The sequence below is a fragment of the Helicobacter sp. 23-1045 genome (assembly GCF_053654655.1).
Genome location: NZ_JBSIUR010000002.1, coordinates 1 through 112,660, shown reverse-complemented (window position 1 = coordinate 112,660; position 112,660 = coordinate 1). Strand labels below are relative to the sequence as shown.

The following is a 112,660-nucleotide window of genomic DNA, read 5'->3' as shown; positions in this document are numbered from 1 at the left end:
TTCAAATACCCTTCAATCCCGCACTCTGGGGCGATATGTTCGCTAAATTTGCAAAGTTTTTTATGTTTTTTTAAAAAATGCTTTATCGTTTGCCTTGTGCGCTTTGATGGTGATGAAAGCACAAGCGAGATTTGCGAAATGCGGTGCATTTTTTGCAAGAAATTTGCAATTTTTTTACTTTGCTTTTTGCCTAACTTGCTTAATGGACGCACCAAATCATCGCTGTTATGCTTGGCAAACTCCGCTCTATCAATCGTATCTGCGTGGCGAATCAAAATGATTTTTTGTAAGTTTTTTGCTAACTTTTCCATATTTCCCTCCAAAAATTAAAGTAGGCGTTTATTTTAGCAAAAAATTTATTAGATTCTACGCTAGATTCTGCGTTTTGCCACAATGACGAGTTTTACACACTATCATCATACGGGTCTAAATGCACCAAAATCACCCACTCATAATCCGCCGAAATGCCCCTAATCTGCGCTTCAATCGCATCTGAAATTTCGTGCGCTTTAAAAAGCGTGATTTCTTTATCAAACACCAAATGATACTCAACGAAAATAAATCCCCCGCTTTGGCGCGTTTTAAAGTCGTGAAAACTTGAAATGCGCGAATTTTTGCCTAAAATCGCCAAAATTTCACCTTGCAAACTCTCATCCACCGCCCTATCAAGCAAAATGAAAAATCCATCTTTTGCGATTTTGTAGCTTTGGACGCAAATATAAATCCCCAAAATCCCGCCGATAACCGCATCAAATGCATAAATCTGCGTCACAAAAACAAGCATTAGCGAAAAAATCACCGCTAGATTGCTTAATAAATCCACTTTGTAGTGCAAAATCTCAGACTTTAAAATAATGCTTTTGTCGCTGCGCGCGATAAATTTTAGAAAGCAAATAATGCCAAGCGTGGCAAAAATTGAGATTAGCATAATGAAAATGCTATGCGTTAGTGCCGAAATCTCGCTTTTTGCGATGAACTTTTGAAGCGACTGATAGATGATATATGCGCCAGAAGCGCAAATCAGCGCACCTTCAAAAAGTGCCGCCACCCCCTCCAACTTGCCAAATCCATAGTTGAAATGCGCTGTGGAGGGCGATTGCGCCTTTTTGTAAGTGAAATAGTTGAAAAGCGAGACAAACATATCAAGTAGCGAATCAATCGCACTTGCCATAATCGCCACGCTACCGCTGAAAATCGCAACGATGAGTTTTAGGCACATTAGGCAAAATGCGCAAAATCCTACGATTAGAAGCGCGTTTTTGTGGATTGGGCGGTTCATTTTAGTGCTTTGTCGCAGAATCTGTGGATTTTTGCGATGGATTGCGCGAATTTTCGTGCGTTAGATTCTGTGGATTTTTGCATTTTTTCGTCATTGCGAGAAAATGCGTAGCATTTTCGTGGCAATCCACAAAATTGTCATTCTGAGCGAAGTGCAACGCACGAAGCGAAGAATCTCTTTTTTTTTGAGATACTTCGCTTTGCTTAGTGTGACAAATTGGACTAGATTCTGCGAATGCAAAATCTAAATAATTATTTTGTGGATTGCCACGATTTGCCAAAGGCAAATCTCGCAATGACGAATTATAAAGCTGATTTGCCTTGCAAATCACAATCGAAGTAATGGCGGTGTGGCTTTGTGCCGTTTTTGCGTGAAACAAGCGAGATAGAACTTGCGGTTCATCGAGCGAAGTTTTATGCAAAAACGGCGCAAATTGCATACCCCAGAACAAATTGCCAAAAACGCTACTCTCTCGCATTTATCGCCTTTATGATTGTAACAAACACCACCGCTTCAATCATCGCTGATAGCACAAACGCATAATAATCGCCCTTTTCTAATGCGCCAATATTTAGCCCCAAAGTCGCAGTTGCCACTAAAAAAGTTAGCGGCATCGCACTACCAAGCACAAAAAGCAAAATATGCAAAAAGTCCTTCAAATCCCTATAAAACACCACCAAACTCGCCACGATTCGCACCGCAATCATCGCTACGCAAATATAAATCGCGCGTTTCAGCACTTCAAAATCAATCAGCGAAAAGTCCAAAGTCGAGCCAATATACACGAAAAATAACGGGATTAAAAATCCAAATCCAATGTCATTTAGGCGGTAGTGAAGCGATTTATGCGTTTTAAAAAAGTTTGAGATAATTACGCCTGAAACAAACGCGCCAAGCGCAACTTCGATATTTAGCAAATGCACGATTGTAATCATCAAAAAAAACAGCATCATCGCGTAGCGGATATCTTCATTTTTCTCGCAGTGCGCGGGGATTAGGACATTTCGCAAGTTTGGCAACCACCAAAAAATCACATCGCTAATCTTAAAGATAATCCCCACCACAACGCTAAAAATAAACAAAATCAAAATCGAAAAATACAACTCAAATCCAATCCCAAATGAATGATATCCATTCAAAAGCACAAGCATCGAAATGCTGATGATTTCGCCGATTATGCCAATTTTTAGCGCAAGATTGAGCCAAAATTTATCTTTATCGACTTCTTGCATCAAAATCACAATCATCCCAATACTCATCACGGGGAACGCCACAGCATAGATTAGTGGCAAGTCGAATGCAAGGACGATTATCCCGCTACTAGCATAAAGGGCGATGAAATAAAATGTCACTTTTCGTAAAAAGCTTACCCCCAAATTCAAAAAACTTTTTATATCAACTTCAATCCCTGCCAAAAACATCAAAAATAAAAATCCAATGTGTGCGACTTCTTTAAACACCGCGATTTCGCCGATGATACCGACATTTAGCACAAGTGCTCCAAGCAAAATCTCAACCACCACAAGCGATAATTTTGTGATTTTATGAATGAGTGGGGCGATGAAAATTAGCATCGCAACGATGGCAAAAATCCACAATTCTTGCATTTAAATCCCTTTAAAATCCCAATGTTTGAAGTGTTTGAAGTGCTTTGATGATTGCCTTTGGGTAGAGTTCGTGCTCTAATGCGTGGATTCGCGATTCAAAAGATTCAAAGCTCTCGCCATCAATCTTTTGGATAATATCTTGCGCGATGAGTGCGCCACCATCTAGCTCATCATTCACAAAATGCACACTCACACCTGCGATTTTCATATCGCTTTGGTAAGATTCAGCGATTGCGTGTGCGCCCTTAAAAAGTGGCAAGATTGAAGGGTGGATATTTATGGCGCGAAATTTGGCGGTAAATTTTGGGGGCAAAATTTTCATAAATCCCGCCAAAATCACCAAGTTAATGTTATGCGATTCAAGCGTTGCGATGATTTTTTCAAAAAAATCGCCTTTGTTTGCTTTGTAATCGATGACTTCGCATTTTAGCCCCAAATTTTTGCACCGCGTGATTCCAAAGGCGGATTTGTTGCTACAAATGGCGATAGAGAAATTTAATCGTAGCACGGAGTCTTTTGGCGATAAATCGGGGAGACTTGCCACTCGCTTCGTCAATGAACCACTAGTTCTATTTCCTCGCTCGTGGCTTCGCAACCCCGATTTCTCATCCAAAATACTTCCGCGCGGGGCATTTTTAATGCGAGATTCTGCGTGTAGATTCTGCGATTTTGGGGTAGATTTTGCGATTTGTGTTTCATTTGCAGAATCTGAGATTTTTTCCGTCATTGCGAGATTTGCCAAAGGCAAATCGTGGCAATCCATTTTTAGATTCTGCGATTTTGTATTAGATTCTGCGATTTTGTTTTGATTTGCAGAATCTACGATTTTTTCCGTCATTGCGAGATTTGACGAAGTCAAATCGTGGCAATCTATATTATTGTTTTTTTGGATTGCTTCGGCACTTCGTGCCTCGCAATGACGAAGTGAAGTAGATTCTGCGATTTGTTCCCCCTCCCTTGCGGAGGGGGCTAGGGGGTGGGTAATTTTCGCATTAGATTCTGCGATTAGATTCTGCGTTTTGGTGGCAGTTTCTGCGATTTGTGTTTCATTTGCAAAATCTACGATTTTTTCCGTCATTGCGAGATTCTGCGTAGCAGAATCGTGGCAATCTATATTATTGTTTTTTTGGATTGCTTCGGCACTTCGTGCCTCGCAATGACGAAGTGAAGTAGATTCTACGCAATGATTACCCAAAGACGAATTGCAAATCAATCCTTGCATTTTTTTATAAATATTTTCTAAATTGCTCCCATTGCCACTAAATAGGATTGCCAAATTTATCGTTTTCATTTAAATAGCTCCGCCAAAAAGTTCTGCGTGATTTTGCTTCATCTTTAAAATAATCTCACACACGCTTTTATAATCATAGGGCGCGTCATCATCGCATTTGTCAAACTCCGATTCATAAATATCTAACGCGGTTTTCATTTTGTCATCTCTCACACCAGCAAGGCTCAAAGCCGCACTTAGCAAAATCACAATCTCATCAAGCAATTCATTATAATCGTTGCCAATCGTCATCATCGTCCTCCACGCTATTGCCAATCCTTGCCTCTAATTGCGCCCTTGCTTCATCGTATAAAAATGTCCCTTTAAATTCCTCGATTTTGCCACCAGCGGCGTTTTTGTGTCCGCCTCCGTTGAAATATTTTTTTGCCACCGCGCTTACATCGCAGTTGCCATTCGCCCGAAAGCTCACGGTTCCGCCACTTCCTATGTCTAAAAAGAAATCAAATTCGCTATTTTGTGTCAAAAATAGATTCGCCAAAATCGAAATATTGCCAATGCCATAAGTCAAAATCCCGCGCTTTTTGTCGCCATTTGCATCATTCAAAAAAATGGTATATTTTTCTTTTTGTGAGCGCAAAATATCCGTTTGTTTTTGCGATAAAATTTGCTCCATTGTTTGCCTCTCCAAATCCCCGCCAAGTGCCTTTTTTTTGTCTAAAAAGATATTGTTATCCAACGCTACATTTGCGTTAGGGCGGGGATTGTTTTGCGAATCTAACAAATAATTTTTTGCCACTTCCAACATTTTGAACTTAAAATCCCTATCAAAATCATCAAACATATAGCGACTAAATTCCCTGCTTTGCGCAATCATTCCTAATGCGACTTTGCCAAACTCAAAGCCAAATCCATCCTCTTTCCAAGTATCCGCCGAATCAATCATATCAATAAATTTTTGCATACCTTCGCGCTTGTGCGAATCGCGTAAAATCACGCAAGATTCGGCTGATTTGGCGCATAGATTTGCGATATTTTCGCTTAAAAAATTTAGCGTAATTTTTGAAGCGCAAATGCTTGAATCCAAATGATACCACTCATAAACTTGCGCACATTCTTTGCCTGTAATGTGATGGTCTAACAATAAAAGTTGCGTTTTTTTGCCTTGCGCGTTTAAAAGTGCGACTTCGCTTTGCAAAAATTTTGCTTCATTTAGCGTGAGATTTAAATCTGTGATTAAGATTAAAAAACTTGTATTTTTCGCGCTTTTGATATTGCCTAACATATCGCGCAATCGCACCTCCACTTCTCTGCCATAATTTGCATTATAAAACACAATATTTTTGAAAAACTCCCTTGCCACAAACTGCGCACCATAGCCGTCTAAATCGATATGTGATAGATGATGAATCTCTGTCATTTTTATTTCCTTTCTTTAAAATAGATTTGCAAAATTTAGTTAAATTTTAGCTCAATATTGCCCAAAAACTCAATCTTTGCATTTGTGCTAATTTCGGCGTTGCCTAGCACTTTAAGCGGGACATTATTTTTCTCTGCGAGTTTGGATAATGGGGAGCGGAGATTAGTCTCGCAAAGCAAAATCGGGGTGATTTGCAGCTCTTGCGCCTTATTTACGATACTAATAAAGGCATCGATGACTTTTTGCATCTCTGCGATACTTAAAATAAAATGCCGTCCATATTGATTATCCTGCATTTTTTGAAGCAAATAACTCTCAGATTCTGCGGGTAGATTGAAAAACTTCACAGCACCATCATCGCTTTTAAAGAGATTTGTAATCACGCGAGAAAGCGCGGCGCGGACATAATCGATGATTATTGTGGTGTTATTTTGCACTTTTGGGGCAACATCGATGATTGTCTCTAAAATCGTAATCATATCTTTGATAGGAATCCCATCGTGAAGCAAATCGCGCAATACCTTATGTATCACGCCAAGCGGGATTGTTTGCGTATCGCTGACTAAATTTGGAAAGTCATTTTGCAGTTTATTTATAAGATTTTTCACATCCTCTCTTGTTAAAATCTCTTCTGCATATTGTCTAATCAACTCGCTAATATGCGTGCTAATCACAGTCGCAGAATCTACGGCAATATATCCGCGCGTTAATGCCTCATCCTTGCTATCCACGCCATCTACCCAAAGGGCATCGCCATTGCTAACAGGGTCTTTTGTGGGAATGCCATCAAGTCCGCTAATTTCCTCGCCTGTGGGATTTAGCACCAAAAATTTATTCACTTCCACCTGCCCGCCGCCGATTTTCACGCCTTTTAGGAAAAATTCATAGGTATTTGAGGGCAAATCAGGATAGAGCGATGAAATGGAGATTTTAGGGATGACAAATCCATATTGCGAAGCGAAATTCACGCGAATAGCGCGGATTTTCTCCATTAAAGGACTTTCGGGGCTATTTGCGATTTTGACTAATTCAAGTCCGACATTTAGCAACAGCACATTTTGCCTCAAACGATTATCTATCATATCTTCGTGCTGTTGATTTATCCACCGCTCTTTTGCCTCCATATCGCTTTTGCTTAAAACTTCATTTTTTGCCTCTAATGGCTTTTGCTTGATTATGGGGGCGGTTTGCGGGGATTTTTTAAGTGGCAATATTGCAAAGATTTTATCACTGCCATAGCTCAAAAGATAGCTCATTAGCAAAAATACAAATCCCACAAATCCTAGCGACAAAGTCGGCAGTCCCGGTATTAGCGCGAAAAATACCAAAATCGTCCCAACTATTGCCAAAATCTTGCTATTGCCTAAAAGCTGATTTACTACTCTTTTTGGGAAACTTTGCTCATCGCTTTTTGTGGCGCGTGTGATTACGATACCTGTGGCAGTTGAGACGATGAGTGCAGGGATTTGGCTTACCAAACCATCGCCGATTGTTAAAATCGTAAAAGTCGCCGCACTCTCTGCTAACCCCATACCACGCATAAAAAAGCCGATTAAAAATCCGCCGATGATATTTACAAAAGTTATGATGATTCCAGCAATAGCATCGCCTTTGACAAATTTGCTCGCACCATCCATTGAGCCATAAAAATCCGCTTCTTGCGTGAGTGCTTCTCTCCGCCTTTGCGCTTCGTCTTTTTCGATAAGCCCTGAATTTAAATCCGCGTCAATCGCCATTTGTTTGCCCGGCATCGCTTCTAACATAAATCGCGCTTGGACTTCTGCCACGCGCGTTGCGCCGTTTGTGATTACCAAATAATTCACAATCACCAAAATACTAAAAACAATAATGCCGATGACATAATTCCCGCCGACAACAAAATTCCCAAACGCGCTAATTATCTCACTCACATTTTCCGCGCCCAAATGCCCGTTGCTTAAAATCATTCGCGTAGTGGCGACATTTAGCGCAAGGCGAAAGAGCGTAACCATAAGCAGTAGCGTAGGAAACGCCGAAAAATCCGTAGGTTTGGCGATATAAAGCCCGATTAAAATGATAAGCACGGATAGCGCGATAGAAATCGTTAGAAAAAAGTCCAATAACGGCGCAGGTAGTGGCACGATGATGATGGCTAAAATCGCCATTATAAAAAAGACGACAATCAAATCTTTGGAGCGAAAAATACTGCCTACAAGCGATTTTACTGCGAATTGATTTTGCGGTGAATGTTGCGCCAAAGCGTCCCCTTAAATTTGTGAATCTAAAAATGCGGATTTTAGCGAAATTTTGCTTTAAAGTTTGAAATCAAATCTACAATTTTGCAAAATCTAAGCAAAATTAAAGGATTTTATAGTAAGATTCGCGCTTTTAATTTTGATACCAAATTTTAATTATACCAATCACGGAGGTTTGAAATGGCTTTGGATTCGGCGAAAAAGAGTGAGATTATCTCAAAATTTGCGCGAGGTGGCAATGATACAGGCTCTAGCGAAGTGCAAATCGCGCTTCTAACGGAGCGAATCGCAAGCTTGACAGAGCATTTACGCGCAAACAAAAAAGACCACGCAAGTCGTTTGGGGATGCTAAAATTAGTCGGGCAAAGGCGCAGTCTGCTAAAATATCTCAAAAATACAGATTATGACAAATACGCACAGGTTATCAAAGAGCTAAATTTAAAAGATAAAATCTAAAAATACGCGCAGATTGCGAGTAGATTCTGCGAATTTGGCAGAATCTAAGATTTGAAGTGCAGAATCTAATCGTAGAAACGCAGAATCTGTGCTAGATTCTGCGATAAAGATTTTATAAAATTTAGCGTTCGTTAAATTTTAAAAGGTGGATTTGGCGTAAATTTTGAACTGATTTTTATTGTCAAAATAGCAAAAAATATAGTATAATCCGCATTTTTATTGCAAAGGATTTTGATGAGTGGTTATTATGTGCGATTGCCAAAGCTTACCGATTTAACGACACATCAACGCGTTGTTGTAAATGATATAAATCCAATTTTTGTTAGCGGACTAGCTGGGAGTGGCAAATCTGTGTGTTTGATATATCGCTATATAAATCGCCTAAAAAGTAGCAATGGCGATTCCCCCCCCCCCATTTGCCTATATCACTTTTACAAAAACATTAAGAGAATACACAAAGAGCGTTGTTGCGGGAGAAAATTTAACATTAAGCGAGATTTGTCTTGCTACTAGATTTGGGTGCAAAAAACTCAATTACAAAGAAATCATCATTGATGAAGCGCAAGATTTAAAGCTAGATTGGCTTAAAACAATCAAAAATAAAACCGAATCTTTAAGCGTAGGTGCGGATTTTAAACAACAAATTTATGAAGATAGAATTACAGAAAATGAAATCAAAAATCTGCTCTCACATAATATTGAGTATAAACTTGAAAAAATTTTTAGAAATACTTTTAATATTTTAAATTTTATCGTTAAAAATTGGCATAAAACACTTTATACACCTGAGGAACTTGAATCTTTAAAGCAAAGAAATAAGATAGGCACAAAACCTACGCTTTGCATTGGTGTGGATTTTATCTTTGATATTATCGAAGAATATGAAATCTATAAAGAAATAGATTCTGCAAAACATAATATTGCTATTTTGTGTTATAACCAAGCAAATGTCGAAAAATATCATAAACTTTTAGAACAAAAGAAAATAGAACACACCTATTATTATTCATCTTTATTGCCGAGTGATGCTGAGCCACAATTAAGCTCACTTCATATCACCACTTTTCATTCGGCAAAGGGTTTGGAGTTTGATACGGTGATAATCCCAGACTTTGAAAGCTATAAAACGCATTTTATAAATTTGAAAGATAAAAATAATTTTACATTGACACAGCGAAAAGCTCTATATGTCGCTATGACAAGAGCAAAGGAAAATTTATATTTGGTTGCAAATAGCAAAATAGATTTTTTAAAAGATAGCAATACTTATGAGATTCAAACTAGGCGAAATCTTATAGATATTGATGATATACCATTTTAAAGGATAGAGTATGCAAAAATTTTACTTTTCGATACACTCGGTAAATTTGGCGGATTTTTTAAATAGTGCCATTATTGAAAATGTGGTTTTGCGTGAAAAACGATTTGCATTTAATGGCGATGATGTATGTTTGGAGCTTGTCATTAGTGAATCCGAAAAAGATAATTTAAAATCACTAGAAAATGGCTTTTTTTTATACGAATCTGCGTTGCCATTATCGCGTTTAAGAATGATTATATTTGAAAATAAAGAGCAATTAGAGCAAACGATAGGCACGATAGAACTGACAACGGCATTTGTTTTAAGAGATATGTGTGTAGTTTTGCCATTAGAGAAAATTCATAATTTAGATATTAAAACACGCGAATCTAATGCGGATAAATTAAAAGAATTTGATAGATATTTGGGTGCGATGGCATTTTTGCGATATAACGCTAGTGGCGATAAATTTTTATCCTGCGTTTTTGAATATTTGGATTATTTTTTGCGTAAATCGCAAATGCCTTTTAATGAGTTTGAGAAAATCAAACCATTTTTAGAAGGCAAAATGCTAATAGATGATGTGCGCCGTTATGCTGTTGAAAATGGACTAACATACAAAGAAAAACAGCTTGGGAAACAATTCAAACAAGATGATGAAATATTAAATATTTTAGCACAAATTGCACTTTATGCTGGCGATGAATCACCTAAAAGAGTAGTTGATATGTTGGGAATTGAACCATATAAATTGCCTAGTGAAAATAAATTTTATTTCGCGCTTGGGTATTTTGTAGGGTATAGTAGATTTGCAAACAAAGAGCGAAATAAAAAAATCAAATTTGAATTTAATAAATTTGATTTGACAATCATTGAAATCATATATAGCTTTGTTTGGGCGCATAATCTAAATAAAGAAATTGATGATTTTATAAAAGATAGCAGGGTTTTTAGTGGGCATTTTGCTAGTTTGCTTTTTAATAAAGGCAATGTTGAGAGACAAATTTTGCTAGAACTTTACAATAATGCCGTAAGTTACACGATAGAACAAACTAATCTTTTAAACAAAAAATTGCTTCTAAAAATAGATTCATTACAAAATAAATTACAAGAGCAAATCAAAGAATTACAAGAACAAAATGAAAAATTACTTCTAAAAATAAATTCATCGCAAAATGAATTGCAAAAGCAAATCAAAGAACTACAAGAACAAAATAAAAATTTGATTTTAGAAAATGAAAATCTTAAAAAAGATATTACAGCACTAATCAACAAGCCAAAGCGTAAAAGTAGCACAAAAAGAAGCACAAAAGCTAAATCACCAAAAGAACAAACATTATTAGAGATAGATAGCAAAAATGACTAAAATTTTAAGCGTCCTAAACGCCACTGCTACGCATAATTTGCAAGAATGCTACGAAGAGTTTGAAATTACAAGCAAAGTAGATTTAATGCAAAATAGAGAATCTTTAAGCAAATCTTTTGAAAATCTGCATAAAAATTTGGATTCTTTATACCGCAATGATGCGCATTTGATAGAACTTTTTGCGCGAATCTATTATGAAGTAAATTGCAAGTTTGAATTTAAGTGCATTTATGATTTTTTAAGACGACAAAATCACACAAACAAATGGTTAGATTTTGCTAAAAATGTCATCGACAATCCAAGCGAATTTCGGGCGCATTTTGAAAATCTTGCAAATCTTTATGATGAGCAAAATATCAGTGATATAAACGAAGAATTTATCTATCTTTATCTAAAATATTTTGAAAAGTCTAATAATCAATCTTTATTGCAATCGTTGTGGCAAAATTGCGATGAAAAGTCGCATTTGGCGACTTATTTGGTGGAGATTTTGCAGAATCTGCCAAATGATTATATTGCCGCAAGAAATGCGCTATTACAAGCATTTGATAGCGAATCTAAAATCATCGCGCAAAATATCAAAATCACAATCGAATCTAGCGACTATGCAACTTCTTTAAGGCGGATTTGCCATATAAATTTTGATAAAATTTTGACTTATTGCAAGTCAAATAAAACTAAATGCGATTTGGAGCGTGGCAGAAAAATTTTGCAAGATTCAAATGAGCTAATTTGCTATTTAGGCATTTATGGGCTAATGCACCAAATAAAACTAAATGCAAGTTTTAAAGCTCTATGCAATGCGGTGAATCTAAATGATAAAAATATCAATATCATCGATTATGGTTGCGGACAGGCTTTGGGTAGTTGCGTGTTTTTAGATTTTATAAAAAATCACAATCTAAACGCTAAAATAAATCACATAATTCTCATCGAGCCTTCAAGTGTGGCGTTATCAAGGGGGATTTTGCATTTAAATCTACTTGAAATTAGCGAAAATCAAATAAAAGCGTTTAATAAAGGTTTAGATGATATAAAAATAAGAGATTTAGAACTGATTGGGCAAAATATAACTTTACATATTTTTTCTAATGTGTTGGATTTGACGAATTTTAGGTTAGATAGGGCGTTTTATGATAAGATTTCAAGCGCAAACAAGGGGCAAAATATATTTATTTGCGTAAGTCCGCCTTATAATAATACGCAAGTAAGGTTAGATTTATTTTATCAACATTTCAAAGAAAACTACAATGCAGAGCTAATTTCGCACAATAAAAACGATATATTTGATAACAAATATCATCGCGCTATTAAGCGATATGAATATATATTTCAATGTAATAAGGGAGAAAAATATGAGCGATAAAATTTATGAACCTGTGATTATTTCAGCTTCACGCGCAACGGATATTGCGGGATTTTTTGGCGATTGGTTTGTGGATAAATGGCAAAAGGGCGAATGTAAATGGAAAAATCCATTTAATGGCAAGTTTCATACAATCTCTCTTAAAAAAGCTCGTGCGGTGGTATTTTGGAGCAAATATCCGCAAAACTTTTTCAAACATTTGGATTTTATCAAAGAAAATATACCCATTTTTTATTTTCAATATACGCTAAATGATTATGATAAAAATATCGAGCAGAATCTGCCAAATCTAAATAAACGCATAGAATGCTTTAAAAATTTAAGTGAGCAAATCGGCAAAGATAGGATTATTTGGCGTTTTGACCCGCTAATTTTAAGCGATGAAATATCGTTGCAAAATTTGCTTGAAAAGATAGAATTTATCGGCGATGAGCTAAAAAATCACACGGAAAAATTTGTATTTTCTTTTTTAGATATTTATGGTAAAACGGGACGAAATATGCACAAAGCAGGTATAAAATACATAGAATGGGACGATAAATCTATGAATGAATTTGCGCAAAAATTAAGCGAACTTAAAAACAAAAAAGGCTGGAATTTTACGCTTAGCACTTGCGCTGAAGAGAAAAATTTGGATGGATATGGCATTACTCACAATAAATGTATAGATGATGATTTGATTTTAAAGCTACTTAAACAAAAAATAGAAAAGCAGGGCGATTTTATAAAAGATTGTGATAAAGAACTTTTGGCGTATCTTGGGCGAAGTTGTAATAAGGGGATTGACGGAGAATTTATAATAATTTCTAAAAAAGATAAGAAAGAATATAAAGAAAAATACAAAGGACAGCGCGCAATAGAAGACACGAAAGACACAGGGCAACGCAAAGAATGCGGGTGCATTGCAAGCAAAGACATAGGCGCGTATAACACTTGCCCCTTTGGGTGCGTGTATTGCTACGCAAATGATAATTTAGAAAAGCCAAAGGCAAATTTTAAGAACCACAATCCACAAAGTGCGAGTTTGGAGGCAAACTAAATGGCATTTTTGAGCGAATAAAAAATTCGTTGCTTTGATAGCAAAAGCGCAGACTTTGGGCGTGGAGCATTAGGCGATTTGCCCCAAAGATTTGCGTCCGCGCTTCGCCACTGATTTTGCCATCCAAAAAATCCCGCGCATTTTTGTCCTCCACACCATAAAGCATCTCGCCTACGATTCTATACCCGATATGCGCCAAATGAGCGCGAATCTGATGTGTGCGCCCTGTGAGTGGCGTGATTTTTAAATGCGTGATATTTCGCGCCGAATCGTAATGCAGAATTTTTATCGCGCTTTGGGCGAATCTGCCGTTTTTATCAATGCAAGTGCGAATGCCTAAATCCACGCCTTTTTGCCCATCTTTTAGTGGCAAATCGATGATAAAATCGTGCGAATCTGCGTTAGATTTGCGTGTGGTTATAATCGATTTGCCAAATTTTTGCGCTAAATTTGCAATGTTGATTCGCCCAAAAACTACTGCAAGGTAGGTTTTCTCCACTTCGCGCATTTCAAAATATCGCTTTAAAATCACTTCGCTTTTTTTGTTTTTTGACACAATTACAAGTCCGCTAGTCTCGCTATCAAGGCGATTTATGGGATTTGCATTTGCGCCCAAATGAAAGCGAATGCTATCAAGCAAACTTGCGTGAGAAAATCGCCCCTTTGGGTGCGTGAGAAGCCCCGCAGGTTTGTCAAATAGCGCAAAATCCGCCGTTTCAAAAATGGGCTTTAACTCTGTCGCCTCCGCCCTAAAATGATTCACAATAATTTCGCCACTCAAAAATCCCGCCTTTTGGCTAAATATCGCGCCATTGCACTCAATCCTGCCTTTGTCAATCATCTTTTGCGCTTCTTTGTGCGTGATTTTTAGCATCTGTTGCAAAAAAATTGTCGCCTTTTTGGGCGAATCAAGCGTGAATTTTTCGCGGACAAAGGGCATTATTTTAGTAATAGTCGCATTAAATCTAGCGCGTGTCTGCGATGTGAGAGCGCGTTTTTGACTTCGCTTGGGAGTTCGGCGATTGTTTTGTCAAAGCCATTTGGGATAAAAATGGGGTCGTAGCCAAAGCCGTTTTGTCCGCGAATCTTGCAAATGACTTTGCCATTTAAAAAGCCGTGAGTGGTGAGTGCGATTGTCTCTTTGTAATCGCTAGATTCTGCGATTTTCGTGCGATTCGCAGAATCTAGCGCAGAATCTGCGATAGTTTCGCCATTTTTATCATTTGATTCGCTTGAATCTTTTCGCAAAAGGGCTGCACCCCCCACCCCGCTCCCCCTACGCGCCAAAAGCTCACGCTTTTCGCTTTTAGGGGGAGTGCCTCGCTTTTCCGCTTCTAGCAAAAAATCGGCACTCGCACTACTGCTCGTTTGCTCCCGATTTTTTGCACCACGAAGCGGGCGAGTTTTGGGTGCTTCGCACGGATTTAATTTGGATTGCTTCGATTCGGCTATCGCCGAATCTCGCAATGACGAAGTTAGGACAGATTCTGCGATTTTGTGCGAGATTCTGCGATTTGCAGAATCTACCCACTCCCTTTGTCCCCCGCGCGCATTTTGGAGGGGGAGATTATTTTCTCGCAATGACAAATCTATCGCACAACACGCTACGCAAGATACAAATTTTGCGCTAGATTCTGCGATTTGTCGTGCTTTTAGCTCGTTAATCAAACGCGCAATATTTTCGCTATCACTTGAATCTACCCACCCCCTAACCCCCTCCGCAAGGGAGGGGGGACAAACTGACTTAACCTCCGCAAGGGAGGGGGAAAATTTGAAATCGCCATCCAAAATGGAGGGGGAAAATTTGGAGTTGCCCTCCGCAAAAGCGTGGAAATCCATAAAATTTTTTGGCAAATTCGCAAATCGTGCCGAAAAAATATTTGGCATTCCGTGTAGCACATCTACGCAAATCCCGCTATCCTCTGCCATCAAAACCACTTTTTTCTCCCCAAATTCGCGCAAAATCGCAGAATCTAAATGCGCCAAATTTATCATTTTTTCATATAGCGCACTTACTTTTAGCACCGCATTTTGCGCGAAACTGCTTCCATTCTCCACCACCTCAAAAGCATCCATAAACTCCGTATAAATCCGCACTTCCGCCTCCGCAAAAATCGCTTTAATCTCCCGTGCCTTGTGCAAATTTCCGCTAAAAAATATGATTATCATAAGTTAATCCCAAAAATTCAAAAATTTTTGTAAAATTATGCCCCAAAAATTCATAAAATTTCACATTAAAATTTAAGGTTTGTCAATGTTTAAAATCACCGCTTCGCTCTCAATCATCGCCGCACTGCGCTTTTTTGGACTTTTTGTCGTAATGCCGACTTTGGCACTTTTTGTGCAGGATTTTGGCGTGAAGAGCGCGAGTGTCATAGGCATCGCAATTAGCGCGTATGCGGTTAGTCAAATCATCTTTCAAGTGCCATTTGGCATTTTGGGCGATAAGTTTCAAAAGCGCGCGGTGATTACCTTTGGACTTTTGATTTTTGCGATGGGCTCGATAATCTGCGCCTTTGCTACGAGTATTGAAATGCTGATTTTTGGGCGGATTTTGCAAGGTGCAGGGGCGATTGGAAGCGTGATTAGCGCAAATATCACGGATTTGATTAGCGAAGAGAAGCGTGGCGGGGCGATGGCGTTTATGGGCGTTTGCATTTTTATAAGTTTTATTGTTGCGATGATTTTAGGAAGTGCGCTTGGTGCGCGGTATGGGACGGATAAGCTATTTTTGCTAACGGCGTTTTTATCGCTAATTGCCATTATTCCGCTTTGGGTGCTCGTGCCAAAAAGTCCTAATTTACGCTACTCTACGCCAAAAAGCAATCATTTTGCCCTGCTTTGCGATAAAAACTTGGCATTGCTAAATGTTAGTATCGCAGTGCAGAAGTTTTTGATGAGTTTTGCCTTTGTGATTATCCCTGTAATGCTTATTTCGCACTTTGGAATGGATAAAAATGACATTTGGAAGGTGTTTAGTTTAAGCGCGGTGCTGGGACTTTTCGCACTGCCTCCAAGTATGATAATCGCAGAAAAAAAGAAGCTGCCAAAGGAAGTTTTGCTTTTTTCAATCGCCCTTTTTGGCGTGGCATTTGCGCTAATTGGCATTGGCGATGGTGGAAAGTCGCTTTTTACCTATGCTGTGGGGGTTGTGGCGTTTTTTTGTGCGTTTTGTATCTCTGAGCCGATTTTGCAGAATCTCGCTTCAAAATATCCCAAAATCCAAGATAAAAGCGTCTCGCTAGGCATTTTTACGACTTTTGGATATTTGGGTTCGTTTTTGGGCGGAGTTTTGGGCGGATTTATCATCGATAAATTTAATTTTGTGCTTGTAATTTGGGTGGTAATAATAGCGATTGCGCTGTGGTTTGTGGCGTTTTTGGCACTAAAAAATCCAAAAAATTCGCAGAATCTCTATATGAAAATCTCATCGCAGATAAAATCAATCGCCGAAATCAACGCAATGCAGGGTGTTTTGGAAAGTTATGTGAATGAAAATGAAAATTTACTCATTGTGAAATTTGATAATACGATAATTAAAAAAGAGGCGTTAGAAGTGGCGATTTTGCGGTAGATTCTGCGCTAAATTCGTCATTGCGAGACTTGCTTGCAAGTCGTGGCAATCTAGATTCTGCGATTTTCACATATTTTTCGCAGAATCTGCGCTCATTTATTTACATTTAAAAAAATATTGTATAATGCCAAATTTTATTTTTAGATTTTTGCAAAAATTCTCAAAAATTTTCTCAACACGGGGGCGATGGTGCTAAAAGAAATAGCCAAAACGACAGAATTACATTTGATGAACGAAGTGCAGTTTTTGTGCTTTTTGCTTGAAAATGAGGGCGAATTATACGCGACAAATGTCTTTAAAGTGCGCGAAGTGGTGCATTACACGGACACTCTCACAAAAACAGAGGGCGAGGATAATGATGTGGTGCTTGGATTTATCACAATGCGGGGCGAATCGATACCATTGCTTGATTTGCGTAGGTGGCTGTATTTTGACCCGAAGGATAAATTAAAGGATTTGCGCGATTTTGCGGTGGATTCAGAGCAGTATTTAATCATAATTTGCGATTTTAGTGGCTACACCGTGGGTTTGCGGATACATTCGGTGAAGCGAATCATTCAGCGAAGCTGGGATGAAGTCGTCACAGGCAGTGAATATGGCTTCCAAAAGGACGGCAAAGTCGTGGCGACTACGAAATTTGATGATGGTAAAATCGTGCAGATTTTAGATGTGGAGAAAATGTTAGGCGAGATTTTCCCTATGGTGCGCGACCAAGAGAGCCTTGATATGCAGACAATCACGCGCATTGATAGCAATAAAATCATACTTTTGGCAGAAGATTCTAGCTCGGTGACAAAGTCTATGCAGCTTTTGCTTGAAAAGCTAGGACTGCGCTATTATTCATTCCCAAATGGCAAAGAATTGCTAAATTATCTCCGCAATGAGCGAAATTTAGATACCATCGGTGCGATTATCACGGACTTAGAAATGCCTGTGGTAAGTGGCTTTGAAGTGTTAAAGCAAATCAAAGAAAGCGATGAATACAAGCATTTGCCCGTGATTGTGAATACTTCGATGAGTAGCGAGTCAAATATCTCTCTTGCAAAGTCGCTAAAAGCGGACGCATTTTTAACAAAGCTAAAACCTGTGGAGTTAGAGTTTGAACTGCGTCAAGCACTTGGCGTCCCACTTTAAATTCAATAAAAAGGCGGATTATGCGGACAAAATTATGTGGCGAAGTTAGCGAAAATGACATTGGCAAAGAAGTGCGCCTTTGTGGGTGGTGCAACTCATATCGCAATCACGGAGGCGTGGTGTTTATTGACTTGCGCGATTTTAGCGGTGTCGTGCAATTAGTTTTTGACCCAAATTGCAAAGATTATGACAGCGCGGGGGGCATTAGAGATGAATTTGTGCTACGAGTAAGTGGCAAAGTCCGCGCACGGGGCGCAGGATTAGAAAATCCCAAGCTAAAAACGGGCAAAGTTGAAGTTGTAGTGGAGCAACTCACAATCGAAAACAAAAGCAAAACGCCACCAATCGAAATAGGCGCAGAATCTACAAGCGAAGAGTTAAAGCTAAAATATCGTTATTTGGATTTGCGCTCTCAAAAAAATTACGACACATTCGCGCTTCGCTCTAAAATAGCCATAAAAACGCGCACGAGTTTAGAATCTATGGGCTTTTTAGAAGTCGAAACGCCCATTTTGACAAAAGCTACGCCAGAGGGCGCAAGGGATTTTTTAGTCCCTAGCCGAATCTACAATGGCGAATTTTTCGCGCTTCCGCAAAGTCCGCAGCTTTTTAAACAGCTACTAATGATGAGCGGATTTGATAGATATTTTCAAATCGCAAAATGCTTCCGCGATGAGGATTTGCGCGCAGATAGGCAACCTGAATTTACGCAAATTGACATTGAGATGAGTTTTTGCGATGAAAATGCCGTGATAGAAGTCGCTGAGAAACTTTTAAGTGATATTTTTGGCGCGTGTGGGCATAAGATTAAGACGCCATTTCCGCGAATGGATTACAATGAAGCGATAGAGAAATATGGTAGCGATAAACCAGACTTGCGATTCGCACTCCCGCTTTGCGATGTGGGCGAGTTTTTTAGCGATTCGAGTAATGAGATTTTTAAAAATATCGCGGGTGATTTGAAAAAAAATCGATTCAAAGCACTAAAAATCCCAAATGGGAGTAATATTTTCACGCGCAAAATGTTAGATGAAATGGAGGATTTTGTCCGCAAATTTGGCGCAAAAGGTTTGGCTTATATTCAAGTTAGACAGGGAGATTCGCAAGCGCGAAGTGAAAATGGTGCGGTTGAAGTAAAGGGTCCCCTAATGAAATTTGTCGCCGAATCTAAGCGCGAATCTTTTAAAAAAGCATTAGATTTAAAGGACGGCGATTTGGTGTTTTTTGGCGCGGGTGAGGCAAAAATCGTGTTGGATTATATGGGACGATTGCGCCTAAAATGTGCTGAGATTATGAAACTAATCGATAAAGATGAGCTAAATTTCCTTTGGGTGGTGGATTTTCCTATGTTTGAGTTTGATGATGGGCGATATTACGCGCTTCATCACCCTTTCACAATGCCAAAAGGGCTTGAATCTGGCAATCCGTTAGAGATGACAAGTCGCGCCTATGATGTCGTGCTAAATGGCTTTGAGTTGGGTGGTGGGAGCATTAGGATTCACAAAAATGAGATTCAGCAAAAAGTCTTTGAGATTTTAGGCATTAGTGAGAGTGAGGCGAAAAATAAATTTGGCTTTTTGCTTGAAGCATTGCAATATGGTGCGCCACCGCACGGAGGCATTGCGATTGGCTTTGATAGGCTAATAATGCTACTTACCAAACAGCCTAGCATTCGCGATGTCATCGCATTTCCCAAAACGCAAAAGGCGATTTGTCCGCTAACAAGCGCACCTAGTAGCGTCCCTGATGAGCAGTTAAAAGAGTTAGGCATAAGAGTGCGAGAAAAAGCAAAATAAAAAACGGAGGTAAAAAATATGAAAAAATTGTTTCTAATAATCGGTGCGCCGGGCTCTGGCAAAACCACAGATGCGCAAATCATCGCGCAAAATAATGGCGATTTTATAAAGCATTATTCTACGGGCGATTTGTTACGCGAAGAAGTGGCAAAAGAGACGCCACTTGGCAAAACGATTGACAAATACACTTCAAAGGGCAATTTGGTACCGCTTGAAATTGTCGTAGATACGATTGTAAATGCGCTGAAAAATTCGCCCAAAGATACGATTCTAATTGACGGCTATCCGCGCTCTGTGGAGCAAATGGAGGCGTTAGACAAAGTGCTAAAAGCACAAAGCGAGATTGTGCTAGTAAGCGTTATCGAAGTTGTGGTTAGCGAGGGCGTGGCGTTTGATAGGGTTATCGGCAGGGCGCGTGGGAGCGATGATAATGCGGAGGTTTTCAAAAATCGTATGAAGGTGTATTTAGAGCCATTAGCGCAAATAAAGGCGTTTTATGAAAATCTTGGCATTTTAAAGCAAATCAATGGTGAGCGCACAATCGATGAGATTGTCGCGGAGATGGAGGCGTTTATTAAAAGCAAGGCGTAGATTTATGGCAAATGAATCCACGCCGTCATTGCGAGATTCGCAACGCGAATCGAAGCAATCCACAAAAAATAAAAAATGGATTGCCACGATTTGACTTCGTCAAATCTCGCAATGACAAATCAGAGTAGATTCGCAGAATCTACATTTAAATTTCAACAAAAAGGACAAAAAATGGATTTAAGTAAATTGACTTATGGTGGCAAAGATTTCGTAAATGCGGTGATTGAAATCCCTTATGGTTCAAGCGTGAAATACGAAGTCGATAAGGACACAGGCGCGATTATGGTAGATAGAGTAATGTATAGCGCGGTTTATTATCCCGCAAATTACGGCTTTATCCCGCAGACTTTGGCTGATGATGGCGACCCTATGGATATTTTGGTGCTAAATCAATACCCACTTCAAGCAGGAAGCGTCATCAAATGTCGTATTATCGGCGTTTTGATTATGGAAGATGAAAGCGGAATGGACGAAAAACTTTTGGCACTACCCGCCGAAAAAATTGACCCAAGTTACAGCAATATAAAGGATTTTAGCGATTTAAGTGAGCTTTCATTAAATCGAATCAAAAATTTCTTTGAGACTTACAAAATGTTAGAGCCAAACAAATGGGTGAAGCTAAAAAACTTCGAGGGCAAGGCAAAAGCGATTGAGATTTTAGAAAAATCCATCAAAAATTACAAAGCGTAAGATTTTGTGGCGATTCGTGGATTTTGGATTCGTGGCAAATGCGTGGCGATTCGTGGCAAATTGTGGCAGATTCGCAATAGATTTGTGGCAGATTCGTAGCTATTCGTGGCAAAGATTTGATTAGATTCGCAGGTGATGTATGGATTCAAGCATATCATTTGAACGCGCACTTTTAGCCTCAATCCTTTACAATCCAAATATTTTTGGCGAGATTGAAAGCGAGTTAGATTCAAGCGACTTTTCTTACGAGCAAAATGGCGCGGTTTTTGCCACGATGAGCGAACTTTACAAGGCTGACTTGCCACTTGATAACAACTACATTTTGACGCGCTGTGGCAAAAAAGGCAAGGATTTAGAAAATTTTAAGGCAAATTTTTTAGAGATTGTCGCAACAAGCGCGATTGTGGATATTAAGGGCTATATCAGCGAAATTCGCAATATCGCCTTAAAGCGCAAATTGCATTCTTTGGCGATTTCGATTCAAGAAAAAAGCAAAGAAAATGCGATGAGCTCCGCTGAAATCATCGACAATATCGAAAAAGAAGTTTTCAAATTAGAATCTAAAAGCCACACGGGCGATTTTAGGGACGCGCATAGCATTGTCGCCTCTACGCTTGATTATATGCACGAAAACAAAGCGTCAGGCAATCAGATTCAAGGCATTAGCACGGGATTTAAATACTTGGATATGACGACAAATGGCTTTAAAAAAGGCGAACTCATCGTAATCGCCGCGCGTCCGGGTATGGGCAAAACGGCGTTTGCGCTAAATGCGATTTTGCCGACATTGAAGCGCGATGAAGCAGTGGCGTTTGTAAGCCTTGAAATGGGCGCAGAACAGCTAATGCTACGAATCTTTGCTATCGAATCAAATATCCCATTACAAACGCTAATTAGCGCGAATTTGAACGACAATGAATGGCAATATTTGCAAAGCATCAGCACAAAAATTGCGACAGAGTGGCGATTGCATATCGAAGATGGCGCAAATCTCAACATTTCCGCACTAAAATCCAAAATCCGCCGCCTTATGCTAAAAGAGCCAAAACTTACCCTTGTGGTGATTGATTATTTGCAGATTATGAGTGGCGTGGGGAGCAAGGATAGGCATTTGGAAATCGCCGAAATTTCGCGTGGGCTTAAAAATCTAGCCCGTGAGTTAGGAATCACAATCATCGCTTTAAGTCAGCTAAATCGTATGCTTGAATCGCGCGATGACAAACGCCCAATGCTTAGCGATTTGCGCGAATCAGGCGCAATAGAGCAGGACGCTGACATAGTGCTATTTCTTTATCGTGGGCAAATTTATGACATTCGCGACCAGCGCAAACGAATGGAGGACGCCAAAAAAAATGGCAAGGAATTTAAAGAACCGCTCATCATAGAGGGGGAAAGCGAGGAAGTGGAGCTAATCATCGGCAAACACCGCAACGGCGAGTTAAAGACGATTAAGATTATGATGTTTCCCAAATTTACGCGTTTTGTGGATAAGGATTTGCGCGTTGAGGGCGAGCAAATGCCTACAAAGATGATTGATGGGGATGAAAATTTGGATATGCCGTTTTAGATTCTGCACCCATTTTGTCATTGCGAGCGAGCGAAGCGAGCGTGGCAATCCAAGATTCTGCGAAAATCGCAGAATCTAATAAAAATCAATCGTGCGAAGCACCCAAATCTCGCCCGCTTCGTGGTGCAAAAAATCGGGAGCAAACGAGCAGTAGTGCGAGTGCCGATTTTTTGCTAGAAGCGGATTAAGCGAGGCTCTCCCCCTAAAAGCGAAAAGCGGCAGCTTTTGGGGACACAATTTAATAGTCGGGGGGAGCGGGGAGGGGGGTGTAGCCCTTTTGCGAAAAAAATAAGCGAATCTAATCCAAAAAATGACGACAATATCGCAGATTCTGCGAATAATATTTTATTTTGTCATTGAGCGAAGCGAAATATCTCATAATTTCAAAAAAAAGAGATTCTTCGCTTCGCATTTCGTGCTACGCTCAGAATGACAAAATGGATTGCCACGAAGTCGCCCAAAGTGCGACTTCTCGCAATGACGGAAAATAGCGCACTAGATTCTGCGGTTTTTTACAAAAAAATGCAGAATCTCGCGATAACGGACAAAAATACCCCACTTTGTCATTGCGAGGCACAAAGTGCCGAAGCAATCTATTAGATTCTGCGATTTTAGATTCTGCGACTCGCACGGGAATTTTTGCGAATACTTCGTCATTGCGAGGCGCACGAAGCGAAGCGAGTGCAACGAAGCAATCCAAAAAAATAAAATGGATTGCCACGATTTGACTTCGTCAAATCTCGCAATGACGAATTTTTATTAGATTCTGCGTTTTTCACAAATTTCGCAGAATCTCGCAAAAAATCAAAAAATTGCAAAATCTTCCCACATTTCGCAGAATCTGCGTAGATTCTGCACTTAAATTCAAAAAAAAAAAAAAAAAAAACGATATCTTTTAGCATTTTTTAATAAAATATCAAATCAAAATTCCCAAACAAAAAAAAGGCGTAAAAATGCTAAATACCCTAAATATCAAATCAAAGATTGTGATTTTAGTTGCGTTGCCACTTGTGGCGATGGTGATTTTAATGGCGATTTTGCTTTTGCGAAATTATGACGCGCTAAAAAATGACAGGCAGTTGCAAACGCAAATCGCCATCTCTACCAAGCTCTCCGCCCTAGTGCACGAATTGCAAAAAGAGCGGGGTTTGAGTGCGGGATTTATATCAAGCAAGGGGGCGAGTTTTGGCGGTGAGCTACGCTCCCAAAGAGAGCTAACCGACAAGGCATTTGCGGATTTTAGCGCGAGTGTGGAGAGTGCAAATTTAAGCGCGCAACACAAAAACTTGCTAAATGACGGATTTAGCGCGCTAAAATCGCTAAATGCCACACGAAAAAGCGCAGATTCTACGCTAGATTCTGCGAATGCGCCCTTGCAAAGCATTATTAGCTACTACACAAGCACGATTGCAAGTCTGCTCCACACCATCGTAGAATCCACAAAGTTAGTAAATGAAAGTGCCACCACCTTGCAAATGATAAGTTATATGAATTTTTTGTATGGCAAAGAAAGTGCGGGATTAGAGCGCGCAACGGGCAATGCGATTTTTGCGGCAAATGCCCCCGCAAACGCAGCGCAATATGAAACTTTTATTAGCCTTTTAACAAAGCAAAAGGTGCATAATGACGCATTTTTGGACTTTGGCGATGAAAAAAGTGTGGATTTATTTAGCGAGGTGCAAAAGTCAAAAAGCACTAAAAAAGTCGATGAGTTGCGAAGCGCATTGAAGCGAAACTATCTAAAAGGCGATTATGGCGTCCCTGCGAAGCTGTGGTTTGATACCATTACGCAAAAAATCGACTTGCTAAAAAATATCGAGGATAATATCGCAAATAACCTCCAAAGCGCACTTTTAAGCAAAACGCAAAATCAGCAAAATTATTTTTATAAAATTTTGGCACTTGCAATTATCGTGCTTGTGGCGACAATCGCGCTTTGCGTGATGATTACCAAAAATATTTTGCAAAATTTAGAGAATGTGAATGCCAAACTACATTTCATCATCACAAACAAAGCGATAAATGAAAAAATCACCATAAATTCGCACGATGAAGTCGGCAAAATGGCAGATTCAGTGAATACATTTTTGCGCTACATAAATGATATTTTTGCAAAGATTTTTGGTGCGATTCGCCAAAATCAAAGCGTAGCGGAGGCGTTGAATAAGATTTCAGAAAATATCAAGGCAAAAATCATCCAAGTGCAGGGCATTAGCGAACACAACACCGCGCTAGGTGCGACTTCTCGCGCAAATATCGATAAAAGCATAGAATTGTCAAATTTGGCAAAAGATGAATTGCAAAAAGTGCTATCAACCGCAGGGCAAACGCAAAAAACAATCCAAACCATCAGCAAAGAGATTTTATCAAACGCAGAAAATGAAAAAAGCAATGTTGAGAAAATACAAGGACTTGCAAACGAAGCAAAGAGCATTAAAATCGTGCTAACTTCAATCACAGAAATCGCCGAGCAGACGAATCTTTTGGCACTAAATGCGGCGATTGAGGCGGCACGCGCAGGTGAGCACGGGCGTGGATTTGCGGTGGTGGCGGATGAAGTGCGAAAGCTAAGCGAGAAAACAAGCAAATCCGTAAATGAAACAGGCGTGGTGATAAATGCGATTTTGCAGTCCATTAGCGATGTTATCGAAGATATGGAGCAGAGTTTTGAAAAAATGGAGAAGTTATCCGCAGATTCTGCGATTATGCAAGAAAATATCGCAAATCTCTCAAATATCATAAACACCGCAATCGCCCAATTCGCGCAATCCCAAGAGATAGCAAATAAAGTAAATGATAGCATTTCAAATCTCATAAATAACGGCATTGCGATTGATTCAAATATCAATGAGCTAGCGGATATTAGCAAAAAATGTCAAGAGACTTCTAGCGATTTGGAGGCAAAGAGCGATGATTTGAATAAGGCACTAAGCGAGTTTAGGATATAGCGCGAGTTTAGGATATAGCGCACTTAACGCCATCGCCAAAAGAGTGGCAAAAATAGCGCAAAACGCAAACAAAGCGCACTCCGCCATCGTGCCAAACTTCAAACTTGGGATTAGATACCATCCATCGCTGTAAAGTTCGATTAAAGATTGCTGCACCGCGCTTAAACTCGCGCCCTGCGGTGGCATAGGATAATCCACGCCACAATCCCCACTTGGCGCAAAAATACTTGGCAGCCACCTATCAAGCGGCACTCCAAAGTCAAACTGCGCCCTAAAAGCGCACCCCGCAGTGCCAAAAATTTCATCACTGCGAAGCGCGCTATAAATCGCATTTAGTTTTATGCTAAATATTATCCCGCGCACCGCGCCAAAAATCGCCACAATGTAGGCGATGATTTTTAAAAAAAGATTCTGCGGATTTAATAGCGCAAATGCCCCGCCAAGCGCAACCACCAAAAACGCATAGCGAATATACACGCACAGCGCGCAAGGGTGCATAAATAAATAATATTGCAAAAAATGCGCAAATGCCACAAGTCCCACGCAAAGCACAATCAAAATCCCCCAAAAAATGCGAGTATTTTGGAGGCGATAAAGATTGTGGGGAAGATTTGAGGGATTTTGGGGATTTTGGGGAAACTCGCGTTTTGGATTCTGCGAATTTTGGGGGATTTTTGGATTTTGTGGGTCTGGGGAAATATTGAGATTCTGCGGATTTGGTGGATTTGGCGGATTTTTGGATTTTGTGGATTTTTGCGGAATCTCGCGTTTTGGATTCTGCGATTTTGGGGAAATTTTGCGTTTTGGATTCTGCGAATTTTGGGGAAGTTTGCGTGTGAGATTCTGCGAATTTTGGGGAATTTTTGGATTTCGCAGAATCTTTAAATTTCGCAAATCACAAATTCTCTTTATTTTCTGCAAATTTCGCAGAATCTGCCCTAAAAATCCACCCATCGCAGAATCTCCATAAGTTTAACTCTTGCAAATTTACACTTCGCAGAATCTAAATAAGATTCTGCAAATGTCCGCAAAATCGCAGAATCTACGCATTATTTTTCAAGCAATATGTTGATTTTATCCACCAAATCCTGCGCGGATTTTATGGCACTTGCGAGAATTAAATACTTGCCATTTACCACAAATGCGGGGATTCCCTGCACTCTTGCCGCCTCATATCCCGCCTCCCACGCTTTTAGCAAATCTATCACTTTTTGATTTTGTAGCGCGTTTTTAAAGTCTTTTTCCGCAATCCCACTTGCTTTAAGTCCGATTTGCAAAAACTTCTCCCTATCAAACTGCGTCCTTTTCTCGTGATACTCGACAAAATACGCACTTTTTGCCTTATAAAACGCAGAATCTGCGCTAAAAATCGAAACGCCATCCGCTTCATCTTTTATCATCGCCACCGCCAAAACTTCGCTTGTGATTCTCTCATCATCATTTCGCCATAAATGATACGCCTTAAAAACCGCATCTTTGGGGAGCGAACGGGCGATTTGCGGTGTGATTTTTTCATATTTGTAGCAAAAAGGACAGGCATAGTTAAAAATCTCAATGACGGACTTTTCCGCGCCTAAAATGGGCGTTTTTAGCGTTTCATAATCCACGCCTTCCCTTAATTCCGCGCCAAAGCAAAACACGCTAAATAAAAAAATCGCAAATATCTTTCTCATATTTTCTCCAAAATCCTTATTTCTCGCAGTTTCAACCCCACTAAAACAAACATACATTTTAGCACCAAAATCGCAAATGCCGCGATGATTAAAATGATAAAAAATATCCCAAGTGAGACTAGCAAACTCCCGCGCACCACGAAAAATGCAAAGAAAAATCCAAAGCACAGCGCAATGCCTAAAATCGCGCCAATCAGCATTTCGATGATAATGCCAATGCTTTTTAGGTTGTATAAAAATGCTTCGTTTTTAAGCGAGAGATTCGCGAGATTTGCGCTAGATTCTGCGTTTTTCGCAGAATCTCGCCGCTTTTTAATGCGATTCTTCATCTAAAATAATCGCACCCGCAAGATAAACATAAGTCAAAATCATAAAAATAAACGCCTGTAAAATCCCCATAAATGTAAGTATCGCAAACGCCGGCAGTGGCGCAACCCACGGCACTAGCATTAGCATCACAAGTAAGAAAATATCATCGCCCTTAATATTGCCAAAGAGCCTAAAAGAAAGCGAGATTATGCGCGAGAAATGCGAGATAATCTCCACCGGGAACATTAGCGGGGCGAGTGCTTTTAGCGGTCCCATAAAATGCCCAAAATAGTGCGCAAATCCATTTTTGCGAATGCCCTCAAAATGGTAGTAGAAAAACACGATTAGCGCAAGTGTCAGCGTAAAACTCCAAGATGAGCTAGGTGCCTCAAATCCCGGGATTATCCCAATCATATTTGCCAAAAAGATGATGAGTGCCAAAGTCGCGGTGAGTGGGATATATTTTCGCGCGAGCTTTTCGCCGATGGCGTCCTTTGCGAAAAATATGATACCGCCTAAAAATGCCTCCGCGACATTTTGCAAACCGCTTGGCACGAGCTCCAAACGGCGTGTGGCGAGTTTGGCGATGATGAGTGCGAGTAAAAATGTAAGCACCGTGTAAAATCCGATGATAAAGTCGTGATTAGAGTTTATCGTCCCTGCGAAAGTCCAAAGTCTGCTGTCTAATCCCATTTCCAAGTCCTTGTGATGATTTTAAAAGGCGTATTTTACATTTATTTTTCTAAAAAATGCAATAGTTTCTAAAAAATCTCGCTAGATTCTGCGATTTTGCGCAAAAAAATGCAGAATCTAGGGCAGATTCTGCGAATTTTATTTAGATTCTGCGATTTTGTGACAAATTCGCAGAATCTACATTCCACGCTTCATTTCTTTATAATATTGAAACGCCTCTAATAGCATATCGCAATCGCCCTCTTTTGGTCGCCAGCAAAGCAGATTCTGCGTTTTGGAAATATCGATGATATATTGCTTATCTGCAATGGCAAACTGCTCTTTATACATCAGCGGAGCACCGCAAAATTCTAACGCACTCAAAATGCACTTAACGCCTCGCCCCCAGGTTGGCAAAAGAATGCTTTTTGAGTCGCCCTGCTCTATGACAAATCTCAAAAGTTCTTTGATTTTTGGCGGATTTTGCGAACCTAAATTAAAAATATCATTTGGAATGCCCTGCTCTATCGCGCAAATGATTGCCTCTGCGCAGTCTTTCACGCTTACCATTTGGTAGCAATTTTCCCCATTTCCAATAAGCGGAAGGGGCAAATTTAACTCCATTAAGCGAAATAATTTCAGCAAAATGCCATATCGCCCAGCACCTAAAATCATCCTTGGGCGGAATATTGTAGCACAAATCCCCCCCCCCCCGTAGCATTTTTGCAAATCAAATCTTCTGCTTCCTTTTTGCTTTTACCATAATATCCGATGGGATTGCGTGGATGAGAAGTATCTATCGGCAAATATTGTGGCACTCCATAAACCATATCCGTGCTAAAATAAATGAGATTTTTGCACCCACACTCTTGCATTTTTTGCAAAATATTTTTTGTCCCGCAAACATTTACATTAAAAAAATATTCTTTTAGGCAATGTGGCGCAAATGCCTTTATCGGCGGTTTTGGCGAATATGCCCTCGCTGCTAAATGTATCACAACATCATTTTGCAAAAACTTAAAATCTACATTTTTTGCAATATCGCATTTAATAAACTTCGCCATTTTGGCATTTGGCGGGGTAATATCGATATTTATAATTTCGCCTTTTTTTATGCGTGAAATCTCAATCGCCTCTTTTAGCGCATTTATCGCATATTTCCCTACAAATCCACTGCCGCCAATCACAATATATCTTTTCATCGCTACCCCTTCATCGTTAAAAGAACTAATCCCACGCAAATAAGACCAATCCCAGCAATTTTACTTGCATTAAGCACCTCGCCAAAGGCAAAGTGCGCCACAACCGCGCTAAAAACAAATCCTAACGCCAAAAATGGATACGCCACGCTTACTTGCACTTTTGCCAAAACGATTAACCACGAAATAATGCTAATTGCATAAATCCCAAGTCCGCCTAAAATAAATGGATTTAGCGCACATTTCAAAATAAATGCACCGCTTAATTCTAATGCCTCGCTACTCATCCCCTTTTTTAGCAATAATTGCGCGATGGCATTCAAAAGCACGGAAAATAAAATCAGCGGAATAAATGCTAACATTTCTAAACCTCCATTTTTTATTTAGATTCTGCGGTGGATTCTGCGTTTTTTGCGGTGGATTCCGCGAATTTTGTGCTAGATTCTGCGTTTTGCGTTTGATTTTCAATATCTGCGACATTCCAAAATCCTCCCACATCAAGCACATTTTTTAATTGATAAAATTTCTCCCCGCCATTTTTACGCGCCAAAAATGCGTCTTTATCTAATATCTCCATTTCATATCCCCTCTCCAAAAGTTTAATGCCAAAGGACTTTTCCATCCCGGGCAAATAAATATAAATCTTTTCATTTGGGAGATTTGCTAACTGCGATTTTATGTTGTTTTTATACCAAAAATTTAGCGGAAAATTTGCCGTAGATAAAAAAGTCAAAATTAGGCAAAAAATAGCACCCACCCGCAGAATCTGCGAAAATTTATTTAGCGCAAAAAAATAACTAAAAATAATTATAATAAAAGGCAAAATCCACATTTGCGGGACATATCTCGCCCACCAGCATTCTGGATTTATTATCACAGACCCCAAAATCACGCAAAATAAAAACATAAAATCCCTATGTGAAAACTTCCTAAAATTTAGCGCAATCATCGCAAGGCACAGCAAAATAATCCCACTAAAATAATATCCAAATCCGCCAATTCGCGTATCCGTATCGCCAAGTCGCTCATCGCTATGCCGTAAAAATGGGATTTTTAGCGAACTTTCGCCATTTTGCCCGAGATTCTGCGATTTACCAAAAAGCGATTTTGCGAGTTTGGCAAAGCGATTATTTCCTGCAAAATCCTTTGGTTGTTGCGAGGCGATAATATCAATCTTATCTTTCCCCATCAAAGGATATCCAAAATGCCCATTTTGCGCTTGATTTGTAAGCAGTGGATTTACATTGCAAATAATAATTAGCGCACACGCAATCGCCCCACAGCAAAATACCGCCTTTGCCGCCTTAAAATCCTTGCGATAGATTTGATATAGCAAATACGAAATGCCGATAAATCCAGCATAAGCGATACCTGTGAGTTTAATACTAGCAGTGGCAAGAAGTGCCAAAATAAATATTGCTTTTGGCAGTATTTTCGCAGAATCTAGGGCAGATTCTGCGAATTTTGCGCTAGATTCTGCGAATTTTGCAGAATCCAAATCAATCATCGCAAAAATCACAAAAATTATCGCCACTCCCAAACATCCATCAATATAATAAGTCCCAATTTGCGCCATCACCACAGGCGAAAACACCGCCAAAAATACAAGCAAAACAATAATTGCAAAATTTATATTTTTAAATCTCCCAAGCACCGCCACGCCGTAAAAAAATGCCCCAAATGCAAAAATATAATTGATTGCCTTTCCGCCTTCAATCGTTCCAAACGCCTTGTAAATGCAAGATTGCGTGATTTCTGCAAACTTCAAATAATGTGTAACCCAAAGTTCGTGACTTAAAAACTGCCTTAAATCCGCGACTTCCTCCATTTTCTCATAGATTGGATTCCATCCATTTGCAAGATAATAAATCCCAATTTGATGATATGCCCTACCATCCCAACTATAATCATAAAAATATAACGCCATAAAAATCGCAAAGATAAAAACGCCAAAAAACGCCACCGCACTTAAAATTTTGCATTCATTATTTTTTAGCAAAAATAGCAAACTACCGCATAGCGCGATATAAAAATAAAGTGCATTTATTTGGATTTTTAGCACAAATCCCACACTTGCGATGATAAATAGCATTAGCACAAAGCAAAATAGCGCAATTCCCACGCGATAACTAATCATTTGAAACTTCAAAGTATCCCTTAAACGCGAGATTTTAAATAGCACAAATGCCCCAACGCAAAATAAAATAATTTTACTCATTTTGCACCTCCATTCGCAGAATCTACGGGAGATTCTGCGATTAAACTATGCGCAAAATCTATATTTTGATAAATCACCAAATTTTTATCATCAAAGACTTTTTTATACGGCAATTTCGCAGAATCTAACTCTTTTAGCACCTCAATGCTTAATGCCAAATTTTTATCATTATGCAAATTGTCACCAAAAAACGCAGAATCTTTAAAAAGCACAATAAAATCCTTTGGCGCAAATGCGAAAGTATGCGGTTTTTTCGCCCACTCTTCATAAACAAATCCCTGCTTATCCAATCGCCCATAGACATTAAAAATATTTTTTGGTTTTAATCCTAACTCCAAATACGCAAAGGCGGTGTTGTTTGTAAGCACATTATAGATTTTGCCTTGTGGGGCGACTTTTTTTAGTGCCAAAATCATCATTTCGCTTCTTTGCTTTATAAAATCTAAATCCTTTTTATCACTAAAAACGCCACTATAAGCACTATTTGCTATGCCAAAAAATATTTGCAAAACTAAAATTGCGCTAAAAAATTTTGTTGCGTGATTTTTCATAATCTGCCCCCCCCCAATTCCTAAAATCACAACTCCAAGCGAAATTGTCGAAATGTAATAACTCGCCCAAATTTTATTCACGCAAAATAGCAAATACAAAAGCGAAATGCCAAATCCTGCAACAATGCTAACAATCGCGCAGAATCTAGTATCTTTTTTCATCAAAAATCGCACCAAAAAATACGCACAAATCGCCACCAAAATCACAAACACAAAAATCTCAAAATAATAAAAATCCACAACCTTAAAAATCTTATCGCTCAAACTTGGCATTATATAAGACCCGTGATTTGTGGCATTGCTACTCATATTTCCCTCAAACATATTCCACCACGCCCTTGCTCCGCGCGGATGCAAAAGATATGGATTTGTGATAATCCAAAGTGCAAAAATCGCCACACTCGCCACAAAAAGACGCTTTAAAGCAACAAAAATCTTTTGCTTTTTAAACTCCAAAACGCAAGGCAGACAAATATAGCAATAAATTAGCGGGAGAAACATCACCGCTTGAAACTTTGCAATACCCACGCCAAGTCCCAAAGCAACAATGGCAAAATAATAATTTTTCCCAAATTTCGCAGAATCTAGCACTAAAAAATACGCACAAAGCAAAATAAAAAAACTTTGAAAAAAATCTGGTTTGATATTAAATCCACCCAACCAAAATCCACCCATTGAGACAAAAATCAGCACCAAAAGAAAGGCATTTTTGGCATTTAAATATAGTCGCGCGATACGATAAAGAAGCACCACATTTAAAAGCACAAAAACAGCATTTAAGATTCTAGGGGCATAAATGGCAAGTGCGTAATTATCAAGCGCAAAAAATGGCGCAGTTACAAATAAATTTAGCACATAATAAACAAATCCATAATTATAAAACCCAAAGGCAAAAAACTGCTTTATATTCAACGCCAGCGCACCTTCATACATATTCTCAAATTGCAGAATCTGCGGGAACTCATCGCCCTTTGTCGCTTCTAAAAACTCAATCTCCAAATGACTAACGCCAAACACCGCAAACACACACAAAATCCCAAAGCACAGCGCAATTAGCGCGTAAAAATACATTCTACTTTCTCTCATCTTTTTCCTTTCACATTTTTAAAATCACAATAGCAACAAAACTCACAAACCACGCTAAAATCGTGCATTGCAAAAATCTATCTTTTAGTAAAATTTTCGCAGGGTCACCAGAATCCATATTCACAAAAGTGATTTGCATATATCTAAAAATCCCAAGTAGCACAAAAACGCTAGTCAAATAAAGCGAGTGCGTTCCAAATCGCTCATTTACACTCAAATCAATGCTATAAAAAATATATGCCACCATCACAAGCGAGGCAGAAATACTCATCGCAATATCTAAAAATGTGCGATTGTAGGCGGAATACTTCGCTTGTTTGCATATCATAATCTCATCGCGCCGCTTTGCTAATGCCAAAAATAACGCAAGCAAAAAAGTCGTAATAATAATCCAATGTGAAAGTGAAATATTTGTCGCCACAGAACCCACAAATAGGCGGATGACAAACCCACTTGCGATGATAAAAATATCCAAAATTGCAATGTGTTTTAGGTAAAAACTATAAGCGATATTTAAGATAACATAAAAAATAAAAGGGAGGAAAATGGAGAGATTCTGCGGAGTTGTGATTAGATTCTGCGATAGATTCTGCGAATTATGCGTTAGATTCTGCGAAAGGTGTTCATCCCCCCCCCCAATTTGAAATAGAAGCAATCACCAAAAACGCAAACGCAATTAGCGCAAATGCAAAAATAGTGGCATTTAAAATGCTAACTTTCCCACACGCAATGGGACGCAGACATTTTTGTGGGTGAAGTTTATCGGCGTTTTTATCTAAAATATCATTTATTACATAAATCCCACTTGCAAGCAAGCAAAACGCCACAAAGCAAAGCAATAAATTCGCAGAATCTGCCAATCTAAACTCGCTAAATCCAAAAAATGCAGGGGCAAAAATAAAGAGATTTTTACTCCATTGATAAGGTCGCATAAGCAAAATATATTTCATCAAATTCTCTAACTTTTTAAAAATAAAGGCAAAATTTTAGCATAAAATATAAATTTCGCAAGAATTTCCCCACAATATTTCGCAGAATCTTGCACCTTAAAAACTTTTCTTTTTCACATCATCCAAAATCGCACTTGCAATGCCATTCACCCCATCGGTGATTTTGTTTGTCTCGTTTGCGACTTTGACATTGCCCTGTGTGACGGCTTCTAGCTCGATGATATTTTCGCTAATCTGCCTTAATCCATCTGTTTGCTCTTGGATATTTTCGCTCATTTCATTTACAGATTGCGCTAAAATATTCACGGTTGCCTCAATCTCGCTCAAACTCTTATTTGTCCGCTCGGCGAGCTTTCGCACTTCATCGGCGACTACGGCAAATCCGCGTCCGTGCACTCCCGCTCTTGCCGCTTCAATCGCCGCATTTAGCGCGAGTAAGTTCGTCTGGTCGGCGATGTCTTTTATCATTTTTACGATATTTTTTATGTCTTCTGCTTGTTGCGTGCATTCATTTGTTTTGTCGCTTACGCTGTGCATCGAATCGCTGATATTTTGCACCGCTGTGGCACTTTGCGCGAGTGAAGCCGCCTGCTTTTGCGCGCTGTCATTTAAATGCTCCATTGATTTTTTAAGGATTTTTGATTGATTGTCTAGCTCTTTTGCGTATTTCGCAGAATCTTTTAGCATCGCCACAATCGAATCACCTAGCGTATTTACGCTATGCTCTAATCCTTGCGGATTTGCGATTCGCGGGGTGAAGTCATTTTTTTGATATGCTTCAAAGATTTGCGCTGCCCTGCTTAAATCCCCGCCCACAAGCGCATAGAGCGTTTTACTCATTTCATTTAGTGAATCTTTTAGCTTTTCGGTTTGCGGATTTAGACTGCTTTTTTCAATGAGCTTGCCAAATCGCCCCTTTTTGGCTTCATCTACCAAATCCACCACTTCTTTCACCACCGCAGAATCTGCATCGATTGTGTTTTGTGTGCGCTCGATATTTTGATTTAGCGTCACACCCATATCGCCTAGCTCGTCATCGGCGTTGATTTTTAGCGGTTGTGGTTTTGCCTTTGTTTCGTAGTTTAGATACTTAAAGACATCGTGGAGTTTATCGCCAATCTTTTGGATTCGACTAATTAGTCGTGCTTTGATATACCAGCTCATAATCACGGCAATCGCCCCGAGTGCGACAATCGTAGCGATTATGATGATATTTCGCAAGTTTCGCACCGGCTCTAACACCGAGTCTTCGGGCGCATTTAGCACCATCGCCCACCAAGTCCCGCTATCTGGCGTCACTTCAAATGAGTGAATACTCGCAAATCCTTCATTACCACTCACCGAGCGATAATGCACGATACCATTTCTATGCTCTTTTGCTATTTGGAGCAAGTCGCCTGCGCTTTTGTGGGGATTTACATCGGTTAATTTTTTATTTTGTATGCCTAAATCGCTATGGACAATCAGCGTCCCATCGTCAGTTAGCACGAATGGCACTGCGCCTTTGATATGCCCTTTGGCGAGTTCATCGATGATGAGTTGCCTAAAAGGATTCATCCGAATCACAACGCCAATCACGCCGATGACTTCGCCCCCGCGCAAAATGGGGATATTTATGCTAACGCCATACATCGAATGCTTATTTATGACTTTTGAGTCAGGCGGAGAAACGGCGATTTTCTTTGTGGCAAACGCCTTTGCAAGTCCGCGAAAACTCAAAATCACAGAATCCGCGCTAACAATCTTGCCCGGTTGTGATAAGTCATTTTGCGGTGCTTCTGCCAAAATCAAAAAGTCGCCATTTGGCAGTCTATGCCTTGAATCGGCGATATTTTCGCCCTTAAATGCGCTCTGATTTTTGAGATAGAGATAAGTCCAAGATGCCGAAGCATTCGAGTTTAGCGCGCCAAGCACGATATTTGCCATCATTGATTGATTTCGCACGGAGTTGATTTGCTCTTCAAGTGGGACTTTGATAGTCTTAATACTCGCCACCGCTTCGCCAATCTCCCCTGACATAAATGTGGCATAGGCTCTTGTGATATTCTCAATCAGCGCGTTGCTCTCTTTGAACTGAATCTCACTACTTCGCGCATAAATAATATACGCCATAATCGCCAAAAACAGCACCACCACGCCATTTATAAACAGCACTATTTTTGTCGCTAACTTCAACTTGTTGAAAAAACTCATAAAAAATCCTTTTTGTGTGATTTAAATGTGAAAGTATATCGCAAAAATAAATGCGATTTAGGAAGAAATTGCGAATTTTATGTGAAATCGGGGGAAATTCACACAAAGCGCAGAATCTGCCCTTTTCTCGTCATTGCGAGATTCTGCGAATTTATGGCGTTTAGATTCTGCGATTTTTACATAAAAATGTTTCGTTTTGTTTGAGATTCGCAGAATCTACGATATTTTCCATCATTGCGAGGCGTGGCGAAGCCACAACGAAGCAATCCACAAATTTTAAAATACTAAATAGATTGCCACGATTCTGCTTCGCAGAATCTCGCAATGACAAAAAAATACAGAAAATCGCAGAATCTACGCCATTTTCGCAGAATCTTATTTATCAATTTAAAAAGTAAAAATCTTAAAAAATTTTCTATCGCTCCGCCCCTAATTCATAACAAAAAATCGCCCCAAGATTTGGCACACTAATCAGCGTAGATTTAAAATAAAAATGCAATAATTCGCCTATAAATTTCAAAAAAGGACTTGCGATGGCAAAATCACAAATCAAAATGCGTCCAAAAATCAAAATGCGTGTAGTTGATTGGTGGAGTGATGACACGGAGGCGAATTTCTACGCAAATCCGTTTGTAAAAATTTTAAGCCAAAAATACGAGATTATTTACTCAAAAAAGCCAGATTTTTTGCTTTGCGCTCCCTTTGGCGAGAAGCATTTTGAGTATGATTGCGTGAAAATCTTTTACACAGGCGAAAATGTCCGCATAGATTGGAATCTTATGGATTATGGTATCGCTTATGATTTTATGGACTTTGGGGAGCGATATTTGCGTGTGCCCTTGTTTGTGCTTTATAATCATAATTTGGCGCGTAGAAATCTAAATGCGCGGGAGAAATTTTGCGCGTATATGGTAAGCAATGGCGGGGCGGTGCTGCGTGAGCGATTTTTTGATAAGTTGAGTGCGTATAAATGTGTGGATTCAGGTGGCAAATGGCGCAATAATATCGGTGGCGCGGTAGAAAACAAGCATAAATGGTTGCAAAGCTATAAATTTAACTTATGCTTTGAAAATTCAAGCTATGCGGGATATTTGACAGAAAAGCTATTTGACGCATATAGCGCGGGGTGTGTGCCTATTTATTGGGGTGATACAAGTTTGCGAAGTGGCGTTGCTAATGATATAAATGGAGCAGATATTATCGATTGGGGGGGGGCAGATTTATCGAGGGGGGGGGGCAGATTTATCGAGGGGGGGGGGAAAATAGAAGCCTTTATAACCCAAATGATTTAGATTTAATTGACACTCGAATCCCAAAAATTTCTCCGCATTTATTAGAATACAAAATCAACCCAAAAGCCTTTATAAACGCGCATAATTTTGCAAATTTGGACGCGCTAGTGGAGGAAGTGAAACGAATCGACAATGACAATTTAGCTTATGAATCTATGCGCAACGAGCCGTTATTTTTGGATAATTTTAATCCAAAAGAATTTTATGCAAAGAAAATCTTTGATTTTTTTGATAATATTTTCTCGCAACCGCCAAATCTTGCTTTGCGGCGCGGGGAGGGGCAACATTTATCTGTTTATCGCACACGCATTGCAAATATTGGTAAGAATGCGGATTTAAGCAAAGATGCGCTAAATATCGCAAGATTTTATGATAAGATTCGCAAATCTACGCGCAAGATTCGGCATAAAATGCGATTTTGGAAAATGCGATTTTGAAAGTAGCTTATTTATTATTTTGCTGATGGTAGCGATGAATGGGGTGCTGATAGTCAGTGCGCTCACAAGCACTCAAAAACAAAACAGCAAAAATCGCCACAACAAAGGCGACTTTGCGATACGATTTATGATTCAAGCACTCTGCCCTATTTTACAAACTCAATCACTGCCATTTCTGCGGCATCACCGCGTCTCGTGCCGATTTTGTGAATGCTAGTATATCCGCCGTTGCGATTTGTGAAATTTGGCGCGATTTCGGTAATGACTTTTTTTGTCGCTTTTTTATCTTGCAACTTTGCAAAAATCTGCCTATGCGCGTTGCTCTTATCATCGCCCTTTGCGGTGGTAATGATTCGCTCGATGTAGCTTTGCAATTCTTTTGCTTTAAAAAGTCCTGTGGTGATTTTCTCGTGCGTGATTAGCGCGATGGATAGATTTTTCAGCAATGCCTTTCTATGCGAACTTGTGCGCCCGAGCTTTCTATAATCATTTGCGTGTCTCATTTTACATTCCTTTGCTTATTTTTTTTAAAATCGCCTCTCTTGTGGAGTTTGGCAATAATGCGCCGACTTCATAGCCGATTTCTTTTAGTTTATCGACAATCTCATCATAAGAGCGTTTGCCTAAATTTTTAATATCTTTTAGCTCACTCTCTTTCATCAAAACTAACTCGCCGATATAATTTATCCCTTTTTTATCAAGGCAGTTTGAGCATCTCGCACTGAAATTTAGCGTGTCAATCTTTTGCAAAAGCACTTTATCTATGCCAGATTCTGCCTCTGCCTCGCGCGTGACTTTACTTGCAATCTTTAACTCCGACCTAAAAATATTAAGTTGATTATCCATAGTGCTCATCGCATCTTTAAACGCCTCAATCGCGCTCAACCGCCCATCTGTCTCAATATCAAAGATGACTTTTTCAAAAGTCGGGTCATCTTTGACAAGCACATTTTCAATCTCATAAAGGACATTTTTCACAGGCGTGAAATACGCATCTAGCGGGATAAATCCATCTAAAATCGTCCCGCGAATATCCTCACTTGCCACAAATCCTATGCCTTTGTTTATGATGAGTGAAAAGCTGATTTTCGCGTCATCATTGATTGTGGCGAGATAAACATCGCTATTTACTACTTCAACCTCGTCATTTTTCAAATCATTGCCAAGCAGAATCTTTTCGCCTGAAAATGAGTAATGCACTACGACTTGATTTGTGTCGGGATTTTTGATTACAAACTGCAATTTGCGCAAATTTATAATAAAAAGCGACACATCTTCGGTAATCCCGCGAATCGAATCAAACTCGTGCGTAACGCCCTCAATCTTAATGCCGATAATCGCATAGCCCACAGAGCTAGTCATAAGCAATCTGCGAATCGGGTGGGCTATGGTTATGCCATATCCTGTCTCAAATGGATATGCGGAGATTTTAGCGCGATTTTGCGAAATTGGCTCTACATCGATATTTGTAGGCACAAAAGGAAAAGTTTTAATAGTTTTCATAACACCACCTTAGTAAATTAAAAATTTAATTATTTAGAATACAACTCAACAATTAGTCTCTCTTCGATAGGAATCACAACTTCATCTCTTTGCGGTAGGCGTGTGAAAATGCCAAAGCATTTGTTTTCATCGACATCTACCCAAGGGACGATTCCTGTTTGCTTTGTCAGCTCCAAAGAACGCTTGATTTGTGCGTTGTTTGTGCTTTTTTCTTTGACGCTAACTTTTTGTCCCGCTTTTACCACAAAGGACGGGATATTTACGCGCTTTCCATCGACTAAAATATGTCCGTGCGTAACAAGCTGTCTTGCGAATCTGCGCGTAGTGGCAAAGCCCATACGAAATACGACATTATCAAGTCTGCGCTCCAAAAGCGAAATGAGATTTTCTCCCGTGTTGCCCTCAATGCGATTCGCCTCATTGAAAATCAGCCTAAATTGTCGCTCGGATATGCCATACATAATCTTTGCTTTTTGCTTCTCGCGCAACTGCAATCCATAATCGCTGATTTTTCCGCCACTTTGTCCGTGCTGTCCGGGTCCGTATTTGCGCTTGTTGATGGCGCATTTTCCAGCCAATCGTCTCTCGCCTTTCATATCAAGATTCACACCGAATCTTCGCTCTAATTTCTCCACAGGTCCTAAATATCGTGCCATTGAATGCTCCTTTTATACGCGTCTTCGTTTGGGTGGTCTGCAACCATTATGTGGCAGTGGCGTAACATCTTTTAGCCAAAGCACTTTTATGCCCTCAACTGCACCCACGCTTTTTACGGCGGTTTCGCGCCCACTGCCCGGTCCTTGAATCTTAATGCCGACTTCTTTTATGCCAAATTCCTTTGCTTTCATTAGCGCGGATTCGACTGATTGCTGTGCGGCGTAGGGCGTGGATTTTTTGCTACCTTTGAATCCAAGCGCACCAGCCGTGCTCCAGCAAAGCACATTGCCCATCTCATCGCTAATGGTTACAACCGTGTTGTTGAAAGTTGCTGCAATGTGGATAATGCCCTTTGCAATGCTTTTTTTAGCAGATTTTCGCTTTGTCGTTTTCGCGTTTGTCGCTTTTGTATTTGCTTTTGCCATTCTTACTCCTTATTTACTACCTATGGTTTTGCGTTTGCCTTTGCGGGTTCTAGCGTTGTTTTTAGTCGTTTGTCCGCGCACAGGGAGTCCCTTGCGATGGCGAATCCCACGATAGCTCCCAATCTCCATAAGCGACTTAATATCCATCGTAACTTTTTTACGCAAATCGCCCTCTACGATGTAGCCCTCTTGAATCTTTTTGGCGATTTTGGAGACTTCATCTTCGCTCAAATCGCTCACGCGCTTATCAAAAGACAATCCCACTGCATTCAAAATATCCCGCGAACTTTTCAAACCAATGCCATAAATATAAGTCAGCGCGTATTCTACGCGTTTTTTCTTTGGCAAATCTACACCAGCAATCCTAGCCATTTTCTATCCTTGTCTTTGTTTATGTTTTGGAGTTACGCAGATGACGCGAATCACTCCATTGCGTTTGATAATTTTGCATTTATCACACATTTTCTTTACCGACGGTCTAACTTTCATTTTTTCTCTCCTTTAATTTAAATTTCACGAATCAAAAACGCAAATTATATAATTTCATAGTTTAAATTCTACTTATATTTTGCGTCTAATCGTTTTTGAATCTCAATCAACTCTGGCTCTTTTTGAATGTCCTCATTTTTGTAGCGCAAAGTGATTCGCCCCTTGTCAATGCTATAAGGCGTAAGCTCTAACTTCACTATATCGCCTGTTAGGATTCGTATATAGTGCATTCTAAGCTTCCCTGCAATGTGGCATAAGACGATATAATCATTCTCCAAGCCCACGCGAAAAGTCGCATTTGGCAAAACCTCAATGACTTTGCCATAAAGCTCGATAACATCATCTTTTGCCTTTTTCTTTTTTTCTTTATCATCGCGCCTAACGCCCAAAATAAAACCTCCCTTAAAATTTAGATTTGCAACTCAAATCTCTGTCAAAATCACAGGCTTTGAATCTATCATTGCGATTGTATGCTCGTAATGTGCGCCATTTAGCCCGTCCTCTGCTACAACTGACCATTTATCGTCCAAAATCTTTGGATTGCCATTTTTTTGGCAAACCATAGGCTCAATGCAAAAAACCATACCATTTCGTATCTTTGGACCTTGATTTGCCTCAAATTCTAAAAAATTTGGTATCTCTGGCTCTTCGTGCGGACGAGTGCCAATGCCGTGTCCGCAAAATCCGCGAAGTGGCACGAATCCCCGTGCGATAATGGAGTCTTCAAGCAATTTGCTTAACTCTTTAAATCGCATACCGACTTTTAGGCTATCAATCGCGCTTAAAAGCACGGAGCGGGAGCAATCAATGACTTTTTCATCTGCCTTGCTAATCGCTCCGATGCCACAAGTAATCGCGCCATCGCCAAACCAACCGCCACATTCTACGCCAATATCTACGCCCAAAATATCGCCATTTTTGAGCTTATATGAATCTGGTATGCCGTGAATTATGACTTCATTTACCGATAGGCAAATGGCTTTTGGGAATCCATAAAGCCCCTTAAATGACGCTTTTGCGCCCTTTGATTGTATGAAGTCATCGGCGATATTATTTAGCTCTTCTAAACTCACGCCCTCTTTGGCATTTTCACGCACAAGATTTAGCGCACCAGCTACGATTCGACTAGGTTTTTTCATTAAATCAATCTCTTTTTTATTTCGTATTGCGATAGCCATTATAACCCTGTCGCGCTCAAAGTTTTGTATTTATTCATATAAATCTGCGCTTCGATTCGCCTCATCGTATCAATCGCCACTTGCACGACAATAAGCACCGCAGTCCCGCCAAAGACAAAGGGAATCCCCGCACTTTTTAGCACCATCCAAGGGATTGTCGAAATACACGCCAAATAAATCGCACCCCAAAAGGTGAGATTACTTGCGGTGGTATTTAGAAAATTTGCCGTCCCCTCGCCCGGTCGAAGCCCGGGTATGAATCCGCCTTGTCGTTTGAGATTCTCCGAAATATCTTTGGCATTAAATACGATTGATGAGTAGAAAAACGCAAAAAACACCACCAAAACAAACATTAGCACATTGTAAGCATAACCATTTGGGCTTAAAAAATCCGAAATGGCAAGCATAGTTTTGTTGCTAGATGCTTGCAAAATCGTAGATGGAAAAATCAGCACCGCAGAGGCAAAAATAGGCGGAATCACGCCACTTAAATTGATTTTGATAGGGATATAATTCATAATGCGTTTGTTTTGATTTTGCATAATGATTTTCCGTGCGTAGCTAACGGGGATTCGCCGCTCGGCAAGCTCGATATATACGATGATAAAAACCGTCCCAAGCACCACTGCAAGCATTACAAGCGAAACGATGATATTTATCTCGCCTTTGCTTATCGAATCAAAAGTCTGCCCGATAGCTGATGGAATCCCAACGACAATCCCCGCAAAGATGATTAAACTAATGCCATTGCCCACGCCCCGCTGAGTGATTTGCTCTCCAATCCACATAAGCATCATTGTCCCAGCAAGCATTGAGACGGCAGAGATTAGCACAAACATATTGCTATCAATCAAAATCGCATTGCCATAATTGCCCTCCAATGCTTTTAACCCGATTGACACGCTTACGGCTTGAACGAGTGTGATTGCGATTGTGGCGTAGCGAATGATTTGCATATATTTTTGCATACCATCGCGCTCTTTTTTGAGTTTGCCCAAATTTGGAAAAGTGGCAGCAAGTAGCTCCATAACGATTGACGCCGTGATGTAGGGCATAATGCCAAGCGAAATAATGCTAAATCGCTCCACCGCTTGTCCGCTAAACATATTAAATAGCCCAAGCGCGTTGTTTTTGTTGCTATCAAAAAATTGTTTTAGCACATCTGCATCAACGCCGGGTATGGTTACATACGCCAAAACCCTATACGCCAACAAAAATGCGAGTGTGATTAAAATTTTGTTTATTATGGTTTTGTTCATTATTTATCGCTTTTAGATTCTGCGTTTTTTACGCTAGATTTGGTAGATTCTGCGTTTTTTTTGTTAGTAGATTCTGCGTTTTGCATTCTACTTGTGGCGACATTTTCATCTTTGATTTTTGGGGCAAAATCCTTTGCTTTCTTGCCAATTAACTTGACTTTTTTGACTTGCGCCGAAAAGCCATAGATTTCTCTAAGAGATTGAATCGTGATTTCGCTTAAAGATTCAATCTTTGCAGATTTATCGACATTTATTACAAGTGGTTTTTCTACGCGACTTTTAAATCCCACTTTTGGCAATCGCCTTTGGAGCGGTTGCTGTCCGCCCTCAAAGCCGATTTTTTGCTTATAACCTGTCCTTGCAGTTTGTCCTTTGCCACCACGCGTAGAAGTTTTGCCCATACCGCTACCTTGTCCGCGCCCTACTCTTTTGATGGATTTTACGCTATTTTTGGCTGGTTTGATTCTCTCTAACATTTCTCTGTCCTTAAAATTTATTTATGCTTTGATTCTGCTTAAAGCATCGATAGTCGCACGGACGACATTGTATGGGTTGCTAGAACCAAGCGACTTTGTCAAAATATCGCGAATCCCAGCAAGCTCAATCACAGGACGCGCAGAGCCACCCGCAATCACGCCTGTCCCCTCACTTGCGGGGCGAAGCAAAATGCGACTTGCATTGTATTTATGCTCTATGTCGTGGGCGATTGTCGTGCCTTTGATATTTACTTTGATGATATTTTTGAACGCATCATCGATTGCCTTGCGAATCGCATCAGGGACTTCTTTTGACTTGCCTAGCCCAAATCCCACTAGCCCTTTTTCGTTGCCTACGACAACAAGAGCATTAAAGCGAAATCTGCGCCCACCTTTGACGACTTTTGTAACGCGCCCGATATTTACGACTACTTCTTTGAATTCTTCTTTATTTATTTCCATTTTCCAAATCCTTTAAAAAACTATGCCATTTTCGCGCAAACTATCCGCAAAACTCGCCACAACGCCGTGATACAAATATCCGTTTCTATCAAATACGATTTTTTGAATTCCAGCGTCTTTTAGGCTTTTGGCAAAAGATTGCGCTAGTTTTTTCACATCGTCTTTGTTGTTTTTTAAGCCCATTTTTTTGCCATCGACATTTGCTAGTGTGAATCCACGCGAATCATCAATCGCTTGTGCGTAAAAATATTTATTTGAGCGAAAAATGCTAACTCGTGGTGTGCTTGAATCGCCCACGATTCGCCCACGAACTCGTGCTTTGCGCTTTTGTGTAAGTCGCTTTTTAAGTTTTAAGTTTGTTTCTAACATTTTTTAACCTCACATTATTTTTTGGCTGTTTTGCCGGCTTTGCGTAAAATCGTCTCTTCGACATATTTCACACCCTTGCCTTTATAAGGCTCTGGCGGACGAAACGCACGAATCTCAGATGCAATCTGTCCGATTTGTTGCTTATCATTGCCTTTTAGCGTGATGATATTTTTGTCAATATTAACTTCCACGCCTTTGGGAATCTCATAATTTATCGGGTGCGAAAAGCCCAAAGATAGCTCCAAAATATTGCCTTTTACCGCTGCTTTGTAGCCCACGCCGTTAATTTCAAGCTGTTTGCTAAAACCACTTGTAAGCCCGATAACGATATTATTCGCCAAAGCGCGATAAGTCCCCCAAAATGCGTTTAGATTTAGTCCCTCTAAATTCGCACCATCCTTTGAACCTTTTTGTGAATCTTTTAGCCCAAAGCTCAAAACGCCATCTTTTAGCGAAATATTCACGCGATTGTGTGTCTCTAACTCTTTTTGCGCTTTTGCACCTTTAAAGATGATTTTAGAGCCTTGCACTGCGACTTCCAAGCCCTTTGGGATAGTGATTGATTGCTTACCAATTCTTGACATAACTTCCTCCTACCAAATACTGCAAAGTGCTTCGCCGCCGACATTATTTTTGTAGGCTTCGTCATTTGCAATCACGCCTTTGCTCGTGCTAACTACAATCGTGCCATAGCCGTTTTTAAAGCGTTTTAACTCATCGCGGGACTTATAGATTCGGCGCCCGGGTTTGCTAATACGCCTTAATTCGCTAATTAGCGACTTGCCATTTTCATCATAGCCCAAAAGCACGGTAATGTTTTGTTTGCCATTTTTGTCATTCACGCGATAATCTTTGATGAATCCCTTTGCCTTAAAAACTGCCAAAATGGAGACGACAATTTTTGCATAGTATAGATTCGTATGCTCTAATCGCCTCATAGACGCATTTCTAATCCTAGTGATTGAATCTGCGATTATATCATTTACCATTTGAATCTCCTTACCAGCTAGACTTGCGAAGTCCGGGGATTAAGCCCTCGCTTCCCATTTTTCGCAAACAAACTCTGCATAGTTTAAAATATCGATATACAGATTTTGGGCGTCCGCAAATCTGACATCTGCTATAAGCTCGTGCGCTAAATTTCGCCTTGCGTCCGTTTTTTGCTATCATTGATTTTTTTGCCATATTTATCTCCCTTTTGCAAAAGGCATACCGAACGATTCAAGTAGTTTAAATGCCTCTTTGTCGTTATTTGCCGAAGTTACAATCGTAATATTCATTCCGTGCGTTACCATAATGTCATCATACACTACTTCAGGGAAAATGAGTTGCTCTTTAATCCCAAAGTTGTAATTGCCCCTGCCATCAAATCCATTGCGTGGAATCCCACGAAAGTCCTTCACTCGTGGCAAAGAAATGACGATTAGCTTTTCTAAAAAGTTAAACATTTTTTTGCCCCTAAGCGTAACTTTCACGCCCATTGGCATTCCCTCGCGCATCTTAAAACCTGCCACAGATTTTTTGGCGTGAGTGATAATCGCCTTTTGTCCAGCAATCAGCGAAATAGTATCAGCGATATTTTGGATAATCTTCGCATCTTTGGCATAATCTCCCGCACCCACGCTTATCACAATCTTTTCGATTTTGGGGACAAGCATAGGATTTTTGAAATCAAACTCTTTCATCAACTTTGACTTAATTTCCGTTGCATAAAGCTCTTTTAATTGATACATTCTACTTCCTTACAGCTTTTTAACATTTGAGATATGAATGGGCTTCTCTTTTGTGATGAATCCGCCTTTTGGATTGTCATCGGTTGGCTTAATCGCCTTTTTAACGACATTGCAACCCTCAACTATCACTTGCGATTTTTTTGGCAAAACCTGCAAAACTTTCGCTTCTTTACCCTTGTCATCGCCTGTGATAATCTTTACCATATCATTTTTTTTGATAGCAAATTTAATCATCTCTTACCTCACTTACAGCACTTCTGGTGCTAATGAAACGATTTTCATAAAGTTTGCATAGCGCACTTCTCTGCCCACAGGACCAAAGATTCGTGTGCCGATTGGCTCTTTTTTGGCATCCAAAATCACAGCAGCATTATCATCGAATCTAACAGATGAGCCATTGTCTCTATGAATCTCTTTTTTTGTGCGGACAATCACGGCTTTTACGACATCGCCTTTTTTGACTTTGCCATTTGGTATCGCCTTTTTCACACTTGCCACGACAACATCGCCCAAACTCGCATATCGCCTATGACTTCCGCCCAAAACCTTAATACACATCAATTCTTTTGCGCCACTATTATCGGCTACATTCATTCTAGTAAAACTCTGAATCATTACTCAACTCCCGCGCTTATGGTTTTATTTAGCTTGAATGCTTTGTTTTTAGAGATGGGTTTGCATTCGATTGCTTCAATCACATCGCCCACTTTGCACGAATTATTCTCATCGTGGATAATGTATTTTTTGAATCGCTTTACAATTTTGCGATATTTTGGGTGAAGCACCTTGCGCTCAACCAATACGCTAAAACTTTTATCGCCACTTTTCTTTATGACTTTGCCTTGAATTAGCCGTTTAAAAGATTTTTTCTCGCTCATTTTTACTTCCTTATCTTAACTTATCCTTGCTTATTTTGCACTCTTTGCCGAAATCGCCGTATTGATTCGCGCAATCTCTTTGCGAACCACCGAAATTTGCGCAAAATCCGTTAGTTGCATAGTCTTTAACTGCAATCGCAATTCAAAAAGTTTGAGCTTTTTTTCTTTTAAAAGCGACTGCAATTCTTTAATGTCTTTGTCTTTTATATCTTTAAATTTCAACACATCAGTAGATTTCATTTTCACTCTCGCTTGTTATGATTTTTGTTTTAAATGGAAGTTTGCTTTGCGCTAGTGCCAAAGCCGCCCTAGCCAAATTTTCCTCAACGCCCACCATTTCATAGATGATTCGACCCGGTTTGATATTCATAACCCATTTTTCAACCGCGCCTTTACCTTTACCCATACGCGTTTCAAGTGGTTTTGCGGTGATTGGCTTATCGGGGAATACGCGAATCCAAATCTTCCCCGTCCTTTTGATATGCCTAGTCATCGCAATCCTTGCCGCTTCGATTTGGCGCGAATCGATTCGCCCTGCCTCAACAGCCTTTATCGCAATGTCGCCAAATGCGATTTTACTGCCACGCGTAGCTTTGCCACGATTGCGCCCTTTCATTTGCTTTCTATATTTTGTCTTTTTAGGCATTAACATAGCTTTTTCCTCTCTTTAACTTATCTCGCTCGTTTTTTGCGGACTTCAACTTCGGAGTCTTTTTTCTCTGCTTGGATTCCCTTTTGCAAAATCTCGCCTTTGAAAATCCAAACCTTAACGCCGATAATCCCAAAAGTCGTCATCGCCTCCGCGAATCCATAGTCGATTTTCGCACGAAGCGTATGAAGTGGCACTCTGCCCTCCATATACCATTCTGTCCTAGCCATTTCAGCCCCTGCTAAACGCCCAGCGACTTTGACTTTTATGCCTTTTGCGCCCGATTTCATCGCGCTTTGCATTACTTTTTTCATAGCGCGTCTAAATGCAACCCTGCGCTCTAATTGCATAGCGACATTTTCAGCGGCTAACTGCGCGTTTGATTGCGGTTTTTTTGTTTCTCTAATATTTATGGCGACATCTTTTTGGACTAATTTTTTAAGAGACTCTTTTACTTTTTCGATATCTGCGCCTTTTTTGCCTATGATTAGCCCCGGGCGCGCCGCACTTACGGTGATTTTGATTTTCTTTGTGGTGCGCTCGATGATAATCTCGCTAATCCCCGCGTAATAAAGCTCTTTTTTGATAAATTTGCGAATCTTATAATCCTCGCCAATGTTTAGAATCGTAACTTTTTGTGATGGAAACCACCTCGAAGTCCAATTTCTATTGATACCTAATCTAAGCCCGATTGGATTGACTTTTTGTCCCATTTACTTATCCTCATCTTTATTTTTAGTTGCTTTTGCGGTGCTTTTTGGTTTAGATTCTGCGATTTTCGCAGAATCTTTTGGCGCAGAATCTTTTGCTTTTGAAGCTGTTTTTGAAACTTTCGCAGAATCTTTGGATTTGCTAGATTCTGCGTTTTTATTAGATTCTGCGTTTTTATTAGATTTTACGCTTTTTGGCGCAGAATCTGCTTTTTTATTTGTTTTTTTAGATTCTGCGATTTTTGATTTTTTGGTGGATTCTGCGATTTTGGCTTTGGCAATCTCGCTTTCAGTTGCCACTTCTACCAAAATGTGTGCTGTGGGTTTGCGAATCATATTTGCCCTACCTCTTGCGCGTGGCGACATTCTGCGAAGCACAGGACCGGCGTCAATTCTGCAAGATTTCACAATCACGCTTTGTGCGTCATAATTGCCATTAGCAACAGCGGACGCCAAAACCTTATAAATCACCCGCGCTGCTTTATTTGGGGCAAATTCCAAAGTCGCTAATGCCAACTCCGCATTCATTCCTTGAATCTCCCTTGCGATAAGTCGCGCTTTTATGGGCGATAGTCTAATGTATTTTAATAATGCTTTGCTCATTTTTTCTCCCTACTATTTGCCTATTTTCTTTTGCACGGTGCCTTTATGCCCTTTAAATGTCCTTGTCAGCACAAACTCGCCAAGTTTATAGCCGATATGCGATTCGGTGATATACACAGGCACAAACGCCCTGCCGTTATGGACATTGAAAGTTAGCCCTATCATTTCAGGCGTAATCGTGCTTCTGCGCGACCAAGTTTTAATGGGCTTGTTATCCTTGCTCTCTTTTGCCTTTGCCACTTTTTTTACCAAATAATCATCAACAAATGGACCTTTTTTAATCGACCTTGCCATTATTTTTTCCTTCTTGAAATTATTAGTCTATCGCTAGGTTTTTTACGCCTTGTTTTATAGCCTTTTGCTGGAGTTCCCCAAGGCGAAACAGGGTGTCCGCTAGAGCCTGTTTTGCCCTCGCCACCGCCGTGTGGGTGGTCAATAGGGTTCATCGCGCTACCACGCGTTTGTGGGCGAATCCCCAAATGCCTCGCCCTACCCGCTTTGCCTAACGAAATATTGATATAATCCTCATTGCCTATGCTACCGATTGTAGCACGACATTCTTCTAAAATATATCTCATCTCGCCACTTGGCATTTTAATGATAGAGTATTTGCCCTCACGCCCCATAAGTTGCGCACTCGCTCCCGCGCTTCTAGCGATTTGCCCACCAGCTCCGGGATAAATTTCGATATTGTGGATAATGCTACCTAATGGGATTGCCTTTAACTTCATCGAATAGCCGACTTTGACATCTATGCCATCATTTGCCGCTACAATCTTATCGCCAACTTTTAGCCCATTTGGCTGCAAAATATATCGCTTTTCGCCGTCCGCATAGCAAATAAGCGCGATTCGGCAATTTCTAAATGGGTCGTATTCGATTGCTTTGACAATGCCATCGATATTTAGCTTGTTACGCTTAAAGTCAATGATTCGATACAACTTTTTTGCCCCGCCCTCTTTGTGGCGTGAAGTGATTCGTCCGTTGTTGTTGCGTCCTGCGGTTACTTTTAGCTTTTTAAGCAAAGAGCGCACACTAGCCTTTGCGGTAATATCATTTGAGCTAAGGCTTGTCATAAAACGCCTACTTGGCGTTGTGGGTTTATAGGTTTTGATAGCCATTTCTTTTGTCCTTTAAATTATACTTTTAGCGATTCTATTTTCGCGCCCTCTGGCACTTTGACATAGAATTTCTTAAAATCCGCTCTTGCGCCTTTTACGCCACGAAATCGCTTCACTTTGCCACTTTGTCGCAAAGAATTGATTCGCAAAGGGTTAAATCCAAAATATTCATTAAAAAGAGCGCGTAGTTGATTTTTGCTGACATTTGTGGCAGTTTGCACTACGATAATGCCACTCTCTTGCTGACTTAGGGACTTTTCGGTATATAAAATTGATTTAATATCTGTTATATCTGCCATTATTTACCACCTTTTATAAGCTCATCAAACGCTGATTTTTCGATGACTACGCATTTAAAAACCGCGATTAAATAAGCATTGACTTCATCTAAATCCACCAAATAGCAATCTTGCAAATTTCTAAACGCCAAAAAAGTCTCATCGCTATTACTTGCCGTTACAAACAGCGCGTTGCGCTCATTTAGGCTTTTAAAAATCTTAAAAGCATCCTTTGTTTTGCCACTTTTCACATCAAGCGAATCTACCACAAAGAGCTTATTTTCAACCGCCTTTTGATAAAGTGCGTAATTTAGCGCAAGTTTTTTTTGCTTTTTGTTGATTTTGATATCATAGTTGCGATTATTGCTTGGTCCGTGTGAAACGCCACCGCCGACAAATACAGGCGAAGTAATGCTCCCAGCCCTAGCGCGTCCGCCACCTTTTTGACTCCACGGCTTTTTGCCACCGCCACTAACTTCGCCCCTAGTCTTTGCTTTTGCGCTATTTAGGCGCAAAGATGCCAAATATGATTTGACATACAAATATAAATTATGCTCTTTGATTTCCGCATAAGCACTAGGGAGTGCAATGTCAGCGGATTTCTTAAAATCTTTGTCTAAAATTATTGCCTTACTCATCTCTAATCCCTTTTTATGAATCTCATTTGATAATTTGGATTCGCCCAAATGCGCCATCATAACCCGCACTTGAGCCTTTTAGCACAAGAATCGCATTTTCTTTATCAAAGGACAAAACTTCATTTTGAACGCTCACTAGCTCATCGCCGTAATGTCCAGCCATTTTTTTGCCCTTTTGGACGCGTCCGGGCCACTCTCTATTACCAATCGAACCGGGAGCGCGATGAAAGCGTGAGCCGTGCGCCGCAGGACCGCCTTGAAAATTCCATCGTCTCATTACCCCGCTATATCCGCGCCCTTTGGTTTTAAAGGACACTTTTACACGCTTCGCACTCTCCAATCCGCTCAAATCCAAATTGCCTACTTCTTTGTTTGCTACGCTCAAAGTTGCGAATCGATTAAATTCTTTGGTGATATTATATTTCTTTTGTTGCCCTGCTAGTGGCTTATTGAACGCTTTGCCTTTTTTGTATGCCACGATTGCCTTGCCATTTTCTAGCAACTCACACACCTTTGAATCTACGATTTTTAGTAGCGTAACGGCTTGGCTTTTCTCGCCTAGCGTCCTACTCATACCGATTTTTTCTACAACAAATTCCATTTTTTAAATCCTTAATTTATAAAGGTTACTTCGACTTCCACTTCGGGTGCTAAATCAAGCCCCATAAGGCTATCAACCGTATCTGGCGTAGCGGACATAATGTCTATGATTCTGCTGTGGATTCGCATTTCAAATTGCTCACGCGAATCTTTGTTGATATGCGGAGAGCGCAAGACGGTGTATTTTCGCTTCCTTGTAGGGAGTGGGATAGGACCGATGATTTCAGAACCCGTGCGTTTCGCAGTCTCTACAATCGAGCCAACCGACCTATCAAGCACTCTGTGGTCGTAAGCCTTTAGTTTTAGTCGCATTTTTTCCATATTTTTAAATCCTTGAAAAGGCAAAAGCCTAATTTCTAAAAGAGGCGAAATTCTAGTAAAAAATTCATTCAAATGTCAATACCAAATCAAGCAAAAACCGCAAATTTATAAAAATTTGTTTCCTTTTTTTTAGGATAGATTTCGCAGAATCTAATATATTTTCACGCTAGATTTTGCGTTTTTTTGTTTGATTTGCAGAATCTGTGTTATTTATTCCGTCATTGCGAAAAAATCCGTAGCATTTTCGTGGCAATCTATGTCTGTTTAATTTTTATTTTGGATTGCTTCGTTGTTTTCGCTATCGCTCAAACTGCCTCGCAATGACAATTTTTTTAGATTCTACGATTTGTGTCTTTCAAACAATCGAAGTAATGGCGGTGTGGCTTTGCACGAAGTTTGCCCCGTTTGCTAGGAAATAAGACTTGGCGGTCTATTGACGACGCAATGGGGCGAACTTCGTGTGAATTGCATACCCCAGAACAAATTGCCCTACCAATTCACTCTCCACTCGAATCCTCCGCCATTACTCATCACTCTATCTCCAAAGTTACCATAATATGCCAAACTAAACTCCATATCAAAATCTTTTGTATTTAGCACATAGCTACCACTTATATTTGCATAGCCTAACACTTTGTCATTATCTACTATCATATCTACGCTTCTATTATTGCTTAAAAAGACTTTTGATTTAGACAGGGCATTATTAGTAATATTACCCTTTATGCCAAGTTTGGTATTTAATCCCCAACGCCCTACACTTGTATTAAAGTATTTATTATAATCCACTGCCAAATCCAAATATAATAAATTATAAAGTTGCTTATTATATTTCTCAAATACACTTGAATCTGCCATATTGCTCATAATAAATTCATTTGCATACAATCCCTTATAATCTAATCCACCACTTAATCCTAACAATCCATAATTATTGAAATCCCAATCCTTACCATAATAGATACTACCACCAAATCCAATAGTATTTGGTTTAATCTTATCTCTAATAGCTATGGATTTCACTTCATTTAAGAAATAATATCCATCAATCCTAACTTTTAAATACATTGCATAGATTAAATCTAATTTATAATTTAAACCTAAATTTAGATTCATAGAAGTTATGTTGAATATCGAATCATCTTTGTCATTAAGATTCGCATAGCTAAATACGAAATGAGTGCCTAACGAATTGCTATTATTTAGCTTACCACTAAATGCTGTAACGAATCCATATTCTAAACCACTCAAATTATAACGCCCTGATTCAAAGAAATAGTTGTGATTTACAAAGGGGGTTAGAATGAAGTAGTAGTTTGAATTTGTATTTAGATTCGTGCTTGGATTTCTAACTGCACGGCGATTATTTGTTTGATTCGCTTGATTCGTTGAATCGGTGGAGTTATTTTTATAAAAGAATGTGTCATTGGATTTAACTAAATCAAATAACGATTCGTCATTCTGAGCGAACAAAGTGAGCGAAGAATCCAAATCATTAGACGCAAAATCACTTGAATCGTTCTGTTGCAAAGATGAATCAATGCGTGAATCTTGTGAATCTTGCAAAGATTGTGAATTTGAATCTAATGCTAAATCTTTGATTTTATCTTTTGCGATTCTATTTTTTGTCATTGTTTCGGCTATTTCATTAGATTCGTGTGTTTTGGATACTTCGCTTCGCTCAGTATGACGAGTTTGGTTAGTATCAAACAAATTTGCTGTTTTTCGCACTCGGCGAATTATGCGTTTTCTTGTCGTGCGATTCGTGCCTTTGTATTTATGCGGATAAATCATCGCATTGCTTATCAAATCAAAATTATTCATCGTGCGAATATTGCTTTTATATAAAGTGCCTATTTCACTATTTGCTGTATCAATGGTTACGATGAAGTTATTGCCACTTTGTTTTAGCTGATAAAGGCTACTTCGAGTGGTTAATCTATCAAAATCAATATTCCATTTATTGCCGTTTTTATCGGCATTTGGCTTATTTGTGCTATTATTTATAACGACTATTTTATCTAGTGAATATTCTTTGCCAATCTCAAAATTGTTTCCAAAATCCAAAATAATTTTCGAGTTTGAATCGGCGAATCGATAATATCCCATTCCATATCGTAGCACAATGTGTGAGTTATTTTTCTCTCCGAATGTTAGTTGCCTAAAAGCGTTAAATGTCGTTTGCGATTCATCAATAATCATTGCGTAGTTTTTAAAAATCATACTATATCCATTGCCTCCAGCAAAGTGATAAGTGTTTCCATAATCAGTAAATGTATTTATTATGCCACGATTATCAATGATTATGTCCGTAGAGCCGTATTCTGTGCTGATTCCGCCCATAATGCCGTAATTTGTAACGCTCATAATAATATAACTAGGATTTTTTCTGCTTCCAGCGATAGCACCGCTCATTGTGCCATAATTGATAAAATTTGCCATTTCTCCACCATTCCAATAAATGCTTATACTATCAGTTGTTTTGATATTGCCATAGTTTATAAAAGTGCTAACATTGCCTGTAAGATTTATTACTTTAGTAGAAAAATCGCCATTATTTGTTACATCAGCAACGCTTAAGTTGCATTGTGTATTCGTGCAAATATCGCGCAATTCAGTGGCATTTAAAAAACCTAAAATCCCCCCCCCCGTGAGAAAAATGGCAAATGCCGTTTTTGTAAAGCTGTGTTTTGACATATTTTACCACCCAGCTTGAGTTGCGATAGCGGTGGCGATTGCTACGACAATGTCATCGTTATTTACGCTCTCACTTGGCATAAGCTCTTGCATTTTGTTTTCCAAATACGAAGTATCAAAATTGCCCTTGCGAAAGTCCTTGTCCCGCGCGATATTTAGCAAAAATGGGATTGTGGTTTTGATACCGCGAATCTTAAATTCCTCTAACGCACGAATGAGCTTATTTACCGCCAAATCATAGCTACTAGCGCGGACGATGAGCTTTGCAATCATCGAATCATAATTTGAAGGTATCACATAATCCTTATAAACCGCGCTGTCGATTCGCACAAAAGGTCCTAGTGCGGGATAATACGCCGTGATTTTGCCCGGGCAGGGCATAAAGTCATTTGCGACATCTTCGGCGTTGATTCGCGCCTCAATCGCGTAGCCTTGATGAGAAATATCGCTTTGATTCAAATCCAAAATCTCCCCTGCCGCGCAACGAATCTGCCGTCCGATTAAATCAAAATTTGTGATTTCCTCTGTAATGCCGTGCTCAACTTGAATGCGCGTATTCATCTCCATAAAATAAAAGTTATTCAGCTCATCAACCAAAAATTCAATCGTCCCTGCGTTTGAATACCCTGCCGCCTTTGCTGCTGCCACTGCAACCGCGCCCATTTTACGCCGTAAATCTAGGCTCATCGTAGGGCTAGGCGCAATCTCAACTAGCTTTTGATGACGGCGTTGAATGGAGCAGTCGCGCTCTAATAAATGCACGATATTGCCGTAATTATCGCCGATGATTTGAAACTCGATGTGTCTAGGATTTTCGATATATTTTTCCATAAAAACTTCATCATTTTTGAAAAATATCATCGCCTCGCGTTTGCAAGCCGCAAAATTTTCCAAAATCTCATTATCGCCTCGCACCACGCGAATCCCGCGCCCACCGCCACCATTACTCGCCTTTAAAATCACAGGATAGCCGATTTTGTTTGCGATGATTTTGATTTCATCGATAGTGTGCGAATTTAGTGGCTCAGTGCCGGGCACGATAGGGATACCATTTGCCTTCATAAGCTCCCGCGCGGCGTTTTTATCGCCCATTTTGGCAATCACGCTGTGACTAGGTCCAATCCACACAAGCCCCGCTTCTTTGACTTTTCTAGCAAACTCGGCGTTTTCGCTTAAAAATCCATATCCCGGGTGAATCGCCTCCGCCCCGCAAGACAAGGCAATATCGATAATCGCATCGCCGTCCAAATACGCTTTTAGCGCGTCTGTGCTGACTTCATAGCTCTCATCTGCCATCTTAATGTGTAGCGAATCGCAATCAGCGCGAGAGTAAATCGCCACGCTATGAATATGCAAGTCCCTACACGCGCGAATGATTCTAACGGCGATTTCGCCACGATTTGCGATTAGAATTTTTGAAAACATTTCCCCATCCTTTTTAAAGAAGTTTGCAAGTTTAGCGAAAAATATTTAAATTTAGCGCAGAATCTGCCCCTAGATTCTGCGAAATATGCGAGATTTTACATAAAATCGCAGAATCTCGCGCAAAAAACATAAAATCGCAGAATCTCGCGCCAAAAATAGCAATTCGCAGAATCTACTCGCTTCGCAAAGTTGCCAAAGGATTGATTTGCGCGGCTTTGCGACTAGGATAAAACGATGACGCCAAAACGACAAGCACACCGCCAAAAATTATCATCGCAAAGTCGATTAGCGATAAATAGAGGGGCAGTTTGGAGCTACCATAGACATCGGCGGGGAGTGAGATTATGGGGAATGTCGATAGTAGCAACAGCACCACACCCGCCAAAATCGCCCCAAAGACAATCCCGCTAAAACCAATGACATTGCCTAACCAAAAAAATGTCGCTTGAATGTCGCGCTTACTTGCGCCAAGCGATAAAAGTAGCGCAATTTCGCGCCTACGCGTCATTATTACCATCATAAGAGAGCTGATGATATTTAGAGACGCCATTATGATGATAAGCATTAGCACGATGAAAAGGGCGCGTTTTTCAAGCGCAATCGCGCTAAAAAAGTTGCCATTTTGTTGCCACCAGCCCACGATACTTGCGCCTTGTGGCAGGGCGGAGCGAAGCGATTCAATATCTTGCGTGGGATTTGCCGAATAGATATGAATGCCATCATACACGCGCGAATCCACCCCGCGAATCTTTTGCAACTCGCCAATATCCATATACATATAGCCCTCATCGTAGGCATTTAGCCCAGAGCTAAATGTGCCATCAAGAGAAAAACGGCGCATTTGGGGCATTAGCGACAATCCACTTGCTTGAAGTTGCGTGAAAATAATCGTTACTTTTGAGCCAATGCCCACAGGCGCGGAATTTAGCGTGGTGTTAAATGCGGAGTTTCTAATGGCTCGTTCGCCTAAAATGATAGAATTTTTGGTGAAGTCTAAATTTTCGTTTTTTTCGCGCAGGACTTTGTTTATCGCAATTTCACGCTTAAAATCAATGCCAAAGATAAGCCCTGCATTTAGGTTGCTACCCAATTTTACCGCGCCTTGTGAGCGGACATAAGGGGAGAATTTAAGGTGTGGAAATTTGGATTCTAAATTCGCCAAAAGTGCTGAATCTACGGCGTTTCGTTGCGTTGCAAAAATCGTAAGCGGATAATTCATCACAAAAAGTCGCTCTTCAAAGTGGCGAATCATACCCTCCATAATCGCCATCGCCACAATTAGCACCATAATCCCCACGCCCACGCCCAAAAACGCCAAAAGTGCCGTGATAGAAATGAATGGTTGCGTTTTGTCAAAGCGCAGATATTTGGAGACTAAAAATCTAAAAAGCAAGGGAGAGCCTTTGTGTGTTGTATCTTTGACAATTTCGCGGGAGTCTCGCCACTCGCTTCGTCAATAGACAATCAGTCTTATTTCCTTGCTCGTGGCTTCGCAACCCACGAACTTGTCTAAAGCTACTTCCGCGTTTATTTTTAAATTTTAGATTCTGCGATTTATAGTATTTTAAAACAATTCTAGTATTTGCGGTATGGCTTTTGTATTTGTGAAAATTTTGGGGGTTGAGACTAGACTTGGTGTCTGCGAAATCCCCAAAATTTTCACAAGTGCGAAATTGCATACCCAAAGACGAATTGCCCCAAAAACGACTCATTTTGCTAATTCTCCAATTTTCGGTCCGCTCTTCCCGTGGCACAACTTATATTTCTTACCACTTCCGCACGGGCAAGGGTCATTTCGTGCGATTTTTTTGGAGCGAATGGGCGTTAGTTTCGCATTTGTCGCGCTATCATTGTCTTTGTTAAATTCGACATTGTCATTTTGCGACTCCATAGATTCTAACATTTTTCGCGCTCTTTCCTCGTCCTCATCGCTTTTTGCGCGAAGTTTGATGATATGAATCATTTTCGCACTCTCCATTTTTAGGCTATCTTTTAGCTCCAAAAATAGATTGTAGCTTTCCTTTTTATACTCTACAAGCGGGTCTTTTTGATTGTATCCGCGCAGTCCAATGCCCGTTTTTAGGTTGTCCATCACATACAAATGCTCTCTCCACGCGTTATCAAGCACTTGCAAATAGATGATTCGCTCAATTTCGCCCCTTTGTTCTGCGACGCTCATTTTGGATTCGTAATCGCTCTTTATCTGCGCCAAAATCTGCTCTCTTAAATCATTTAGGCTCGAATCTTGCACAATATTTTGAATTGCCACTCCAAAATTTTCCGCGATTTGCGATTGAAGTGCATCATAATCCTCTACATTTCCGCTCTCCAAGCTAGTCAAATTGCCCAAAATATTATCTAATGCAAATTCCCTATCCTCCGCGATTTTGTGGCTCAAATCGTAGTTTTCATCTAACAAGCGATTGCGAAATTGATAGATGAGTTTGCGTTGCTCATTTGCGACATCATCGTATTCTAAGATATGTTTGCGCGATTCAAAGTGGAGATTTTCAACCTTTTTTTGCGCATTTTCAATGGAGCGCGTGATAAAGCCCGATTCGATATGTTCGCCATCTTTTAAGCCCAATTTTTCCATAACGCCCTTAATTTTGTCGCTACCAAAGATTCGCAACAGCGAATCTTCCAAACTCAAATAAAATTGACTTGCGCCCGGGTCGCCCTGCCGTCCGCTTCGTCCTCTAAGCTGATTGTCGATTCGCCGTGATTCGTGGCGTTCTGTGCCGATAATAAAAAGTCCGCCCAATTCACGAACGCAATCCTCTATTTTTATATCCACACCGCGCCCAGCCATATTTGTAGCAATCGTAACCACGCCTAATTTCCCTGCGTCTTTGATGATTTCGGCTTCTTGCGTGTGATTTTTGGCATTTAGGACATTGTGTGGGATTCGCGCTTTTTTAAGCAACTCGTGGAGTTTTTCGCTTTTTTCAATACTCGCAGTCCCTATCAAAATCGGCACTCCCTTTTTGTGAAGGGAGATTACTTGTTTGCAAACGGCATCAAATTTTTCTTTTTCGCTTTTGAAAATCAAATCATTGTAATCATTGCGGATATTTGGGACATTTGTGGGGATTGAGACAACATCAAGTTTATAGATTTGCAAAAACTCGCTTGCCTCTGTTTGCGCCGTGCCTGTCATACCTGATAGCTTTTCATACATTCTAAAATAATTTTGAAATGTGATGTCAGCCAAAGTTTGGCTTTCTTCTCTAATATCAACCATTTCTTTTGCTTCGATAGCTTGGTGCAATCCCTCGCTAAATCGCCGTCCCTCGCTCAATCGCCCCGTAAATTCATCTACGATTACGACTTCATTGTCCCGCACGACATAATCTTTGTCCTTTAAAAACAAATAATTTGCCTTCAACGCTTGGTCTAAATGGTGCGCTAGTGCGGCATTTTCGATATTATAGAGATTTTCGACTTTGAATAATTCTTCGGCTTTTTTTATGCCAGATTCGCTAATCATAATGGCGCGATTTTTCTCATCTACGCTAAAATCCGTGTCTTTGACTAGCTTTAATGCCACAGAGTTCGCAAGTCCGTAGTTTTCTAACTTGCGATTCGCAGGTCCTGAGATAATCAAAGGCGTTCGCGCCTCATCAATTAAAATCGAATCCACTTCATCGACAATGGCAAAAAAATGCTCTTTTTGAAATTGATTTTTTAAGCTAAACTTCATATTGTCGCGCAGGTAGTCAAATCCAAATTCATTATTTGTGCCATAGATTATATCGCACTCATATTGTGCCATTTTGCTCTCATCATCGCGCTCTTCGCCTGTGATTACGCCGACTTTATAGCCCAAAAACTCATACAAAACGCCCATTTCACTTGCATCGCGCTTTGCCAAATAATCATTTACCGTTACGATATGCACCTGCCTATCAATCATCGCATTTAGCGCAACTGCAAGGGTTGCCACAAGCGTTTTGCCCTCGCCTGTTTTCATTTCAGCGATTTTGCCCTCGTGAAGCACCATACCGCCGATGATTTGCACATCAAAATGCCGCATTTTTAAGACGCGCTTTGATGCTTCGCGTGTGATTGCAAAAGATTCGGGCAACGCGCTATCAAGCGCAGAAATGCCGACTTTTTCAAATTCTGCTTTTGTTTTGGCGCGGAGATTTGCGAATGCTTCTTGCAGTTGCGAATCGCTTAAAGATTCAAAGTGTGATTCAAGCGCATTTACGCTCTCTAATCTCTTGCGATATTCTTTTAACATTCGCTCATTGCGCGTCCCTACGATTTTGCCTAAGATTTTTTTTATCATTTATGATTCCTATGTGGCGAATTAAAAAGGCGAATTTTAGCATAATAATTTTAAACTAAATATTTAAGATTTTAATAATTTTTGCAAAAGGTTTGCCCTGCTTGTCGAGCAGCTCAAAACGCACTTTTGTGTTTAGTGCGATATTTTTGTGGGTTTGTTAAAATGTAAAATTTTGCAGTGTGAGATTCTGCGAATTTGACACATTTCGCAGAATCTGCGGTAGATTCTGCGATTTTAGTTTTATTCGCAGAATCTGTATTTTGTCCTCCCTTCCTTGCGGAGACTAGCTTGCAATATAAAAATATGCCTACTTTTATCTTTCAAAAACGCATCAAATTCACTGAAAAATGCAAGTTGCTCATCCGTAAAATCATCCGTAAAACTTGCATTTTTTATAAAATCTAATAGAGATGGTTTAGAATTCCCCCCCCCCCCGATAATTTCCATCCAAATACCGCATTTTTGTCCTTTATTTTTATCAATTTGCAAAATTATATATCGTAAAATTATGCCAAAATTTCGCTATAATTTGCGCTTATATTTTTCAAAATTTGGAGTTTTTATGAAGGCAATTTTATTTTTTACGCTACTTTTAAACGCCCTTTTTTCGCAGAATCTAGCGGAGATTACAAGCATACGCGCAAATTTTACGCAAAAAATTCGCGGAGATTCTGCGGAGGCGCAATATAGTGGCACAATCATCGCCACCGCAGATTCAAAGGCGCATTGGCGGTATAAGTCGCCTATGAAAAAAGAGATTTTTGTGGATAAAAAGCGCGTGATGATTTATGAGCCGGAGTTTGAGCAAGTAATCATCAGCGATAAGGTGGATTTGGACTTTGTATCGGTGCTAAATTCGGTGCAAAAAAAGGGCGATTTTTGGCAAAGCGTAGTGAATAATCAAACCTTCCACATCGCCCTAAAAGACGGCAAACCGCATAAGATTTTTTACAAAGATGAGTTAGATAACGAAGTAGAAATCACACTTGAAAATGTAGTGCTAAACAAGCGCGTTGATGCCAAAATTTTTGAATTTAAAGTGCCAGATTCTGCGGAGATTATTTATCAATAATATATTATAATGCGACTTTTAATTTTAAATTTGGAGTAAAAAATGGAGACTTTTTTAGAATATTTAGAGCGTAAAATCACACGCAAAGCACCAGATACGAGCAAAGTGCTGTTTTCCTCGCGCGTAAAGCAAAATATATTTTTTAGGATTATAACTGCACCTTATAAGTTAGTCATAGCACTCAAAAATGCCGCAAGTAGCGCGTATAATAGCGATTTGCAAAAACGCATCGCCTTGCTTACAAACGCCACAATCGACCCAAATGGACTTGGCAAAATCGACTTAATGCTTCACAACGCCCACATTCCAAAGCGATATTACGAGATTTTTTACAAACTTCCGCTAATTGTGCAAAATTCAAAAATGCAAATAGGGGGGGGCAGAAGCGATAAAAATGGCAATTTCGCAGAATCTCGCACAAAAATCGCAGAATCTGCGCTAGATTCTGCGAAATTAGATTCTGCGCCAAATAACGCAAATGATTTAGATTCTGCGATTATTGCCATCGATTGCGGAACGCACGCTGGACTTGTTACGGATTTATTCTTGCACTTTGGATTAAAAGTGCATAGTTTTGAGCCAAATGCCTATCTCCACGCCATTTTAGCGCATAAATATCGCAATAATCCCTCTGTAACCCTAAATAAATCAGCCGTTAGCAACAAATGTGGCAAAACCAAATTTCTGCTCCACGATGCCACTTCGCAGGGCAATGCGCTAATGTTAGACAATATGCAAGTGGCGCAAACGCAGGAATATGACGAAGTGGAAGTCATAGATTTGGTGGAATATATCGCCCAAAATATCCTGCCACAGCGGATTTTTATGCTGAAACTTGATGTAGAAGGTGCGGAATTTGACATTATGGATAAAATTATTGCTACAAAATTATATGAGAAAATCGACTACATTGCCTGCGAGACACACGAGCGATACTTCAAAGATGGCAAAGAAAAAATCAAAAATCTCCGTGCGAAAATCAAGCAAAATAATATCAAAAATATATTTTTGGATTGGATTTAGATTCTGCGTTTGTGGAGTGCAGAATCTAGCGCGAAAAAATGCAGATTCTGCGATTTATTTGCCGAGATTCTGCGATTTATTTGCCATTTTTAGCAACAATCATTTGGATTCGCAGAATCTTAAAATATCGTTTTTTAAATTTGTCATTTTTAAACTCGCCACTGCTTTCGCGCAAATGCCTTCTTTGCGTCCGACAAAGCCCATTTGCTCCATTGTGGTTGCTTTGATATTCACGCGATTTTTTGGCAAATTTAGTGCGGTGCTTAAAATTTCAATCATTTTGTCCTTGTGTGGCGTGATTTTGGGGATTTCAGCTAGTATCATCAAATCCACATTGACAATCTCAAAGCCCACGCCACGCACAAAATCCACGATTTGCCCTAGCAATTCAAGCGAATCTGCGCCCTTAAACCGCGCATCATTTGGCGGAAACCACTCACCAATGTCTCCCGCGCCCACTGCGCCCAAAAGCGCGTCCATTAGCGCGTGGAGCGCGACATCGCCATCGCTATGCGCTTCTATGCCAAACTCACAGGGGATTTTCACGCCACAAAGCACGATTTTATCGCCATCGCAAAATCTATGTGTATCAAATCCATAGCCGATAAAGGTTTCGTTGCGTGCGGGATTTGCGGGATTTGCGCTCAAATCTAGTGGATTCTTCGCTATGCTAACGCTTCGCTCAGAATGACAGAAAGTGGGCATAGAATGACAAAAACTCAAAATTCGCTCCAAATCCCCAAAATCCGTGAGTTTATCTAGCGTTTTGCTACCTTTTATTGTTGCGATTCGCCCACCAAGCGCATTTATCGCACTTGATTCATCGCTAAAATCGCCTAATTTCAACGCCTTTTGCAAAACGCTAACACGCGAAATTTGTGGCGTTTGCACAAGTTTGACAGCATTGCGATTCAAATATTTTCGCGTAAGCTTCACGCTAGATTCACACAAATTTTTGGATTTTACCCACCCCCTAGCCCCCTCCGCAAGGGAGGGGGAATTTTCAGATTCACACTCCATAAAAATCGTATCCGCCACGCCAAGCACGGGTATAACGCAATCAATCGCCCCCAAATCCACTGCAAAAAGCCTATCCAGCACTTCAAAATCTACGCCAAATCTCGCCGCATCGCTAACCGCCACAAACTCGCTCTCCACGCATTTCAAAGCATTCTCCAAAGACTTCTGGCGCGTATTGCCACCGCACACGATTTCATAGTCGCAAAATCGCTTCATATATCGCACTTCAAGCGCGTTTGCGGTGATTATAACTTTGGCAAATTTATACCGCACATTCAAAATATCTGCCACAAAAAGCCACAGCGGCTTGCCATTTACACGAATCCACTGCTTTTTTACCGCACAGCTATTTTTTGAATCTCGCCTAAATCGCGTAGATTCACCCGCACTCATTATAATTAGCGTCATATTTTTTGTCATTTTTGCCACCTTTTTTTGCGAATTTTTATTAAAATTTTGATTTTAAAGTGTAATTTTATAAATTTTACGCTAATTTTAGGCTTTTAAAATTCAAAAATTAAAGGAAAATTATGACGCAATTAGGATTCGCAAAAAAAGACATTATCACAAAGGAAATGGAATTTGTCGCAAACAGCGAAGAAATTTCGCCCGAACTCGTCAAAAACGAAGTCAAAAAAGGACGGCTAATAATCCCCGCAAATATCAATCACAAGCACTTAAAGCCAATCGGCATAGGTATCGCCACACGCACAAAAATCAACGCAAACATAGGCAGTTCTAGCATTGAAAAATGCGTGGAAAATGAAATCGCCAAAACACAGACTGCGATAAAATACGGCGCGGATACGATTATGGATTTAAGTACGGGCGGGGATTTAGATGAGATTCGCGCTAGTGTTATCGCAAATTCTCCCGCGCCTATCGGCACTGTGCCTATGTATCAAATTTTGCACGATTTAAAGGACGATATTTTGAGTCTAAATATCAAAACTATGCTCTCAACCCTTGAAAAGCAAGCAAAGCAGGGCGTGGATTACTTTACGATTCACTGCGGATTTTTGTCGCAACATATCCCATATATCGCAAAGCGCAAAATGGGAATCGTTTCGCGTGGCGGGAGCTTGATGGCAACTTGGATGATGCATCACAAAGCGCAAAATCCATTTTACACGGCATTTGATGAGATTTTGGCGATTTGCAAGGAATACGATGTTTCGCTGTCTTTGGGCGATTCGCTTCGTCCGGGCTGTCTTTATGATGCAAGTGATGAAGCACAATTTAGTGAGCTAAAAATTTTAGGCGAACTCGCACAGCGCGCAAATGAAAGCGATGTGCAAGTGATGATTGAAGGACCGGGACATATCCCGCTAAATCAAATTGAGCGAAATATGGAAATAGAGCGCGAACTCTGCAATGACGCGCCATTTTATGTGCTAGGACCGCTTGTAACTGACATTGGCGCGGGATATGACCATATCGCAAGTGCGATTGGCGCGTGTGTGGCGGCGTGGAAAGGGGCTGCAATGCTTTGCTATGTAACGCCAAAAGAGCATTTAGGACTGCCAAATGCAAATGATGTGAGAGAGGGCATAATCGCCTATAAAATCGCAGCACACGCCGCCGACATTGCGCGGGGGCGAATTAATGCCCGTGTGCGCGATGATATGATGAGCGATGCGCGATATGGCTTTGATTGGAAGCGACAATTCGCACTTGCGCTAGATAGCGATAGAGCAAGGGAATACCACGATGAGAGTTTGCCACAGGACGCATTTAAGGACGCGGATTTTTGCTCGATGTGCGGACCGAAATTTTGCAGTTACAAAATCTCGCAAAATATTTTTAAGGATTATGGCGCAGAATCTAAAATCGCAGAATCTCACGCATTAGCGCAATAAATTTAAGGGAGAAAAAATGGAAAGAAGTGAAGTTTTAGACAAACTAAAAGGGGTGATTTACCCAAATTTCAAACGCGACATTGTGGATTTTGGCTTTGTGAAGGACATTGAAATAAATGGCGATTCGCTTAAAATATCGCTTGAAATCCCATCAAATAGCGATGAAGTGGCGCAAAAACTGCGCGAATCTATCGCAAATCTTTTTGGTGATAAAAGCGTGGAAGTGGCGATTAAAACGCCCCAAATCGCGCAAGATTCGCCAAAGCGCAAAAATATTGCGCCACATATTAGGCATTTTGTGATGGTTAGCTCAGGCAAGGGAGGCGTGGGAAAATCCACCACAAGCGCGAATCTATCAATCGCTTTGGCGCAAAGTGGAATGCGCGTGGGACTGCTTGATGCCGACATTTATGGTCCAAATATCCCGCGAATGCTTGGGCTAAACAACGAACGCCCCGAGATTGATGAAGCGCAAAAAAAGATTATCCCGCTCACAAACTACGGCATAAAAGTGATGAGTATGGGAATGATGGCAGAATCTGGGCAGAGCCTAATTTGGCGCGGTCCTATGATAATGCGAGCGATTGAGCAAATGTTAAGCGATGTGGCGTGGGGAGAACTAGATATTTTAGTGATTGATATGCCACCGGGCACGGGCGATGCGCAACTGACTTTGGCGCAAAGTGTCCCTGTGAGCGCGGGAGTAGCCGTTACAACGCCACAAATTGTCGCGCTTGATGATAGTGCAAGGGCTTTGGATATGTTTAACAAGCTACAAATCCCTATCGCTGGGATTATCGAAAATATGAGTGGCTTTGTATGCCCTAAATGTGGCGAAGTATTTGATATTTTTGGTAAGGGCGGGGGCGTGGAACTAGCAAATGTGAATAAATGCGAAGTTTTGGCGCAAATCCCTATCGAGCCTAGTATCCGCGAGAGCGGGGACGCTGGAAAGCCCGTTACATTTTTTAAGCCCGATAGTTTGGGCGCAAAGGAATATCTAAAAGCCGCAAATAAACTCATCGCCTTTTTGAATAAAATCGGCGACAGCGCGGATAATGCGGAAATACAGCCGAGATAAAAAAAAAGGGGGGGGGGGATTATTATAGATAATATAAAAATAAAATGCAAGGGTTGTGGCGAAATTAAAAATTTAGATGAATTTTACTTTGCAGACGGCGGACTTGGGATTCAGGGCATAGCAGATATAAAGTGCGAATTATGCAAGGATTGTATAGAGAATTTTAATAGGCATTCGACAAACGGCGATAAAAATAACTATCTACATTGGCAATTTATTGATTGTTATTTTATCGCTAAACAGGTATTTGACGATAATAAAAAATCCATAAAACAAATAGTCCAAAATGTAGAAAATGGTTATAAAAAATATGGAGACAATATAAACGATAAAAACGCTAAAAAGACTTTTGCAGATGGAGTTTGTAATTTGCTATATTTATTTCATAAGCGCAGTTTTAGCCATACAAATAGCAAACAATGCAAAGTTTTTGAAAAACTCGATTCGGCAAAAAATTCTACTGAAATAATAAATGCGGTAAAAAAATTTTGGCAGAGGATTATAAAACTTTTAGAACATTTAAAAAAAGTAAAGGATAGGATATGGAAGATTTTATTGCAACTATATTGTTATTGATTATTTTTGCTTTATTGATATATGTTTCATATAGAATAATAAAAAGAATATTTAAGACAATCGCAAACATTTTTGCAAAGCGAAAAATGGACGAATCGTTGCTATTTTTGGGACTTATGTATGAATATGGCGATGGCGTGGAAAAAGATTTGGAAAAGGCTATGCAGTGCTATAAAAAAGCCTATGAATTAGGCAATATAAATGCTTATGCTAGATATATGAGGTTAAAAAATCAACTTGACAATTAAGTTTTTTTTGAATTACTTTGCACGAATCTAAAAGGCAAATAAAATCAATGACAAAAAAGCAAATCAATAAATTATTTTTTAGAATCTAACCGCAGATTCGCCAAAAGTAAGCGATTCACATTTGATTCGTAAGTCTCGTTAGTGGATTGCTTCGGCAAATCTATGATTCGCCTCGCAATGACGATAAATTTTTGCACAAGGACTTGCAAATGAATCAAAAATTACAACAATTAGTTAATCTATCCCAAAAATCTCACAGCGCGTTTTTAGAGGCGCAAAATGATATCGAATTGCGCCCATATCTAATCAAAGATTCGCTACCCATACTCTACTTTGGCGATATAGAAGCGTATTTTAAATCAAAATACAAAGTCATAACCGCCGCAATAAATCCATCATCAGCTGAGTTTTTCTACGATGATAGCGCGAAAATGATTTCTTTTGCGCGGTTTCCGCAATTAGCGCGCATAGATAAAGAGCAAGTTTTAAGCGACAAATCCGCCCTGCAATATTTATCCGCGCTAAATGGCTACTTCCAAACGGGCAATGATTATCGGCAGTGGTTTAATCGAACGCCACGCAACAATCTTTTTGCGCCTTTTGGGGCGTCATATTACGATAATGCGCCAAATAGGGCGATTCACACGGATACGCTGTCGCCGTTTGCGACATTTCCTAAATGGAGCGATATTTCGCCACGAATCCAAAGGCGATTTAGCGAAGTTGGAATCGCTCTGTGGCACGAGCTTATAGCGATTTTAGAACCCGATATAATCTTTATGTCGCTAAACAAAAAATACATTTCTCACACGGATTTTTATCGCACATTTCGTGATTATGTCGTGTATGCGGACAAAAAATACAACGGCAAATCGCTCAAAATTCAATACGGCTACATTCAGCTAAATACCAAAACCGCGCACATTTTTAATGAAAGTCGCACGAATCAAATGCCATTTAATGCGCTTGGGAGCAAAGATTCGGTGATTTTAGGTGCAAAAATTTTTGAGCGATTCACAAATGGACTTTATTTGCGCTAGATTCTACGGATTGCGAGAATTTTGCGCTAGATTCTGCGATTTTACAGAATCTCAACCCACCACCTGCCAAATTTGATGAAAATCGCAGAATCTGCCTTTATTTTTGCATTTGCGAGATTTTGCGTTAGCAAAATCGTGACAATCCAAGATTCTGCGATTAAAAAGAATTTTGCGTTAGATTCTTCGTTTTTTGCAAGATTCTGCGATTAGCAGAATCTAATGCGCTTTGCCCTTCATTGCGAATAAATGAAGCGTGTGGCAGTCCGCAGAATCTACAAAAATTTCACATAAAATTATTCGCTTGATTCGCTTGGTGTCCCCAATTGGATTCGAACCAATGACCTTTCGATTAGGAATCGAATGCTCTATCCTGCTGAGCTATGAGGACAGGCGGGATTTGTGAGATTGAAAAAAGGGGCAGATTCTGCGGAAACGCAGAATCTTAAAGGAAGTTATTTTTTGACAACTTTCATTTTTGCAACTTCGTCTTTTAGTGCTTTCCCAGCTTTGAATTTAGGCACCATTTTTTCTTTTGTGGTGTATTTTTTGTTTGTGCCGGGAACTTTGCCTGTTTTTGCTGCTTGAACCGCAGTTTCAAACTTGCCAAAGCCTACTAGCTCAACTGAATCTTTTTTTACTAGCACTTGTTTTACAGCGTCAGTAAAAGCAGAAATCGCTTGCTCTGCACCTTTTTTAGTGTCATAACCGCCAACTTTTTTTACCACTTCGATGAAGTCTGATTTGTTCATTTTTCTCTCCTTTTGTTGAATTTGTTTATGAACGGGCGAATTATAGGGAAATTGAAAAGTTTTGTCAAGAGTTTTTGCCCTAAATTGCGATATTTCAAGGATTTTCTTTACAAAATCCCCCCCCCTAGCCCCTATTTTAGGCACTTTCAGCGGTTTCAATTTTTATAAGATTTTTGATGGATTCTGCGTTTAGATTCTGCGTTTTTGCCAAATTTTCGCAGAATCTGCCACAAAATTTCCGCAGAATCTCGCACGAAAATCGCAGAATCTACCACAAATTTTCGCAGAATCTATTTCGCAAAAATCCTAATGCGCCTCAAATATCATATATTCAAATCTTTGAGCTATCATTCTTGCGCGATTTAGGATAGATTCTGCGATTTGTGGCTCAAAAACGATATTTAGGCTCTCCTCAAATAGTCCCAGCCACTCGCCAAAAAGTTCGCGTTTAAAGGGCGGTAAGTCCAAGTGCGCCTTCATCGGCTGCCCCGCATAATCGCCGCTCCCTAGCAACATACCCTGCCAAAAAGACGCAATTTTTGCCTTGTGTCGCACCCAGCTTTCATCATCCGTGCCAATGCGCGAGTTAAAAATCTCGCCCAAGCCGCCTTTGTCGCTTCGAATCTTTTCGTAGAAAATCTCCATCAGCGCGTTAATCCCGTCCATATTTATTTCGTTTCGTTTCATTTTTTCTCCTTTAAATGTGAAATGCAAGCTTTGCCAAAATGGTTATCAAAAGTCCCAAAACAAGTGCCGCAGGGTGGATTATTTTACCAAGCGGGTTTGTTTTGTGCGGTAAGAAAAAGTGGTAGGTTAGCGATATCGCCACCATCGCCACGATGATGAACGCCAAAAGGATTTTTATGCTGATTAAAATCTGTAAATTTGTGCCAAAAAATCCCATCTCAAAGCCCACCCAGCGCGTCATCATCGCCCCGCCTGTGAGCAAAAGTAGCAACACGCAAAGTGGCATAATCTTTTTGCCCCGCCGCATAATCACGCTCCACATTTTGTCGTTGAAATCCTCGCCAAACGCCTTTTTTATGGGCGCAAGAAGCACCACATCGCAAAATATAAATCCCAAAAATATAATCGCACAAATCGTGTGAATCACCAAAAAATACGGATACAGCGCGTCCATCATCTCTTTTTTCTCTCCTTTTGTAAAAAATTTTGGGCGATATTAACAAAATAAATGTTTGAAAAAATTAACATTTGCGAATTTTTGGGCGAAATTTATGAACTTTGGGAGCGAAATTTTATGCGAAGTTTCGGCGAATTTTATGAATTTTTCGGCGCGAAATTTTTTGGATTTTTTGGGCGCGAAATTTTATGAATTTTTCGGCGCGAAATTTTGCAAAATAAATGGAGGTAAAATGGAGGATTATATCGCAAAGTTAAGCAAAATAGGCAAGATTCGGCGTTACAAAGTCGATAATATTTTATTTTTCGAAGGCGAAATGCCACGCACACTAACGCTACTTTTGAGTGGCAAGGTGCGATTAGAAAAGGCATTTGGCGATAGGCAAAAGGTGCTCCACACGCTAAAATCGCCCTGTTTCATCGCTGAATATCCCGCATTTGCAGAGAAAAGCTATCCTGCAAGCGCGATTTGCGCTAGTGAGTGCGAGATTTTGGAGATTGACTTAGCGACATTTCGCGCACACAGCGCAGAATCTAGCGCATTTTGCTTTGAGCTAATCGCCTCTTTGTGCCAGAAAATAGGCATTTTGGAGCGATACATCACGCAAAATACAAGTTCGCTAACGCAGAATCTAGCGCACTTTTTGCTAGAAAATAGCGCGAATCTCCCATCACAGCGCAAAATCGCCGAGATTTTAGGCACAAATCCGCAATCCCTCTCACGCATCATAAAATCACTCAAAGAAATGGGGATAATCACCACGCACAAGGGCAAAATCGTGGTTTTAGATTCAGCAAAATTAGGGGATTTTTAGATTCTGCGAATCGCACAAAATCGCAGAATCTGTCCCTTTTTCTGTCATTGCGAGATTCTGCGAAGCAGAATCGTGGCAATCCACAGAATTGAATAAAGAAACTTCGGCTTTGCCTTGTTTTGTCAAATCCGCAAAAAATGCACCCAAATACAAATTGCTCCCTAAAATGCGTAAGATTCGCGCTCCCCTTTTGTAAAATTCACTGCCTTTTTGTAGCCTACTTTTCGTGCTAACGCTATCATTTTATCTTTATAAATCCCTACTTTTTGCGGAGCGTGGGCGTCTGAGCCAAAAGAAATTGGGATTTCCATTTTATACGCTAGGCTCAAAATCTCGCTGCTTGGGTAAATTTCAGCGATTGGCTTATCTAATCCCGCGCTGTTTATTTCTATCGCCATATCATTGTCCTTTATAGATTCAAGTGTGCGCCGAATCTCCCCTGCCACAGCGGAACTTGGGCGATTATTAAAAATTTTTAGCAAGTCAAAATGCCCCACAATGTCAAAATGCCCACTTTGCGCCATATTTGCGATGGATTTGAGATATTCGCGCCAAATACTATCAATGTCCTTGTTTTCGTAATCGCCGATATACGCGGGATTATCAAAGCCCCATTCATTTAAAAAATGCACCGAACCGATTAGATAATCCACCTCGCGCGCTTTTCGCAACTCTAAAATCCGCGACTCTGTCAAATGTGGCTTGTTGTCGATAAAATCCACTTCAAAGGCTAATTTTATGTCGATTCGACCACTAAATTCATTGCGAATCTCACGCACTTCGCGCATATAATCATCGACTTCATTTAAGCCCATTCGATAAGCCCTGTCGTGATTCATCGGCGCGTGGCAAGAAAAGCCAAAGGCGGTAATCCCACGCGAAATCGCCATTTCTACATACTCTCTGCATTCGCCTACTGCGTGATTGCACCGCTTTGTGTGATTGTGTAAATCTGCAAATTTCATCTAACCATTCCTTTTTTTGTAATCATTGTAGCCAAATTTTCGCACGATTTTTAGCTTACCATTTTTTTTCAAAATCGCTAGGCTAGGGAGCGGAATGCCGTTGAATGAATTATTTTTTACGATAGTGTAGTGAATCATATCTTTGATGATGATTTTATCGCCGATTTTAAGGGGTTTTTCAAATTCGTAATCACCTATAATATCTCCCGCAAGGCAGCTAGGGCAACCGAGTCGGTAAATGTTGTGTCGGGCGGTGGCAAATTCGTCTTGTGGCGATAAATCGGGGAGATTTGTTGTTCGCTTCGTCAATGAACCATTAGTTCTATTTTCTCGCTCACAACTGCACAACCCCGATTTCTCGCTCACAATACTAGAATTTGTATTTTGATTATTAGATTCTGCGATTTTTTCATTAGATTCTGCGATTTTCGTTCGATTCGCAGAATCTAGCGCAGAATCTGCATTTTTTGCATTTAAAACAACGGAAGGATTTTCGGGATGGCTTTCGTGGTTTTTTGAGATTTTTGGGGCAGAGACTAGACTAGCGGTCTGCGATGCCCCGAAAATCTCAAAATCTGCGGAATGCTTCTCTAAAGACAAATTGCCATCAAGCAAATCACCATTCAAAATTTTTGCTCCCAAAATTTCTGGCGTATATGGCATTTCTAGGCAATCCGGCATTTGTGTCGCCGCGCTCAAATTTGTAATCGCAATATCCACGCCATTTCGCACAATATCCACCACTTCGCCCACAAGCACACCGCATTGCCACCCAATCGCCTCTCCGGGCTCTAAAATCACCTCGACATTATATTTTTTGCGAAAGCGCAAAATGACGCGCACAAGGCGATTTAAGTCATAATCCTTGCGCGTGATATGATGCCCACCACCAAAATTTATCCACTCCATTTGCGCCAAATATTTGCCAAAATGTCGCTCAATAGCCTCTATCGTCCGCTCCAACGCATCGCTATTTTGCTCACAATGCGTGTGAAAATGAAGCCCCTTTATGCCTTTAAGTCCGTGCGTTTTCACGCCTTTTTCAAACTCATCTGGCGTAATGCCTAGCCGACTAAACTTCGCGCACGGGTTATAAATCTCAGGCTCTACCTCCGAATACAGCGGATTTAGGCGCAAGGCAAGGTGCGCTTTTTTTGAGTGAGACTTCACAATATCCCTAAAATGCGCGAGTTGATTAAAAGAATTGAAAATGATATGGTTTGCAAAAGGCGCGATTTGGCGCACTTCACGAGCTGTAAATGCGGGAGAAAATACCGAAATCACAGCTTTTTTATTATATTTGCGAAATTCCTCCAATCCCAAACGCGCCTCATAGTAGCCACTTGCGGTGATTCCGTCCAAATATTTTGCCACCATTTCAAAGCTACTCCAAAATGCAAATCCTTTTAGCGCAAGTAGGACTTTTGCCCCGCTTTGCGCTTTTACAGAGCCTAAAATCTCTAAATTTTCTTGCAATTTTGCTTCTTCTAAAATGTAGCAGGGATTTTTTAGTTTTTTGGCGATTTTTGCGACAGATTCAAAAGATTCACGGCGTTTAAAGGATTTGTGGCGCACAAGAGATTTGCGCGAATCTACCAAACTTTTCATATTTGTCCTTAAAATATTTTTAATCGCAGAATCTTTACAAATTTAAACTTTAAAAATATAATTTTTTGATAAAATTCGCAAATTTTTTTCGCAAAAAGGTAGAAAATGACGCAAGAAGAGTTAAACGAACTAATACTTGGCAACTTCGAAGGTGGCGAGATTTTAGGCGATGATGACGCAGAATCTAGCGCAGAATCTGCGAAGTTAGATGATAGAAATCCACTAGCGCAAGATGACAGCGAGGATGGCGATGATGGCGACCCAAATGCCTACCGCGTGAGTGCCGATGATGAGTATCCGCCACCGCCCACGACAAAGCACAAGGTTGTAACACAGCTAGATGATGTCACAAAGGGCTTGGAGGTAAAGGCTACGCAGGTTTTTGACCAATTGGAGACTATCAGTGGTAATTTGGACGCAAATATCAAAGATGTGAAAAATATCAAAAATTATCTTATCGCACAAAAGGATTTGTTTGAAAAACTCTCCGCGCAGTTCCCTAAAATCGCCACTTTTAAAGATTCACTTCAATCGTGCAATGATATGATAAAGTGCGCAAATATCATCACCGATAGGTCAAATGAGAGCGCGGACGCGGTGCTTCAAGCGATGGATATAATGCAATATCAAGACATTCACCGCCAAAAAATCGAGCGCGTGGTGAATGTAATGCGGACTTTGGCGAAATACCTAAATGCGATGTTTGAGACGGATGTGAGCGATGAAAAGCGCGTAAGCTCGGCGAGTTACATTGATGGCGATAGTAAGGCAAATACGGTGGAGAGCGATGAGATTGAGAGACTTATCGCGGAGCTAGGCAAAAAATGAGCTTTCGTGGGGACAATTTGTTCTGGGGTATTCATTTGCGTTGTTTTTATGCAAAACCGCGCTCGATGGACGAATCAGTCCTATCTCGCTTGTTTCACATAAAAACAACGCAAAGCACCACCGCCATTACTTCGATTGAGATTCTGCGAATCACAGAATCTATTGAAAAAAACAAGAAATTCGCAGAATCTAAACAAGATTCGTCATTGCGAGTGAGCGAAGCGAGCGTGGCAATCCAAAAAAAATTAAATCCGTGCGAAACACCAAAATCTCGCCCGCTTCGTGGTGCAAAAAATCGGGAGCAAGGTTGCAGTAGTGCAACCGCCGATTTTTTGCTAGAAGCGGAAAAGCGAGGCACTCCCCCTAAAAGCGAAAAAGCGGCTGCTTTTTGGGAACACAATTTAAATGAAGTCGGGGGGAGCGGGAGCGGGGTGCAGCCCTTTTTGCGAAAAGAAATAAGTGAATCAAATGCTGAAAATAGCGAAAATATCGCAGATTCTGCGAATAATATTTTATTTTGTCATATTGAGCGAAGCGAAATATCTCAAAAAAATAGAGATTTTTCGCCTACGGCTCAAAATGACAATTTTGTGGATTGCCACGATTTGGAGTTGCCAAATCTCACAATAACAGAAAGCAGCGCATTAGATTCTGTGAATCAAATAAAAATCGCAGAATCTAGTGAAAAAAGCACGAAATTCGCAGAATCTCGCGCATAAAATTTCATAAATGAAAAAAGTCGAACTTCTCTCCCCCGCAGGAAATTTAGAAAAACTCAAAATCGCCACCGCTTACGGCGCAGACGCACTTTATGGCGGAGTGAGCCATTATTCACTTCGCAATCGCGCAGGAAAAGATTTCACACCCGAATCTTTCAGCGATGGCATTGCCTACGCGCACAAAATGGGCAAAAAATTTTACATAACCATTAACGGCTTCCCATTCAACTCACAAATAAACTCACTCAAAAACCACATTGCAAAAATGCGCGACTTAAACCCTGACGCCTTTATCGTAGCGACAATGGGTGTTATGCGACTTTGCAAGGAAATCGCGCCAAAAATCCCGCTTCACATATCTACCCAAGCAAATGTGCTAAATGTGCTGGATGCGCAAGTTTTCTATGATATGGGCGCAAAGCGCATTGTCGCGGCGCGTGAGATGAGCCTAAAAGATTTGTGCGAAATCAAAGCGCAGTTGCCACAGCTTGAAATTGAAATTTTTTGCCACGGCAGTATGTGCTTTGCGTTCTCAGGGCGTTGCCTTATCTCTGCGCTTCAAAATGGGCGTGTGCCAAATCGCGGAAGTTGCGCAAATGACTGCCGATTCGACTACGAATATTTCGTGCGCGACAAAGAGAGCGATAAATTAGTGGCGTTTGACGCACACGAATTTTATGCCAAAAACCCCGATAATGGCACACTTATGCGCCTACAAGAAGGCGAGTTTGGGACACATATTTTTAACGCAAAGGATTTGAATCTCTCCGCACATTTGGGCGAAATCTTAAAAAGTGGCGCAGTTGATGCGCTAAAAATCGAGGGACGCACGAAATCGCCCTACTATGCGGCAATCACAGCGCGGACTTATCGAATGATAATCGATGATTTTTATAGGGGCAAATCGCGCCAAAATCTCTATGAATCCGAGCTAAACACGCTTAAAAATCGCGGATTTAGCGATGGATATTTGGTGCGCCGTCCTTTTGAGCGACTAGATACGCAGAATTTCAAAACCGCAATTAGCGAGGGGAGCTATCAAGTGAGTGCCGAAGTGCTGGAAAATGGGGAGTTTGCGATTTGCAAACACACGATTCGAGTGGGTGAGAAAAAAGAGCTAATCGCGCCGTTGAGTGCGCAAATCCAATGCGGACAAAGCGAAATAGGCGAGATTTACAAAGAAAATGACAAATATTTCGTCCGCTTTGATAAAATCATTTTGGCAGACGGCAGGGAGTTAGATGAGATTCACAGCGGAAATATCAATGCCTTTAAAATGCCCGTAGGCGCACCAAAATTTAGCTTTTTAAGGGAGAAAAGTTCGTAGATTCTGCGAATCACACTTCAAATTGTCATATTGAGCGAAGCGAAATATCTCAAAAAAATAGAGATTCTTCGCTCGTTTCACTCGCTCAGAATGACAAAATAATAGATGGTTGTTTTCGCTATCGCTCAAACTGCCTCGCAATGACAAAGTGAGGGCAGATTCTGCGTTTTTGCAGAATCTAGCGCAAAATCTCGCAATGACAAAAATGCACGAAATCGCAGAATCTAATAAGTCCTACATTTGCTAATATCTTGCAATTTGCACTCATTTTTGTTTATATCATAAAAATCCACATAAAAAGCGCTTACGCGCTTATCTTTATGCGTATTTATAAACTCCGCCTCGTTAGTTGAAAATGTAAAAATGCACCCGCCATTTGCGATAAATTCCTCCGCAAGTTTCGCGCCCTTTTCATCGCGCAAAATCTCCGTGTGAGTGGTTATCATAGGGATTTTGTGGCGCATTGCCATTTTGATACTCTCAGCCGAATTCCACGCACAAAACATTGGGTATTTAAAGCCCATTTTCCGCGCTTTGAAGTAGTTGCTTATGCTAAAAACTTCGATTAGTAGCCTATTTTTACCAAAATTTAGTTGCGATTCAAGCGCGGCAAAGTCATTTAGCTTGTCCGTTACCAAATACACGCTAGGATTCGCGCTAAAAATCGCATTTATATCCTGCAATGTAAGGGGGCTAAATCGCCCATAGATTTTGGCATTTTTTATATAATCCTTGCTTGGCGGGGCAAATGCGCTATCATTTAGAAAATCCACTAACGGCGCATTTGTGATTTTGTAGAAATGCTTATAATCGTGAGCGGCAAAAATCTGCCCTTGCGAATCAAGCGATAAATCCAACTCAATAAACCTAAAACCCTCTTTTATGCTCTGCAACAATGCTTCTTTGGAGTTTGTATAAGTGAAAACTTCGCCTTTATCGATAATCGCGCCACCTGCGTGAGCGATGAAATTACGCACATTTGGATTTTGCCCCCCCCCGTTTGGATTTGCACCATTTGCACTTTGAATCACAAGCGGATTAAAATCGCATTTGGGATTTTGCATATAATTTTGCAAATACGCCATTTTCACTCCCTTAAAATTCCAAAGTTTGAAATGATTATAAACGCCCACACTTGCGCCCACAATCGCCACAAATGCCACCGCCACACTTACCAAAATTTTAGTCTTTTTTGTCATTTTTTGCTTCCTTTTTTGTTTATTTTTTCACTTGCCAAAAACTATCATAAATTTTATTTCTCTGCATTAAAGATTTGTTAAAATCATCAATGTTAAATTCGCGTTCAATTAGCGACTCACCATAAAGCGGATTGCGCCCTAATCCAAATGCCTTTGTGCGAATCCCTAGCGAATCTAAAATTAGTGGCGTTATGTCAAAATGACTTAATGTGCGATTTTTGGTGAGATTTGCGCGTGGCTTTTGGCTAAACTTCGCGTTTATAAAGGCATTATATACGAATCGCTTCGCATTAGGCGTGAAAATCTTATTTTCCATCGATAAATGGTCGCCCAAAATGATAATCGTAGTCCTATCCCCAAAGTGCGAATTTTGCACCCATTTCACAAAATCGCTGATAATTTTATCGGTGCAACGAATTGCACTTGTGTATGACAAATCAAGCCCCGCACATTGCACATTATCCACCCACGCATTCTCCGTGCTATGCGTATCAATCGTAGAAATGTATAGTGCGAAAGGTTCTGAATTGGTTTGAGATTCTATGTGATTTTTTGCAAGTTTAAAAAGTTCGGCGTCCTTTAATCCCCAAATGCCCTGCATATCTTTTGGCAAATCCTTTGGCACTAGATTTTGCGACTGAAAATATGGCAAATCCAACACTTTGATTTTATGCGATTCAAAGAAAAATTTATTGCCACCAAAACTCGAATCAAAATTGCTAAAATAAGCCTGTTTATAACCCAAATCAGCGAGAATATCGCTCACACACACCGCCGAATCTAAAAAATGTTTATTGCTAAAATCATTGCCACCGATTGGCATATTTAGCGGAATCCCGCATAGATAGCTTATCGTCCCTGCAATCGTCCAGCCCGTGCCAGAAAGTTGCGTAATGCCACCAAGCGCGCTTGTTGGCGAAAAATTCGTATTTTTTAGTGCGAGTTGCGTAAGATTTGGGATTAGCTCACCAAAGGGCGAATATTCACTAGCAAGGGTGCGATTCCCCCCCCCCCCCGTTTGTGTTAGGGATATTTTTGGAGCTAAAAGTGGATTCAAGCGATTCGGCTAAAATCACAATGAGATTTTGTTTTGGCGTGAATCCTGCGAGATTCGCGCTATCAAATGGCTTGTAATGCGTCTCATAGAGATTTGAAAATTCGGTTTGCGTTTTTAGATAATGCGTGATTTTAAGTTTGTTGTTTGTGATATTTAGGCACAGAGCGAACAGCGCAAAAGCAAAGGCGAGTTTGCCTAGCGTTGCTCTTTTCAAAAATGCGTAAAATTGCGTTAAAATTTTTAAAGTGATTTGCGGAAATGTGATGACAAACGCACACGCAAGGGCGGGGAGAATGACTTTTTTGACAAATGCGCCCACAAAAGGCGTGTTGTTATCTAACAGCGGAAACTGCAAATGAAACAAAATCTGCCCGAAATCCACTTTGCCAAAGATATCTTTCACAAAATACGAGCTAAAAAGAATAACTCCGCCGATAAAAATTAGCGCGAAAACTAGCGTGAAAATAGTCACATTTAAGATTCTGCGTTTTTCCATAAAATGCCTTATTTTTAAAAATAAAACGCTAATTGTAGCAAAATTTATGCCACAAATCGCAGAATCTGCTATAATTCCCCCTTTTAGATTCTGCGAAAAGGACACACATTGAAAAACATTCGCAATTTTTCTATAATCGCTCACATAGACCACGGCAAAAGCACGCTTGCAGATAGAATCTTGCAAGTTTGCGGTGGCGTAGATTCGCGTGAATTAAGCGCACAAATGCTTGATACGATGGACATCGAAAAAGAACGAGGCATTACCATAAAGGCGCAGAGTGTGCGACTAAATTACACGCCAAAAGGACAAAATAGTAACGGCGAATCCTACACGCTAAATCTCATCGATACGCCCGGACACGTGGATTTTAGCTATGAGGTTTCGCGCTCTCTTAGTTCTTGCGAGGGCGTTTTGCTAGTGGTTGATGCTACGCAGGGCGTGGAAGCGCAGACGATTGCAAATGTCTATATCGCCATTGAAAACAACTTAGAAATTATCCCCGTGATAAATAAGATTGATTTACCCGCCGCAAATATCGAGCGCGTAAAAGATGAAATCGAAAATGCGATTGGCATTGATTGTAGCGAATCTTACTGCGTGAGTGCCAAAAGTGGAGCGGGGATTAGCGAACTTTTGGAGGCGATAATCCGCAAGATACCTCCGCCAAAAGGCAATGCAAATGCGCCATTAAAGGCGCTCGTTTATGATTCGTGGTTTGATAATTATTTGGGTGCGCTTGCTTTGGTGCGTGTGATTGATGGCGAAGTGGCGATAAATGATGAGATTTTGCTGATGAATACAGGTGCAAATCACAAGGTTTTGGGGCTTATGTATCCGCACCCACTGCGTCCGCAAAAATGCAACAAAATCGCGTGTGGCGAGATTGGCATTTTGAATTTGGGCTTAAAGCAAATTAGCGACATTGCCGTAGGCGATACCATTACGCTAAAAAATGCCCCTGCGGATAGCGCGATTGCGGGATTTCAAAAGGCAAAGCCCTTTGTCTTTGCGGGGATTTATCCAATTCAGACGGATAGATTTGAGGATTTGAGAGACGCGCTTTTGAAATTGCAGCTAAATGATTCATCGCTTAGCTTTGAGCCTGAGACTTCTATCGCGCTTGGATTTGGCTTTCGCATAGGCTTTTTGGGGCTTTTGCATATGGAGGTTATCAAAGAGCGATTGGAGCGTGAGTTTGGATTGGAGCTAATCGCCACTTCGCCCACCGTGCCTTACAATGTCTATCTCACAGATGGCAAAATGGTGGTTGTCGAAAATCCTAGCGAACTCCCGCCCGAGCAAAATATCGCGCGAATAAAAGAGCCCTTTGTCCGTGCGAGTGTGATTACGCCAAGCGAGTTTTTGGGCAATGTGATGAAGTTGCTGACAAACAAGCGCGGGATTCAAGAAAAAATGCAATACATTAACGAATCGCGTGTGCTTCTCATCTACCTAATCCCCACAAATGAAATCATTATGGACTTTTATGACAAGCTAAAATCCTGCACAAAGGGCTATGCGAGTTTTGACTATGAGTTTGTCGGCTACCGCGCGGGAAATCTTGTGAAGCTAGACATAAAAGTCGCGGGGGACATTGTCGATGCGTTAAGCGTGATTGTAGATAAAAACAAGGCGTATGAAAAGGGCAAAAAGCTAGTGGGCGCGATGAAAGAGCTAATCCCGCGACAGCTTTTTGAAGTGGCAATTCAAGCCAGTATCGGTAGCAAGGTGATTGCGCGGGAGACGATAAAATCTGTCGGCAAAAATGTAACGGCAAAGTGCTACGGCGGGGACATAACGCGCAAACGCAAATTATTAGAAAAGCAAAAAGAGGGCAAAAAGCGAATGAAAGCAATCGGCAAGGTAGATTTGCCACAAGAGGCATTTTTGGCAGTGCTAAAAATTGACTAGATTCTGCGAAATTTATGAGATTTTGTAATATAGATTCTGCGCTTTTTGTGCGATAGATTCTGCGACTCGCACGAAAATTCGCAGAATCTACCATAAATCCGTCATTGCGAGAATTTGACTTGTCAAATTCGTGGCAATCTAATTCGTAGATTCTGCGCTTCGCACGAAATTTCGCAGAATCTGCGGTGTTTTCGCGCTAGATTCTGCGACTTAAATCATATTTTAGATTCTGCGCTATTTCGCAGAATCTGCCTTTAAGATTCTGCGAATTTCCACCGCACAATCCACAAAAAACACCACAAACAAACTCACCATCACACACGCAAGAATTACAAAAATATAGATTTTTTCGCCGTGTGTTTGAATGTTTGCACTAATGATTTGCGCGGAAGTTAGCGTGTATCCGCGCTCAAACGCGATGCGATGCTTATCTAAATGAATATAATAGCGATTGATTGGCACACCAAGGAAACTCGCCTCTCTCGCCAAAAGTCCCGCCTCATCGCCATCCATCAACACCACAAATCCATCTTCGATAATGCGCTGTAAAAATGGATTTTTCTCGCTTAAAGTTTGCTGCAATAAATTGGCATCATTTTGCAAGTTTGTCGCAATGGGCGAAGAGTTTATAAACCCTACGATATTTTCTAAATGAAAATAAAGCGGATTCGCAGAATCTACATTTAATGTTTGCGATTCTGCGATGGATTCTGCGTTTAAATCAAATTCACGCAAATTTATTTGCCAAATATCAAAATGCGGATGCGATGAATATTTTTTATACGCGTCAATTAGGCGGTTGCTGTTGCGTAAAATATTGTGTATCACGCTATCTGGAAGCACGATATTGTTGTATTTATGCACTTTCAAAAATGCCTTTCTCAGTTGAAATCGCCCCTCCCTCTCCGCTTGAATTTGCGCTAGGACTTTGGCGTTGCTTTCATTTTGTGCTTTTATTTGCGCATTTATGTGCTCTAACTGCCAATGCGCAAAAGGCAACGCAATAACTAGCAAAACAATAAATGTATAGCAAAATAACTTCCATCGCCGTTTCAGCGTCAAAATAATCTCCAAACTATCGTAAGTTTTGAATAATTTTCGTGATTTTTTCATTGAACCAATCCTTTAAAAATGTAATAAAATGGTGCTAAATTTATCTCTGGATAATTGTAAAAATACATCGTTGTTTCTCTATCCAAAAGGTGCGGATTTTTGGTGAGATGTATATAAATAAAGCGCAGGGCATAAATCATAAAAAATGGAATTATGATTAGATAAACTCGCCGTAACGCCACAAATACCACGAAATAAAATAGCATTTCATTTAATATAAAAAATGTCCGCCCCATTATGAATCCTACAAATTCATTCACCACGCATAGTAAGAAAAATATGCGGATATTTTTGGCGAGTGGGTCATTTGGAGATAAAAAATACAATCCAAATAAAGTAAGCGTGCTTAAAAATACCTGCGTTGCGCTAAGATGCGCTAAAAAGAATAAATTTGCCCCTTGTTTGCTTGTGTATGCTTTGAAATAAATGCTAACTTTTTGTGGCAAAATCCCGCTTAACATATTTATAATATCGAGCACGAAATTATTTAGCATTACACTATCATAAACAAACGCCCCGCAGTAAGTCCAAATGAGCGTTAAGGAGATTTTAGGAAATGTGCGAATAATATAAAATCCACTAAAAATAAGCAACGAACTCAAATGAAACGCACTTGCGATAAATAAAAACAGCAATTTGAAACGCCACTTTTTCGCACAAATCGCATAAAGCAAAATTACACTTCCAAATGCCTGCCTTGCAAGTCCAAGCACCCCAAGCAAAGGCATAAAAAATGTAAATGCCACACATCTTGCCCTTTGGTCTTTTGGAAAGTAGCGAAGCATAAAGATTTCTAACCATACATAAAGCGCACTAAGAAAGCAAATATAACTAACCAAATCAAGCAAAATAGGCGAAAGGCGTGGAAAAATAAATGATAAGATTTTATAAAAACACGCCAGCCCGACTTCTAATCCATTCCCAAAAATAAAAAATGCCCCATCGATGCCATCATAAACATCCAAATAATGCTGATAATATCTAGCAAAATCATCATCGGAGTTTAAAATACGCACAAAACGCGCCTTTGAAGCATAAATCACTGCTAAATTAAAAATCGTAGTTATGCCAAGCAAAATGCGCCACTCACGAGAAATAACGCCACTTAATGCAATCAGCACAAACATCGCAGAAATATACGCATAAAGCGGGGCAAATGGCGTAAGTGCCAAAGGCAAAATATATAAAAATGAAAGGTAATTTGCGCTGGTATTTTGGCGAGATTCTGCGAATGTTGTGCTATTTGCAGAATCTATGGTAGATTCTGCGTTTTGTGAAATTTTCGCAGAATCTAGGGCATTTTTTATGAATTTAAAAGCATTTTTATAAGATGAGAGGGCGCAGAATCTGTCTAATTTTCTATTCTGCCCCCCCCCGATTTAGTTTCAAACATTTATTCATTATCCACCTTAAATTTCGCAATAAAAAAGTTGCGATTGTAATATAAAAATAATTTAATTTTACTTAAAGTAGATTCTGCGAAATTTATATTTTTTGCAGAATCTAATTTATTTTGTCGCTTTAAAAAACATCGCAAGACAATCGCGCTTTTTATTTTCTCGTCATTTTTCGTAGTTTTACCCACATTCTTTGCCATTCGCCTAGTTCTGTGAGCGGATGTCCGCCCCATTTGGTATTTGGTGGAAGATTTTTACCCACAGCCCCGCGCCCAGCCACTTGCACGAAGTCGCCGATATGAATATGCCCACCTGTCCCCGCCTGTCCGCCAAAAACGACATTTCGCCCCGTTGTTGTGCTACCCGCGAATCCCACTTGTGAGACTAGCAGACTATGTTCGCCAACCACGCAATTATGCCCGAGTTGCACCAAATTATCGATTTTCGCGCCCTTTTTGATAATCGTGCTTTCAAATACAGCCCTATCAATCGCCACATTCGCGCCGATTTCGACATTATCTTCAATCACCACATTGCCAAAATGCTCGATTTTGATATGCTCTCCAAACTTCGTGTGCGCATAGCCAAAGCCATCACTGCCAATCACGCTCCCCGCGTGAATCACCACGCCATTGCCGATGATTGTGTCGCGGTAAATGACGACATTTGGGTAAATGGTGGTATTTGCGCCGATTGCGACATTATCCATAATTACCGCATTTGGCATAATGGTGCTATTTGCGCCGATTGCGACATTTTCGCCGATAAATGCGCCACCAAAGATTCGCGCTGAATTATGAATCTTTGCGCTTTTTGGGGTGGATTTTAGGCTTTTTAGTTGTGGCGTTTTAAAAAATGCAGACGCCAAAGCAAACGCCAAATGCGGATTTTCTACAAAAATCGCGTTTTTGTGCGAAATTTTTTCGCCCATTTTTTTATGCACGAAAATCGCCCCTGCATTGCAAGAAGGCAATAAATCTAAATATTTATCTTTATCAATGTAGCTTATGTCATTTTGCGTGGCTAGATTTAGCGGGAGCAGTCCGCGCACTTCAAAATCATTCGCGCAAATCTCACCCACAAATGCCGAATCCGCCTTTTTAAAACTCTCAATTATTTCATATAATCGCATTTTGTCCCCTTTTTGCTGTAAAATCGCAGAATCTAGCGCAGAATCTCGCACGATTCGCAGAATCTAATTGCGCTCAATGGCAATCACGCCACTGCGGATAATCTCTTTTGGCTTAAATCGCTTCAAAGCCGAAATTAGGCTATCTATGCGCGAAGGCTTGTCAGTGGCAACGATTATGATAAATTTTTCATTTGCATTTGCGATTCGCCCATTATACGCCTTGCAAAGCACTTCAATGTCTGCGAGTGGCTCTGTGATGGCGATTTTGGCAAGTAGCGTTTCTTTTTCTAACATATCATTGTCCTCAATCACGCTTAAAACGGGGATTAGCTTGTGAAGTTGTTTGATAATCTGCTCCAAAACCTTTTCATCGCCACTTGTAACGATTGTGATTCGCGATAAAGCCAAATCCTCGCCATTACCCGGCTTTGGTGCAACCGTTAAACTTTCAATATTATATCCGCGCCCCGCAAAAAGCCCTGAAATCCGCGCCAAAACGCTATGCTCATTTAGCACATTTACCGAAATAACTCTTCGTTTTTGCTTCATTTTAGCCCCCTAATTTAGCATCATATTATAAATCGCATCGCCTGCTGCAACCATAGGAAAGACGGATTCCATTCTATCGACTTTCACTTCCAAAAGGCAAGGCAATTGCGAATCTAGCGCGGTTTTGAACGCCTTTTCAAAATCTGCCTTTGTCGCCACGCTAAAACCTAACGCGCCAAAGGATTGCGCGAGTTTGACAAAGTCTGGCTGTGCGCTTAAATCTACGCTAGAATACCGCTCTTCATAGAAAAATGTCTGCCATTGTCGCACCATTCCTAAATAATTGTTGTTTAAGATTATCGTAATTACGGGCAGTTTTTGCTCTACGCAAGTCATTAACTCTTGGATATTCATCAAAACTCCGCCATCCCCCACGATTGCGATTGAATGCAATTTTTTTTGCGCGACTTTTGCACCCATCGCAGCTGGCATTCCAAAGCCCATAGTGCCTAATCCTCCGCTTGTGATGGATTTTCGCGGACTTTTGAAATTATAAAACTGCGCAACCCACATTTGATGTTGCCCCACATCGGTGGTGATTACGGCATTATCGCCACAAATTTCACTTACGCGCTCAATAATCCATTGCGGTTTTAGGATTTTGTTTGAATCCTCATATTTGAAATGGTGCTTTTTGCGGTAAGATTCAAGTGTTTTTAGCCATTCTTTTGTTTTATTTTTATCAAAATCATTTAGATTCTGCGCCAAATTCGCACATACGCGCTTCAAATCCCCCACGATTGGGAAATCCACATCGACAATCTTGCCTATTGAGCTTGGGTCAATGTCAATGTGCGCAATTTTGGCATTTTTGGCAAATTCGCTTAATTTGCCTGTGATTCTATCATCAAACCGCGCACCTAGCGAGATTAGCAAGTCGCATTCGCTAATTGCCATATTTGCAGAATAGCTCCCGTGCATTCCTGCCATCCCTAAAAATAGCGGATTATTATCGCCACAAACGCCACGTGCCATTAGCGTTTCAACGGCTGGGATTTGTGTAGCCTCCATAATAGCGCGAATTTCACTAGCACAATTTGATAGATTCGCGCCACCGCCGACATAAAATAGCGGTTTTTTTGCCAAATCCATCGCGTTAATAAGCTTTGTAATCTGCCGTGAATTGCCATCTAACTTCGGCTTATAGGTTTCTAGCACGATATTTTGGGGGTAGCTAAATTCGCCTATGGTGTTTGAAATATCGCTTGGCAAGTCGATTAGCACAGGTCCCGGGCGTCCGCTCTGCGCGATATAAAAGGCTTCTTTTAAGATTTTTGGCAATTCTTTAATCGACTTTACCAAATAATTATGCTTTGTGCATTGCCTTGAAATGCCCACCGCATCGATTTCTTGAAATGCGTCTGTGCCTATTTGCGTAATGCCTACTTGTCCGCTAATCACCACAAGCGGGATTGAATCCGTGTATGCGGTAGCAATGCCCGTAACGGCGTTTGTAAAGCCCGGTCCGCTTGTAACGATTGCCACGCCCACTTTGCCACTAGCCCTTGCATAGCCATCAGCTGCGTGAATTGCGCCTTGTTCGTGGCGCACTAAAATATGGCGAAAATATTTTTGCTTGTAAATTTCATCGTAAATAAATAGCACTCTCCCGCCCGGATAGCCAAAAACCACCTCCACGCCCTCCAAATGTAACGCTTCAATAAGCATTTTTGCGCCTGTCATTTTACTCATCGCAATCCCCCTTTTTAAAAAGTTTAGATTCTATTAAAAATATTGTAAATAAATCATAAAAAATCTACAATTTCACATTTACTTTTTACAAAATCGCAAAAAAGGACGCCAAAATGCCAAAAGCATTATCATTAAAATACCGCCCAAGCAAATTTAGCGACTTAATCGGGCAAGAATCCGTCTCCCAAACGCTTTCCCTTGCGCTCACACTTGATAAAGTCTCACACGCCTATCTTTTCTCTGGGCTTCGTGGTAGCGGGAAAACAAGCTCTGCGCGAATATTTGCCCGTGCTTTGCAATGTGAAAAATTCCCCGCACCTGAGCCTTGCAATGAATGCGCATCGTGCAAGGCTGCGATGGATGGCTCACATTTGGATATTATCGAAATGGACGCTGCAAGTTCGCGTGGCATTGATGATATAAAAAGTTTGATTGAGCAAATCGCCTATCCACCGAGCTTTGGGCGATTTAAGATTTTTATTATCGATGAGATTCATATGCTGACAAAAGAAGCGTTCAACGCCTTTTTAAAAACGCTTGAAGAGCCCCCAAGCTATGTGAAATTTATCCTAGCTACTACTGACCCGATGAAATTGCCCGTTACGATTTTAAGCCGAACACAGCATTTTCGCTTTAAAAAAATCGCGGTAAATGCGATAGAAGAGCATTTGAAACGCATTTTGCAATTAGAAAATGTCGCATTTGAGGATAGCGCGATAAATCTGCTCTCACGCAACTGCGGTGGGAGTTTGCGCGATGCGATGACTAACCTTGAACAAGCAATCATTTTTTCAAAAGAAAATATCACTCTGCAAAGCATTTCAGCGATGTTAGGCTCACTAAATCCTACAAAAATCGATGAATTTTTTAGCGCGATTTTGGAGCGAAATGACGATAAAATCGATACGCTTTTAAGCGAGTTTGAGGCGTATGAGGCGGAAAATGTGCTAAATGAAATGATTGATTTTTTGAAAAATAAATTGTTAGAAAAAAATCCAAAGTTTGGTTTGGTAATTTTGGAGCGGTTTTTTAAGATTTTGGGCGAAGCGAAAAATATGCTAAATATTAACGCGGATTCGGGATTCGTGCTACTTTTGAGTGCGCTAAAAATGAAAGAATCGTTAAAGATTCAAGATATTGATAGGGTGATTAGTAAATTAGAACGCGAAGTTTTGGACAATTCGCAGAATCTGCTAGATTCTGCGAATCAAACTAAAATCGCAGAATCTAATGCAAAAAACGCAGAATCTGCCAATATTTCGTCATTACGAGTGAGCGAAGCGAACGCGGCAATCCACAGGATTTGCGAACAAAGTGAAGCAACCATCCAAAAAAACAATAATATAGATTGCCACGATTCTGCTTCGCAGAATCTCGCAATGACAGGCGAATCAAATGCAGATTCTACACCTAAAAACCAAACAGATTCAGCGCAAAAATTTCAAAAACTCATCGAAAAAATTTATGAGAGAGATTATGATTTAGGCAAACTTTTTGGCAACAATATCTCTTTTGTGAATTTAGAAAATGGCATTTTGACTTGGGAGTCAAGGGCAGATTCTGCGACAAAAGAAAAGTTAAAACCATTTTTTAAAATCATCAAAGAACTCGTAAATGAAGTTTTTGGCGAAGTAGCAATCCAAAATGCAGAATCCAAAAACGCAGAATCTACCGCAGATTCAAGCAAAGTGGTAGAAATGGTGGAGAGCATTTTTGACATAACCAAAAAGGAACGCGTGTGAGTGCTTTGGTGAGCGCAAATCTTGCGAATCTAAATGACATTTGTGAGGCGATTTGTGCGCGAATCAGTGGCAAAACTCACGCCATTTTTTTGCTAATTGGCGACATAGGCGCGGGGAAAACCACGCTTGTGCAGAATTTTGCTAAATTTATCGGCATAGATGAGAGCGTAACTTCGCCTACATTTAGTTTGCTACATATTTATGGGGATTCGCAAAATCAGCAAAAAAACGCTCACGATTCGTCATTGCGAGGCGTTAAAAACGCCGAAGCAATCCACGAATCTTCAAACAAAAATGGATTGCCACAACCTGCTATCGCAGGTTTCGCAATGACAGAAAAGGTAATCTACCACTACGATTTATACAACGCTTCACTAGAACACGCACTTGATTTAGGGCTTTTGGATTTGCTTGAAACAGACGGGATTCACTTCGTAGAATGGGGCGATTTGCGCCTTTTTGAGATTTTGAAAAATGCTTTTGAAAATATTTGTGTTATTGCCATTAGCAAAACAAAAAATGCTAGAATCTACGCTTTTAAAGAGCAAATTTAAGGGAAAATAATGGATATTTTACGCGCAGAAAACCTAAATAAGCACATAAAAAAGACAAAAATCGTAAATGACATTTCGCTAAATGTCGCTAGTGGCGAAGTTGTGGGACTTTTGGGACCAAATGGTGCGGGGAAAACGACTACTTTTTATATGATTTGTGGGTTGCTTGTGCCTAGCAGTGGGCGTGTGTTTTTGAATGATGATGATATTACAAGACTGCCTTTGCATAAGCGTTCAAATTTGGGTATCGGCTATCTACCGCAGGAATCTAGCATTTTTAAGGATTTGAGCGTGGAGGAAAATCTATCCTTTGCAGCGGAGGTAAATATCAAAGATAGCGATGAGCGACAAAAGCGCATTGAGGAAATGTTGGACGCATTTAACATTACGGCGATTCGCGCAAGGAAGGGCGTAAGTTTAAGCGGTGGAGAAAGACGGCGCGTAGAAATCGCCCGTGCGCTTACAAAAAGCCCAAAATTTATTTTGTTAGATGAGCCATTTGCGGGGGTTGACCCTTTGGCTGTCATTGATATTCAGCGCATTATCGAAAAGCTAGTGTCCCTAAATATCGGCGTGTTAATCACCGACCACAATGTGAGAGAAACGCTATCAGTGTGCGATAGAGCCTATGTCATCAAAAGCGGGACACTTTTAGCGCAAGGCAGTAGCGAGGAAATCTATGACAATGAGCTTGTGCGAATCCACTATTTAGGCGAGAATTTCAAACTATGAGCAAATTAAAGTTACGCCAAAGCCAAACTCTCAAAACCAAATTAACGCCCACAATGCGCAATTTTTTGCCTATGTTAAAGTGCGATACTTTGGAGATGAGCGAGACTTTGAGCGAATTTGCCGCGCAAAATCCCTTTGTCGAAGTGCAAAATAATCTCTGCACTTCGCTTCCAAGCACCCCACCACCAAAACCAAAGCCCTTTAAAAGCGAAAATTCTAAGCGATATATGAGCGATAAAATCGAGCAATTTACCACTTATGAAAAAAGCCTGTATGAAGTGCTTGAATCCCAAATCGTCCCCCCGCTTTTTCCCACGCCACTAAGCCAAGAAATCGCCTTTAAGATTATTGATAATATCAACGAAGAGGGCTATTTTGAGGGCGATTGTAGCGAAATCGCAGATTCGTTTGAATCACATCTTGCGGTGGATTTGGCGATGGTAGAGCGCGTCCGTGCGAGATTTTCTAAAATCGACCCGCCGGGCGTGTGCGCGATAAATGCAAAAGAATCAATGATTTTTCAGCTTGATGATTTTGATTTGAGCGATGAGCTTTATGATTTGGCGTTTGAAATCATCAATGATTTGGACAATCACAAGGCATTTAGCGCGAATCCGCATTATAAAATCGCAATGAAAATTATTTATAAGATTCGCCGAAGACTGCCCCCTGCGATTGAGTATTTTCCAAAGGATTCGCAAGTGTTGCCAGAAATCTTTATAAATCGCACGGTAGAGGGCTTTGAAGTGAGTTTGAATGATAGTTGCTACCCTGATATTTTAATCGATGAACGCGCCTTAAAGTCCAAAAATAGCGAAATTAAGGACAAATTACGCGAGGCGAGGGATTTGATAGATTCGATAAATATGCGAAAGGCGACTTTGAAAAAAATCGGGCTTATGATTTTGGAGTATCAATATGATTTTTTCGCTGGTGGCGATATAAAACCGCTTAAATTAAATGACATTGCCAAAGATTTGGGGCATAGTTCTAGCACCATTTCGCGCGCTGTGGCAAATAAATATTTGGAGTGCAATCGCGGGATTTTCCCGCTCAAAGCGTTTTTTAGCACGGCGATTAGTGAGGATACTTCAAATGCTTCGATTAAGGACTTTTTGCTTGAATGCGTGAGAAATGAGGACAAAAGCAACCCATTAAGCGATGTGAAGCTAAAAGAAATGATAGAGGGCAAATTTGCAGGTGTGAAAATCGTCCGCCGAACCATTACCAAATACCGCAAACAGCTAAATATCGAAAGCTCAAATGAGCGCAAAAAGCTGTATGAAGTAGAATTGTGATAGATTCTGCGAATGTGCTTTGAAAACAATGCTAGATTCTGCGTCAAATTCGCAGAATCTTGCGTGATTTTGCCACAAATTCGCAGAATCTTGCGTGATTTTGCCACAAATTCGCAGAATCTAGCGTGATTTTTGCATTAGATTCTGCGTTTTTTGCGAGATTCTGCGATTTGTTTTGAAAACAATGCTAGATTCTGCGAATTTATCGCAATATTTCGCCTATTTTCGCTCCGCATTTTTTAGCCGATTTGGGAATCTAAATTGCTTATTTTGGCATAATTTACAAATGGAGTTGTTTTATGCGCGTAACCTTTGGCACGAAATATAATCAAATGGATTATTACCAAAATACCTTGCAAAATCGATTGCAAAACGCAAATACCAAAATCGCTTCGGGTTTGAAAATCAAATACGGCTACGAAGATTCAAGCGTTTTTAACCAAAATCTAAAAATGGAATACGACATTCACTCACTAAATCAATCCATCGACATTGCCAATGACGCAAATACGCACACGCTCCACACCGATAAGAGTTTGAGCGAAGTTTCAAAAACGCTTGATGAATTTAAAGTCAAACTCATTCACGCGGCAAATGACATTCACTCACCCACTTCGCGCGGTGCGATTGCAAATGACTTGCGCGCACTTCGCAATCATATCCTTGCGATTGCCAATACAAGCGTGGGAGGCGAGTATATTTTCGCTGGGAGCAATATCAAAGTAAAGCCATTTAATGATGATGGCACTTACACGGGCAATGCCGAAAAGTTAGAGGCACTCATCGCCCCTGAATTTAAAAGCGCGTATAATCTAAACGGCATCGAGCTTTTTCATAGCAGGGATTTGGATAAATACAAAAGCATTACGGCAAATATTGAACGGCTTAATCAAAGCAAACTTCACCCCGCCATTATGGATAAGATGAATGCCACGCAAATCCCAAGCGAAGTTTTTATCGAAGAGGGCGATACACTGCGGGATTTGCTAGGCGACAATGACAATGATACGACAAATGATGAAATGGCGTTTTTTTATCTGCGTGGGAAACGCCCAGATGGCACGAGCTTTAAGGCGAAATTTGCCTTTGATGTAGCTTACAACAATCCGCAATCCGCCACGCGTGTAAGCGATTTGCTCCGCAAAATAGGCGAGGCGTATGGCAACACTTCGCAAAATCAAGTAGTCGATGTCAAGCTAAATAAATGGGGGCAGATTGAAATCACCGAAACAAAGCCCGGTGGCTCAAATATCGACTTTCATCTCATCGCAGCAAACGCAGATGTCGATGATGTAAATACTTTGCACCAAAAGGGAGCGCGGGTAACAAGCTTTCAAAAAAGCGCGTTTTTAGGGGATTTTTCACTCTCACAGATTCACGGAATCAAAAATAATTATGACGCAAGATACACGACTTTGGGCGTGGAGTTCGTTACAAATGACAATCAATACGCAAATAAGGCAACGCAATTAAGCGACATTTTTGGCGTGGAGGCACAGCGAATCGAAATTAGCGGAAAACTACCAAATTCATCAACTCGATATGTGCTAGATTCTGCGATTGAGCCGTTTTATATTGACATTGCAAATAACTCCGTGCAGGATTTGATGAATGCGATAAAGGCGCGATTTGGCGGGGATTTGAATGTTGAAATAAGCAATGGCAAAATAAATATCATCGATAACAATGTCGGCTCTTTGGAGCACGACCAAAAAGAGCCACCATTTAACGGACCAAGTGGCTTTGCGATAACTTTGCGGACACTTGATTCGCAGGGCAATGAAAAAAATGCGATTCGCAATAGTTTTCAAACAAACTACGACAAAACGGCTTTTACGCACAAAGGCTCATCGCTAATCTCAAATATTTCGCAGATTCACGCTACAAGCGGAGAATACGCAAATGATTCGACAAAACTTAGCGAAGTGGCAAACAAAGACTTAAATGGCGAAAAATACATTATGAAGCTAAAAGACCACAATGGCGCGGATATTGAAGCGGCAATCGAGCTAGGGGCGGAGGGCTCATATTTGCTTTTGCCAAATCGTAGTAGTGGCAGTGGCGATTATCGAATCCCGCTTTACAATCCGCACGATAGACCGCCAGCCATTAGCATTACAGATGGCAACAATGTAACTTTTCGCCAAATAATGGACGCAATGACAATCGCGCTAAATTATAGCAACCCCGAAGTGCAGAGATTTATCGATGCGCAAGGCAACGCTATTGATGGCGTGAGCGAGAGTGGCAAAAAGGCTTATGAGCAACTCATCGAAATGGCAGGGCGCAATGTGAGCGTGTTTATCAATAATGATGGGCAAATTGAGATTCAAGATAAAATCCGCTCATTAAGCAAAATGAGCTTTATGATGTATAGCGCAAATAGTGATAATTTTAGCGCGGAGGCGATAGAAAATGGTGCGCCGAGTTTGACATTTAACGCAAACAACGCGCTTACCATTGATAGGGCGCATATTAGCTTTTTTAAACAGCTTGATGAAATGATAGAAGCGGTGGATAAGGGGATTTACCGCCCTGACGCGCTTGGGGACAATTATAACGCCGATTTGCGAAATTTAGGCATTCAAAACGCGCTCACGCTTTTTGACCACCTAAAAGACCACATTGAGAAAAATATCGCGCTAAATGGGAGCTATGGCAGGGTTTTTGAAAATAGCATAAGGCGCAATGAAGTCCTAAAAGTGCAGGTTGAATCAATCAAAAGCGACACAATCGGCGCAGATTTGGCAGAGACTTACAATAAATTTGCCCAGCTCACAAATAACTACAACGCCGTTCTAGCATCTACAAGTAAGGTGAATCAAATGTCGCTAGTGGATTATTTGAGGTAAATGCGCGTTGTCTTTTAGCGATAAATCGGGGAGATTTGTTGTTCGCTTCGTCAATAGACTATCAGTCTTATTTCCTTGCTCACAACTGCACAACCCCGATTTCTCATCTAAAATACTTCCGCGCCTTGAATCTTAATTTTTGCGCCTTTGGCTCAACCGAACTACTTCGATTGTTTGTAATGTTTTTGTCATATTGAGCGAAGCGAAATATCTCCGTCATTGCGAGAAAATGAGCATAGCGAATTTTCGTGGCAATCCACACTTTTTTGTCATTATGAGCGAACTTCATTTGCGAAGAATCTCAATTTTTCCCCCTCCCTTGCGGAGGGGGATTAAGGGGGTGGGTAAAAATCAATCATCACAAAAACTTGTGCGAATCACAGAATCTTATAAAAAAATCCGTCATTGCGAGATTTACATAGCAAATCGAAACGAATCGCGCTAATCCCGTCATTGCGAGGCGATTTGCAAAATCGCCGAAGCAATCCAAATCACACGATTTTAAAAAGCAAATAAAATCAATGTTTCAAAATTGAATCAATAAATTATTTACATTTAGATTCACTTAAAGTAAGCGATTCGCATTTGTTTCAAAAGTCTCGTTAGTGGATTGCTTCGGCGAATCTACGATTTGCCTCGCAATGACGGGATTTTTTTGCATTTGATTCACACTTAATGCGCCTCGCAATGACAAAAATATTTGTAAATCGCACAAAGCAACCCAAATCCCGCGAATCTAAATTCACATTAAATTCGCGACAAAAACCTAAAAGCTAAATGTATATCTAGCCATTATGCTAAATGTCTGCCCAAAAGTATCAGTTATCGTTCCTTCCGCGCCACCTTGCTTCACTTTATAAAGCTCAATAGGCATAAAAGGCACTCGCACAGCCAACTCCACGCCGTGATGAGTGGCGATATTTGTCCGTAGCCCAAAGTTTAGCGCAACATCAAGCCCTGTGGTGCGGACACTCTGTCCCGCTTCTATCGCTTCTATCTCAACATATTTACCCATCAAAGTCGTAGCACCCACGCCAACGCCCACAAATCCGCCAAAATCTAGCATTTCATTTGACATAAAATTCCCCAAAAAATCCACATTAAACCCATAAGAAATCGCCATAATGTCAATTTTTCGTTTGCCACCGCTGATATGCTTTGACTTGCTGAGATTGTGATAAAAGTCCGCATTTGTGTAGTATCGTAACCCCAAATATGGCGTGAAAAAATGCTTATGCCCCGCTATAAAGCCGTAATTTATCCCAGCTGAATCGGCGTTGTGCTTTATCGTTTTTGTTGCGGTTTGTTTTTGTTGCTGTTGTGCGCCACCGCCACCTATTCCAAAGCCTATGAATCCGCCACTTTCTTCGGCAAATGCGATATTTGCGCTACAAAAAATTAGCGATAAAGCGATTTTGGAGAGTTTGTGAGAGTGTGTAGAATGCGAGATTTTTAAACTCTTATTGCCCCCCCCCTATTTGCGATTTTGCGTTGTCGAGTGTTTGTTTCATTTTGATTTCTCCTTTTTGATTAAATTTCTTATAAACCAGCGCGAATCGACAATCCCCGCGAATCTATAAAGGGCGAAATTGTAGTGAAATTTTGATAAAAAATGCAAGTTTGTTTTTTTGGATTTTACCCACCCCCTTAATCCCCCTCCGCAAGGGAGGGGGAGAGAATACAAAAACCACCGCAAGGGAGGGGGAGGTAGAAAAAGCCCCTCCCCTTGCGGGAGGGGTTTGGGGTGGGGTATTTGTCGCAAGAGAGAATTTAGGGTTTAGATTCTGCGATTCGCGTGAAAATTCGCATAATTTTCGCAGAATCTTGCAATTTATTTAAACTTTATTTAAAATTTTATGCTATAATGCGACATTTTATCAAAGGGGTTTTGGTTATGAAAAGGATGAAAAAGTCGATAATTTCCGCCTGCGTGCTGTTTTCGCTAACTTCCGCACTATTCGCAGAATCTGCATACACTTTACGCAAACGCCCTAGCACCGCGCCTAGTGCCACAAAAAGTGCGCAAACTCGCCAAGCACCGCAAAGAGTGCAACGCACCACACCAAAAGTAACGCAAAATACGCAAAATCAATCGATGAGATTACGCAGAAACGCGCAGAATCTCAACACAAAAACCACCCCCAAAACGCAGAATCTACGCACCGCAAACACGCAAAATCCACCCTCCACAAGCACGCAAAATCTACGCACCGCCACGCAAAACACTCGCGCCACTCGAAGTTTATCAAACGCCATTAGCACCACAAAAGGCGCAAGTGCTAGCACCATCACTTGGTCTTCAATCGGTGGGACGGCACTTGCAGGGGGCGTTGGCGGCGGGATTTATGCGCTTGTAAAACCTGACGAAAAGAAAGATAGCGCGACAAGCACTAGTGCGCCAAATCGCACACCACTGCCATTTTATAACCCGCCAAAGGTAAAACTTGGCGTAGTTGATTCAGGATATAATCCAAATCAAATCGCGCAACCTGACAAAAACTTCTACAATGTCGGTGGCGGCGGGCAAAATGAACCATCTCACGGCACAAATGTCGCAAAGTCCATTCGCGCACATAACGCAGAATCTGAAATGTATATGTATAGCGCAAGGTGCGGGAAAAACGGCATTTGCCCGACAAATGCAATGTATCAAAATCTTTATAAAAACGATGTGAGAATTATCAATGGTTCGTGGGGCGCGATGGTAAATACAGGCGGGACAAATACGCCTGTTGGGACGCTGAATTATTATTACACCGACCAATTTTATTATGGGATGGCAAAGGAAGCGGCGAATAATAATCGCATTTTTGTATTCGCTGCGGGCAATCAAAGTTCGCGCCACGCGAATATGCAAAGCACAATGCCCTATGTGGTAAAGGCGACAAGAAATCACGCAAATTTCGATAGAAAAGTGTGGGAAAACTCACGGCGCGGGTGGGTTGCCGTGACGGCGACTGCGCGGTGGAACAACTTGCTAGATACGCGCTATGCAAACTGGATAGGCGAGGAAGCGAAAAATTGGGGTATTGCCGTAGCACCGCATAATGTCGGCATTGGGACTTCGTATTCCGCCCCTGTAATCACAGGAATGCTTGGCAATATTTGGAATCAGTTCCCTTGGATGGATAATCATTTGGTTACGCAGACTTTATTTACCACTGCGGATAAATACACGATTAACGAGGCAAGTAGCATTTACAAAGGCGGGGGCGATAAGTGGCATAGGGGCGTAGTTACGGATGGTCCAAATAAAAAAGTCGGTTGGGGTGTGGCAAATCAAGCGCGTGCTTTGAAGGGTCCTGCGAGATTTGATAAACGCCTTTTAGTGACTAGCGATAATGGCAAAGTGCAGGTAAATTTTGAGTGGCAAAACTATGAAAATTTAAATCAAGTAACTTTTGGTAACGATATCGCAGGCGATGCGGGACTACATAAATTAGGCAGTGGCGCACTTTATATGAGCGGGAAAAATACCTACGCTGGGGAAACTCACATTGATGATGGGACGATTATTTTATCAAATGCGCTTACAAACTCAAAAGTGACTATAAACACGCAAGGTGCGCTTTTCACGCAGAATCTTTCGTTTTTACCAAGCGGCACAACTCAACCAAACTCCGTAACTTTGGGGATGCCAAATAGCGGTTATACTCTCACAAACTACGGATATTTTGGCGTTTTGAAAGATACGACTTTAAATGGAGATTACATAAGCAAGGGCAATGCCTCCACGCTAGGACTTGATGTGGATGCGAAGTTAGATGTGAAAGGTAGCGTGGATATGAGTGGCGGGAAGTTCGCATTTCACTCGCTATCCACTATCCCAAGTAGCAGTTACCAAACCAAAACTTTGCTTACCGCAAATGCTGTGAATAATTGGAATGAAAAGTGGAGCGTGGCGAGTGATTCAAGTGCGTTTTTACGCGTGAGCGGGGCAAAAATAAATGATAAGAAAAATTTAAGCGTGACTTACAGGCGCGACTCTACAAATGGCGTTCTTACGCGTGCGATGGGTTACGCACCGCAGAATCTGCAAAATGTCGGGCAGGGCATTGATGCTGTGTTTAATAAACTATCGCGGAAAAAGCGTTCATTAGATTCTGCGCAAGATTCTGCAAACGCAGGGCAAATCGCAGAATCCGCCGAATTCGCAGAATCTAGCGCAGTTATTGACGCAGAATCTGAGATAGATTCTTATAATGAAGCACTTGCGCTTTTATCAATCCCGCTAGACCAAGCAGAGCAGGCGGTTACAAGCACGAGTGGGGAGATTTATGACTCAAATTTAAGCATTACACACAAAAGCGCAATGCTCTTAAATCGCACGATTGCAAGGCGACTTTACCAAATACAAGATAGCAAAAAAAGTGGCATTTGGGCGGATATCGCCTACGCACGAAGCACATTGCAAGGCGATGGATTTGCGAGTGGTAAAATCACTCAATACGCCATAATGACGGGACTTGATGGCATTTATGATGCCAAAAATAGCGCGTTTGGCGGGGGCGTAATTTTTAGCGTGGATAGGGCAAGGGGCGATTTTGGCGCGGCAGGAAATAGCGATATGCTATCTTACGCGCTTTCGCTCTATGGACTTGTATCTTATGAGGATTTTTATATGCTAGCAAGGGCGGGTGCGGGACTGCACGATACTAGCGTTATGCGAAAACTGCTCTTTGGCAGTAATGCAAACTTGCAAAATAAGCAAAAAGATATGTCTTATCACGGATACATTGAGATGGGATATAACTTTAATGCGGGATTTTTTAGACTGACGCCATTTATCGCGTGGGAGGAAGACTTCCTAACGCGTAAAAAAGTGCAAGAGAATGGCACAAATGGCAACAATTCAAGTTTTGCCCTAACCATCGATGCGGCGAAGTATCGGGTGAGTTCGGCGATTTATGGTGCGAAGGGATTTTTGAAATTTGGCGAGTTTAAGTTAGAGTATAGTGCGCTAAATATGTATGCGCCAAAGCAAAATAAATTTTTATCAAAGGCGAGTTTTAGTGGAAATGGCGGTTCGCAATTTACAAGTGGCGGCATTCCACAAGCGAAAAATTTGGCGTTTGTAAGTCTTGGGGCGAGTTATGCCTTTTCAAATCTCATCTTGCGCGGGGAGTATAGTTTATCGATAAATCCCGACACGAAAAGGAAAATCGAAGATGAGATTATAAATCTAAATTTAAGGTATGGATTTTAGATTCTGCGAATTTGACGCAGAATCGCAGAATCTAATTAAGATTTGAAGTGCAGAATCGCAGAATCTAGCGATTTTTTTGGGATTTTTGGCGATTTTCAGGCGATTTTTTTATAATTTTTTATAATTTTTTTGTGGAATTTAGATTCTGCTAAATATGGAGTTAGTATGAAATGGGAAGCAGGGCAGGACTTTATCGATAGATTGCGGTTTGGGTTGATTAGCAAGGATAAATATAGGCGATTTAGGGCGGGGGTTCGCATCGCGCTTGGCAGTGCAAAATCTAGCGATTATCGCGATATTTGCGCCACTCACAGCATTTATGGCAAAATCTACTATCCATTTTATAATCTATCCGCACAAATGGGGGGGGGGGGAATCGCCCTTTATAACGAATTTGGCGAGAAGTTAGAAGTCTTTTTTATCCGCGATATTCATAACTCAAACGCCGGACTAATACGCTCACGGCGCATTGTGTGGGATAATTACGACTTTGGATTAAAGAGGCATTTTTACACGGGGCATTCAATGCTGCAAACGATGGGACGCCCTACAAATCGCTACGGCGCACTTGTAGAATCTGAAAGTATCGTCCCTAGCGAATATAAGATTTTTGAAAAGCATAAGGGATTAGAGAGAGATTTTGATTTGATTTTCACTTATAGCGCAAGGATTTTGGATACGCTGCCAAATGCTCGTTTTGTGCCATTTGTGGCGCAAATTTGGAATGAAGATTCTATCGCCCCTGACTTGCATACCAAAAAGAGCAAAAATATAAGTTTTTTGAGTAGCGATAAGATTATGTGCGAACTTCATAAATTTCGCCTTGATTTGGCGTTGCGGTGCAAACGCGAAAATCTCTGCGATACTTTTGGGCGATTTGACGGCGGTGAGTATGTGAAAAATATCAGCGATACGCTCAATGACTACCGATTTACCATTTGTTTGGAAAACGACATAAGCCCATATTATTTCTCCGAGCGACTTACTAGCGCACTTGCAGCGCAAACTATCCCCATTTATTTGGGTGCAACGGAGATTGATAAGTTTTTCAATAATGAAGGCATTATCCAAATCACCACAAAAAGCGACATTAAAGAAGTCCTAAAACAATGCACACCGCAAGAATATGAGCGCAGACTCCCAGCAGTGTTAGATAACTACAAACGCGTAATGGAGCAATACACAAGCAAAACAGATTATTTATGGGATAATTATTTAGGGAAAATAATGGCGTAGATTCTGCGAATAGCAGAATCTGGCGCAGAATCTAGCACAATTTTTGCAAAATCTAATTGCAGAAATCGCAGAATCTAGCGCAATGTTTGCAAATTCGCAGAATCTCAATATTCCACCAGCGCGTAATAATCGCTCTCCCCAAGATACTTTGCATCGCTCAAAAATGCGCTATATCGCCTAAATTCGCTCTTTGGAAGCAAAATATAAAAACTCCCCTCCTTTGCCTTTAAATCCACCGCAAACGCCTCAAACTGCCCATCTTTGAGATGCTCTCCAAAACTATAATGTTTATAGTATTTCCGCTCAAACGCCGGCACATAGGCGATTAACTGATTGTTTGTTAGCAAAAGTTTCGCGCCATTATTTTTAAACACATTTAAAACAAGCGCATTTGTCGCCTCACCGCCTATTTTCATTTTTCGCTTATATTCGCCTTTTATGACTCGCTCTTCGCTAAAATGCGCCACAATCAAACCGCCCACCACAAAAATCACAAAAATCGCCCCAATTTTTTTATACAAAAATGGCAAAATCCTCAAAATCACCTCAAAATAATAAATCATTATCGCGCTAATTGCAATCATCATCAAAGGCAGTCCGCCTTGCAAATTCCGCAAATCATAACTCAAATGCGTCCCCCAAAAGACAAAATACAAAATCGAAGCAACACCCAAAAATCCAAAAATTCTATTTTTTATCCCAAGTGCCAAAATGCAAAGGCAAAAGAGTTGCGCGAACTTCTTATAGCGCGAAATCGCTTCATCAAATCGCTCAAAATATCCCTTGCCAAGGTAGATTCTATGCCAAGTGTATTCAATATTTGTGGCGGGAGTGTTTAAAATGATTTTTTTATAAAGTGCGATAATCACCCAAGGTGCGAGAAAAGCGATGATGATAAAAATATTTAATATGATATTTTTGCCAATTTTGCGAAAAAATATTACTAACAAAAGCACATAAATCCCGCACCAAAATAACCCGCTTTGCTTGATTTCCGCGCTAATCCCAGCGGCAAAACTACCTAACAACAAAAATAAATTTGCGCTAGATTCTGCGAAATTTATATGATTCGCAGAATCTATGACAGAATTTGCGCTAGATTCTGCGTTTTGCGCTAAATTCGCAGAATCTGCGTTTTTTAACAGCGCATTTGCTTCAATCAAAAGCAACGCAGAGATTAAAATCATCATCGCCACGGGCATATCCACATATCCTACATAAAATTCCCCGCTCCACCGAAAAAATGTCATATAAATCATCACGCAAAGTGCAATGCCAAAGCAATTTGTGTTTAAAAAATTAGCACCAAAAATCTCGCTATCTTTTAAAATAAACAAACTTGCCACCGCCCACACAAACATAAAATACCAATAAATCGCCACGCCGACGCCCTGAAAAGTCGATATTTGCGAACTTGCCACATATCCAAGTGACAAAAGCATTGGATAAAGTTGCGAGTAACCGCCCTCATTTAGGACAAATCGCCCCCTTGCCCACTCGCTTCCCCACCTATCCCACGAGACCACCGCATCCCACGCCCAAAAAATATCCGCCTTAAAAACTTTATTTAAAAAATAAAGTGCGATTAAAATGCTGATTGCAAATAAGATTTTTTCAAATCTTGTGCCTTTTTGCAAAATCTCATTTGGATTGATATTTGCGTAGATTCTGCGCCAAAATAAATATAAAAATGCTAAAATTTCTAACGCAAAAATGCCAAGCACCACAAATTGCGTATAAAGTTTAGCGGCGACTAGCGCATAAATTAGCATAAAATTAACACACAAACTAATCACAAAACTAAACACAATAAAAAATGCCACGCTAAAAAAGCGAATTTTTTTCGCCCTTTCAAGCACACCAAAAATAATACCACCAGGCAAAAACACCGCACTAAAAAATGACAAAATCGCAAAAATCATAATTCCTCCCTTTTTTAATCTAAAAATTTTGCCCTAAGTCTAAAAATAAAAAATCTCTGCACTAAAAAACTAATGGCAAAGATTCCTGCCTCGCAAAATGGTTTTACCAAAATCTCGCTAATCCCGCTATGCGCGCTAAAAATAGCGATACTTTTCATAGAGATTAGCATTAAAATAATCGTTAGCATTACATAAGATAGCATTTCAACCCACATATTGCCCTTGCTTTTAAAGACAAATTTTTTCCCAACGATGAAATTAAAACTCCCCGCAACAATACGTCCGCAAACCATCGCCCAAAGCAAAGAAAATCCCACCACAAAGCAAAACACAAACACCACATAATCAATTAGCGCGGTTAAAAGCGAGTTTCCAATATGCCGAAGTAAAACGCAATAAATACTCAAACTATCAAAGATTGGATTAAAATGCGAACTTGCATTATTGTCAATATAAATGGTTTTGATTGGGATTTGCAGGATTTTCACATCGCTATTTGCCGCCAAAATCAGCATTTGCATCTCAAACTCATATCCATTTTGCGGTAAGGAAAGCAAATTTTTGGCAAATGGAATATTAAATGCGCGAAGTCCGCTTTGCGTGTCTTTTATGTGTTTGCCAAAAAGTATTTTAAATGCGAGTGCTGTAAGTTTATTGCCAAATTTTGAGCGAAATGGCGTTTTAGATTCTGCGCTAAAACTTCGCACGCCGATGGCAAAATCCGCATTATTTGCCAAAAATTTATCGCGCAAATTTAGCACATCTTTGATACTATGCTGCAAATCGCAATCCATTGTGATAATGCAAGAAGCATTTGGAAAAGCATTTATCGCATAATTTATGCCGTTTTTTAGTGCCGCACCTTTGCCTAAATTTATCGCATTTTTTAGCACAATCGCAGAATCTAGCGTATTAAAAACGCAATCAAACGCACTTGGCGAACCATCATTTATAACAATCACAATAAAATTATATTTTTTCAAAGTGGAAGCAAGGGCGATTAACTCTTTGCTTGGTTTGTATGCTGGGATTAGCGCGATGGCGGAATATAGATTAGATTCTGCGATTTTTGCGAGGCGAGATTCTGCGATTTTTGTGGGAAATGGCACAGATTCTGCGATTTTTGCGAGGCGAGATTCTGCGATTTTTGCGGGAAATGGCGCAGATTCTGCGATTTTCGCAGAATCTAAATTGTTTTTTGTGATTTTCGCAGAATCTAAAATCCGCGAATGCTTATTCTGCCCCCCCCCTATTTGTCATTTTAAAATTCATACTTTTGCTCCAAATAAAAAATGCAAAATTCTAGCAAAAAATTTTAATATTTGATAAAATTTCGCACTAAATTTTACAAAAAGGATAAATATGAAGTTTTTTTATATCAAGCGAAGTGAAGGCAACATCGCGCGAAATAGCGCATACGAAGCAAAATTATATTTTTTTGGAATCCCGCTAATTTCTAGATTGCAAATAGGGGGGGGGCAGAAAGGGAAAAGTTGCATTTTGCTATAAAATCTTTGGCATTTCAGTTTTTAAAAAACTCTCACGCAAAACTTTTTGCTTAACACACTCTCTAAATAGCGATATTGGCGAATACATCGCCACAAATGACAAAATCAAAGAGCATATTTTGCGATTGGTGGCAAACTTGTCATCGCAAGATAGAGATTTTATCATCCGCCAAATTGCTCGCATTTTAGAGACACACAAATCGCAAAATCCAATCATCTCAAATCTCACACAAGATGAAATCAAAGATTTGACAAAAATTTATTGGGAATTTTTCCAAAATATTTTTAAGATTAGCGAAAATCTCTATTATTACAGCGGATATTTTCTGCCAATCAACCACTTTGAAATTAGCGTATTTTGGCATAAGCACAATCTTTTGAGACTTAAAAAGCAGACTTTGGAGGCGATGAGAAGCAAGGATTTTATCGATGTGGGCGGATTTATCGGCGATAGTGCGATTATATTTGAGAGGGAATTTTGCGATAAAAATATTTATTGCTTTGAACCCGCGAAAATAAATTTTAACTTAATACAGCAAACCATCGCGCTAAATAATTCAACGCGAATAATCCCCATAAACAAAGGTCTTGGCGCAGAATCTACGGAGATGACGATAAATATCGCAGGGTCAAGTTCAAGCATTTGCTTTGAAAGCGATAGCAAAGAAAGTATCGAAATTACCACGCTAGATGAGTTTGTAAGAGATAGGCAAATCGAAGTTGGATTTATAAAAGTGGATATTGAGGGATTTGAAATGGAGTTTTTAAATGGTGCGAAAGAGACGATTGCCACGCAAAAACCAGCGATGTTAATTAGCATTTATCATCAAGCAAAAGATTATTTTGAGATAAAACCGCTGATTGAACGCTGGGATTTGGGATATAAATTTAAGATTTGCAAGGGAAGTGATTTTAGTTTGGTCGCCGAAACCGTGCTTTTGTGCGAGATTTTGTAGATTCTGCGTTTTTGCAGAATCTCGTGAGGGATTTCGCAGATTCTGCGTTTTTTGCAGAATCTCGTGTGGGATTTTAGATTCTGCGAAATGATTTAAATTCGCAGAATCTTAGACTTTTACTTTGGTTCAATCAATTTTCTCCCAATTTTGCGGATTGTAAATATCGCCCCTAACTTTCCAAACCGCCTCTTTTGCGTATTTATCTTTTGGATTTTTATTGCCTTGAAAATATTTGGGATGAAAATGCACCACTTCCCTATTTTGCGGATAATTTTTCAGCGGATTTGGCGGGACTTTTTCACATCCGCCAATATATTCGCAAATCAAACTTGCCACATCGCTATTTATCATTAAACGCGAATCACTTTTCATTTCGCCCCTAGCGTGCGGATTTTTCACTAGTAGCAAAGTATCGGTGTAATATCCGGGGAAATTATTCCCTGCGATTTTTAACTGCGGATATGAATCCGCCCTCCCGTGGTCACTCACAATAACAATCATCGTCCTATCATAAATGCCTAAATCTTTTAATTTGTCGATAAATCGCCCAATCTCACGCATCGCACACACTTCGGAGTTATATTTCCCCCAAAACATTTTTGGGATTAAATCCCTGTATTTTTGCGGTAATTTCGCCTTTGGATAGAGAGTGGGTAGGCAAGAGATATCATCCACCACAAAACTATCGTGCGTTAGTCCGCTTGCGATAAATTTTAGCGTTGATTTATTTGCCCCAAGTGTGACATTATCGATGATTGTGCCAAGTTGCGAAATGTGGTGCGTAGCGAGATTTAGCGAGTGTGAGGATGCTCTAACCTCACCAAAGTGAATGCGCCACCTCGCTTCCTCAACTAACAAAATTCGTGTGCGAAGCGAATATGGCGCATTTCGAAAAATCCCATAAGATAGCAAAGCATCCACATTCAAATCCGCCTTAATCTCCGCCAAAATATCCGCCAAAGCGAAATTATGCGTTTTTTCAAATGCGGTTTTGTAGTAATGATTATTTGTTTTCATCGAAAAATTTGGATTTGCGAGATTTTTGGTGATATTTGCTTCATTCACCGCATAAATATCAAAATCCACGCGAAATCCCTTTTGCAAAAAATTAGAAGCGATATTTATGATGGCACTATCCCTCTCACTCTCCAAATCCGCCACGCCACGCGCATTTATTTGATACGAACTAAAATAGTCCCCACCAAAAACGCTAGGCAAAGAAGTATGCGTAAAACTCGATGCGGTCGTGGTATTATCGTAATAAATAAATCCATCAAGCATCGTTAGCAATGCAGGATTTTCCTCTTGCAAAATCTTAAAATGCGACCCAGTGAAGGCATCTAACATAAATACGATAATATTTAAATCATCTTTTGAAAATGCAGAAAAATGCGGATTTGGATTTTGCAGATTCGCAGAATCTGCGGGATTTTTGGAGTTAGATTCTGCGATTTTTGAGGCGTTTTGCGCTAATAAAATTTGCGATAATGAAATAAATGACAGCACCACAATGCTTAAAAACATAATTTTTATCCCTTTTAAAAATATATGCTTTGCAAAATATAGCACCAAAAACATCGCCACACAGGACAAAATTCCAATTGCCAAATCGATGAATTTATTATTTTTATGATAAATTTTGCTAGTATCTAAAAACATCATTTGCTCCATCGCTCCGTAATCGCCTACCAGCACGAAGCAATAAATAAATCCAATGCTTAAAACCACGCAAAATGCGAATGTGCCGAGTTTCAAAAGTCTTGTTTTGTAGAAAAAACTCGTGGCGTAGATGAAAATCCCGCTTGTTAGGATGAAAAATCCCGCTAGCGCGCATAAAGTCGAGGTCGTCTGCGTGGCGTCAAACTGCGTCACATCGCTTGCATACAGCGCAAATGGCGAGAAAACGCAGATTAAAAAGCAAATATTTAAAATCGCAAAGATGGAAATATCGCGGTAAGTTTTGTAGTCTTTGTCGCTAAAATCGCCGTGCGATGGGAAAATCGCGCGAATTAGATTGCGTGGGAATTTGGGGAATTTGTGGTTTGGGGGAGATTCTGCGGATTTTTGGGGAGATTCTGCGAAATTCGTGCGAAACGCAGAATTTCGTGTAAAATTTGAAGTTTTAGCAGAATCTAGCGCAGAATCTGCGGGATTTTTACGATTAGATTCTGCGAATTTGATTTGATTGGATTGCCACGATTTGGCATTCGCCAAATCTCGCAATGACGAAGTGGGGTTAGATTCTGCGTTTTTCGCAGAATCTGCCTTATTTAGCGCGGCGCGCCGCTCTCTCTCTCTCTCTCTCTCTCTCGTTGCGTTTTATCGAAAATCTCTTTGAAAATCTCATCGAAAGTCTAAAAAATCTCATCAAAAAATCCTTAAAAATTAAAGCAAAATTATAGCAAAAATCTCTAAACACACTTCATAATCACGCATTTTTCTCCACCGAATCTCGCCCCATCGAATCACTTCCAGCTTTGCGCTTAAAATAAACATACACCGCTAAAATCCCAACCGCACTAATCAGCGTGAAAATCACCGCTTGTGTCACATAGCCCTTGATTTGCGCTTCTTGCGGACTTAAAGTTTTGCTTGTAAAAGTGTGGATAATCTCGCTAATCTCCATCCCCGCGCTAAAAATCCCGCCAATGTAATATCCTAAAATCGTTAAAATAATCACCCAAATCCCCGCACCTAGCGAAGTATAAAAGCAAAATTTTGGCAAATTCATTTTTGCAAGTCCCGCAGGGAGTGAGATATATTGCCGCACCGCAGGGATTAGTCGCCCGATAAATGTGCTAATCTCCCCGTGTGCTTTGAAAAATGCCTCCATTTGATTCATCGTTTTTTCGCTAAAAAAGAAGTATTTGCCAAATTTTAGCACGAAGATTCGCCCAAATTTTAGCGCAAGATAGTAATTAAACAGCGCACCAGCAAGCGAGCCTAAAACCCCCATAAGCACCGCGATTATCGCATTCATCTCGCCTTTATACGCCAAATATCCCGCAGGTATCATCACTACTTCGGATGGGAAGGGGAAAAAACTTGACTCTAAAAACATCATCGCAAAAATGCCAAAATATCCCAGCTGCCCTACAATATCGACTATAAAATTCACAATTTCGCCCATTTTTTGCCTTTATAAATTTAAAATTTTAAGTTATAATTTTACACGAATTTTTTTAAAAATAAAGGGGCGATTTTGGCGAGAAAAAAGGTAGCACCACCACCAAAGCCGGGCGGACTCCCGCTGTGGCTAGGGACTTTTGGCGATTTGATGAGTTTGCTTTTGACATTTTTTATTTTGCTTCTCTCAATGGCGACTTTTGATAAAGAAAAGGTGCAACAAGCGATTGGCTCGGTGCAGGGGGCATTAAGCATTTTGGAGCACGGAGTGGAGACGGAAATCACCCCGCCAAATCCCATTCAGGCACTGCCCTTGCAGACTGAGAGCAATAAAATCGAAGTGCTAAATGTCTTTGCAAGTCTTATGAATGAATACAGCGAAATGAGCGAGATTAGCGATGGTCCGGGCATTGATTTAGAAGAATCTGATGATGGATTTATCTTGCGAATCCCTGATGATTTGCTCTTTGCAAGTGGGGGCGTGGAGATTGTAAATCCTAGTGGGCGGGTATTTTTAGAGCGAGTGGCGTTAGAAATTGAGCGATTTAGGGATATTTTAGCTTTGCGAATCATCGGCAACACGGATAATGCGCCATTTCGCGCAGGGAGTGCGATGGATAATTGGGACTTATCAAACAAGCGCGCTTTAAGCGTGGCAAACGCGCTTTTGTCGCTTAAAATCCCATCAAATATTATGCAAATTGGCGGTGATGCGGACTTTAATCCCGTAGCGGATAATGCCACACCGCAAGGACGCGCGAAAAATCGCCGTGTGGATTTGCATTTTAGCGTGGTGGGCGATGTGAGCGACAAAGAGCAAAAGGCAAATGAGATTATAAAAAATTTAGATTCAGCGAATATTGGGGCGCAAAGCGCAGAATCTAATGCGAATCAAAACTCCGAATCTAAAATCACAGAATCCACCAAAAATTAAAGGCAAACGAGTTGAGAGAGCTATTTGAAGGGGCGATAAAGTTTCAAGAAGAGAGCTTTTTAGCGCACAAAAAACTTTATGAAAATTTAGGCAAAAAGCAAAATCCACACACGCTTTTTATCAGCTGCGTGGATTCGCGTCTCGTGCCAAATCTCATCACAAACACTCTGCCCGGCGACTTGTTTGTCGTGCGAAATGTCGGCAATATTATCCCGCCTTATACCGATAATAACGCGATGCGTAGCGGATATTTGGCGACTACGAGCGCGATTGAGTATGCTTTGAGTATTTTGAAAATCAAAAATATCATAATTTGCGGACATAGCAACTGCGGGGCGTGTATTGCGGCGTTGCGCGATTTGAAGCGATTAGATTCTACGCCGTATGTCAAAAAGTGGTTAGAGTTGCTAAACCCCGTAAAAGAGCGCGTAAAGGCACTAAATCCGCAGTCCTTTTCAAAAGAAGTGTGGCTGTGTGAGCAAATCAATGTCGAATATCAGTTAGAAAACCTTATGACTTACCCATTTGTCGAAGAGAAGTTTGACGCGGGCGAGCTAAATATTTATGGGTGGTATTATATCATCGAAACGGGCGAGATTTTAAACTACAATATGATAAAGCGTGAATTTCGCCCCATAACCTGCGCCAAAATCGCAGAATCCAAAGGCGCAATCTTAAAAAATAAGGATTAAAATGAAAAAAATGCAAAAAAACAAAATGATAGTTATGGCTGGACCTTGCGTGGTTGAGAGCGTTGATGGACTAAAAATTATCGCGGAGGATTTGCGCGAATTGTCACAAAATCCGCGAATCGACTTTTATTTCAAAGCAAGTTTTGATAAGGCAAATCGCACAAGTTTGGAGAATTTTCGCGGAATCGGCATTGATGCGGGTTTGGAGGCTTTGGCACAAATCAAAAAAGAATTTGGCTACAAAATCATAACCGACATTCACGAGCCTTCACAAGTCGCAAAAGTCGCGCAGGTGGCGGACATTTTGCAAATACCCGCGCTTCTTTGTCGCCAAACGGATTTGATTGTGGAAGCCGCAAAGAGCGACAAAATCGTAAATATCAAAAAAGGGCAGTTTGTAAATCCGCGCGATATGCAATATGCGGTTTTAAAGGCACTAAAAACGCGCGATTCATCGCTAAAAAATGCGACTTATGAAGCGTCAAAAAAATTAGGCGTTTGGCTTACAGAGCGTGGCAGTAGCTTTGGCTATGGAAATTTAGTCGTGGATATGCGAGGTTTGGCTATAATGCGCGAGTTTGCACCTACTATTTTTGATATGACACATAGCATTCAAATGCCCGGCGGGGCGAATGGCAAAAGTAGCGGTGAGAGAGAGTTTGCGCCCATTTTGGCTAGGGCTGCGGCTGCTGTGGGGGTTGATGGATTTTTTGCCGAAGTGCATAATGATGCGCAAAATGCGTTAAGCGATGGCGCAAATATGCTTGATAGCAAAAAAATCGGCGATTTAGCAACGCAACTTTTAAAAATCGCCGATTCAATAAACTAAAATGAAAGGACAAAAAATGACAACTTTTGAAGGAAATTTACAACTAAATGGTAGCGAAAAAGTCGCAATCATCGCATCGCGTTTCAATCATCTTATCGTAGATAGGTTGGTTGAGGGCGCGATGGATAGTTTTAAGCGACACGGCGGAAATGTGGATAATCTAAATGTGATTCTTGCGCCCGGTGCGTATGAATTGCCGTTCGTGCTAAATCGCATTTTAAAGCAGGACGAATATGATGGCATTTGTTGCGTGGGGGCGGTGATTCGCGGGGCTACGCCACATTTTGATTATGTGAGCGCGGAGGCGACAAAGGGCATTGCAAATGCCACGCTAAAATACGATGCGTGCGTGAGTTTCGGACTTTTGACGACAAATAGCATTGAGCAAGCGATTGAGCGTGCAGGGACAAAAGTCGGCAACAAGGGCTTTGAAGCGATGAACGCGCTTATTGAGCTAATGAATCTTTATAGCAAAATGTAAGGCGCGTTATGGCGACTAGAACTCACGCGCGCCAAATGGTTGTCGAGCTTTTGTATGCGCTATCGATGGGCAATGAGCGCATTTTTGACTTTGCCGATTCGCTTTTGAGTGCAAAAAAGATTCGCAACACACAAGCGGACTTTGCAAAGGGCTTGTTTAGTGGCGTGGTGGCGCATTTAGCGCAGATTGATAGTATCATAAATGCAAACCTAAAAAGCTGGGAGTTAAAGCGACTAGGGGCGATTGATAAGTGCATTTTAAGGCTTGGCGTTTATGAAATCCTAAAAGGCGAGATTGACGCGCCTGTGGCGATAAATGAAGCCATTGAAATCGCTAAAATCTTGGGAGATGAGCGGACGGGGGGATTTGTCAATGGCGTGTTGGATGCCGTGCGCAAGGGCGATTTTGATTTAGAAAAAGGCGTGGAGAGTGTGGTGGAGCCTAAAAGTGTAGAATCTACGCCAAAAAATACAGATTCAGCGAGAAAATGGGATTTTATGCAAAAGGGTAAAGATTCTACAACTCGCACTAGCAAAAAGCGAAATTTTACAGATTCAGCGAAAAATTGGGATTTTGCTAAAAAACGCAAGACAGATTCTACGAAAAAATACAAAAGAGATTCAGCAAAAAAGGCAAACTTCACACCTAAAAACCAAACAAAAAAATCCTACGCAAAAAAGCCCCCAAAATCACGCTAGATTCTGTGAATTGCAGAATATAAAAATATTTGTCATACTGAGCGAAGCGAAGTATCCAAATAGGATTTACTAAATTGCGTATTTTTTTAATTTTGCTAACGCAAAATTTTACTAGATTGCCACGAAGTCGCCCTTAAAAGTGCGATTTCTCGCAATGACGATTAGAGATTTTTCGCTCGTTTCACTCGCTCAAAATGACAAGTGAAACACAAAAACAATCGAAGTAATGGCGGTAGTGCTTTTGTATTTGTAAGAATTTTTGGGATTGAGACTAGACTAATGGTCTGCGAAATCCCAAAAATTCTTACAAGTGCGAAATTGCATACCCCAGA

The 112,660-nt window shown here is 40.5% G+C and carries 132 protein-coding genes, 1 tRNA gene and 3 pseudogenes (1 of these 136 cut by a window edge); 51 read left to right on the top strand and 85 right to left on the bottom strand.

Going from position 1 to position 112,660, the window contains the following annotated elements; genetic code table 11:
- The 8 genes from ACWIUE_RS03050 to flhA form a co-directional block, all read right to left on the bottom strand.
- A protein-coding gene (locus tag ACWIUE_RS03050) for a SixA phosphatase family protein (protein WP_454134757.1) crosses the window boundary here: on the bottom strand, positions 1-311 show its 5' portion. 205 nt of this gene lie to the left of the window's left edge; the window shows 311 of its 516 coding nt (coding positions 1-311); it begins with the start codon at positions 309-311; the stop codon falls past the left edge of the window.
- A 92-nt stretch (positions 312-403) separates the two neighbouring features.
- Positions 404-1,279, bottom strand: a complete 876-nt coding sequence (locus ACWIUE_RS03045; protein WP_454134755.1) for a cation diffusion facilitator family transporter — start codon at positions 1,277-1,279, stop codon at positions 404-406.
- Position 1,280: 1 nt separating this feature from the next.
- A complete protein-coding gene (locus ACWIUE_RS03040; RefSeq protein WP_454134754.1) occupies positions 1,281-1,757 on the bottom strand; it encodes a hypothetical protein in 477 nt (158 codons plus the stop codon).
- The gene (locus tag ACWIUE_RS03035) at positions 1,744-2,886 is read right to left on the bottom strand and encodes a cation:proton antiporter (RefSeq protein ID WP_454134752.1); all 1,143 of its coding nucleotides are present in this window, start codon (positions 2,884-2,886) and stop codon (positions 1,744-1,746) included. Before ACWIUE_RS03035 ends, ACWIUE_RS03040 begins: the two co-directional genes overlap by 14 nt.
- Positions 2,887-2,896: 10 nt before the next feature.
- Positions 2,897-4,177, bottom strand: a complete 1,281-nt coding sequence (locus tag ACWIUE_RS03030; protein WP_454134750.1) for a formyltransferase family protein — start codon at positions 4,175-4,177, stop codon at positions 2,897-2,899.
- Positions 4,178-4,432 (bottom strand): hypothetical protein, encoded by a 255-nt coding sequence (locus ACWIUE_RS03025; protein ID WP_454134748.1) that lies wholly within the window; start codon positions 4,430-4,432, stop codon positions 4,178-4,180.
- On the bottom strand, positions 4,386-5,534 hold the full coding sequence (locus ACWIUE_RS03020) for a DHH family phosphoesterase (protein ID WP_454134747.1): 1,149 nt from the start codon (positions 5,532-5,534) through the stop codon (positions 4,386-4,388). The genes ACWIUE_RS03025 and ACWIUE_RS03020 overlap by 47 nt, the downstream gene beginning before the upstream one ends.
- 35 nt (positions 5,535-5,569) lie before the next feature.
- Complete coding sequence (gene flhA, locus ACWIUE_RS03015; protein WP_454134745.1) at positions 5,570-7,771, bottom strand: flagellar biosynthesis protein FlhA; 2,202 nt, start codon at positions 7,769-7,771, stop codon at positions 5,570-5,572.
- A gap of 177 nt (positions 7,772-7,948) precedes the next feature.
- Here flhA and rpsO point away from each other — a divergent pair, with 177 nt between their 5' ends.
- The 5 genes from rpsO to ACWIUE_RS02990 all read left to right on the top strand — a co-directional run bounded on the left by rpsO (position 7,949) and on the right by ACWIUE_RS02990 (position 13,295).
- Positions 7,949-8,224, top strand: coding sequence for a 30S ribosomal protein S15 (gene rpsO, locus ACWIUE_RS03010; RefSeq protein WP_454134743.1), 276 nt, complete (start codon positions 7,949-7,951; stop codon positions 8,222-8,224).
- A gap of 394 nt (positions 8,225-8,618) precedes the next feature.
- Complete coding sequence (locus ACWIUE_RS03005; RefSeq protein ID WP_454134741.1) at positions 8,619-9,545, top strand: 3'-5' exonuclease; 927 nt, start codon at positions 8,619-8,621, stop codon at positions 9,543-9,545.
- A 10-nt stretch (positions 9,546-9,555) separates the two neighbouring features.
- A complete protein-coding gene (locus ACWIUE_RS03000; RefSeq protein ID WP_454134739.1) occupies positions 9,556-10,890 on the top strand; it encodes a hypothetical protein in 1,335 nt (444 codons plus the stop codon).
- The gene (locus tag ACWIUE_RS02995; RefSeq protein WP_454134737.1) at positions 10,883-12,256 is read left to right on the top strand and encodes a hypothetical protein; all 1,374 of its coding nucleotides are present in this window, start codon (positions 10,883-10,885) and stop codon (positions 12,254-12,256) included. The genes ACWIUE_RS03000 and ACWIUE_RS02995 overlap by 8 nt, the downstream gene beginning before the upstream one ends.
- The gene (locus ACWIUE_RS02990; RefSeq protein ID WP_454134736.1) at positions 12,246-13,295 is read left to right on the top strand and encodes a DUF1848 domain-containing protein; all 1,050 of its coding nucleotides are present in this window, start codon (positions 12,246-12,248) and stop codon (positions 13,293-13,295) included. The genes ACWIUE_RS02995 and ACWIUE_RS02990 overlap by 11 nt, the downstream gene beginning before the upstream one ends.
- On the opposite strand, the gene ACWIUE_RS02985 is transcribed toward ACWIUE_RS02990, so the two are convergent.
- Both ACWIUE_RS02985 and ACWIUE_RS02980 read right to left on the bottom strand, forming a co-directional pair.
- On the bottom strand, positions 13,252-14,169 hold the full coding sequence (locus ACWIUE_RS02985; RefSeq protein ID WP_454134982.1) for an RluA family pseudouridine synthase: 918 nt from the start codon (positions 14,167-14,169) through the stop codon (positions 13,252-13,254). The genes ACWIUE_RS02990 and ACWIUE_RS02985 overlap by 44 nt on opposite strands.
- Before the next feature lie 65 nt (positions 14,170-14,234).
- On the bottom strand, positions 14,235-15,464 hold the full coding sequence (locus tag ACWIUE_RS02980; RefSeq protein ID WP_454134735.1) for a non-canonical purine NTP pyrophosphatase: 1,230 nt from the start codon (positions 15,462-15,464) through the stop codon (positions 14,235-14,237).
- 85 nt (positions 15,465-15,549) lie between these two features.
- Between ACWIUE_RS02980 and ACWIUE_RS02975 the strand changes: the two genes are divergently transcribed.
- From ACWIUE_RS02975 to ppa, 5 genes are all read left to right on the top strand, one after another.
- Positions 15,550-16,869, top strand: coding sequence for an MFS transporter (locus ACWIUE_RS02975; RefSeq protein ID WP_454134733.1), 1,320 nt, complete (start codon positions 15,550-15,552; stop codon positions 16,867-16,869).
- Between the two features lie 189 nt (positions 16,870-17,058).
- Positions 17,059-18,003 (top strand): chemotaxis protein CheW, encoded by a 945-nt coding sequence (locus ACWIUE_RS02970; protein WP_454134731.1) that lies wholly within the window; start codon positions 17,059-17,061, stop codon positions 18,001-18,003.
- 20 nt (positions 18,004-18,023) lie between these two features.
- Complete coding sequence (aspS, locus tag ACWIUE_RS02965; protein WP_454134730.1) at positions 18,024-19,799, top strand: aspartate--tRNA ligase; 1,776 nt, start codon at positions 18,024-18,026, stop codon at positions 19,797-19,799.
- A gap of 18 nt (positions 19,800-19,817) precedes the next feature.
- A complete protein-coding gene (locus tag ACWIUE_RS02960; protein WP_454134728.1) occupies positions 19,818-20,390 on the top strand; it encodes an adenylate kinase in 573 nt (190 codons plus the stop codon).
- Positions 20,391-20,561: 171 nt separating this feature from the next.
- The gene (ppa, locus tag ACWIUE_RS02955; RefSeq protein WP_454134980.1) at positions 20,562-21,080 is read left to right on the top strand and encodes an inorganic diphosphatase; all 519 of its coding nucleotides are present in this window, start codon (positions 20,562-20,564) and stop codon (positions 21,078-21,080) included.
- On the opposite strand, the gene ACWIUE_RS02950 is transcribed toward ppa, so the two are convergent.
- Positions 21,068-21,238 (bottom strand): hypothetical protein, encoded by a 171-nt coding sequence (locus ACWIUE_RS02950; protein WP_454134726.1) that lies wholly within the window; start codon positions 21,236-21,238, stop codon positions 21,068-21,070. The two genes, ppa and ACWIUE_RS02950, sit on opposite strands and share 13 nt — an antisense overlap.
- Between ACWIUE_RS02950 and dnaB the strand changes: the two genes are divergently transcribed.
- Genes dnaB through ACWIUE_RS02935 form a run of 3 tightly spaced genes read left to right on the top strand, consistent with a single transcriptional unit; the run spans position 21,220 to position 23,007 of the window.
- Positions 21,220-22,647 carry a replicative DNA helicase gene (dnaB, locus tag ACWIUE_RS02945; protein WP_454134724.1) on the top strand — a complete coding sequence of 476 codons (1,428 nt, stop codon included), beginning with the start codon at positions 21,220-21,222 and terminating at the stop codon, positions 22,645-22,647. The genes ACWIUE_RS02950 and dnaB overlap by 19 nt on opposite strands.
- Before the next feature lie 14 nt (positions 22,648-22,661).
- Entirely contained in the window at positions 22,662-22,835 is a 174-nt protein-coding gene (locus tag ACWIUE_RS02940; protein WP_454134722.1) for a hypothetical protein, read from the top strand.
- 37 nt (positions 22,836-22,872) lie between these two features.
- The gene (locus tag ACWIUE_RS02935) at positions 22,873-23,007 is read left to right on the top strand and encodes a hypothetical protein (protein ID WP_454134720.1); all 135 of its coding nucleotides are present in this window, start codon (positions 22,873-22,875) and stop codon (positions 23,005-23,007) included.
- A gap of 64 nt (positions 23,008-23,071) precedes the next feature.
- On the opposite strand, the gene ACWIUE_RS02930 is transcribed toward ACWIUE_RS02935, so the two are convergent.
- Both ACWIUE_RS02930 and ACWIUE_RS02925 read right to left on the bottom strand, forming a co-directional pair.
- Complete coding sequence (locus tag ACWIUE_RS02930) at positions 23,072-23,347, bottom strand: hypothetical protein (RefSeq protein ID WP_454134719.1); 276 nt, start codon at positions 23,345-23,347, stop codon at positions 23,072-23,074.
- A complete protein-coding gene (locus ACWIUE_RS02925) occupies positions 23,301-23,465 on the bottom strand; it encodes a hypothetical protein (protein ID WP_454134716.1) in 165 nt (54 codons plus the stop codon). The genes ACWIUE_RS02930 and ACWIUE_RS02925 overlap by 47 nt, the downstream gene beginning before the upstream one ends.
- A gap of 135 nt (positions 23,466-23,600) precedes the next feature.
- Between ACWIUE_RS02925 and ACWIUE_RS02920 the strand changes: the two genes are divergently transcribed.
- The gene (locus tag ACWIUE_RS02920; protein ID WP_454134714.1) at positions 23,601-25,595 is read left to right on the top strand and encodes a methyl-accepting chemotaxis protein; all 1,995 of its coding nucleotides are present in this window, start codon (positions 23,601-23,603) and stop codon (positions 25,593-25,595) included.
- On the opposite strand, the gene dsbI is transcribed toward ACWIUE_RS02920, so the two are convergent.
- From dsbI to ACWIUE_RS02860, 12 genes are all read right to left on the bottom strand, one after another.
- The gene (gene dsbI, locus ACWIUE_RS02915) at positions 25,575-26,549 is read right to left on the bottom strand and encodes a protein-disulfide oxidoreductase DsbI (protein ID WP_454134712.1); all 975 of its coding nucleotides are present in this window, start codon (positions 26,547-26,549) and stop codon (positions 25,575-25,577) included. The two genes, ACWIUE_RS02920 and dsbI, sit on opposite strands and share 21 nt — an antisense overlap.
- Before the next feature lie 95 nt (positions 26,550-26,644).
- Positions 26,645-27,268 (bottom strand): thiol:disulfide interchange protein DsbA/DsbL, encoded by a 624-nt coding sequence (locus tag ACWIUE_RS02910; RefSeq protein ID WP_454134710.1) that lies wholly within the window; start codon positions 27,266-27,268, stop codon positions 26,645-26,647.
- A complete protein-coding gene (locus ACWIUE_RS02905; RefSeq protein WP_454134708.1) occupies positions 27,265-27,597 on the bottom strand; it encodes a hypothetical protein in 333 nt (110 codons plus the stop codon). Before ACWIUE_RS02905 ends, ACWIUE_RS02910 begins: the two co-directional genes overlap by 4 nt.
- On the bottom strand, positions 27,581-28,270 hold the full coding sequence (locus ACWIUE_RS02900; RefSeq protein WP_454134706.1) for a F0F1 ATP synthase subunit A: 690 nt from the start codon (positions 28,268-28,270) through the stop codon (positions 27,581-27,583). Before ACWIUE_RS02900 ends, ACWIUE_RS02905 begins: the two co-directional genes overlap by 17 nt.
- 177 nt (positions 28,271-28,447) lie before the next feature.
- Positions 28,448-28,924 (bottom strand): NAD-dependent epimerase/dehydratase family protein, encoded by a 477-nt coding sequence (locus ACWIUE_RS02895; RefSeq protein ID WP_454134705.1) that lies wholly within the window; start codon positions 28,922-28,924, stop codon positions 28,448-28,450.
- Positions 28,921-29,451 carry an NAD-dependent epimerase/dehydratase family protein gene (locus ACWIUE_RS02890; protein WP_454134703.1) on the bottom strand — a complete coding sequence of 177 codons (531 nt, stop codon included), beginning with the start codon at positions 29,449-29,451 and terminating at the stop codon, positions 28,921-28,923. Before ACWIUE_RS02890 ends, ACWIUE_RS02895 begins: the two co-directional genes overlap by 4 nt.
- Before the next feature lie 2 nt (positions 29,452-29,453).
- Positions 29,454-29,810, bottom strand: coding sequence for a hypothetical protein (locus ACWIUE_RS02885; RefSeq protein WP_454134702.1), 357 nt, complete (start codon positions 29,808-29,810; stop codon positions 29,454-29,456).
- A gap of 17 nt (positions 29,811-29,827) precedes the next feature.
- A complete protein-coding gene (locus ACWIUE_RS02880) occupies positions 29,828-31,666 on the bottom strand; it encodes a hypothetical protein (RefSeq protein ID WP_454134700.1) in 1,839 nt (612 codons plus the stop codon).
- Positions 31,663-33,303 carry an ArnT family glycosyltransferase gene (locus ACWIUE_RS02875; RefSeq protein ID WP_454134698.1) on the bottom strand — a complete coding sequence of 547 codons (1,641 nt, stop codon included), beginning with the start codon at positions 33,301-33,303 and terminating at the stop codon, positions 31,663-31,665. Before ACWIUE_RS02875 ends, ACWIUE_RS02880 begins: the two co-directional genes overlap by 4 nt.
- 10 nt (positions 33,304-33,313) lie before the next feature.
- Positions 33,314-33,958: a hypothetical protein gene (locus tag ACWIUE_RS02870; protein ID WP_454134696.1), complete on the bottom strand. Its 645-nt coding sequence runs from the start codon at positions 33,956-33,958 to the stop codon at positions 33,314-33,316.
- Complete coding sequence (locus tag ACWIUE_RS02865) at positions 33,927-34,253, bottom strand: UbiA family prenyltransferase (RefSeq protein ID WP_454134694.1); 327 nt, start codon at positions 34,251-34,253, stop codon at positions 33,927-33,929. The genes ACWIUE_RS02870 and ACWIUE_RS02865 overlap by 32 nt, the downstream gene beginning before the upstream one ends.
- A 96-nt stretch (positions 34,254-34,349) precedes the next feature.
- Entirely contained in the window at positions 34,350-36,446 is a 2,097-nt protein-coding gene (locus ACWIUE_RS02860; RefSeq protein WP_454134693.1) for a methyl-accepting chemotaxis protein, read from the bottom strand.
- Positions 36,447-36,646: 200 nt separating this feature from the next.
- On the opposite strand from ACWIUE_RS02860, the gene ACWIUE_RS02855 reads away from it, so the two are divergent.
- From ACWIUE_RS02855 to ACWIUE_RS02845, 3 genes are all read left to right on the top strand, one after another.
- Positions 36,647-36,844, top strand: coding sequence for a hypothetical protein (locus ACWIUE_RS02855; protein ID WP_454134692.1), 198 nt, complete (start codon positions 36,647-36,649; stop codon positions 36,842-36,844).
- A gap of 135 nt (positions 36,845-36,979) precedes the next feature.
- Complete coding sequence (locus ACWIUE_RS02850) at positions 36,980-37,738, top strand: glycosyltransferase family 10 domain-containing protein (protein ID WP_454134690.1); 759 nt, start codon at positions 36,980-36,982, stop codon at positions 37,736-37,738.
- Positions 37,651-38,175, top strand: coding sequence for a hypothetical protein (locus ACWIUE_RS02845; protein WP_454134688.1), 525 nt, complete (start codon positions 37,651-37,653; stop codon positions 38,173-38,175). Before ACWIUE_RS02850 ends, ACWIUE_RS02845 begins: the two co-directional genes overlap by 88 nt.
- A 7-nt stretch (positions 38,176-38,182) precedes the next feature.
- Here the strand turns inward: ACWIUE_RS02845 and ACWIUE_RS02840 are convergent, their stop codons facing one another.
- From ACWIUE_RS02840 to secA, 35 genes and pseudogenes are all read right to left on the bottom strand, one after another.
- A complete protein-coding gene (locus tag ACWIUE_RS02840; RefSeq protein ID WP_454134686.1) occupies positions 38,183-38,311 on the bottom strand; it encodes a hypothetical protein in 129 nt (42 codons plus the stop codon).
- Between the two features lie 10 nt (positions 38,312-38,321).
- Entirely contained in the window at positions 38,322-38,678 is a 357-nt protein-coding gene (rplQ, locus tag ACWIUE_RS02835; protein WP_454134684.1) for a 50S ribosomal protein L17, read from the bottom strand.
- A gap of 1 nt (position 38,679) precedes the next feature.
- Entirely contained in the window at positions 38,680-39,678 is a 999-nt protein-coding gene (locus tag ACWIUE_RS02830; protein ID WP_454134682.1) for a DNA-directed RNA polymerase subunit alpha, read from the bottom strand.
- A 29-nt stretch (positions 39,679-39,707) separates the two neighbouring features.
- Positions 39,708-40,334 carry a 30S ribosomal protein S4 gene (gene rpsD, locus ACWIUE_RS02825; RefSeq protein WP_454134680.1) on the bottom strand — a complete coding sequence of 209 codons (627 nt, stop codon included), beginning with the start codon at positions 40,332-40,334 and terminating at the stop codon, positions 39,708-39,710.
- Positions 40,335-40,346: 12 nt separating this feature from the next.
- Positions 40,347-40,760, bottom strand: coding sequence for a 30S ribosomal protein S11 (gene rpsK, locus ACWIUE_RS02820; RefSeq protein ID WP_454134678.1), 414 nt, complete (start codon positions 40,758-40,760; stop codon positions 40,347-40,349).
- A gap of 9 nt (positions 40,761-40,769) precedes the next feature.
- A complete protein-coding gene (gene rpsM / locus ACWIUE_RS02815; RefSeq protein ID WP_454134676.1) occupies positions 40,770-41,132 on the bottom strand; it encodes a 30S ribosomal protein S13 in 363 nt (120 codons plus the stop codon).
- A gap of 3 nt (positions 41,133-41,135) precedes the next feature.
- Positions 41,136-41,249, bottom strand: a complete 114-nt coding sequence (gene rpmJ, locus ACWIUE_RS02810) for a 50S ribosomal protein L36 (RefSeq protein WP_454134674.1) — start codon at positions 41,247-41,249, stop codon at positions 41,136-41,138.
- A gap of 137 nt (positions 41,250-41,386) precedes the next feature.
- A pseudogene (gene infA, locus ACWIUE_RS02805) lies at positions 41,387-41,638 on the bottom strand (translation initiation factor IF-1); the annotation flags it as partial.
- Between the two features lie 33 nt (positions 41,639-41,671).
- A complete protein-coding gene (map, locus tag ACWIUE_RS02800; protein ID WP_454134672.1) occupies positions 41,672-42,427 on the bottom strand; it encodes a type I methionyl aminopeptidase in 756 nt (251 codons plus the stop codon).
- Positions 42,427-43,686 (bottom strand): preprotein translocase subunit SecY, encoded by a 1,260-nt coding sequence (gene secY, locus ACWIUE_RS02795; RefSeq protein WP_454134670.1) that lies wholly within the window; start codon positions 43,684-43,686, stop codon positions 42,427-42,429. The genes map and secY overlap by 1 nt, the downstream gene beginning before the upstream one ends.
- A gap of 89 nt (positions 43,687-43,775) precedes the next feature.
- Positions 43,776-44,162: pseudogene (rplO, locus tag ACWIUE_RS02790) on the bottom strand (50S ribosomal protein L15); the annotation flags it as partial.
- Positions 44,163-44,183: 21 nt separating this feature from the next.
- A complete protein-coding gene (gene rpsE / locus ACWIUE_RS02785; RefSeq protein WP_454134668.1) occupies positions 44,184-44,624 on the bottom strand; it encodes a 30S ribosomal protein S5 in 441 nt (146 codons plus the stop codon).
- A 12-nt stretch (positions 44,625-44,636) separates the two neighbouring features.
- Positions 44,637-44,993 (bottom strand): 50S ribosomal protein L18, encoded by a 357-nt coding sequence (rplR, locus tag ACWIUE_RS02780; RefSeq protein WP_454134667.1) that lies wholly within the window; start codon positions 44,991-44,993, stop codon positions 44,637-44,639.
- A 14-nt stretch (positions 44,994-45,007) separates the two neighbouring features.
- On the bottom strand, positions 45,008-45,577 hold the full coding sequence (gene rplF, locus ACWIUE_RS02775; protein WP_454134666.1) for a 50S ribosomal protein L6: 570 nt from the start codon (positions 45,575-45,577) through the stop codon (positions 45,008-45,010).
- A gap of 9 nt (positions 45,578-45,586) precedes the next feature.
- A complete protein-coding gene (gene rpsH, locus ACWIUE_RS02770; protein ID WP_454134664.1) occupies positions 45,587-45,982 on the bottom strand; it encodes a 30S ribosomal protein S8 in 396 nt (131 codons plus the stop codon).
- A gap of 10 nt (positions 45,983-45,992) precedes the next feature.
- Positions 45,993-46,178 (bottom strand): type Z 30S ribosomal protein S14, encoded by a 186-nt coding sequence (locus ACWIUE_RS02765; protein ID WP_454134663.1) that lies wholly within the window; start codon positions 46,176-46,178, stop codon positions 45,993-45,995.
- Between the two features lie 2 nt (positions 46,179-46,180).
- A complete protein-coding gene (gene rplE, locus ACWIUE_RS02760; protein ID WP_454134662.1) occupies positions 46,181-46,726 on the bottom strand; it encodes a 50S ribosomal protein L5 in 546 nt (181 codons plus the stop codon).
- A gap of 9 nt (positions 46,727-46,735) precedes the next feature.
- Positions 46,736-46,960, bottom strand: coding sequence for a 50S ribosomal protein L24 (gene rplX / locus ACWIUE_RS02755; RefSeq protein WP_454134660.1), 225 nt, complete (start codon positions 46,958-46,960; stop codon positions 46,736-46,738).
- A gap of 12 nt (positions 46,961-46,972) precedes the next feature.
- Positions 46,973-47,341, bottom strand: a complete 369-nt coding sequence (rplN, locus tag ACWIUE_RS02750; RefSeq protein ID WP_454134658.1) for a 50S ribosomal protein L14 — start codon at positions 47,339-47,341, stop codon at positions 46,973-46,975.
- Positions 47,341-47,604, bottom strand: a complete 264-nt coding sequence (rpsQ, locus tag ACWIUE_RS02745; protein WP_454134656.1) for a 30S ribosomal protein S17 — start codon at positions 47,602-47,604, stop codon at positions 47,341-47,343. The genes rplN and rpsQ overlap by 1 nt, the downstream gene beginning before the upstream one ends.
- Positions 47,605-47,634: 30 nt before the next feature.
- The gene (gene rpmC, locus ACWIUE_RS02740; protein ID WP_454134978.1) at positions 47,635-47,826 is read right to left on the bottom strand and encodes a 50S ribosomal protein L29; all 192 of its coding nucleotides are present in this window, start codon (positions 47,824-47,826) and stop codon (positions 47,635-47,637) included.
- Between the two features lie 4 nt (positions 47,827-47,830).
- The gene (rplP, locus tag ACWIUE_RS02735; RefSeq protein WP_454134654.1) at positions 47,831-48,256 is read right to left on the bottom strand and encodes a 50S ribosomal protein L16; all 426 of its coding nucleotides are present in this window, start codon (positions 48,254-48,256) and stop codon (positions 47,831-47,833) included.
- Between the two features lie 20 nt (positions 48,257-48,276).
- A complete protein-coding gene (gene rpsC, locus ACWIUE_RS02730; protein WP_454134652.1) occupies positions 48,277-48,966 on the bottom strand; it encodes a 30S ribosomal protein S3 in 690 nt (229 codons plus the stop codon).
- 222 nt (positions 48,967-49,188) lie between these two features.
- Positions 49,189-49,566, bottom strand: a pseudogene (rplV, locus tag ACWIUE_RS02725) (50S ribosomal protein L22); the annotation flags it as partial.
- A 12-nt stretch (positions 49,567-49,578) separates the two neighbouring features.
- Positions 49,579-49,860 carry a 30S ribosomal protein S19 gene (rpsS, locus tag ACWIUE_RS02720; RefSeq protein WP_454134651.1) on the bottom strand — a complete coding sequence of 94 codons (282 nt, stop codon included), beginning with the start codon at positions 49,858-49,860 and terminating at the stop codon, positions 49,579-49,581.
- A complete protein-coding gene (gene rplB / locus ACWIUE_RS02715) occupies positions 49,860-50,687 on the bottom strand; it encodes a 50S ribosomal protein L2 (RefSeq protein ID WP_454134649.1) in 828 nt (275 codons plus the stop codon). The genes rpsS and rplB overlap by 1 nt, the downstream gene beginning before the upstream one ends.
- Before the next feature lie 17 nt (positions 50,688-50,704).
- Positions 50,705-50,986 carry a 50S ribosomal protein L23 gene (locus ACWIUE_RS02710; protein ID WP_454134647.1) on the bottom strand — a complete coding sequence of 94 codons (282 nt, stop codon included), beginning with the start codon at positions 50,984-50,986 and terminating at the stop codon, positions 50,705-50,707.
- Positions 50,986-51,603 (bottom strand): 50S ribosomal protein L4, encoded by a 618-nt coding sequence (gene rplD / locus ACWIUE_RS02705; protein WP_454134976.1) that lies wholly within the window; start codon positions 51,601-51,603, stop codon positions 50,986-50,988. The genes ACWIUE_RS02710 and rplD overlap by 1 nt, the downstream gene beginning before the upstream one ends.
- Positions 51,604-51,625: 22 nt before the next feature.
- Complete coding sequence (gene rplC, locus ACWIUE_RS02700; RefSeq protein ID WP_454134645.1) at positions 51,626-52,204, bottom strand: 50S ribosomal protein L3; 579 nt, start codon at positions 52,202-52,204, stop codon at positions 51,626-51,628.
- 11 nt (positions 52,205-52,215) lie between these two features.
- Positions 52,216-52,524, bottom strand: coding sequence for a 30S ribosomal protein S10 (gene rpsJ, locus ACWIUE_RS02695; protein WP_454134643.1), 309 nt, complete (start codon positions 52,522-52,524; stop codon positions 52,216-52,218).
- Between the two features lie 489 nt (positions 52,525-53,013).
- Entirely contained in the window at positions 53,014-55,221 is a 2,208-nt protein-coding gene (locus ACWIUE_RS02690) for a hypothetical protein (RefSeq protein ID WP_454134641.1), read from the bottom strand.
- 3 nt (positions 55,222-55,224) lie between these two features.
- Positions 55,225-56,646 carry an acetyl-CoA carboxylase subunit A gene (locus tag ACWIUE_RS02685; RefSeq protein ID WP_454134640.1) on the bottom strand — a complete coding sequence of 474 codons (1,422 nt, stop codon included), beginning with the start codon at positions 56,644-56,646 and terminating at the stop codon, positions 55,225-55,227.
- A gap of 172 nt (positions 56,647-56,818) precedes the next feature.
- Positions 56,819-58,039 (bottom strand): ABC transporter permease, encoded by a 1,221-nt coding sequence (locus ACWIUE_RS02680; protein WP_454134638.1) that lies wholly within the window; start codon positions 58,037-58,039, stop codon positions 56,819-56,821.
- Entirely contained in the window at positions 58,029-58,358 is a 330-nt protein-coding gene (locus ACWIUE_RS02675; RefSeq protein WP_454134636.1) for a hypothetical protein, read from the bottom strand. The genes ACWIUE_RS02680 and ACWIUE_RS02675 overlap by 11 nt, the downstream gene beginning before the upstream one ends.
- Positions 58,355-60,940, bottom strand: coding sequence for a preprotein translocase subunit SecA (gene secA / locus ACWIUE_RS02670; RefSeq protein ID WP_454134635.1), 2,586 nt, complete (start codon positions 60,938-60,940; stop codon positions 58,355-58,357). The genes ACWIUE_RS02675 and secA overlap by 4 nt, the downstream gene beginning before the upstream one ends.
- Positions 60,941-61,135: 195 nt before the next feature.
- Here secA and ACWIUE_RS02665 point away from each other — a divergent pair, with 195 nt between their 5' ends.
- From ACWIUE_RS02665 to ACWIUE_RS02655, 3 genes are all read left to right on the top strand, one after another.
- Complete coding sequence (locus tag ACWIUE_RS02665) at positions 61,136-61,345, top strand: hypothetical protein (RefSeq protein WP_454134633.1); 210 nt, start codon at positions 61,136-61,138, stop codon at positions 61,343-61,345.
- Positions 61,346-61,502: 157 nt separating this feature from the next.
- Positions 61,503-62,012: a LolA-like outer membrane lipoprotein chaperone gene (gene lolA, locus ACWIUE_RS02660; protein WP_454134631.1), complete on the top strand. Its 510-nt coding sequence runs from the start codon at positions 61,503-61,505 to the stop codon at positions 62,010-62,012.
- A 42-nt stretch (positions 62,013-62,054) separates the two neighbouring features.
- The gene (locus tag ACWIUE_RS02655) at positions 62,055-63,035 is read left to right on the top strand and encodes an FkbM family methyltransferase (RefSeq protein ID WP_454134630.1); all 981 of its coding nucleotides are present in this window, start codon (positions 62,055-62,057) and stop codon (positions 63,033-63,035) included.
- 99 nt (positions 63,036-63,134) lie between these two features.
- Here ACWIUE_RS02655 and ispF read toward each other — a convergent pair whose 3' ends face one another.
- Positions 63,135-64,475: a 2-C-methyl-D-erythritol 2,4-cyclodiphosphate synthase gene (gene ispF / locus ACWIUE_RS02650; protein WP_454134628.1), complete on the bottom strand. Its 1,341-nt coding sequence runs from the start codon at positions 64,473-64,475 to the stop codon at positions 63,135-63,137.
- 110 nt (positions 64,476-64,585) lie between these two features.
- Between ispF and thiC the strand changes: the two genes are divergently transcribed.
- From thiC to ACWIUE_RS02635, 3 genes are all read left to right on the top strand, one after another.
- Positions 64,586-65,914, top strand: coding sequence for a phosphomethylpyrimidine synthase ThiC (gene thiC / locus ACWIUE_RS02645; RefSeq protein ID WP_454134626.1), 1,329 nt, complete (start codon positions 64,586-64,588; stop codon positions 65,912-65,914).
- Between the two features lie 16 nt (positions 65,915-65,930).
- Positions 65,931-66,995, top strand: coding sequence for an Mrp/NBP35 family ATP-binding protein (locus ACWIUE_RS02640; protein WP_454134624.1), 1,065 nt, complete (start codon positions 65,931-65,933; stop codon positions 66,993-66,995).
- Positions 66,996-67,657: 662 nt separating this feature from the next.
- On the top strand, positions 67,658-67,819 hold the full coding sequence (locus ACWIUE_RS02635) for an SEL1-like repeat protein (RefSeq protein ID WP_454134622.1): 162 nt from the start codon (positions 67,658-67,660) through the stop codon (positions 67,817-67,819).
- Between the two features lie 71 nt (positions 67,820-67,890).
- On the opposite strand, the gene ACWIUE_RS02630 is transcribed toward ACWIUE_RS02635, so the two are convergent.
- Entirely contained in the window at positions 67,891-68,016 is a 126-nt protein-coding gene (locus ACWIUE_RS02630) for a hypothetical protein (RefSeq protein WP_454134621.1), read from the bottom strand.
- A 12-nt stretch (positions 68,017-68,028) separates the two neighbouring features.
- Here ACWIUE_RS02630 and ACWIUE_RS02625 point away from each other — a divergent pair, with 12 nt between their 5' ends.
- Both ACWIUE_RS02625 and ACWIUE_RS02620 read left to right on the top strand, forming a co-directional pair.
- Entirely contained in the window at positions 68,029-68,859 is an 831-nt protein-coding gene (locus tag ACWIUE_RS02625; RefSeq protein WP_454134620.1) for a hypothetical protein, read from the top strand.
- A 75-nt stretch (positions 68,860-68,934) separates the two neighbouring features.
- Complete coding sequence (locus ACWIUE_RS02620) at positions 68,935-69,069, top strand: hypothetical protein (protein ID WP_454134618.1); 135 nt, start codon at positions 68,935-68,937, stop codon at positions 69,067-69,069.
- Positions 69,070-69,170: 101 nt separating this feature from the next.
- Here ACWIUE_RS02620 and ACWIUE_RS02615 read toward each other — a convergent pair.
- The 4 genes from ACWIUE_RS02615 to ACWIUE_RS02600 all read right to left on the bottom strand — a co-directional run bounded on the left by ACWIUE_RS02615 (position 69,171) and on the right by ACWIUE_RS02600 (position 70,749).
- Positions 69,171-69,247, bottom strand: a tRNA-Arg gene (locus tag ACWIUE_RS02615).
- Between the two features lie 64 nt (positions 69,248-69,311).
- Positions 69,312-69,608 carry an HU family DNA-binding protein gene (locus ACWIUE_RS02610; RefSeq protein WP_454134616.1) on the bottom strand — a complete coding sequence of 99 codons (297 nt, stop codon included), beginning with the start codon at positions 69,606-69,608 and terminating at the stop codon, positions 69,312-69,314.
- 306 nt (positions 69,609-69,914) lie between these two features.
- Positions 69,915-70,295: a group III truncated hemoglobin gene (locus tag ACWIUE_RS02605; RefSeq protein WP_454134615.1), complete on the bottom strand. Its 381-nt coding sequence runs from the start codon at positions 70,293-70,295 to the stop codon at positions 69,915-69,917.
- A gap of 10 nt (positions 70,296-70,305) precedes the next feature.
- On the bottom strand, positions 70,306-70,749 hold the full coding sequence (locus ACWIUE_RS02600) for a copper resistance protein CopD (RefSeq protein ID WP_454134974.1): 444 nt from the start codon (positions 70,747-70,749) through the stop codon (positions 70,306-70,308).
- 97 nt (positions 70,750-70,846) lie between these two features.
- Here ACWIUE_RS02600 and ACWIUE_RS02595 point away from each other — a divergent pair, with 97 nt between their 5' ends.
- A complete protein-coding gene (locus ACWIUE_RS02595) occupies positions 70,847-71,566 on the top strand; it encodes a Crp/Fnr family transcriptional regulator (RefSeq protein ID WP_454134613.1) in 720 nt (239 codons plus the stop codon).
- Here the strand turns inward: ACWIUE_RS02595 and ACWIUE_RS02590 are convergent.
- From ACWIUE_RS02590 to ACWIUE_RS02580, 3 genes are read right to left on the bottom strand one after another with little or no spacing between them, the layout of a single operon-like run.
- Positions 71,552-71,719: a hypothetical protein gene (locus tag ACWIUE_RS02590; RefSeq protein ID WP_454134611.1), complete on the bottom strand. Its 168-nt coding sequence runs from the start codon at positions 71,717-71,719 to the stop codon at positions 71,552-71,554. The genes ACWIUE_RS02595 and ACWIUE_RS02590 overlap by 15 nt on opposite strands.
- A gap of 8 nt (positions 71,720-71,727) precedes the next feature.
- Entirely contained in the window at positions 71,728-72,531 is an 804-nt protein-coding gene (locus ACWIUE_RS02585) for a histidinol-phosphatase (protein WP_454134609.1), read from the bottom strand.
- Entirely contained in the window at positions 72,532-74,139 is a 1,608-nt protein-coding gene (locus ACWIUE_RS02580) for a carboxynorspermidine decarboxylase (RefSeq protein WP_454134607.1), read from the bottom strand. It abuts the gene before it with no gap.
- A 105-nt stretch (positions 74,140-74,244) separates the two neighbouring features.
- On the opposite strand from ACWIUE_RS02580, the gene ACWIUE_RS02575 reads away from it, so the two are divergent.
- The 4 genes from ACWIUE_RS02575 to ACWIUE_RS02560 all read left to right on the top strand — a co-directional run bounded on the left by ACWIUE_RS02575 (position 74,245) and on the right by ACWIUE_RS02560 (position 77,260).
- Positions 74,245-74,967: a hypothetical protein gene (locus ACWIUE_RS02575; protein ID WP_454134606.1), complete on the top strand. Its 723-nt coding sequence runs from the start codon at positions 74,245-74,247 to the stop codon at positions 74,965-74,967.
- Positions 74,968-74,984: 17 nt separating this feature from the next.
- Positions 74,985-75,686, top strand: a complete 702-nt coding sequence (locus tag ACWIUE_RS02570; protein WP_454134605.1) for a hypothetical protein — start codon at positions 74,985-74,987, stop codon at positions 75,684-75,686.
- A gap of 10 nt (positions 75,687-75,696) precedes the next feature.
- Positions 75,697-77,013: a peptidase U32 family protein gene (locus tag ACWIUE_RS02565; RefSeq protein WP_454134603.1), complete on the top strand. Its 1,317-nt coding sequence runs from the start codon at positions 75,697-75,699 to the stop codon at positions 77,011-77,013.
- Between the two features lie 109 nt (positions 77,014-77,122).
- Positions 77,123-77,260, top strand: coding sequence for a hypothetical protein (locus ACWIUE_RS02560; RefSeq protein WP_454134601.1), 138 nt, complete (start codon positions 77,123-77,125; stop codon positions 77,258-77,260).
- Here ACWIUE_RS02560 and ACWIUE_RS02555 read toward each other — a convergent pair.
- Genes ACWIUE_RS02555 through ACWIUE_RS02545 form a run of 3 tightly spaced genes read right to left on the bottom strand, consistent with a single transcriptional unit; the run spans position 77,238 to position 79,909 of the window.
- Positions 77,238-78,212: a hypothetical protein gene (locus tag ACWIUE_RS02555; RefSeq protein WP_454134600.1), complete on the bottom strand. Its 975-nt coding sequence runs from the start codon at positions 78,210-78,212 to the stop codon at positions 77,238-77,240. The genes ACWIUE_RS02560 and ACWIUE_RS02555 overlap by 23 nt on opposite strands.
- Before the next feature lie 19 nt (positions 78,213-78,231).
- Entirely contained in the window at positions 78,232-79,269 is a 1,038-nt protein-coding gene (locus tag ACWIUE_RS02550; protein ID WP_454134598.1) for a sulfatase-like hydrolase/transferase, read from the bottom strand.
- Entirely contained in the window at positions 79,199-79,909 is a 711-nt protein-coding gene (locus ACWIUE_RS02545) for a hypothetical protein (protein ID WP_454134596.1), read from the bottom strand. The genes ACWIUE_RS02550 and ACWIUE_RS02545 overlap by 71 nt, the downstream gene beginning before the upstream one ends.
- On the opposite strand from ACWIUE_RS02545, the gene lepA reads away from it, so the two are divergent.
- Positions 79,874-81,679, top strand: a complete 1,806-nt coding sequence (gene lepA, locus ACWIUE_RS02540) for a translation elongation factor 4 (protein ID WP_454134594.1) — start codon at positions 79,874-79,876, stop codon at positions 81,677-81,679. The two genes, ACWIUE_RS02545 and lepA, sit on opposite strands and share 36 nt — an antisense overlap.
- Positions 81,680-81,793: 114 nt before the next feature.
- Complete coding sequence (locus tag ACWIUE_RS02535) at positions 81,794-81,937, top strand: hypothetical protein (RefSeq protein WP_454134592.1); 144 nt, start codon at positions 81,794-81,796, stop codon at positions 81,935-81,937.
- Here the strand turns inward: ACWIUE_RS02535 and ACWIUE_RS02530 are convergent.
- The 6 genes from ACWIUE_RS02530 to ACWIUE_RS02505 all read right to left on the bottom strand — a co-directional run bounded on the left by ACWIUE_RS02530 (position 81,914) and on the right by ACWIUE_RS02505 (position 87,562).
- On the bottom strand, positions 81,914-82,792 hold the full coding sequence (locus ACWIUE_RS02530; RefSeq protein WP_454134590.1) for a hypothetical protein: 879 nt from the start codon (positions 82,790-82,792) through the stop codon (positions 81,914-81,916). The genes ACWIUE_RS02535 and ACWIUE_RS02530 overlap by 24 nt on opposite strands.
- The gene (locus ACWIUE_RS02525; protein ID WP_454134589.1) at positions 82,789-83,970 is read right to left on the bottom strand and encodes a hypothetical protein; all 1,182 of its coding nucleotides are present in this window, start codon (positions 83,968-83,970) and stop codon (positions 82,789-82,791) included. The genes ACWIUE_RS02530 and ACWIUE_RS02525 overlap by 4 nt, the downstream gene beginning before the upstream one ends.
- Before the next feature lie 215 nt (positions 83,971-84,185).
- Positions 84,186-84,389, bottom strand: coding sequence for a hypothetical protein (locus ACWIUE_RS02520; protein ID WP_454134587.1), 204 nt, complete (start codon positions 84,387-84,389; stop codon positions 84,186-84,188).
- A complete protein-coding gene (lpxD, locus tag ACWIUE_RS02515; protein WP_454134973.1) occupies positions 84,344-85,321 on the bottom strand; it encodes a UDP-3-O-(3-hydroxymyristoyl)glucosamine N-acyltransferase in 978 nt (325 codons plus the stop codon). Before lpxD ends, ACWIUE_RS02520 begins: the two co-directional genes overlap by 46 nt.
- 63 nt (positions 85,322-85,384) lie before the next feature.
- Entirely contained in the window at positions 85,385-85,870 is a 486-nt protein-coding gene (gene ilvN / locus ACWIUE_RS02510; protein ID WP_454134585.1) for an acetolactate synthase small subunit, read from the bottom strand.
- 9 nt (positions 85,871-85,879) lie between these two features.
- A complete protein-coding gene (locus ACWIUE_RS02505) occupies positions 85,880-87,562 on the bottom strand; it encodes an acetolactate synthase large subunit (RefSeq protein ID WP_454134583.1) in 1,683 nt (560 codons plus the stop codon).
- Positions 87,563-87,675: 113 nt separating this feature from the next.
- On the opposite strand from ACWIUE_RS02505, the gene ACWIUE_RS02500 reads away from it, so the two are divergent.
- The 6 genes from ACWIUE_RS02500 to ACWIUE_RS02475 all read left to right on the top strand — a co-directional run bounded on the left by ACWIUE_RS02500 (position 87,676) and on the right by ACWIUE_RS02475 (position 95,185).
- Positions 87,676-89,304, top strand: coding sequence for a DNA polymerase III subunit gamma/tau (locus ACWIUE_RS02500; protein ID WP_454134582.1), 1,629 nt, complete (start codon positions 87,676-87,678; stop codon positions 89,302-89,304).
- A complete protein-coding gene (locus ACWIUE_RS02495) occupies positions 89,301-89,858 on the top strand; it encodes a tRNA (adenosine(37)-N6)-threonylcarbamoyltransferase complex ATPase subunit type 1 TsaE (RefSeq protein ID WP_454134580.1) in 558 nt (185 codons plus the stop codon). Before ACWIUE_RS02500 ends, ACWIUE_RS02495 begins: the two co-directional genes overlap by 4 nt.
- A gap of 9 nt (positions 89,859-89,867) precedes the next feature.
- Positions 89,868-90,590 (top strand): LPS export ABC transporter ATP-binding protein, encoded by a 723-nt coding sequence (lptB, locus tag ACWIUE_RS02490; protein WP_454134578.1) that lies wholly within the window; start codon positions 89,868-89,870, stop codon positions 90,588-90,590.
- On the top strand, positions 90,587-91,888 hold the full coding sequence (locus ACWIUE_RS02485; RefSeq protein ID WP_454134576.1) for an RNA polymerase factor sigma-54: 1,302 nt from the start codon (positions 90,587-90,589) through the stop codon (positions 91,886-91,888). The genes lptB and ACWIUE_RS02485 overlap by 4 nt, the downstream gene beginning before the upstream one ends.
- Positions 91,889-92,187: 299 nt before the next feature.
- Positions 92,188-94,740 (top strand): flagellar hook-associated protein FlgL, encoded by a 2,553-nt coding sequence (gene flgL, locus ACWIUE_RS02480; protein WP_454134575.1) that lies wholly within the window; start codon positions 92,188-92,190, stop codon positions 94,738-94,740.
- Positions 94,741-94,969: 229 nt separating this feature from the next.
- Positions 94,970-95,185 (top strand): hypothetical protein, encoded by a 216-nt coding sequence (locus ACWIUE_RS02475; protein WP_454134573.1) that lies wholly within the window; start codon positions 94,970-94,972, stop codon positions 95,183-95,185.
- Between the two features lie 120 nt (positions 95,186-95,305).
- Here the strand turns inward: ACWIUE_RS02475 and ACWIUE_RS02470 are convergent, their stop codons facing one another.
- A complete protein-coding gene (locus ACWIUE_RS02470) occupies positions 95,306-95,455 on the bottom strand; it encodes a hypothetical protein (RefSeq protein WP_454134571.1) in 150 nt (49 codons plus the stop codon).
- 51 nt (positions 95,456-95,506) lie between these two features.
- A complete protein-coding gene (locus tag ACWIUE_RS02465) occupies positions 95,507-95,986 on the bottom strand; it encodes an outer membrane beta-barrel protein (protein ID WP_454134971.1) in 480 nt (159 codons plus the stop codon).
- Positions 95,987-96,017: 31 nt separating this feature from the next.
- On the opposite strand from ACWIUE_RS02465, the gene ACWIUE_RS02460 reads away from it, so the two are divergent.
- The 4 genes from ACWIUE_RS02460 (at position 96,018) to ACWIUE_RS02445 (ending at position 101,182) form a co-directional block, all read left to right on the top strand.
- Positions 96,018-96,170: a hypothetical protein gene (locus tag ACWIUE_RS02460; protein ID WP_454134569.1), complete on the top strand. Its 153-nt coding sequence runs from the start codon at positions 96,018-96,020 to the stop codon at positions 96,168-96,170.
- A 172-nt stretch (positions 96,171-96,342) separates the two neighbouring features.
- Complete coding sequence (locus tag ACWIUE_RS02455; RefSeq protein WP_454134567.1) at positions 96,343-96,579, top strand: hypothetical protein; 237 nt, start codon at positions 96,343-96,345, stop codon at positions 96,577-96,579.
- Positions 96,580-96,634: 55 nt separating this feature from the next.
- The gene (locus tag ACWIUE_RS02450) at positions 96,635-99,946 is read left to right on the top strand and encodes a S8 family serine peptidase (RefSeq protein WP_454134565.1); all 3,312 of its coding nucleotides are present in this window, start codon (positions 96,635-96,637) and stop codon (positions 99,944-99,946) included.
- Between the two features lie 165 nt (positions 99,947-100,111).
- A complete protein-coding gene (locus tag ACWIUE_RS02445; RefSeq protein WP_454134564.1) occupies positions 100,112-101,182 on the top strand; it encodes a glycosyltransferase family 10 domain-containing protein in 1,071 nt (356 codons plus the stop codon).
- Here ACWIUE_RS02445 and ACWIUE_RS02440 read toward each other — a convergent pair.
- Genes ACWIUE_RS02440 through ACWIUE_RS02430 form a run of 3 tightly spaced genes read right to left on the bottom strand, consistent with a single transcriptional unit; the run spans position 101,162 to position 104,213 of the window.
- Positions 101,162-101,290 carry a hypothetical protein gene (locus ACWIUE_RS02440; RefSeq protein WP_454134562.1) on the bottom strand — a complete coding sequence of 43 codons (129 nt, stop codon included), beginning with the start codon at positions 101,288-101,290 and terminating at the stop codon, positions 101,162-101,164. The two genes, ACWIUE_RS02445 and ACWIUE_RS02440, sit on opposite strands and share 21 nt — an antisense overlap.
- Positions 101,287-103,104, bottom strand: coding sequence for a hypothetical protein (locus ACWIUE_RS02435; protein WP_454134560.1), 1,818 nt, complete (start codon positions 103,102-103,104; stop codon positions 101,287-101,289). The genes ACWIUE_RS02440 and ACWIUE_RS02435 overlap by 4 nt, the downstream gene beginning before the upstream one ends.
- Positions 103,105-103,118: 14 nt before the next feature.
- On the bottom strand, positions 103,119-104,213 hold the full coding sequence (locus tag ACWIUE_RS02430) for a glycosyltransferase (protein WP_454134558.1): 1,095 nt from the start codon (positions 104,211-104,213) through the stop codon (positions 103,119-103,121).
- Here ACWIUE_RS02430 and ACWIUE_RS02425 point away from each other — a divergent pair.
- The 3 genes from ACWIUE_RS02425 (at position 104,143) to ACWIUE_RS02415 (ending at position 105,568) form a co-directional block, all read left to right on the top strand.
- Complete coding sequence (locus ACWIUE_RS02425) at positions 104,143-104,430, top strand: hypothetical protein (RefSeq protein WP_454134556.1); 288 nt, start codon at positions 104,143-104,145, stop codon at positions 104,428-104,430. The two genes, ACWIUE_RS02430 and ACWIUE_RS02425, sit on opposite strands and share 71 nt — an antisense overlap.
- A gap of 36 nt (positions 104,431-104,466) precedes the next feature.
- On the top strand, positions 104,467-104,613 hold the full coding sequence (locus tag ACWIUE_RS02420; RefSeq protein ID WP_454134555.1) for a hypothetical protein: 147 nt from the start codon (positions 104,467-104,469) through the stop codon (positions 104,611-104,613).
- Between the two features lie 127 nt (positions 104,614-104,740).
- Positions 104,741-105,568, top strand: a complete 828-nt coding sequence (locus tag ACWIUE_RS02415) for an FkbM family methyltransferase (RefSeq protein ID WP_454134969.1) — start codon at positions 104,741-104,743, stop codon at positions 105,566-105,568.
- Positions 105,569-105,694: 126 nt separating this feature from the next.
- Here ACWIUE_RS02415 and ACWIUE_RS02410 read toward each other — a convergent pair whose 3' ends face one another.
- A complete protein-coding gene (locus tag ACWIUE_RS02410) occupies positions 105,695-107,782 on the bottom strand; it encodes a hypothetical protein (RefSeq protein WP_454134554.1) in 2,088 nt (695 codons plus the stop codon).
- Here ACWIUE_RS02410 and ACWIUE_RS02405 point away from each other — a divergent pair.
- Positions 107,769-107,906, top strand: a complete 138-nt coding sequence (locus tag ACWIUE_RS02405; RefSeq protein ID WP_454134553.1) for a hypothetical protein — start codon at positions 107,769-107,771, stop codon at positions 107,904-107,906. The genes ACWIUE_RS02410 and ACWIUE_RS02405 overlap by 14 nt on opposite strands.
- A gap of 90 nt (positions 107,907-107,996) precedes the next feature.
- Here the strand turns inward: ACWIUE_RS02405 and ACWIUE_RS02400 are convergent, their stop codons facing one another.
- Positions 107,997-108,698, bottom strand: a complete 702-nt coding sequence (locus tag ACWIUE_RS02400; RefSeq protein WP_454134551.1) for a DedA family protein — start codon at positions 108,696-108,698, stop codon at positions 107,997-107,999.
- A 72-nt stretch (positions 108,699-108,770) separates the two neighbouring features.
- On the opposite strand from ACWIUE_RS02400, the gene ACWIUE_RS02395 reads away from it, so the two are divergent.
- Genes ACWIUE_RS02395 through nusB form a run of 5 tightly spaced genes read left to right on the top strand, consistent with a single transcriptional unit; the run spans position 108,771 to position 112,328 of the window.
- Entirely contained in the window at positions 108,771-109,628 is an 858-nt protein-coding gene (locus tag ACWIUE_RS02395) for an OmpA/MotB family protein (protein WP_454134550.1), read from the top strand.
- 11 nt (positions 109,629-109,639) lie between these two features.
- The gene (locus ACWIUE_RS02390; protein WP_454134548.1) at positions 109,640-110,320 is read left to right on the top strand and encodes a carbonic anhydrase; all 681 of its coding nucleotides are present in this window, start codon (positions 109,640-109,642) and stop codon (positions 110,318-110,320) included.
- Positions 110,316-111,149: a 3-deoxy-8-phosphooctulonate synthase gene (gene kdsA, locus ACWIUE_RS02385; RefSeq protein WP_454134968.1), complete on the top strand. Its 834-nt coding sequence runs from the start codon at positions 110,316-110,318 to the stop codon at positions 111,147-111,149. Before ACWIUE_RS02390 ends, kdsA begins: the two co-directional genes overlap by 5 nt.
- Positions 111,150-111,165: 16 nt before the next feature.
- On the top strand, positions 111,166-111,630 hold the full coding sequence (gene ribH / locus ACWIUE_RS02380) for a 6,7-dimethyl-8-ribityllumazine synthase (RefSeq protein WP_454134547.1): 465 nt from the start codon (positions 111,166-111,168) through the stop codon (positions 111,628-111,630).
- Between the two features lie 8 nt (positions 111,631-111,638).
- Entirely contained in the window at positions 111,639-112,328 is a 690-nt protein-coding gene (gene nusB / locus ACWIUE_RS02375) for a transcription antitermination factor NusB (RefSeq protein WP_454134545.1), read from the top strand.
- Positions 112,329-112,660 lie beyond the last annotated feature (332 nt).

Bases quoted from the DNA above. Each gene is read 5' to 3' on its own strand.
- ACWIUE_RS02475 (WP_454134573.1), top strand. From the start codon at position 94,970: ATGAGCATAGCGAATTTTCGTGGCAATCCACACTTTTTTGTCATTATG.
- ACWIUE_RS02435 (WP_454134560.1), bottom strand. From the start codon at position 103,104: ATGATTTTTGCGATTTTGTCATTTTTTAGTGCGGTGTTTTTGCCTGGT.
- ACWIUE_RS02995 (WP_454134737.1), top strand. From the start codon at position 10,883: ATGACTAAAATTTTAAGCGTCCTAAACGCCACTGCTACGCATAATTTG.
- ACWIUE_RS03005 (WP_454134741.1), top strand. From the start codon at position 8,619: ATGGCGATTCCCCCCCCCCCATTTGCCTATATCACTTTTACAAAAACA.
- ACWIUE_RS02620 (WP_454134618.1), top strand. From the start codon at position 68,935: ATGAAAATCGCAGAATCTGCCTTTATTTTTGCATTTGCGAGATTTTGC.
- lptB (WP_454134578.1), top strand. From the start codon at position 89,868: ATGGATATTTTACGCGCAGAAAACCTAAATAAGCACATAAAAAAGACA.
- ACWIUE_RS02585 (WP_454134609.1), bottom strand. From the start codon at position 72,531: ATGAAATTTGCAGATTTACACAATCACACAAAGCGGTGCAATCACGCA.
- lolA (WP_454134631.1), top strand. From the start codon at position 61,503: ATGAAGGCAATTTTATTTTTTACGCTACTTTTAAACGCCCTTTTTTCG.
- ACWIUE_RS02500 (WP_454134582.1), top strand. From the start codon at position 87,676: ATGCCAAAAGCATTATCATTAAAATACCGCCCAAGCAAATTTAGCGAC.
- ACWIUE_RS02980 (WP_454134735.1), bottom strand. From the start codon at position 15,464: ATGATAATCATATTTTTTAGCGGAAATTTGCACAAGGCACGGGAGATT.
- ACWIUE_RS02690 (WP_454134641.1), bottom strand. From the start codon at position 55,221: ATGTCAAAACACAGCTTTACAAAAACGGCATTTGCCATTTTTCTCACG.
- ACWIUE_RS02895 (WP_454134705.1), bottom strand. From the start codon at position 28,924: ATGATTTTAGGTGCTGGGCGATATGGCATTTTGCTGAAATTATTTCGC.
- ACWIUE_RS02575 (WP_454134606.1), top strand. From the start codon at position 74,245: ATGACGCAAGAAGAGTTAAACGAACTAATACTTGGCAACTTCGAAGGT.
- rplC (WP_454134645.1), bottom strand. From the start codon at position 52,204: ATGGAATTTGTTGTAGAAAAAATCGGTATGAGTAGGACGCTAGGCGAG.
- ACWIUE_RS02485 (WP_454134576.1), top strand. From the start codon at position 90,587: ATGAGCAAATTAAAGTTACGCCAAAGCCAAACTCTCAAAACCAAATTA.
- ACWIUE_RS02610 (WP_454134616.1), bottom strand. From the start codon at position 69,608: ATGAACAAATCAGACTTCATCGAAGTGGTAAAAAAAGTTGGCGGTTAT.
- ACWIUE_RS02975 (WP_454134733.1), top strand. From the start codon at position 15,550: ATGTTTAAAATCACCGCTTCGCTCTCAATCATCGCCGCACTGCGCTTT.
- ACWIUE_RS02530 (WP_454134590.1), bottom strand. From the start codon at position 82,792: ATGAAAAAATCACGAAAATTATTCAAAACTTACGATAGTTTGGAGATT.
- rplE (WP_454134662.1), bottom strand. From the start codon at position 46,726: ATGTATCAATTAAAAGAGCTTTATGCAACGGAAATTAAGTCAAAGTTG.
- ACWIUE_RS03020 (WP_454134747.1), bottom strand. From the start codon at position 5,534: ATGACAGAGATTCATCATCTATCACATATCGATTTAGACGGCTATGGT.
- ACWIUE_RS02505 (WP_454134583.1), bottom strand. From the start codon at position 87,562: ATGAGTAAAATGACAGGCGCAAAAATGCTTATTGAAGCGTTACATTTG.
- aspS (WP_454134730.1), top strand. From the start codon at position 18,024: ATGCGGACAAAATTATGTGGCGAAGTTAGCGAAAATGACATTGGCAAA.
- rplP (WP_454134654.1), bottom strand. From the start codon at position 48,256: ATGTTAATGCCTAAAAAGACAAAATATAGAAAGCAAATGAAAGGGCGC.
- rplX (WP_454134660.1), bottom strand. From the start codon at position 46,960: ATGATTAAATTTGCTATCAAAAAAAATGATATGGTAAAGATTATCACA.
- ACWIUE_RS03030 (WP_454134750.1), bottom strand. From the start codon at position 4,177: ATGAAAACGATAAATTTGGCAATCCTATTTAGTGGCAATGGGAGCAAT.
- ACWIUE_RS02985 (WP_454134982.1), bottom strand. From the start codon at position 14,169: ATGCTAAAAATCACGCACAAAGAAGCGCAAAAGATGATTGACAAAGGC.
- rpsS (WP_454134651.1), bottom strand. From the start codon at position 49,860: ATGGCAAGGTCGATTAAAAAAGGTCCATTTGTTGATGATTATTTGGTA.
- rpsK (WP_454134678.1), bottom strand. From the start codon at position 40,760: ATGGCAAAAGCAAATACAAAAGCGACAAACGCGAAAACGACAAAGCGA.
- ACWIUE_RS02580 (WP_454134607.1), bottom strand. From the start codon at position 74,139: ATGAAAAGTTTGGTAGATTCGCGCAAATCTCTTGTGCGCCACAAATCC.
- rplQ (WP_454134684.1), bottom strand. From the start codon at position 38,678: ATGAGACACGCAAATGATTATAGAAAGCTCGGGCGCACAAGTTCGCAT.
- rpmJ (WP_454134674.1), bottom strand. From the start codon at position 41,249: ATGAAAGTTAGACCGTCGGTAAAGAAAATGTGTGATAAATGCAAAATT.
- ACWIUE_RS02445 (WP_454134564.1), top strand. From the start codon at position 100,112: ATGAAATGGGAAGCAGGGCAGGACTTTATCGATAGATTGCGGTTTGGG.
- ACWIUE_RS02890 (WP_454134703.1), bottom strand. From the start codon at position 29,451: ATGAAAAGATATATTGTGATTGGCGGCAGTGGATTTGTAGGGAAATAT.
- ACWIUE_RS02420 (WP_454134555.1), top strand. From the start codon at position 104,467: ATGAAGTTTTTTTATATCAAGCGAAGTGAAGGCAACATCGCGCGAAAT.
- ACWIUE_RS02885 (WP_454134702.1), bottom strand. From the start codon at position 29,810: ATGTTAGCATTTATTCCGCTGATTTTATTTTCCGTGCTTTTGAATGCC.
- dnaB (WP_454134724.1), top strand. From the start codon at position 21,220: ATGGATTCAAGCATATCATTTGAACGCGCACTTTTAGCCTCAATCCTT.
- ACWIUE_RS02425 (WP_454134556.1), top strand. From the start codon at position 104,143: ATGGCGGAATATAGATTAGATTCTGCGATTTTTGCGAGGCGAGATTCT.
- secY (WP_454134670.1), bottom strand. From the start codon at position 43,686: ATGAACAAAACCATAATAAACAAAATTTTAATCACACTCGCATTTTTG.
- ACWIUE_RS02625 (WP_454134620.1), top strand. From the start codon at position 68,029: ATGAATCAAAAATTACAACAATTAGTTAATCTATCCCAAAAATCTCAC.
- lpxD (WP_454134973.1), bottom strand. From the start codon at position 85,321: ATGCGATTATATGAAATAATTGAGAGTTTTAAAAAGGCGGATTCGGCA.
- thiC (WP_454134626.1), top strand. From the start codon at position 64,586: ATGACGCAATTAGGATTCGCAAAAAAAGACATTATCACAAAGGAAATG.
- ACWIUE_RS02875 (WP_454134698.1), bottom strand. From the start codon at position 33,303: ATGAGAGAAAGTAGAATGTATTTTTACGCGCTAATTGCGCTGTGCTTT.
- rplB (WP_454134649.1), bottom strand. From the start codon at position 50,687: ATGGCTATCAAAACCTATAAACCCACAACGCCAAGTAGGCGTTTTATG.
- ACWIUE_RS03000 (WP_454134739.1), top strand. From the start codon at position 9,556: ATGCAAAAATTTTACTTTTCGATACACTCGGTAAATTTGGCGGATTTT.
- ACWIUE_RS02450 (WP_454134565.1), top strand. From the start codon at position 96,635: ATGAAAAGGATGAAAAAGTCGATAATTTCCGCCTGCGTGCTGTTTTCG.
- ACWIUE_RS02910 (WP_454134710.1), bottom strand. From the start codon at position 27,268: ATGAGAAAGATATTTGCGATTTTTTTATTTAGCGTGTTTTGCTTTGGC.
- ACWIUE_RS02865 (WP_454134694.1), bottom strand. From the start codon at position 34,253: ATGAAATATATTTTGCTTATGCGACCTTATCAATGGAGTAAAAATCTC.
- ACWIUE_RS02880 (WP_454134700.1), bottom strand. From the start codon at position 31,666: ATGAGTAAAATTATTTTATTTTGCGTTGGGGCATTTGTGCTATTTAAA.
- ACWIUE_RS03040 (WP_454134754.1), bottom strand. From the start codon at position 1,757: ATGCGAGAGAGTAGCGTTTTTGGCAATTTGTTCTGGGGTATGCAATTT.
- ACWIUE_RS02685 (WP_454134640.1), bottom strand. From the start codon at position 56,646: ATGTTTTCAAAAATTCTAATCGCAAATCGTGGCGAAATCGCCGTTAGA.
- ACWIUE_RS02905 (WP_454134708.1), bottom strand. From the start codon at position 27,597: ATGAAGAATCGCATTAAAAAGCGGCGAGATTCTGCGAAAAACGCAGAA.
- rpsQ (WP_454134656.1), bottom strand. From the start codon at position 47,604: ATGAGCGAGAAAAAATCTTTTAAACGGCTAATTCAAGGCAAAGTCATA.
- ilvN (WP_454134585.1), bottom strand. From the start codon at position 85,870: ATGAAGCAAAAACGAAGAGTTATTTCGGTAAATGTGCTAAATGAGCAT.
- rplD (WP_454134976.1), bottom strand. From the start codon at position 51,603: ATGAGTAAGGCAATAATTTTAGACAAAGATTTTAAGAAATCCGCTGAC.
- ribH (WP_454134547.1), top strand. From the start codon at position 111,166: ATGACAACTTTTGAAGGAAATTTACAACTAAATGGTAGCGAAAAAGTC.
- rplF (WP_454134666.1), bottom strand. From the start codon at position 45,577: ATGTCAAGAATTGGTAAGCAATCAATCACTATCCCAAAGGGCTTGGAA.
- ACWIUE_RS02675 (WP_454134636.1), bottom strand. From the start codon at position 58,358: ATGAGTCGTTTTTGGGGCAATTCGTCTTTGGGTATGCAATTTCGCACT.
- ACWIUE_RS02565 (WP_454134603.1), top strand. From the start codon at position 75,697: ATGAAAAAAGTCGAACTTCTCTCCCCCGCAGGAAATTTAGAAAAACTC.
- ACWIUE_RS02860 (WP_454134693.1), bottom strand. From the start codon at position 36,446: ATGAGTTTTTTCAACAAGTTGAAGTTAGCGACAAAAATAGTGCTGTTT.
- rplR (WP_454134667.1), bottom strand. From the start codon at position 44,993: ATGTTAGAAACAAACTTAAAACTTAAAAAGCGACTTACACAAAAGCGC.
- ACWIUE_RS03045 (WP_454134755.1), bottom strand. From the start codon at position 1,279: ATGAACCGCCCAATCCACAAAAACGCGCTTCTAATCGTAGGATTTTGC.
- ACWIUE_RS02830 (WP_454134682.1), bottom strand. From the start codon at position 39,678: ATGAAAACTATTAAAACTTTTCCTTTTGTGCCTACAAATATCGATGTA.
- ACWIUE_RS02765 (WP_454134663.1), bottom strand. From the start codon at position 46,178: ATGGCAAAAAAATCAATGATAGCAAAAAACGGACGCAAGGCGAAATTT.
- ACWIUE_RS02600 (WP_454134974.1), bottom strand. From the start codon at position 70,749: ATGGACGCGCTGTATCCGTATTTTTTGGTGATTCACACGATTTGTGCG.
- ACWIUE_RS02640 (WP_454134624.1), top strand. From the start codon at position 65,931: ATGGAAAGAAGTGAAGTTTTAGACAAACTAAAAGGGGTGATTTACCCA.
- ACWIUE_RS02605 (WP_454134615.1), bottom strand. From the start codon at position 70,295: ATGAAACGAAACGAAATAAATATGGACGGGATTAACGCGCTGATGGAG.
- secA (WP_454134635.1), bottom strand. From the start codon at position 60,940: ATGATAAAAAAAATCTTAGGCAAAATCGTAGGGACGCGCAATGAGCGA.
- nusB (WP_454134545.1), top strand. From the start codon at position 111,639: ATGGCGACTAGAACTCACGCGCGCCAAATGGTTGTCGAGCTTTTGTAT.
- ACWIUE_RS02520 (WP_454134587.1), bottom strand. From the start codon at position 84,389: ATGGCAAAGAATGTGGGTAAAACTACGAAAAATGACGAGAAAATAAAA.
- flgL (WP_454134575.1), top strand. From the start codon at position 92,188: ATGCGCGTAACCTTTGGCACGAAATATAATCAAATGGATTATTACCAA.
- rpsJ (WP_454134643.1), bottom strand. From the start codon at position 52,524: ATGGAAAAAATGCGACTAAAACTAAAGGCTTACGACCACAGAGTGCTT.
- rpsH (WP_454134664.1), bottom strand. From the start codon at position 45,982: ATGGTAAATGATATAATCGCAGATTCAATCACTAGGATTAGAAATGCG.
- dsbI (WP_454134712.1), bottom strand. From the start codon at position 26,549: ATGGGTGGATTTTTAGGGCAGATTCTGCGAAATTTGCAGAAAATAAAG.
- ACWIUE_RS02710 (WP_454134647.1), bottom strand. From the start codon at position 50,986: ATGGCAGATATAACAGATATTAAATCAATTTTATATACCGAAAAGTCC.
- ACWIUE_RS02950 (WP_454134726.1), bottom strand. From the start codon at position 21,238: ATGATATGCTTGAATCCATACATCACCTGCGAATCTAATCAAATCTTT.
- ACWIUE_RS02850 (WP_454134690.1), top strand. From the start codon at position 36,980: ATGGCAAAATCACAAATCAAAATGCGTCCAAAAATCAAAATGCGTGTA.
- ACWIUE_RS02920 (WP_454134714.1), top strand. From the start codon at position 23,601: ATGCTAAATACCCTAAATATCAAATCAAAGATTGTGATTTTAGTTGCG.
- rpsC (WP_454134652.1), bottom strand. From the start codon at position 48,966: ATGGGACAAAAAGTCAATCCAATCGGGCTTAGATTAGGTATCAATAGA.
- rpsE (WP_454134668.1), bottom strand. From the start codon at position 44,624: ATGGAAATAAATAAAGAAGAATTCAAAGAAGTAGTCGTAAATATCGGG.
- ACWIUE_RS02400 (WP_454134551.1), bottom strand. From the start codon at position 108,698: ATGGGCGAAATTGTGAATTTTATAGTCGATATTGTAGGGCAGCTGGGA.
- ACWIUE_RS02595 (WP_454134613.1), top strand. From the start codon at position 70,847: ATGAACTTTGGGAGCGAAATTTTATGCGAAGTTTCGGCGAATTTTATG.
- ACWIUE_RS02960 (WP_454134728.1), top strand. From the start codon at position 19,818: ATGAAAAAATTGTTTCTAATAATCGGTGCGCCGGGCTCTGGCAAAACC.
- ppa (WP_454134980.1), top strand. From the start codon at position 20,562: ATGGATTTAAGTAAATTGACTTATGGTGGCAAAGATTTCGTAAATGCG.
- rpsD (WP_454134680.1), bottom strand. From the start codon at position 40,334: ATGGCACGATATTTAGGACCTGTGGAGAAATTAGAGCGAAGATTCGGT.
- rpsO (WP_454134743.1), top strand. From the start codon at position 7,949: ATGGCTTTGGATTCGGCGAAAAAGAGTGAGATTATCTCAAAATTTGCG.
- ACWIUE_RS02900 (WP_454134706.1), bottom strand. From the start codon at position 28,270: ATGGGATTAGACAGCAGACTTTGGACTTTCGCAGGGACGATAAACTCT.
- ACWIUE_RS02555 (WP_454134600.1), bottom strand. From the start codon at position 78,212: ATGACAAAAAAGACTAAAATTTTGGTAAGTGTGGCGGTGGCATTTGTG.
- map (WP_454134672.1), bottom strand. From the start codon at position 42,427: ATGGCTATCGCAATACGAAATAAAAAAGAGATTGATTTAATGAAAAAA.
- ACWIUE_RS02635 (WP_454134622.1), top strand. From the start codon at position 67,658: ATGGACGAATCGTTGCTATTTTTGGGACTTATGTATGAATATGGCGAT.
- rplN (WP_454134658.1), bottom strand. From the start codon at position 47,341: ATGATTCAGAGTTTTACTAGAATGAATGTAGCCGATAATAGTGGCGCA.
- rpsM (WP_454134676.1), bottom strand. From the start codon at position 41,132: ATGGCTAGGATTGCTGGTGTAGATTTGCCAAAGAAAAAACGCGTAGAA.
- ispF (WP_454134628.1), bottom strand. From the start codon at position 64,475: ATGACAAAAAATATGACGCTAATTATAATGAGTGCGGGTGAATCTACG.
- ACWIUE_RS03035 (WP_454134752.1), bottom strand. From the start codon at position 2,886: ATGCAAGAATTGTGGATTTTTGCCATCGTTGCGATGCTAATTTTCATC.
- ACWIUE_RS02655 (WP_454134630.1), top strand. From the start codon at position 62,055: ATGGAGACTTTTTTAGAATATTTAGAGCGTAAAATCACACGCAAAGCA.
- ACWIUE_RS02990 (WP_454134736.1), top strand. From the start codon at position 12,246: ATGAGCGATAAAATTTATGAACCTGTGATTATTTCAGCTTCACGCGCA.